This window comes from Streptomyces sp. LMG1-1-1.1 (assembly GCF_040815545.1).
In the GTDB taxonomy this organism is placed as follows: Bacteria; Actinomycetota; Actinomycetes; order Streptomycetales; family Streptomycetaceae; genus Streptomyces.
This window is the reverse complement of record NZ_JBFPNH010000001.1, coordinates 447,972-563,314: the sequence shown is the minus strand read 5'-3', so window position 1 is coordinate 563,314 and position 115,343 is coordinate 447,972. Positions and strand designations below refer to the sequence as shown.

Annotated in this window: 84 protein-coding genes, 1 tRNA gene and 3 pseudogenes (2 of these 88 cut by a window edge); 47 read left to right on the top strand and 41 right to left on the bottom strand. The window is 73.1% G+C overall.

What is annotated here, in order from left to right; genetic code table 11:
* The 9 genes from MRBLMG1_RS02295 to MRBLMG1_RS02255 form a co-directional block, all read left to right on the top strand.
* A protein-coding gene (locus tag MRBLMG1_RS02295) for a carbohydrate ABC transporter permease (protein ID WP_367820128.1) crosses the window boundary here: on the top strand, window positions 1-765 show its 3' portion. The gene continues 174 nt to the left of window position 1, outside the view; the window shows 765 of its 939 coding nt (coding positions 175-939); its start codon lies off the left edge, out of view; it ends in the stop codon at window positions 763-765.
* Window positions 762-1,673 (top strand): carbohydrate ABC transporter permease, encoded by a 912-nt coding sequence (locus MRBLMG1_RS02290; RefSeq protein WP_367820126.1) that lies wholly within the window; start codon window positions 762-764, stop codon window positions 1,671-1,673. The genes MRBLMG1_RS02295 and MRBLMG1_RS02290 overlap by 4 nt, the downstream gene beginning before the upstream one ends.
* A complete protein-coding gene (locus tag MRBLMG1_RS02285) occupies window positions 1,670-2,857 on the top strand; it encodes a Gfo/Idh/MocA family protein (RefSeq protein WP_367820124.1) in 1,188 nt (395 codons plus the stop codon). The genes MRBLMG1_RS02290 and MRBLMG1_RS02285 overlap by 4 nt, the downstream gene beginning before the upstream one ends.
* Window positions 2,854-3,798: a PmoA family protein gene (locus MRBLMG1_RS02280; RefSeq protein ID WP_367820122.1), complete on the top strand. Its 945-nt coding sequence runs from the start codon at window positions 2,854-2,856 to the stop codon at window positions 3,796-3,798. The genes MRBLMG1_RS02285 and MRBLMG1_RS02280 overlap by 4 nt, the downstream gene beginning before the upstream one ends.
* Entirely contained in the window at window positions 3,795-5,396 is a 1,602-nt protein-coding gene (locus MRBLMG1_RS02275; protein ID WP_414721473.1) for a glycoside hydrolase 43 family protein, read from the top strand. Before MRBLMG1_RS02280 ends, MRBLMG1_RS02275 begins: the two co-directional genes overlap by 4 nt.
* Window positions 5,397-5,549: 153 nt before the next feature.
* Window positions 5,550-6,890, top strand: coding sequence for an ABC transporter substrate-binding protein (locus MRBLMG1_RS02270; protein ID WP_367820120.1), 1,341 nt, complete (start codon window positions 5,550-5,552; stop codon window positions 6,888-6,890).
* Entirely contained in the window at window positions 6,887-7,693 is an 807-nt protein-coding gene (locus MRBLMG1_RS02265; RefSeq protein ID WP_367820118.1) for a rhamnogalacturonan acetylesterase, read from the top strand. Before MRBLMG1_RS02270 ends, MRBLMG1_RS02265 begins: the two co-directional genes overlap by 4 nt.
* Window positions 7,690-8,985, top strand: a complete 1,296-nt coding sequence (locus MRBLMG1_RS02260) for a pectate lyase family protein (protein WP_367820116.1) — start codon at window positions 7,690-7,692, stop codon at window positions 8,983-8,985. The genes MRBLMG1_RS02265 and MRBLMG1_RS02260 overlap by 4 nt, the downstream gene beginning before the upstream one ends.
* A 19-nt stretch (window positions 8,986-9,004) precedes the next feature.
* Window positions 9,005-10,135: a pectinesterase family protein gene (locus MRBLMG1_RS02255; protein ID WP_367820114.1), complete on the top strand. Its 1,131-nt coding sequence runs from the start codon at window positions 9,005-9,007 to the stop codon at window positions 10,133-10,135.
* 58 nt (window positions 10,136-10,193) lie between these two features.
* Here the strand turns inward: MRBLMG1_RS02255 and MRBLMG1_RS02250 are convergent, their stop codons facing one another.
* The 5 genes from MRBLMG1_RS02250 to MRBLMG1_RS02230 form a co-directional block, all read right to left on the bottom strand.
* The gene (locus tag MRBLMG1_RS02250) at window positions 10,194-11,759 is read right to left on the bottom strand and encodes a carboxylesterase/lipase family protein (protein ID WP_367820112.1); all 1,566 of its coding nucleotides are present in this window, start codon (window positions 11,757-11,759) and stop codon (window positions 10,194-10,196) included.
* A 101-nt stretch (window positions 11,760-11,860) separates the two neighbouring features.
* Window positions 11,861-13,540: a rhamnogalacturonan lyase B N-terminal domain-containing protein gene (locus MRBLMG1_RS02245; protein ID WP_367820111.1), complete on the bottom strand. Its 1,680-nt coding sequence runs from the start codon at window positions 13,538-13,540 to the stop codon at window positions 11,861-11,863.
* Between the two features lie 126 nt (window positions 13,541-13,666).
* On the bottom strand, window positions 13,667-14,332 hold the full coding sequence (locus MRBLMG1_RS02240; RefSeq protein ID WP_367820109.1) for a hypothetical protein: 666 nt from the start codon (window positions 14,330-14,332) through the stop codon (window positions 13,667-13,669).
* Window positions 14,332-14,871 (bottom strand): SigE family RNA polymerase sigma factor, encoded by a 540-nt coding sequence (locus MRBLMG1_RS02235; RefSeq protein ID WP_367820107.1) that lies wholly within the window; start codon window positions 14,869-14,871, stop codon window positions 14,332-14,334. The genes MRBLMG1_RS02240 and MRBLMG1_RS02235 overlap by 1 nt, the downstream gene beginning before the upstream one ends.
* The gene (locus MRBLMG1_RS02230; RefSeq protein WP_367820105.1) at window positions 14,852-15,916 is read right to left on the bottom strand and encodes a LacI family DNA-binding transcriptional regulator; all 1,065 of its coding nucleotides are present in this window, start codon (window positions 15,914-15,916) and stop codon (window positions 14,852-14,854) included. The genes MRBLMG1_RS02235 and MRBLMG1_RS02230 overlap by 20 nt, the downstream gene beginning before the upstream one ends.
* 231 nt (window positions 15,917-16,147) lie before the next feature.
* Here MRBLMG1_RS02230 and MRBLMG1_RS02225 point away from each other — a divergent pair, with 231 nt between their 5' ends.
* Window positions 16,148-19,042, top strand: a complete 2,895-nt coding sequence (locus tag MRBLMG1_RS02225) for a glycoside hydrolase family 2 TIM barrel-domain containing protein (RefSeq protein WP_367820103.1) — start codon at window positions 16,148-16,150, stop codon at window positions 19,040-19,042.
* A 4-nt stretch (window positions 19,043-19,046) separates the two neighbouring features.
* Here the strand turns inward: MRBLMG1_RS02225 and MRBLMG1_RS02220 are convergent, their stop codons facing one another.
* The 8 genes from MRBLMG1_RS02220 to MRBLMG1_RS02185 all read right to left on the bottom strand — a co-directional run bounded on the left by MRBLMG1_RS02220 (window position 19,047) and on the right by MRBLMG1_RS02185 (window position 32,041).
* Window positions 19,047-20,096 carry a rhamnogalacturonan acetylesterase gene (locus MRBLMG1_RS02220; protein WP_367820101.1) on the bottom strand — a complete coding sequence of 350 codons (1,050 nt, stop codon included), beginning with the start codon at window positions 20,094-20,096 and terminating at the stop codon, window positions 19,047-19,049.
* 56 nt (window positions 20,097-20,152) lie between these two features.
* On the bottom strand, window positions 20,153-22,888 hold the full coding sequence (locus MRBLMG1_RS02215; protein WP_367820099.1) for a Tat pathway signal sequence domain protein: 2,736 nt from the start codon (window positions 22,886-22,888) through the stop codon (window positions 20,153-20,155).
* 456 nt (window positions 22,889-23,344) lie between these two features.
* Window positions 23,345-24,070 carry a hypothetical protein gene (locus MRBLMG1_RS02210; protein ID WP_367820097.1) on the bottom strand — a complete coding sequence of 242 codons (726 nt, stop codon included), beginning with the start codon at window positions 24,068-24,070 and terminating at the stop codon, window positions 23,345-23,347.
* Window positions 24,067-24,963 carry a carbohydrate ABC transporter permease gene (locus MRBLMG1_RS02205; protein WP_367820095.1) on the bottom strand — a complete coding sequence of 299 codons (897 nt, stop codon included), beginning with the start codon at window positions 24,961-24,963 and terminating at the stop codon, window positions 24,067-24,069. The genes MRBLMG1_RS02210 and MRBLMG1_RS02205 overlap by 4 nt, the downstream gene beginning before the upstream one ends.
* The gene (locus MRBLMG1_RS02200) at window positions 24,960-25,970 is read right to left on the bottom strand and encodes a carbohydrate ABC transporter permease (RefSeq protein WP_414721472.1); all 1,011 of its coding nucleotides are present in this window, start codon (window positions 25,968-25,970) and stop codon (window positions 24,960-24,962) included. Before MRBLMG1_RS02200 ends, MRBLMG1_RS02205 begins: the two co-directional genes overlap by 4 nt.
* The gene (locus MRBLMG1_RS02195; protein ID WP_367820091.1) at window positions 25,970-27,235 is read right to left on the bottom strand and encodes an ABC transporter substrate-binding protein; all 1,266 of its coding nucleotides are present in this window, start codon (window positions 27,233-27,235) and stop codon (window positions 25,970-25,972) included. Before MRBLMG1_RS02195 ends, MRBLMG1_RS02200 begins: the two co-directional genes overlap by 1 nt.
* A 178-nt stretch (window positions 27,236-27,413) precedes the next feature.
* Entirely contained in the window at window positions 27,414-28,937 is a 1,524-nt protein-coding gene (locus tag MRBLMG1_RS02190; RefSeq protein ID WP_367820090.1) for an alpha-N-arabinofuranosidase, read from the bottom strand.
* Between the two features lie 194 nt (window positions 28,938-29,131).
* A complete protein-coding gene (locus MRBLMG1_RS02185) occupies window positions 29,132-32,041 on the bottom strand; it encodes a glycoside hydrolase family 48 protein (protein ID WP_367820088.1) in 2,910 nt (969 codons plus the stop codon).
* A gap of 275 nt (window positions 32,042-32,316) precedes the next feature.
* Here MRBLMG1_RS02185 and MRBLMG1_RS02180 point away from each other — a divergent pair, with 275 nt between their 5' ends.
* Together MRBLMG1_RS02180 and MRBLMG1_RS02175 are read left to right on the top strand one after the other, a co-directional pair.
* Complete coding sequence (locus tag MRBLMG1_RS02180) at window positions 32,317-33,870, top strand: cellulase family glycosylhydrolase (RefSeq protein ID WP_414721471.1); 1,554 nt, start codon at window positions 32,317-32,319, stop codon at window positions 33,868-33,870.
* Window positions 33,871-33,886: 16 nt separating this feature from the next.
* Window positions 33,887-35,638: a glycoside hydrolase family 6 protein gene (locus MRBLMG1_RS02175; RefSeq protein ID WP_367820085.1), complete on the top strand. Its 1,752-nt coding sequence runs from the start codon at window positions 33,887-33,889 to the stop codon at window positions 35,636-35,638.
* A 95-nt stretch (window positions 35,639-35,733) separates the two neighbouring features.
* Here the strand turns inward: MRBLMG1_RS02175 and MRBLMG1_RS02170 are convergent, their stop codons facing one another.
* Window positions 35,734-36,807, bottom strand: coding sequence for a LacI family DNA-binding transcriptional regulator (locus MRBLMG1_RS02170; protein ID WP_367820314.1), 1,074 nt, complete (start codon window positions 36,805-36,807; stop codon window positions 35,734-35,736).
* Window positions 36,808-37,121: 314 nt separating this feature from the next.
* Between MRBLMG1_RS02170 and MRBLMG1_RS02165 the strand changes: the two genes are divergently transcribed.
* From MRBLMG1_RS02165 to MRBLMG1_RS02150, 4 genes are all read left to right on the top strand, one after another.
* On the top strand, window positions 37,122-38,471 hold the full coding sequence (locus tag MRBLMG1_RS02165) for an ABC transporter substrate-binding protein (protein ID WP_367820083.1): 1,350 nt from the start codon (window positions 37,122-37,124) through the stop codon (window positions 38,469-38,471).
* A gap of 92 nt (window positions 38,472-38,563) precedes the next feature.
* Window positions 38,564-39,568 carry a carbohydrate ABC transporter permease gene (locus tag MRBLMG1_RS02160; protein ID WP_367820081.1) on the top strand — a complete coding sequence of 335 codons (1,005 nt, stop codon included), beginning with the start codon at window positions 38,564-38,566 and terminating at the stop codon, window positions 39,566-39,568.
* Window positions 39,569-39,572: 4 nt separating this feature from the next.
* On the top strand, window positions 39,573-40,484 hold the full coding sequence (locus tag MRBLMG1_RS02155; RefSeq protein WP_367820079.1) for a carbohydrate ABC transporter permease: 912 nt from the start codon (window positions 39,573-39,575) through the stop codon (window positions 40,482-40,484).
* Window positions 40,485-40,556: 72 nt separating this feature from the next.
* Window positions 40,557-41,999 (top strand): GH1 family beta-glucosidase, encoded by a 1,443-nt coding sequence (locus MRBLMG1_RS02150; RefSeq protein ID WP_367820077.1) that lies wholly within the window; start codon window positions 40,557-40,559, stop codon window positions 41,997-41,999.
* Window positions 42,000-42,072: 73 nt separating this feature from the next.
* Here the strand turns inward: MRBLMG1_RS02150 and MRBLMG1_RS02145 are convergent, their stop codons facing one another.
* Window positions 42,073-42,543: a hypothetical protein gene (locus MRBLMG1_RS02145; protein WP_367820075.1), complete on the bottom strand. Its 471-nt coding sequence runs from the start codon at window positions 42,541-42,543 to the stop codon at window positions 42,073-42,075.
* A gap of 177 nt (window positions 42,544-42,720) precedes the next feature.
* Window positions 42,721-43,431, bottom strand: coding sequence for an IclR family transcriptional regulator (locus MRBLMG1_RS02140; RefSeq protein WP_367820073.1), 711 nt, complete (start codon window positions 43,429-43,431; stop codon window positions 42,721-42,723).
* Window positions 43,432-43,641: 210 nt separating this feature from the next.
* On the opposite strand from MRBLMG1_RS02140, the gene MRBLMG1_RS02135 reads away from it, so the two are divergent.
* On the top strand, window positions 43,642-44,565 hold the full coding sequence (locus MRBLMG1_RS02135; RefSeq protein ID WP_367820071.1) for a glycerophosphodiester phosphodiesterase: 924 nt from the start codon (window positions 43,642-43,644) through the stop codon (window positions 44,563-44,565).
* A gap of 4 nt (window positions 44,566-44,569) precedes the next feature.
* On the opposite strand, the gene MRBLMG1_RS02130 is transcribed toward MRBLMG1_RS02135, so the two are convergent.
* From MRBLMG1_RS02130 to MRBLMG1_RS02120, 3 genes are read right to left on the bottom strand one after another with little or no spacing between them, the layout of a single operon-like run.
* Window positions 44,570-45,637 carry a CU044_5270 family protein gene (locus MRBLMG1_RS02130; RefSeq protein ID WP_367820069.1) on the bottom strand — a complete coding sequence of 356 codons (1,068 nt, stop codon included), beginning with the start codon at window positions 45,635-45,637 and terminating at the stop codon, window positions 44,570-44,572.
* A complete protein-coding gene (locus tag MRBLMG1_RS02125) occupies window positions 45,634-46,278 on the bottom strand; it encodes an RNA polymerase sigma factor (protein ID WP_367820067.1) in 645 nt (214 codons plus the stop codon). Before MRBLMG1_RS02125 ends, MRBLMG1_RS02130 begins: the two co-directional genes overlap by 4 nt.
* A gap of 50 nt (window positions 46,279-46,328) precedes the next feature.
* Window positions 46,329-46,829 (bottom strand): HD domain-containing protein, encoded by a 501-nt coding sequence (locus MRBLMG1_RS02120; RefSeq protein WP_367820065.1) that lies wholly within the window; start codon window positions 46,827-46,829, stop codon window positions 46,329-46,331.
* Between the two features lie 137 nt (window positions 46,830-46,966).
* Here MRBLMG1_RS02120 and MRBLMG1_RS02115 point away from each other — a divergent pair, with 137 nt between their 5' ends.
* Window positions 46,967-47,902 (top strand): TIGR03564 family F420-dependent LLM class oxidoreductase, encoded by a 936-nt coding sequence (locus tag MRBLMG1_RS02115; RefSeq protein WP_367820063.1) that lies wholly within the window; start codon window positions 46,967-46,969, stop codon window positions 47,900-47,902.
* On the opposite strand, the gene MRBLMG1_RS02110 is transcribed toward MRBLMG1_RS02115, so the two are convergent.
* Entirely contained in the window at window positions 47,838-50,144 is a 2,307-nt protein-coding gene (locus MRBLMG1_RS02110) for an MMPL family transporter (protein ID WP_367820061.1), read from the bottom strand. The two genes, MRBLMG1_RS02115 and MRBLMG1_RS02110, sit on opposite strands and share 65 nt — an antisense overlap.
* 140 nt (window positions 50,145-50,284) lie before the next feature.
* Complete coding sequence (locus MRBLMG1_RS02105; protein ID WP_367820059.1) at window positions 50,285-50,989, bottom strand: DUF2470 domain-containing protein; 705 nt, start codon at window positions 50,987-50,989, stop codon at window positions 50,285-50,287.
* A 140-nt stretch (window positions 50,990-51,129) separates the two neighbouring features.
* Here MRBLMG1_RS02105 and MRBLMG1_RS02100 point away from each other — a divergent pair, with 140 nt between their 5' ends.
* Genes MRBLMG1_RS02100 through meaB form a run of 3 tightly spaced genes read left to right on the top strand, consistent with a single transcriptional unit; the run spans window position 51,130 to window position 56,095 of the window.
* Window positions 51,130-52,941, top strand: coding sequence for a methylmalonyl-CoA mutase family protein (locus MRBLMG1_RS02100; protein WP_367820057.1), 1,812 nt, complete (start codon window positions 51,130-51,132; stop codon window positions 52,939-52,941).
* Complete coding sequence (gene scpA / locus MRBLMG1_RS02095) at window positions 52,941-55,115, top strand: methylmalonyl-CoA mutase (protein WP_367820055.1); 2,175 nt, start codon at window positions 52,941-52,943, stop codon at window positions 55,113-55,115. The genes MRBLMG1_RS02100 and scpA overlap by 1 nt, the downstream gene beginning before the upstream one ends.
* The gene (gene meaB / locus MRBLMG1_RS02090) at window positions 55,112-56,095 is read left to right on the top strand and encodes a methylmalonyl Co-A mutase-associated GTPase MeaB (RefSeq protein WP_367820054.1); all 984 of its coding nucleotides are present in this window, start codon (window positions 55,112-55,114) and stop codon (window positions 56,093-56,095) included. Before scpA ends, meaB begins: the two co-directional genes overlap by 4 nt.
* 40 nt (window positions 56,096-56,135) lie before the next feature.
* Here the strand turns inward: meaB and MRBLMG1_RS02085 are convergent, their stop codons facing one another.
* Complete coding sequence (locus MRBLMG1_RS02085) at window positions 56,136-56,576, bottom strand: MarR family winged helix-turn-helix transcriptional regulator (protein ID WP_367820052.1); 441 nt, start codon at window positions 56,574-56,576, stop codon at window positions 56,136-56,138.
* A 134-nt stretch (window positions 56,577-56,710) separates the two neighbouring features.
* Here MRBLMG1_RS02085 and MRBLMG1_RS02080 point away from each other — a divergent pair, with 134 nt between their 5' ends.
* On the top strand, window positions 56,711-58,210 hold the full coding sequence (locus tag MRBLMG1_RS02080; RefSeq protein ID WP_367820050.1) for an MFS transporter: 1,500 nt from the start codon (window positions 56,711-56,713) through the stop codon (window positions 58,208-58,210).
* Window positions 58,211-58,272: 62 nt separating this feature from the next.
* Here MRBLMG1_RS02080 and MRBLMG1_RS02075 read toward each other — a convergent pair whose 3' ends face one another.
* From MRBLMG1_RS02075 to MRBLMG1_RS02065, 3 genes are all read right to left on the bottom strand, one after another.
* Window positions 58,273-59,157, bottom strand: coding sequence for a geranyl diphosphate 2-C-methyltransferase (locus tag MRBLMG1_RS02075; RefSeq protein ID WP_367820048.1), 885 nt, complete (start codon window positions 59,155-59,157; stop codon window positions 58,273-58,275).
* A gap of 14 nt (window positions 59,158-59,171) precedes the next feature.
* Entirely contained in the window at window positions 59,172-60,503 is a 1,332-nt protein-coding gene (locus tag MRBLMG1_RS02070; RefSeq protein WP_367820047.1) for a family 2 encapsulin nanocompartment cargo protein terpene cyclase, read from the bottom strand.
* 283 nt (window positions 60,504-60,786) lie between these two features.
* Window positions 60,787-62,199 carry a family 2B encapsulin nanocompartment shell protein gene (locus MRBLMG1_RS02065; RefSeq protein ID WP_367820046.1) on the bottom strand — a complete coding sequence of 471 codons (1,413 nt, stop codon included), beginning with the start codon at window positions 62,197-62,199 and terminating at the stop codon, window positions 60,787-60,789.
* A 238-nt stretch (window positions 62,200-62,437) separates the two neighbouring features.
* On the opposite strand from MRBLMG1_RS02065, the pseudogene MRBLMG1_RS02060 reads away from it, so the two are divergent.
* Window positions 62,438-62,569, top strand: a pseudogene (locus MRBLMG1_RS02060) (cytochrome P450); the annotation flags it as partial.
* 159 nt (window positions 62,570-62,728) lie between these two features.
* On the opposite strand, the gene MRBLMG1_RS02055 reads toward MRBLMG1_RS02060, so the two are convergent.
* The 3 genes from MRBLMG1_RS02055 to MRBLMG1_RS02045 all read right to left on the bottom strand — a co-directional run bounded on the left by MRBLMG1_RS02055 (window position 62,729) and on the right by MRBLMG1_RS02045 (window position 66,089).
* Window positions 62,729-63,025, bottom strand: a complete 297-nt coding sequence (locus MRBLMG1_RS02055) for a hypothetical protein (RefSeq protein ID WP_367820044.1) — start codon at window positions 63,023-63,025, stop codon at window positions 62,729-62,731.
* A 190-nt stretch (window positions 63,026-63,215) separates the two neighbouring features.
* A complete protein-coding gene (locus tag MRBLMG1_RS02050) occupies window positions 63,216-65,423 on the bottom strand; it encodes a hypothetical protein (RefSeq protein WP_367820042.1) in 2,208 nt (735 codons plus the stop codon).
* 72 nt (window positions 65,424-65,495) lie between these two features.
* Window positions 65,496-66,089: a TetR/AcrR family transcriptional regulator gene (locus tag MRBLMG1_RS02045; RefSeq protein WP_367820040.1), complete on the bottom strand. Its 594-nt coding sequence runs from the start codon at window positions 66,087-66,089 to the stop codon at window positions 65,496-65,498.
* A gap of 114 nt (window positions 66,090-66,203) precedes the next feature.
* Here MRBLMG1_RS02045 and MRBLMG1_RS02040 point away from each other — a divergent pair, with 114 nt between their 5' ends.
* Both MRBLMG1_RS02040 and MRBLMG1_RS02035 read left to right on the top strand, forming a co-directional pair.
* Window positions 66,204-66,599: a nuclear transport factor 2 family protein gene (locus MRBLMG1_RS02040; protein WP_367820038.1), complete on the top strand. Its 396-nt coding sequence runs from the start codon at window positions 66,204-66,206 to the stop codon at window positions 66,597-66,599.
* A 56-nt stretch (window positions 66,600-66,655) separates the two neighbouring features.
* Complete coding sequence (locus MRBLMG1_RS02035) at window positions 66,656-67,792, top strand: zinc-dependent alcohol dehydrogenase family protein (RefSeq protein WP_367820036.1); 1,137 nt, start codon at window positions 66,656-66,658, stop codon at window positions 67,790-67,792.
* Window positions 67,793-67,820: 28 nt separating this feature from the next.
* On the opposite strand, the gene MRBLMG1_RS02030 is transcribed toward MRBLMG1_RS02035, so the two are convergent.
* Window positions 67,821-69,053 carry a serine hydrolase domain-containing protein gene (locus tag MRBLMG1_RS02030; RefSeq protein WP_367820034.1) on the bottom strand — a complete coding sequence of 411 codons (1,233 nt, stop codon included), beginning with the start codon at window positions 69,051-69,053 and terminating at the stop codon, window positions 67,821-67,823.
* A gap of 360 nt (window positions 69,054-69,413) precedes the next feature.
* Between MRBLMG1_RS02030 and MRBLMG1_RS02025 the strand changes: the two genes are divergently transcribed.
* Window positions 69,414-72,257 carry an alpha/beta hydrolase family protein gene (locus MRBLMG1_RS02025; protein WP_367820032.1) on the top strand — a complete coding sequence of 948 codons (2,844 nt, stop codon included), beginning with the start codon at window positions 69,414-69,416 and terminating at the stop codon, window positions 72,255-72,257.
* Window positions 72,258-72,342: 85 nt separating this feature from the next.
* Here the strand turns inward: MRBLMG1_RS02025 and MRBLMG1_RS02020 are convergent, their stop codons facing one another.
* The 5 genes from MRBLMG1_RS02020 to MRBLMG1_RS02000 all read right to left on the bottom strand — a co-directional run bounded on the left by MRBLMG1_RS02020 (window position 72,343) and on the right by MRBLMG1_RS02000 (window position 81,290).
* Window positions 72,343-73,665, bottom strand: a complete 1,323-nt coding sequence (locus MRBLMG1_RS02020) for a glycoside hydrolase family 6 protein (protein WP_367820030.1) — start codon at window positions 73,663-73,665, stop codon at window positions 72,343-72,345.
* A 194-nt stretch (window positions 73,666-73,859) separates the two neighbouring features.
* Complete coding sequence (locus tag MRBLMG1_RS02015; protein ID WP_367820028.1) at window positions 73,860-75,122, bottom strand: FAD-dependent monooxygenase; 1,263 nt, start codon at window positions 75,120-75,122, stop codon at window positions 73,860-73,862.
* Between the two features lie 234 nt (window positions 75,123-75,356).
* The gene (pntB, locus tag MRBLMG1_RS02010; protein WP_367820026.1) at window positions 75,357-76,775 is read right to left on the bottom strand and encodes a Re/Si-specific NAD(P)(+) transhydrogenase subunit beta; all 1,419 of its coding nucleotides are present in this window, start codon (window positions 76,773-76,775) and stop codon (window positions 75,357-75,359) included.
* 1 nt (window position 76,776) lies between these two features.
* Window positions 76,777-78,303 carry a Re/Si-specific NAD(P)(+) transhydrogenase subunit alpha gene (locus MRBLMG1_RS02005; RefSeq protein ID WP_367820024.1) on the bottom strand — a complete coding sequence of 509 codons (1,527 nt, stop codon included), beginning with the start codon at window positions 78,301-78,303 and terminating at the stop codon, window positions 76,777-76,779.
* 434 nt (window positions 78,304-78,737) lie between these two features.
* A complete protein-coding gene (locus MRBLMG1_RS02000) occupies window positions 78,738-81,290 on the bottom strand; it encodes a discoidin domain-containing protein (protein ID WP_367820023.1) in 2,553 nt (850 codons plus the stop codon).
* 676 nt (window positions 81,291-81,966) lie between these two features.
* Between MRBLMG1_RS02000 and MRBLMG1_RS01995 the strand changes: the two are divergent.
* The 6 genes and pseudogenes from MRBLMG1_RS01995 to MRBLMG1_RS01970 form a co-directional block, all read left to right on the top strand.
* Window positions 81,967-82,336, top strand: a pseudogene (locus tag MRBLMG1_RS01995) (SDR family NAD(P)-dependent oxidoreductase); the annotation flags it as partial.
* 85 nt (window positions 82,337-82,421) lie between these two features.
* Window positions 82,422-83,051 (top strand): flavodoxin family protein, encoded by a 630-nt coding sequence (locus MRBLMG1_RS01990; protein WP_367820021.1) that lies wholly within the window; start codon window positions 82,422-82,424, stop codon window positions 83,049-83,051.
* Between the two features lie 119 nt (window positions 83,052-83,170).
* Window positions 83,171-83,593: pseudogene (locus MRBLMG1_RS01985) on the top strand (SDR family oxidoreductase); the annotation flags it as partial.
* The gene (locus tag MRBLMG1_RS01980; RefSeq protein ID WP_367820019.1) at window positions 83,590-84,591 is read left to right on the top strand and encodes a PHP domain-containing protein; all 1,002 of its coding nucleotides are present in this window, start codon (window positions 83,590-83,592) and stop codon (window positions 84,589-84,591) included. The pseudogene MRBLMG1_RS01985 and the gene MRBLMG1_RS01980, both read left to right, overlap by 4 nt.
* A 162-nt stretch (window positions 84,592-84,753) precedes the next feature.
* Complete coding sequence (locus MRBLMG1_RS01975) at window positions 84,754-85,314, top strand: hemerythrin domain-containing protein (protein WP_367820017.1); 561 nt, start codon at window positions 84,754-84,756, stop codon at window positions 85,312-85,314.
* A gap of 188 nt (window positions 85,315-85,502) precedes the next feature.
* Entirely contained in the window at window positions 85,503-86,006 is a 504-nt protein-coding gene (locus MRBLMG1_RS01970) for a hypothetical protein (RefSeq protein WP_367820015.1), read from the top strand.
* A gap of 282 nt (window positions 86,007-86,288) precedes the next feature.
* On the opposite strand, the gene MRBLMG1_RS01965 is transcribed toward MRBLMG1_RS01970, so the two are convergent.
* The gene (locus tag MRBLMG1_RS01965; RefSeq protein ID WP_367820014.1) at window positions 86,289-87,758 is read right to left on the bottom strand and encodes an aminotransferase class I/II-fold pyridoxal phosphate-dependent enzyme; all 1,470 of its coding nucleotides are present in this window, start codon (window positions 87,756-87,758) and stop codon (window positions 86,289-86,291) included.
* Window positions 87,759-87,993: 235 nt separating this feature from the next.
* Here MRBLMG1_RS01965 and MRBLMG1_RS01960 point away from each other — a divergent pair, with 235 nt between their 5' ends.
* Window positions 87,994-88,230 carry an ANTAR domain-containing protein gene (locus MRBLMG1_RS01960; RefSeq protein WP_367820012.1) on the top strand — a complete coding sequence of 79 codons (237 nt, stop codon included), beginning with the start codon at window positions 87,994-87,996 and terminating at the stop codon, window positions 88,228-88,230.
* A 214-nt stretch (window positions 88,231-88,444) separates the two neighbouring features.
* Here MRBLMG1_RS01960 and MRBLMG1_RS01955 read toward each other — a convergent pair whose 3' ends face one another.
* Window positions 88,445-88,858 (bottom strand): CBS domain-containing protein, encoded by a 414-nt coding sequence (locus tag MRBLMG1_RS01955; RefSeq protein WP_367820010.1) that lies wholly within the window; start codon window positions 88,856-88,858, stop codon window positions 88,445-88,447.
* 456 nt (window positions 88,859-89,314) lie between these two features.
* On the opposite strand from MRBLMG1_RS01955, the gene ligD (MRBLMG1_RS01950) reads away from it, so the two are divergent.
* From ligD (MRBLMG1_RS01950) to MRBLMG1_RS01935, 4 genes are all read left to right on the top strand, one after another.
* Window positions 89,315-90,328 carry a non-homologous end-joining DNA ligase gene (gene ligD / locus MRBLMG1_RS01950; RefSeq protein ID WP_367820009.1) on the top strand — a complete coding sequence of 338 codons (1,014 nt, stop codon included), beginning with the start codon at window positions 89,315-89,317 and terminating at the stop codon, window positions 90,326-90,328.
* Complete coding sequence (ligD, locus tag MRBLMG1_RS01945) at window positions 90,325-91,269, top strand: non-homologous end-joining DNA ligase (RefSeq protein ID WP_367820007.1); 945 nt, start codon at window positions 90,325-90,327, stop codon at window positions 91,267-91,269. The genes ligD (MRBLMG1_RS01950) and ligD (MRBLMG1_RS01945) overlap by 4 nt, the downstream gene beginning before the upstream one ends.
* Window positions 91,266-91,913 carry an endonuclease gene (locus tag MRBLMG1_RS01940; RefSeq protein WP_367820006.1) on the top strand — a complete coding sequence of 216 codons (648 nt, stop codon included), beginning with the start codon at window positions 91,266-91,268 and terminating at the stop codon, window positions 91,911-91,913. The genes ligD (MRBLMG1_RS01945) and MRBLMG1_RS01940 overlap by 4 nt, the downstream gene beginning before the upstream one ends.
* A 219-nt stretch (window positions 91,914-92,132) precedes the next feature.
* Window positions 92,133-92,984, top strand: a complete 852-nt coding sequence (locus MRBLMG1_RS01935; RefSeq protein ID WP_367820005.1) for a site-specific integrase — start codon at window positions 92,133-92,135, stop codon at window positions 92,982-92,984.
* 28 nt (window positions 92,985-93,012) lie between these two features.
* Here the strand turns inward: MRBLMG1_RS01935 and MRBLMG1_RS01930 are convergent.
* Both MRBLMG1_RS01930 and MRBLMG1_RS01925 read right to left on the bottom strand, forming a co-directional pair.
* Window positions 93,013-93,089, bottom strand: a tRNA-Pro gene (locus MRBLMG1_RS01930).
* A gap of 85 nt (window positions 93,090-93,174) precedes the next feature.
* On the bottom strand, window positions 93,175-95,895 hold the full coding sequence (locus MRBLMG1_RS01925; RefSeq protein ID WP_367820312.1) for an AAA family ATPase: 2,721 nt from the start codon (window positions 95,893-95,895) through the stop codon (window positions 93,175-93,177).
* Between the two features lie 270 nt (window positions 95,896-96,165).
* On the opposite strand from MRBLMG1_RS01925, the gene MRBLMG1_RS01920 reads away from it, so the two are divergent.
* Window positions 96,166-96,753 (top strand): DUF309 domain-containing protein, encoded by a 588-nt coding sequence (locus MRBLMG1_RS01920; RefSeq protein WP_367820003.1) that lies wholly within the window; start codon window positions 96,166-96,168, stop codon window positions 96,751-96,753.
* A gap of 179 nt (window positions 96,754-96,932) precedes the next feature.
* On the opposite strand, the gene MRBLMG1_RS01915 is transcribed toward MRBLMG1_RS01920, so the two are convergent.
* Complete coding sequence (locus MRBLMG1_RS01915; protein WP_367820002.1) at window positions 96,933-97,307, bottom strand: DUF488 domain-containing protein; 375 nt, start codon at window positions 97,305-97,307, stop codon at window positions 96,933-96,935.
* A 29-nt stretch (window positions 97,308-97,336) separates the two neighbouring features.
* The gene (locus MRBLMG1_RS01910) at window positions 97,337-97,939 is read right to left on the bottom strand and encodes a TetR/AcrR family transcriptional regulator (RefSeq protein WP_367820000.1); all 603 of its coding nucleotides are present in this window, start codon (window positions 97,937-97,939) and stop codon (window positions 97,337-97,339) included.
* Window positions 97,940-98,140: 201 nt separating this feature from the next.
* Between MRBLMG1_RS01910 and MRBLMG1_RS01905 the strand changes: the two genes are divergently transcribed.
* The 7 genes from MRBLMG1_RS01905 to MRBLMG1_RS01875 all read left to right on the top strand — a co-directional run bounded on the left by MRBLMG1_RS01905 (window position 98,141) and on the right by MRBLMG1_RS01875 (window position 108,808).
* A complete protein-coding gene (locus MRBLMG1_RS01905; RefSeq protein ID WP_367819998.1) occupies window positions 98,141-98,914 on the top strand; it encodes a phosphatase PAP2 family protein in 774 nt (257 codons plus the stop codon).
* Window positions 98,911-100,095: a DMT family transporter gene (locus tag MRBLMG1_RS01900; protein ID WP_367819997.1), complete on the top strand. Its 1,185-nt coding sequence runs from the start codon at window positions 98,911-98,913 to the stop codon at window positions 100,093-100,095. Before MRBLMG1_RS01905 ends, MRBLMG1_RS01900 begins: the two co-directional genes overlap by 4 nt.
* Before the next feature lie 174 nt (window positions 100,096-100,269).
* A complete protein-coding gene (locus MRBLMG1_RS01895) occupies window positions 100,270-101,301 on the top strand; it encodes an SPFH domain-containing protein (protein ID WP_367819995.1) in 1,032 nt (343 codons plus the stop codon).
* Complete coding sequence (locus tag MRBLMG1_RS01890) at window positions 101,298-102,197, top strand: hypothetical protein (protein ID WP_367819993.1); 900 nt, start codon at window positions 101,298-101,300, stop codon at window positions 102,195-102,197. The genes MRBLMG1_RS01895 and MRBLMG1_RS01890 overlap by 4 nt, the downstream gene beginning before the upstream one ends.
* A 213-nt stretch (window positions 102,198-102,410) precedes the next feature.
* Window positions 102,411-103,277, top strand: coding sequence for a GNAT family N-acetyltransferase (locus MRBLMG1_RS01885; RefSeq protein ID WP_367819992.1), 867 nt, complete (start codon window positions 102,411-102,413; stop codon window positions 103,275-103,277).
* A 626-nt stretch (window positions 103,278-103,903) separates the two neighbouring features.
* The gene (locus MRBLMG1_RS01880; RefSeq protein WP_414721470.1) at window positions 103,904-105,703 is read left to right on the top strand and encodes a S8 family serine peptidase; all 1,800 of its coding nucleotides are present in this window, start codon (window positions 103,904-103,906) and stop codon (window positions 105,701-105,703) included.
* A gap of 225 nt (window positions 105,704-105,928) precedes the next feature.
* Window positions 105,929-108,808 (top strand): AAA family ATPase, encoded by a 2,880-nt coding sequence (locus MRBLMG1_RS01875; protein WP_367819990.1) that lies wholly within the window; start codon window positions 105,929-105,931, stop codon window positions 108,806-108,808.
* 36 nt (window positions 108,809-108,844) lie between these two features.
* Here MRBLMG1_RS01875 and MRBLMG1_RS01870 read toward each other — a convergent pair whose 3' ends face one another.
* Window positions 108,845-109,654, bottom strand: a complete 810-nt coding sequence (locus MRBLMG1_RS01870; protein WP_367819989.1) for a caspase family protein — start codon at window positions 109,652-109,654, stop codon at window positions 108,845-108,847.
* 104 nt (window positions 109,655-109,758) lie between these two features.
* Here MRBLMG1_RS01870 and MRBLMG1_RS01865 point away from each other — a divergent pair, with 104 nt between their 5' ends.
* Together MRBLMG1_RS01865 and MRBLMG1_RS01860 are read left to right on the top strand one after the other, a co-directional pair.
* The gene (locus MRBLMG1_RS01865) at window positions 109,759-110,661 is read left to right on the top strand and encodes a DNA/RNA non-specific endonuclease (RefSeq protein WP_367819987.1); all 903 of its coding nucleotides are present in this window, start codon (window positions 109,759-109,761) and stop codon (window positions 110,659-110,661) included.
* Window positions 110,662-110,790: 129 nt separating this feature from the next.
* A protein-coding gene (locus MRBLMG1_RS01860) for a trypsin-like peptidase domain-containing protein (protein WP_367819985.1) crosses the window boundary here: on the top strand, window positions 110,791-115,343 show its 5' portion. Its footprint extends 781 nt past the window's final position; the window shows 4,553 of its 5,334 coding nt (coding positions 1-4,553); the start codon lies at window positions 110,791-110,793; the stop codon falls past the right edge of the window.

The following is a 115,343-nucleotide window of genomic DNA, read 5'->3' as shown; positions in this document are numbered from 1 at the left end:
AACCCGACGAAGCCCTGGCGGAACGGGTTCGCGGGCCTGGACAACTTCACGCGGATCCTCACCGACGACCCCCACTTCTGGGGGACGCTGACCTTCAGCCTGAAGTGGGTCGTCGTCGAGGTGACGCTCCAGCTCCTCTTCGGGCTCGCGCTGGCCCTCATCGTGAACCAGACGTTCGTCGGCCGCGCCCTGGGCCGGGCCCTGGTGTTCTCGCCGTGGGCGGTCTCGGGCGTGCTCACCTCGGCGATCTGGGTGCTGCTCTACAACTCCCAGACGGGCATCAGCCGTTACCTGGCGGACCTGGGCCTGGGCACGTACGGCACGTCCTGGCTCTCCGACACCTCCACCGTGTTCCCCGCGGCGATCGTCGCGGACCTCTGGCGCGGGGTGCCGTTCTTCGCCATCCTCATCCTGGCCGACCTCCAGTCCGTACCGAAGGACCTGTACGAGGCGGCCGAGGTCGACGGGGCGGGCCGGATCCGCCAGTTCGTCCACATCACGCTCCCCCACATCCGGGACGCGATCGTGCTGTCGACGCTGCTGCGGGCGGTCTGGGAGTTCAACAACGTCGACCTGCTGTACACGCTGACCGGCGGCGGCCCCGCGGGCGAGACGACCACCCTGCCGCTGTACGTCGCGCACACCAGCGTCGACGCCCACAACTTCGGATACGCCTCCGCCCTCACCACGGTGGCGTTCGTGATCCTTCTCTTCTGCTCGATGGTCTATCTGCGCCTGAGCAAGTTCGGAGGCGACGGCAAGTGACAGCCGAGTCCACCCTGAGCGCGGCCCCGGCCGCCCCCGCGGCCGCCCCGCCGCCCGACCGGACCCCGCCCGCCGCCACGCGCGGCCGGCGCCGGGCCTGGGACGAGGTGCCCCGCTGGCAGATCTACCTGCCGCTCGGGATCTACCTCCTCTTCACCCTCGTCCCCTTCTACTGGATCCTGCTCTTCGCCCTCCGGCCCGCCGGCTCCACCTCGCTCGTGCCCTGGCCGATGACCACCGCGCACTTCGAGAAGGTGTGGAACGAGCGCAGCTTCGGCGTCTTCTTCCAGAACAGCCTGCTCATCGGCGTCGCGGTCCTGGTGATGACGACGGTCGTGGCCCTGGCCGGCGGCTACGCCCTCGCGCGCTTCGACTTCCGGATCAAGAAGGGCTTCATGCTGGCCCTGCTCTGCTCCCAGTTCGTGCCGGGCGCGCTGCTCCTCGTACCGCTCTTCCAGATCTTCGCCGAGCTGCGGATGATCAACTCGCTCGGCAGCGTCATCATCGCCGAGACCGTCTTCCAGCTCCCGTTGTCGATGATCCTCATCGGCGGCTTCATCAGGAACGTGCCGTACTCCCTGGAGGAGGCGGCCTGGGTCGACGGCTGCAACCGGTTCCACGCCTTCCGGATCGTCGTCCTGCCGCTCCTGCGGCCCGGCCTGGTCGCCGTCGGCTCGTTCGCCTTCGTCCACGCCTGGAACCACTTCCTCTTCGCCCTGATGTTCCTCAGCAGCCAGGACAAGCAGACGATCCCCGTCGGCCTCAACACCCTCATGGGCGCCGACAGCGTCGACCTCGGCGCGCTCGCCGCGGGCGGGGTCATCGCCGCCGTCCCGGTCGTCGTCGTCTTCGCCTTCATCCAGAAGTGGCTGGTCACGGGCTTCAGCGCGGGGGCGGTGAAGGGATGAACGGCACCCACACGAACGAGGAGAACGCCCCACACACCCCGCTGCCGGTCGTCCTCGCGGGCGCCCGCGGCCACGGCCGCAGCCACCTCCTCAACATCCGCCGCCTCGAGGACCGCGGGCTCGTCCGCCTCGCCGGGGTCTGCGAGCTGCGCCCGCTGGACGCGGCCGAACTGGACGGCATCGGAGACCCCGAGCAGTCCGCCGACTTCGAGGCGCTCCTCGCCTCCACCGGCGCCCGGATCGCCGTGCTCTCCACCCCCATCCAGACGCACACCGACATGACCCTCGCCGCCGCCCGGCACGGGGCGCACATCCTCCTGGAGAAGCCGCCCGCCCCGTCGTACGCGGAGTTCCGCAGGATGGCCGAGGGCGTCGAGGCCGCCGGCGTGGCCTGCCAGATCGGCTTCCAGTCGCTCGGCTCGCACGCGGTGCCCGCGATCCGCCGCATGATCGGGGAGGGCGCCATCGGCGAACTCCTCGGGGTCGGCGCGGCCGGCGCCTGGGTCCGCGACGAGGCCTACTTCCGCCGCGCGCCCTGGGCCGGACACCGGCGGCTCGGCGGCGCCGACGTCGTCGACGGGGCGCTCACCAACCCGCTCGCCCACGCCGTCGCCACGGCCCTCGCGCTGTCCGGCTCCACCCGCGCCGAGGACGTCGAGCACATCGAGACCGAGCTCCTCCACGCGCACGCGATCGAGTCCGACGACACCTCAGCGGTACGGGTGGTGACCTCGTCCGGCACCCAGGTCACGGTCGCCGCCACGCTCTGCGCCGAGAAGTCCTCGGAGCCGTACGTCGTCGTCCACGGCACCCACGGCCGGATCACCTTCTGGTACCGGCAGGACCGGGTCCTCGTCCAGCGCGCGGGACACGGACCCGAGGAGACCGAGTACGGCCGCACCGACCTCCTGGAGAACCTCGTCGCGCACGTCACGGACGGCGAGCCGCTGTGGGTGCCGCCGGCGGCGACCGGCGCGTTCATGCGGGTCGTCGAGGCGGTACGGACGGCGCCGGACCCGCTGCCGATCCCCGCCGCGCACTGGCACACCGAGCCCGGGGAGAGCGCGCCGCGCCGGGTCGTCGACGGCGTCGACGCGCTGGTCGACGCCAGCGCCGACGCGCTGCGGCTCTTCTCCGAACTCGGCGCCGCCTGGGCGCCGTCGCACCGGGCGGAGGTCCGATGAGCCCCGAGCCGCCGACCCTGCTGCGCTGCGCCGGCCGCACCGTCGCCCGCTACACCACCCGGCCCGACCTGGCGCCCGACCACGCGCCACGGCCCTATCTGCACCCCGTCACGACCCTCGCCGGCCGCGTGGTCACCGAGACGCTGCCCGACGACCACCCGCACCACCTGGGAGCGGGCATCGCCGTCGCCGACGTCGCCGGCCACAACTTCTGGGGCGGCCGCACCTTCGTCCGCGACCGCGGCTCCGTCGCGCTCGACAACCACGGCGTGCAGCGGCACGACGGGTTCAAGCTGTGCGACCCGGACGGCTTCGTCGAGGAACTCAGCTGGACCGCCGGCGGCGAGCGGCTCCTGCGCGAGCACCGCACCGTGGCGGCCACCCCCCTCACCGACTCCGCCTGGGCCCTCGACCTGACCTTCTCCCTCACCAACACCTCGGGCCGCGACCTCTCCATCGGGAGCCCCGCGACCAACGGCCGCCCCGGCGCCGCGTACGGCGGCTTCTTCTGGCGCGCCCCCAAGGAGGCCACGACGCCGACGGTCTTCGGCTCGGGCGGCGGAGGCGGTGCGAGCGACTCCGGCGCGGGTAGTGCGAGCGACTCCGGCGCCGGCGGTGCGAGCGACTCCGGCGCCGGCGGTGCGAGCGACTCCGGCGCGGACGGCGAGGCGGCCGTGCACGGCTTCGCCGCGGACTGGGTGGCCCTCGCGGGCGAGGACTGGACCCTGGTGTTCGCCGGGGCGACCGCGCAGACACGCAGCGACCCCTGGTTCGTCCGCGCCGCCGAGTACCCCGGGGTCGGTTCGTCGCTCGCCCACGCCGGGCGCCTCGCGGTGCCGGCCGGGGAGACCTTCGTACGGCGGGTGGTGACCGTCGTCGCCGACGGACGCCTCGACCGGTCCGGGGCGGCGGCACTGGTCCGCAAGGCGGTGGCCTCGTGACCGCGGCGGCCCGGGGCCGTCGGTCCGGCGCCCCCGCGGCGGACACGGTCGCGGGCCGCGAGGCGACCGCCACCGGCGACCTGGGCGACGGTACGTACCGCAACCCGGTCCTGGACGCGGACTGGTCGGACCCGGACGTCCTGCGGGTGGGCGAGGACTACTACCTGACCGCGTCCAGCTTCGGCCGCGCCCCCGGGCTGCCGCTGCTGCACTCCCGGGACCTGGTCAACTGGACCCTGGTCGGCCACGCGCTGGAACGGCTCGAACCGGCCGCCGCGTTCACCGCCCCGCAGCACGACCGGGGGGTGTGGGCGCCGTCGCTCCGGCACCACGACGGCCGGTTCTGGATCTTCTGGGGCGATCCCGACCACGGGATCTTCCAGGTCAACTCCCCTTCGGTACGGGGCCCGTGGACCACGCCGCACCTGGTGAAGGCCGGCCGGGGACTGATCGACGCCTGCCCGCTGTGGGACGACGCCTCCGGCGAGGCGTACCTCGTGCACGCCCTCGCCAAGTCCCGCGCCGGGGTCAACAACCGGCTGGTCGGGCACCGGATGAGCCCGGACGGCACCAAGGTCCTCGACGAGGGCCGGGTCCTCGTGGACGCCGACCGGATTCCCGGCTGGTTCACCCTGGAGGGGCCCAAGCTGTACCGGCACGACGGCTGGTTCTGGATCCTCGCCCCGGTCGGGGGCGTGGCCACCGGCTGGCAGGGTGCGCTCCGGTCGCGGTCGTTCGCCGGCCCGTACGAGGAGCGGATCGTCCTGGCGCAGGGCGACACCGACGTCAACGGCCCGCACCAGGGCGGCTGGGTCCGTACCCAGCACGGCGAGGACTGGTTCCTGCACTTCCAGCAGGCGGGCGCGCACGGCAGGGTCGTCCACCTCCAGCCGATGCGCTGGGACGGGGACGGCTGGCCGGTGCTCGGCGACGGCGGGGCCCCGGTCCGCGTGCACCGCAAGCCGGACCTGCCCGAGCAGCCCGTCGCGCGTCCGGCGGTCGACGACACCTTCCCCGGCGGGCGCTACGGCCGCCAGTGGCAGTGGACCGCCAACCCGGACGAGGGCTGGGCCAGCCACCACGCCGGTGACGGCCTGCGGCTCGGCTGCGTCCGCACGGAACGCCCGGACGACCTCCGGAGCGTGCCGCACGTCCTCACCCAGCGGCTGCCGGCCGGTGCCCGCGTCGTCGAGGTCGGGCTGCGGCTCGACAGCGAGGCGCCCGGTGCCCGCGCGGGGCTGGTCGTCCTGGGCGACGCGTACGCGTGGATCGGCCTCGAACGGGCCCCCGACGGCACCGTCCGCCTGGTCCACCGCTTCGCCCCGGCCGGCGCCGGGGCCGAGCGGGACGCGGCGCACTCCCGGCCCCTGGACGGGGACCGGGTCCGGCTGCGGATCGAGGTCACCGCGGACGCGCGCTGCCGCTTCTCGTACGCCTCCGACGGCGCCGTGGAACCGGTCCGGCTCGGTCCTGAGTTCGCGGCCACGCCCTGGCGGTGGGTCGGCGCGCTCCTCGGTCTGTTCGCGGGCGCGCCGGTGGGCGCGGGGCAGGCCGGGACGGCCGTGTTCTCCGCCTTCCGCGTCACCCGAGCGCCCTAGGTCCTGTCCGGAGAGCCCCGCCCGGCCCACGGGCAGACGGCCCTACGTGCCGGGCAGGACCTGGCAGCCGAGGGCCACCCCCTGAGCTCCCCCACATCCCCATCGCCGCACCACCCCCCATCCCCGCAACACCCCGAGAGAAGAGAGCCGACGATGACCATCTTCCCCGGCGGACGGCGCAGAGCCGCCCTCGCCCTCGCCCTGTCCGGCGTCCTCGCCCTGACCGCCACCGCCTGCGGTGACGACGGCAGCGGCGCGGGCGGCGACAAGGGCACCGAGGGATCGGGCAAGGGAAAGATCACCTTCTGGGACAACAACGGCGGCGTCCGCACCGACGTCTGGAAGGAGATCATCGCGGACTTCGAGAAGGCGAACCCGGACATCGACGTCGAGTACGTCGGGGTCGCCTCCAAGGAGGTCCAGTCGAAGTACGACACCGCCATCCAGGGCGGCGCGCTGCCGGACGTCGGCGGCGTCGGCGCGGCGATGCTCGCCGGGATCGCCGCGCAGGACGCGCTGGAACCGCTCGACGCGCGGATCGACGGCAGCTCCCTCAAGGGGAAGCTGAACGCCGGCATGGTCGCGAGCGTCAAGTCCGCCGGCGGCCGGGACAAGCTGTTCACCGTCCCCACCTCCGCCAGCAACGGCGTGCTGTACTACCGCACCGACCTGTTCAAGGCGGCCGGCCTGGAGGAGCCCGCCACCTGGTCGAAGTTCTACGCGGCGGCCGAGAAGCTGACGGCGGCGGACAAGAACCGTTTCGGCTACACGATCCGCGGCGGCGCGGGCTCCATCGCCCAGGCCCTGGACGCCATGTACGGCCAGAGCGGCATCACGTCCTTCTGGAGCGGCGACAAGACCACCGTCAACGACCCGAAGAACGTCGCCGCCCTGGAGAAGTACGCCGGCCTGTTCAAGCGGACCACCCCGGCCGCCGACGTCAACAACGACTTCACCAAGATGGTCGCCCAGTGGGACAGCGGCCAGATCGGCATGCTGAACCACAACCTGGGCTCGTACAAGGACCACGTGAAGGCGCTCGGCACGGAGAAGTTCCGGGGCATCCCCAACCCGACCCTGGACGACGGCACCCGCGTGCAGGTGTCCAACCCGGTCGACGGTCTAGGCCTCTTCTCGTCGAGCAAGAACAAGGCCGCCGCCTGGAAGTTCATCGAGTTCGCGGCCTCCCACGCGTCCAACAGCAAGTGGAACGAGTCGGCCGGCGCCATCCCCGCCAACACCGAGGCCGCCTCCGACCCGTGGCTCGCCCAGGCCGAGCCGACCAAGCTCGGCGCCGAGGTCCTCTTCAGCGGCAAGGCCACCATCGTCGAGCTGCCGTACTACCTGCCGGACTGGAACACCATCTCCAAGGCCGACAACGAGCCCGCCTTCCAGAAGGTCCTCCTCGGCACGTCCACCGCCAAGGAGTTCCTCGACCACCTCGCCGAGCAGCTGAACGCCGCCCAGGCCGAGTGGAAGCAGCAGGCCAAGTGAGCGTCGGCCGCCGCTCGGTCGTCACGGCCGGGGCGGGCCTCGCGCTCGCCCTGGCCGGGGCTCCCGCGGCGCAGGCGCTGGGCCGGCCCCGTGACCGGACGCTGTTCATCGCGGGCGACTCGACGGCCGCGCAGAAGTACGCCGACGCGGCGCCCGAGACCGGCTGGGGAATGGCGCTGCCGTTCTTCCTGCACCGGGGGATCGCGGTCGCCAACCACGCGGTCAACGGACGCAGCACGAAGAGCTTCCTCGACGAGGGCCGGTTCGAACCGATCGTGGCGGCGCTGCGCCCCGGCGATCCGCTGCTGATCCAGTTCGGCCACAACGACGAGAAGACCGCCGACCCGGCCCGCTACACCGATCCGTGGACCGGCTACCAGGACAACCTGCGGGTGTTCGTCGAGGGCGCGCGGGCGCGGGGCGCCCTGCCGGTGCTGGCCACCTCCGTGGAGCGGCGGAAGTTCGCCGCCGACGGGACGGCCCTGCGCACGCACGGCGCGTATCCGGCGGCGATGCGGGAGGTGGCCGCGGAGGCCGACGTGCCGCTGCTGGACATCGAGGCGCTGTCACTGGCCCTGTGGCAGGAGCTGGGCCCCGAGGCGACGAAGACGTACTTCAACTGGACGGCGACCGAACAGGACAACACGCACTTCAACCCGCCCGGGGCGATCGAGGTGGCCCGTCTGGTGGCCACCGAGCTCCTGCGCACCCGTGTCCTCGCGCCGCGTGAGCTCCGCCGCCTGGACGACGAGATATCCACCGACCGCATCACCTGGCCCGTTTCCGAGGAGAGCCGACCGTGAACCGACGCAAGCGACTGGGAGTGGTGGCCGCGACCGCCCTCGCCCTGACCGTCACCGCCCCCGCGGCGGGTGCCCACGCCGGTCACCGGCCGGGCGCCGACCCGGCCCGCGCCTCCCTGCCGGCCGGGGACGGCTGGGCCTCCGACGGCACCGGTACCACCGGCGGGTCCGCCGCGGCGGCCTCCCGGGTCTTCACCGTCACCACCTGGGAGGAGTTCCGGGCCGCTCTCGCGGTGGCCGGCACCGAGCCGCGGATCGTCAAGGTGGTCGGCACCCTGAACGCGACCGCCGCCGGCTGCGCCGCCTTCGAGGCCCCCGGCTACGACTTCGCCCGCTACCTCGCCGACTACGACCCCGCCGTCTGGGGGTACGAGAACGAGGTCAGCGGTCCCCAGGAGGACCTGCGGGCGGCCTCCGCCACCGCCCAGGGCCTGGCCGTCAAGGTGAAGGTGCCGCCGAACACCACGATCACCGGCGTCGGCCGGCACGCGGGCATCACCGGCGGCAGCCTCCAGGTGCAGGGCGTGGACAACGTCATCGTCCGCGACCTCACCCTGGAGAGTCCGCTCGACTGCTTCCCCCAGTGGGACCCGACGGACGGCGCGACCGGGGCGTGGAACTCCGAGTACGACAGCCTGGTCGTGTACGGCTCCACGCACGTCTGGATCGACCACAACACGTTCACCGACGGGGCCCACCCGGACAGTTCGCTGCCCTCGTACTACGGGGAGGTCTACCAGCAGCACGACGGCGAGCTCGACGTCGTGCGGGGCGCGGACCTGGTCACCGCCTCCTGGAACGTCTTCACGGACCACGACAAGACGCTGATGATCGGCAACAGCGACAGCGCCGGCGCCACCGACCGGGGCAGGCTGCGCGTCACGCTCCACCACAACCTCTTCGAGGGCGTCGTGGAGCGCGCGCCGCGGGTCCGCTTCGGGCAGGTCGACGCGTACAACAACCACTTCGTGGTGCGGGACGGGCCGTACGTGTACAGCCTCGGCATCGGGCAGGAGTCCCAACTGTTCGCCGAGAAAAACGCGTTCACGCTCGCCGCGGGTGTCCCCGCCGGGAAGATCCTGAAGAAGTGGAAGGACGCACCGGTCACGGTCGCGGGCAACTACGTCAACGGCGCCCCGGTCGACCTGCTCGCCGTCCACAACGAGCAGTACCCGGCCGAGGCGCTGCGCGCCGACGCGGGCTGGACCCCGGTCCTCCGCACCCGGGTCGACCACCCGAGGGCCGTGCCCGCCCTCGTGGACCACCACGCGGGCGCAGGCCGCCTCCGCTGAGACCTCCAGGAGGACCCGCATGCCCGCACACCCCACCGGGGCCGAAGGCCCCGGACGCCGCGCCCTGATCACCGCCGGCCTCGGCGCCGCCGCCGCCCTGGCGCTGCCGGCCGGGACCGCGACCGCCGCTCCCCCGGCCCCCTTCGGCCGGTTCGGTTCGCCTTCCGGCCGGCTCACCGAGCGGACCCTGTACGTGCACCCCGGCGGTCTCGGCGACCACGCGACCGTCCAGGCCGCGGTGACCGCGGCGGCCGGCACCGGCTGGACCCTGGTCCTCGCCGCCGGCACCTACCGCGAGACGGTCGCCGTCAGCCCGGCCCGCGCCGACATGACGTGGATCGGCGCCACCGGGGACCCCCGGGACGTCGTCGTGGTGTACGCCAACGCCGCCGGCACGCCCCGGCCCGAGGGCGGCACCTACGGCACGACCGGCTCGGCGACCACCACCGTCCAGGCGGACGGCTTCACCGCCCAGGGGGTCACCTTCGCCAACGACTTCCTGCGCACCGACCTCCCGGGGAACCCCGGCACGCAGGCCGTCGCGCTGAAGGTGCAGGGCGACCGGTCCGCGTTCTTCCACTGCCGGTTCCTCGGCCACCAGGACACCCTGTACGCCGACTCGATGTCCCTGGCCGCCGTCGCCCGGCAGTACTTCGCCCACTGCCACGTGGAAGGAGACGTCGACTTCGTCTTCGGACGGGCCCGGGCGGTCTTCGAGCACTGCCACTTCCGCACGCTGCTCCGCCCCGACCTCGCCTCGGCCCCGCACGGCTTCGTCTTCGCCCCGTCCACGGCCCGCGCCAACGCCTCCGGCTTCCTCGCCGCCCGCTGCCGGGTCACCAGCGTGGCACCGGACGGCTTCTACAAGCTGGCCCGTCCGTGGGTACCCGGCTCGGACACCACCGCCTGGCCCTCGCTCGTCGTGCGGGACAGCGTCCTGGGTCCGGGGATCGACACCGCCGCCCCGTACGCGAACATGCGCGACGTCTACCCGTGGCAGGCGCAGCGGTTCGCCGAGTACCGCAACACCGGCCCCGGGTCCGTGACCACGGTGCCGGAGAACCGTCCCCAACTCACCGCCGCCGAGGCCGCGTCTACGACCCCGGCTGGCTATCTGGGCGACTGGACTCCCCGGCGGCCCTGCGCCTGACGGGCGGGGCGGACGCACCACCCGGGCCCCGGTCGGGGGCCCGGGTGGCTTCCGGCGTTCACGGGCGCAGGAGCGGGAAGGGGGCCGGCGCCCAGAGCGCGCGCACGGCGGCGCGGTCGCGGTCGTCACCGTCGTGGCCGTCGCCGTCGTGGCCGTCGCCGTCGTGGCCGTCGCCGTCGTGGCCGTCGCCGTCGTGGTCGTGGGTCCGCCACACCCTGGCGACGGCGGTGGCCTCGTCGTACGGCGGCCAGCCCGGGTCGCCGGTGGCGGCGAAGTCGGCCCAGGCGCGGACCATGCGGCGGGCGAGTTCGTGGTCGGCGGTGGTGGGGGCGCCGCCGATGAGGAAGGCCGCGGAGTCATCGTCGACGTTGCCGAAGGCGAAGGGGACGTCCGCGCAGTGCCAGGCGCGCACGGGGCCGTCCGGGCCGGTGCGGCGCCGGTCGAAGCGCGAGAGGTACGTCCGGCCGCCGCCCCGGGCGTGCCGCTCGGCGAGCCGGTCGGCGTACGCCCCGAACAGGAGGTCGCCGAAGACGGCGAGGTAGACGTCGAGCACGGGCGCGTCGGGGCGTTCGGCCCGGTAGCCGGCGACGAGACCGTCGGGCAGGCCGAAGTCCTGGGCGAACCGGGCGAGTCGCTCCTCGGTGGTGACCTTCGCGCTGCTGCCGACGGCGTCGAGGAGCCAGTACTCCTCGGTGGTGTGGCAGACCAGGAGGTCCACGTCCCGGGCGGCTCCGGCGGCCAGCTCGCCGAGGGGGTCGGCGGGCAGGACGTCGCCGTCGAGGACGGGGGCGTAGAGCGAGGGGTCGTAGTGGCGGGAGCCCGACGCGGGGTCGCGCCGGTAGTCGTCGACCACCCGGTCGGAGGCGGTGACCAGGGCTTGCGGGCTCGTCGAGCGGAGGCCCGCCGCCGTGGCGGGGCGGCCCGCGGCGGCGGCGATCTCGCGGGTGGTCGCGGCCGCGATCTCCGGTGTGTGGCAGGGGCTGGCGGGGCTGTGGGCGATGGCCCGGCGGAACAGGCCGCGGGCGCGGTCCATCACCGTCAGGCAGGCGACCGAGGCGGCCCCGGAGGACTGGCCGGCGATCGTCACGTTCCCCGGGTCGCCGCCGAACGCCGCGATGTCGTCCCGGACCCAGCGCAGGGCGGCGACCTGGTCGAGCAGGCCGCGGTTGTCCGGGTACGCGTCCGCCCCGTCCGCCGGTACGTGCCCGAACCCCTCGAAGCCGAGGCGGTAGTTGAGGGTGACGACGACGAGTCCGGCGCGGGCGAGGGTCTGGCCGTCGAAGTCGGGCTGGGCCGAGGAACCGAAGGTGTAGGCGCCGCCGTGGATCCAGACGAGGACGGGCAGGGAGCCGCCGTCCGGGGCCGGCGTCCAGACGTTGAGGGTGAGGACGTCCTCGTCGCCGGGCGACCACACGGGCGCGCCGGGCAGCTCCGCCGACTGCGGGGCGATCGGGCCGAAGGCCGTGCCGTCCCGCACTCCGGTCCACGCGGCGGCGGGGGCGGGCTCCCTGAACCGGTGGGCGCCGAACGGCGGTGCCGCGTAGGGGATTCCGAGCACGGCGACGACGTCGGCGGACGCCCGGAAGCCTCGTACCGGTCCGTTCGTCGTCTTGAAGATGTCCATGGGCGCAGCTTCCCATCACGCCCCTGACCGGCACCAACACCGAGATCGCGACGATTCACGCGTCTCCGGTGTCAATGCCGGGCGCGGGCGCCGGCCGAGCGTCAGGGCAGCAGGTCGAGGCAGTCGATCGCGGTGCCGGGGCTGAGGAAACCGGTGCCGGAGGAGCCGCTGACGATGTTCAGCCTGAGGACGTTGTACTGGCTCGGGTCGGTCTTCCAGGCGCTCGCCGGGACGACGTAGGTGAAGGTGTGGTTGTTGCCCCGGTAGGAGCCGTTGGTGAGGGAGCGGGTCGAGGGCTGGGTGGGCGGTGAAGGGATGGCGGAGACCCAGTCGTTGACGGTGACCTGCGGGCGTCCGTTGAGGAAGGCGGTGGTGACGCCGATCCGCAGGGTGTGCGCGGCGGCGGCCTGGGCGGCGGTGAGCCGGAAGTACACGAGGACGCCGTCGTTGACGTCCTTCCACAGGTAGCAGGGGAAGGACCCGGCCGGGTCGCCGCCGTCGACGACGACGTTCCCGGTCCAGGACGCGGCCCGGACGTCGGCGGGGTGGGCGTACGTCATGAGGGCGGCGTTCTTGAAGGCGCCGGGAGTGCCGTCCCAGTCGCCGATGCGCCAGATCGCGGGAGCGGTGGCCGGGTCGTTGACGAGGGTGAGGGTGTGGAGGGCGGTGGCGGTACCCGCCGTGACGGTCACCGTGCCGGTGTGGACGGCGAGTTCGCCCTTGTACACGGTCAGGGTGTACGTGCCGGGGAGCATCCCCCGGCAGGAGAAGGCGCCCGTGCCGGCGGCGGCGCGGGTCCAGTACTGGGCGTCGGCGTTGGCGAAGCCGACCGTGTAGGGGTGGGCGGCGTCCATGCCGGCGAGGCCGACGCCGGCGACCCGGCCGCGCCCGGCGGCGCCGACCCAGCCGGGGATGCCGAGGCCGTCGACCCAGGAGGTGTCGTGGTTGCCCGCGTGGAGCGCCGGGTCGGGTGCTCCGCCGTCGGTGAAGGCGAGCAGGTAGGGGCCCTGGAGGCCGAAGCGCATCGCCTCCGTCTGGGACTGGCTGTAGTGGAGGATCTCGTACAGGCCGACGCCCAGCTCGTTCGAGTGCCGCAGCAGGGACCGGTAGAAGGGGCCTCCGGACGCCTTCTCGTGGGAGGAGCGGACCATCCAGAGGCCCACCGAGCCGGTGGTGTAGCCGACGTGGGTGTAGTCCATGACCCGCACGCCGGAGTAGTGCTTGGAGCGGGTCTGCCCGTCGGCCCGCTGCCACACGTCGCCGGCCTCGATGACGGTGTCGGCGCCCTCGACCCACGAGTCGGGGCCCTCGTTCGGGAGGATCCCGGGCTTGAGCCGGGCGATGAAGCGGGTGGCGGTGAAGGACGTGTCGGCCTTGTCGGTCCACAGGTAGACGTTGTTCAGTCCTGCGCGGGCCGCGATGTAGTGCCGCAGCGTGCCGTGGACGACGGTGACGAGCACGGTGGGGCCGCTCTGCGCGAGGGTCACGGTGGACGCGCCGAGTCCCGACTCGACGTGCGAGTGCTTGCCCCCGTAGCCCTCGTACTCCTTGCCCTTGTAGACGAGCGAGGTGATGTCGCCCGTCGACTTGGACACCTTGAACACCAGTCCGGCGCCGGTGTCGAGGACGTACTGCGTGCCGTCGTCGCTCCAGCCGAACCCGGCGGCCTCGGCGGTCGCGGGAACGAGCGCCCCGGCGGCGGCGAGCGCGGTGCCGGCCGCCGCCGCACCGAGGAGCGTGCGGCGGCGGAACGGGGGCGTGGGGGTGTCGTACGGACTCATCGGAGTGCGGCTCCTTCGACGGCGTGCGGGCTGGTCGTCCCTAGGTCGCCGCCGCGGGGGGAAGGGTTGCCGGGTTGCCGCCCGTGGTCCTCGTCAGGGGACGGGAGGGACGACGCGCGGGTCAGCTCAGCGGGGGCTCCCGAAGCCGCCGCGGAGGGTGGTGCGGCCGCCGTCGGGGGCGGTCAGGAGGACGGTGTACGTGTCGGCCGAGGCGTCGCGGACGCCCTCGGCGTGGTTGTACTGGGCGGCGAAGGTGTGGGGGCCGGGCGGCACCGCGCGGCCCGGCTTGAGGGTCCAGCGGTAGACCAGGGCGCGGGGCTCCTCGGTCACGGTGGCGGTGAAGTCCTCGGCGGGCCGGGTGCGCCAGTGGCCGGTGCTCACCACGCCGGGCGTGCGGGCGACGCGCAGTTCGACGGTGAGCCCGGAGAGGGCCGATTCCGTGGTGAGGGCGAGGTCGTTCTGGGCCCACCAGCGGTTGCTGCCGGGGTCGATGGTGCCGGCGGCGCGGGCGGTCGGACCGGGTGCGGGCAGTGTGGCGGCGGGTCCGGCCGGCCGGTCGCCCAGGGTGGTCGCCGCGAGGCCGCCGATGCCGGCGACCCCGGCGACGGCCGCGGTGACGGCGACGGCCACGGCCCAGCGGCGGCCGGTCCACCGGCGGGGCGGCCGGGTGCGCCGGCCGGCGGGGGACGGCTGGGCCATGCCGCGCTCCACCCGGGCGAGGATGCGGGCGTGGTCGGGGCGGTGCGCGTGTGCCGCGTCCCTCAGTTCGCGGCGGAGCCTGGTCTCGTCCATCAGCGCCTTCCCGCGGCGAGTTCGGTGGCGGCCCGGGGGCCGAGCAGGCGCTGGAGTTCGGCCATGCCCTTGGCGGTCTGGCTCTTGACCGTACCGACCGAGACGCCCAGGGCGAGGGCGGTGTCGCGTTCGGAGAGGTCGAAGGCGTGCCGGAGCACCACGCAGGCGCGCTTGCGGAAGGGCAGGGCGCGCAGCGCCGCCCTGACGTCGACGACGGCGGGCACGTCCGGGTCCTCGGTGTGCTCGGGGCGCCGGTCCCAGAAGGCGGCGATGCGGCGGCGTTCGCGCACGGTGCCGCGGATGCGGGTGCGGACGAGGTTGGCGACGACGCCCCGGGCGTAGGCGGCGGGGTGGTCGGCGGCGCGGACCCGGTCCCAGCGGTGCCACAGCGCGAGCATGGCGTCGGCGGCGAGGTCGTCGGCGGCGTCGGTCTCGCCGGTCAGCAGGTGGGCGAGGCGCGCGAGTTCGGCGTAGTGGCGCTCGAAGAAGGCCCGGAACTCGGTCGCGCGGTCGTCGGTGTCAGCGTCCGTCGTGACCACGACGGTCCTCGGCGCGCGGGGCGGGTGCGGCGGGGCCGGTGCTGGCGCGCGCGGTCAGCCGGGGCGCGATGAGCTCCGTACCGCGCGGGTCCTGTCCGGCGAGGCGGGCGACGAGCCGTTCGACGGCCAGCCGGCCCATCTCCTGGGCGGGTACGGAGACGGCGGTGAGCGGCACGGAGGCGTGCACGGCGACCTGGTCGGGGCAGATGGCGACGACGGAGACGTCCTCGGGGACGGCGCGGCCCTGGTGGCGCAGGAGGGCGAGGAGGGGTTCGACGGCTGCCTCGTTCTGGACGACGAGGGCGGTGGTGCCGGGGCGTTCCTCGAAGACGCGGGTGACGGCGGCGGCGACGGCCGCGTAGGTGCCGTCGACGGGCCGGTGGAGCAGGCCGACGCCGTGGGCCGCGGCGGCGGCGCGCAGCCCGGTGAGGGTGCGGGCGGCGAAGCCGGTGCCGCGCTCGTAGACGGCGGGGGGTTCGCCGAGGACGGCGACGCCGGTGTGGCCCAGGGCGGCGAGGTGTTCGACGCAGCGGGCTCCGGCGGCCTCGAAGTCGAGGTCGACGCAGTCGAGTCCGGTGCTGTCGGCGGCCTCGGCGGTCTCGGCGGGCAGGCCGATGAGGACGGCGGGCCGTTCGGCGGCCTGGAGGCAGGGGATGCGCGGGTCGTCGAGGCCGACGTCCATGACGATCATGGCGTCGGCGACGGCGCTGCCCTCGACGCGGCGGACGGCCTCGGGGCCCTCCTCGCCGGTGAGGAGCAGGACGTCGTAGCCGTGGGTGCGGGCCGTGGTGGTGACGGCCATCGCGATCTCCATCAGCACGGGCACGTAGAGGCCGGTGCGCAGCGGCATCATCAGGGCGAGGATGTCGGTGCGGCTGCTGGCGAGCGCGCGGGCGCCGGCGTGCGGCCGGTAGCCGAGGGTGTCGATGCTGTGCTGGATGCGCTCGCGGGTGGGGCCGGATATGGAGCGCTTGCCGCTGAGCACGTAGCTGACGGTGCTGGCCGAGACGCCGGCGTGGCGGGCGACATCGGCGAGGGTGACCACGTGCGTGCTCCTGGACGGTTCCCGGTGTTCCGGGCGGTCGCCCGACGATTCGGCTCCCGACCCTAAGCGGCGGTTCGACGAGCTGTCCAGGCGGGTCGCGAAGAGTCCAAGGGTCCGGCGGTCCGGCGGGGTTGTGCGGTGGAGGTGCGCGCGGTGGGATGGACCTCGCGCAGCAAGCGCTTTCCGCATTCTTGCTCTCCTCTGCCCCTCCCGCTCTCCGACAGGAGGACCATGTCCGCCCCGCCCTTCCGCACGTCCCCCCTGCCCTGGTACGAGGACGTCTCCCCCGGGCGCGGCACGCTCCCGCCCCGCGCGTGGTACGCCCGTTCCGACGCGGCCGCCCTCTCCCTGAACGGCGACTGGGGCTTCCGCCTCTCCCCCACCGCCGACGCCGAGGACGCGTCCTTCGCCGCCCCGGACTTCGACGCGAGCGCCTGGGGCACGGTCTCGGTGCCGGGCCACTGGGTGCTCCAGGGCAAGGCGTACGGCGGCCCCGCCTACACGAACGTCCGGTACCCCTTCCCCGTGGACCCGCCGCGCGTCCCCACCGAGAACCCGACCGGCGACCACCTGCGCCGCTTCGACCTGCCCGCCGACTGGCCCGCGGCCGGCGGGGCGGTCCTCCGGTTCGACGGCGTCGAGTCGTGCGCCCGGGTGTGGCTCAACGGCACGGAACTCGGCGACTTCAAGGGCTCCCGGCTGGCCCACGAGTTCGCCGTCGGGCACCTCCTGAAGGCGCGGGACAACGTCCTCGCCCTCCGCGTCCACCAGTGGTCCTCCGGCTCCTACCTGGAGGACCAGGACCAGTGGTGGCTGCCGGGCGTCTTCCGTGACGTGACCCTGCTGCACCGGCCGCAGGGCGCCGCCGGCGACTTCTTCGTCCACGCCGCGTACGACCACACCACCGGCCTCGGCACCCTGCGCGTGGACTCCGGCGTCCCGGGCCGGGTCACCGTCCCCGGGCTCGGTCTCGACCTCGCCACCGGCGAGACGGCCACCGCCCCCGTCGAGCCGTGGAGCGCCGAGGTGCCCCGGCTGTACGAAGGCGAGCTGGCCACCGCCGGCGAGCGGATCCCGCTGCGCGTCGGATTCCGGACGGTCGCCGTCGAGGACGGCGTGATCAGGGTCAACGGGCGCCGGGTCCTCTTCCGCGGCGTCAACCGGCACGAGTTCCACCCGGAGCACGGCCGCGCCCTGGACCTCGCGACGATGCGCCGGGACGTGGAGCTGATGAAGCGCCACAACATCAACGCCGTCCGCACCTCGCACTACCCGCCGCACCCCGCCTTCCTCGACCTCTGCGACACCTACGGCCTGTGGGTGATCGACGAGGGCGACCTGGAGACCCACGGCTTCGAGGACCTGGCCTGGCGCGGCAACCCCGTCGACGACGCGCGCTGGACCCCGGCGCTGCTCGACCGGGCGGCCCGGCTCGTCGAGCGCGACAAGAACCACCCGTCGGTCGTCATGTGGTCCCTCGGCAACGAGTGCGGGACCGGCGCCGGGCTGACCGCCATGGCGCAGTGGATCCGGGACCGCGACCCGTCCCGCCTCGTCCACTACGAGGGCGACCGGTCCTGCGCGGACACCGACGTCTACTCGCGGATGTACCCGCCGCACGCCGAGGTCGAGGAGATCGGCCGCCGCGCCGACGCCGGACCGGAGTCCCGGCGCGAACTCCCCCTCGTCCTCTGCGAGTACGCGCACGCGATGGGCAACGGTCCGGGCGGACTCGCCGACTACCAGCGGCTCTTCGAGACGTACGAGCGCTGCCAGGGCGGCTTCGTCTGGGAGTGGATCGACCACGGCCTCGCCCACCCGGTCCACGGGTACGGCTACGGAGGCGACTTCGGCGAGGAGCTCCACGACGGGAACTTCGTCTGCGACGGCCTGATGTTCCCCGACCGGACGCCGTCGCCGGGGCTCCTGGAGTACAAGAAGGTGATCGAGCCGGTACGGATCGCCCCCGGCGGCCGGGACACGGCCCTGGTGACCAACGGCCACGACGTCGCCGACCTCGCGCATCTCACCCTCACCTGGTCCTTCCTGGCCGACGGCGAGACCCTCGCCACCGGCCCGCTCGACCTCCCTCCGCTCGCCGCGGGCGACAGCGCGCACCTGCCCCTGCCCACGCCTCCCGCACACCCCGAAGGCGCCGAGACCCTGTGGACCGTCCGGGCGTCCCTCGCTCACGACACCCTCTGGGCGCCCGCGGGGCACGAGGTCGCCTGGGGGCAGATCCCGGTCGCCGCGCCCGCCCCCGCGCCGCGCGGAACGAGCGGCGAGCGCCCCGTCCGCACGGGTGGCCGGATCACCCTCGGCCCCGGTGTCCTCGACGCCCGCACCGGGGAGCCGGTGGCCGTGGGCCACCTCCCCGTCACAGGGCTGCGGCTCGACGTCTGGCGGGCGCCGACGGACAACGACGAGGGCGCGCCCTGGCAGCCCGACGAGCGCCACGGACCGCTCTGGCGCGAGCTCGGCCTGCACCGGATGCGGCACCGTGTCGACGAAGTCACCCTGGAGGACGACGGGTTGACCGTGCGGTCGCGGGTGGCGCCGGCCGCCGGGGACTTCGGGCTGCGCACCACGTACCGCTGGACCTCGGACGGCGCCGCGCTGCTGCTCCGGGTGGAGGTCGAGCCGGACGGCGAGTGGCGGGTCCCGCTCCCCCGGCTCGGCGTCCGCCTCGGCCTGCCGGCCGCGCTCGACCGGGCCGTCTGGTACGGCGCCGGGCCGGGCGAGGCGTACCCCGACACCCGGTCCGCCGCCCGGCTCGGCCGCTGGGAAGCCGCGGTCGACGGGCTCCGGACGCCGTACGCGCGACCGCAGGAGAACGGGGCCCGGATCGACACCCGGTGGCTGGAGCTGACCGCCGGGAGCGACGGCGGAGGCGTACGGGTGGCGGGCGCGCCGGCGTTCGCGTTCACCGCCCGCCGCTGGACCACCGAGCGGCTGGACGCCGCCGCCCACGACACCGACCTCGTCGCGGGCGACACCCTATGGCTGCACCTGGACCACGCCCAGCACGGCATCGGCTCCCAGTCCTGCGGACCGGGCGTGCTGCCCGCGTACCGGCTCGACGCGGCCCCGGCGTCCTTCTCGTTCGCCTTCTCGCCCGTGGTCTGACGCGTCAACGCACCTGCGGGTCCGGGAGGATGCCCCGGGCCCGCAGCTCCCCGGCGACGAGGGCCGCGTACTCCGTGGCCCCGCGCACCGAGGTGTGGGTGTTGTCCCGCTTCTCGGCGGTCAGGTAGAGCGCCTTGGAGCCCTCGGGGCCCAGCTGCTCGACCCGCGCCTTCGTGAGGGCGGTGAGGTCGATCAGCGGGGTGCCGAGGGAGCCCGCGAGGGCGCGGATCTCGGCGGGGTGGTCCACCCCGAGGCCGTTGACGAGGAGGGCGATGCCGTTGTCCAGGGTGCCGTCGGCGTTGAACCAGCGGCGGACGATCGGGGTGACGAGGACGGGCTCGCCGCCCCTGGCCCGTACCCGCTCGACCATCGTGGTCAGATGGGCGCGGTAGGTGGCCGCGTCCGTCTGCTTGTCGTTGTGGGCGAGCTGGATCAGGACGGGGTCGCCGGGCCGGATCGCCGCCTCGACGGTGTCGAAGAGCGCCGGGTTCGCCAGGAAGGTGACCGTGCTCTCGCCGGAGTCGGCGTGGTTGGCGACGGCGACGCCCCGCCCCAGGTGGACGGGCAGCCGCTGGCCCCAGCCGGTGTACGGGTCCCCCGGCTGGTCGCAGACGGTCGAGTCGCCGACGAGGAACAGCCGGCGGGCGCCCGGTGCGGGGGTCACCCGCAGCGCGGTGACGCGGGGGGCCGCGCCGCCGACCACCAGGTCGAGGCCGGGGCTGCCGGCCGGCCCGGTGGGCTCGCCCTCCGGGTCGCGCACGTCGACCGTGAACGACCTGCGGACGCTCTCCCCCGCCCCGGTGACGGTCTCCGCGAGCAGGGCGCGCCGGGTCTCGCCGCCGACGGACGTCGAACCGGCGGTCTCCCCGCCGAGCGTGACGGTGACGTCGTACGTGCCGGGTGCCACGTCGAAGTGGCAGGCGAGCGTCCCGGCGCCGGTGGGCGCGCAGTGGTCGAGGCCCTGGCCGAACGGGCCGTCGGCGTGGGCGGCCGGTGCGGCGGCGAGCGTCCCGAGCAGGGTCGCCGCCACGGCGAGGAGTGCGGTCTTCCGCATCGTGCGCCTCTCTCTGGTCGTGCGGGTGGGTGCGGTCGGCGGGGTCACCGCGACGCTCACTTCGGGAGGTGGTCGCCGACGAGGGCGAGGTTCTGGATGGCGGCGAGGCCGAACAGGGCCGTGGTGTTGGTGCTGATCCACAGGTGCTCGTAGCCGGGTTCCAGGGCGGCGGAGCCCTGGACGGGCGTCTTGTCCCAGACCATGGCCGCCGTGTACCCGTCGCTCTTGTCGAACTTGGCCCAGGCGCGCTGGGCGAGCTTCGCGTCGTTCAACTGGGCCGCGGCGTAGGCGTCCTGGCGCGAATGCCCCTGGAAGAGCAGGAGCGTGCCGAAGTTCTGGCCGTAGCGGGCGGCCTGCTCGGTCTTGCTCGCGTTGAAGTAGCGGCAGTAGTCGAGCCACGCGTTCCTGAACGCGGGCATGTCGACGAGGTCGATGAGCTCGGCGCACATCTCGACCAGGCCGAACATGGCGGACAGGTGGGAGACGCCGACGACGGGCTGCTCGGCGACGGCGAACCTGCCGGTGTCGAGGTCGTAGAGCCCGGTGCCCTGCACGAAGCCGTTGGGCTGGGCCGCGATGGTCTCCATCGTCGAGCGCAGCCGCGCCTCCGCCTTGGCCGCCTTGGGGCCGCCGCGCTCCCACTCGGTGAGCCACGCGGCGGCGAGTCCGCTCCAGTCGGTGCCGAAGCCGACGGAGAGGGCATGACGGTCAGGCGTGTAGGGCTCGGTGCGGATCTTGCGGATGGGGTCGAGGACGAGGAAGGTCTCGTCGGAGTCGACCTGCTCGTGCATGAGGTCGCCGACGCGCTCGTCCGCCGTCAGGAAGTAGTAGGGGCGCCGGTAGACGGCGGTCGAGATGCGCTGCTGCTTGGCACTGTCGGCGAAGTGCTGGACGCCGTGCCGGGTGCCGAGGCCCGCCCACTGACCGAGGTGGTACACGTCGACCTCGCCGGTGTGCCGGGTCATCGCCTCGGCGAAGCGGAAGATGTCGGCGCGACCCGACCGCAGGTAGGCGTACCAGAGCCACAGGTCGGGCGACAGCTCGGAGTTGTCCCAGGCATAGCCCCCGACGTCGTACCGCCACTGGTGCCGGTCCTCGTCATAGGTGTGCATGATGTCGCCGTAGTCCCAGAAGCCGTACCAACGGCGCTGCTCCGCCTGGTCCTTGTAGTACGTGAAGAGGAAGTCGAGGTGGTCCTCGATCTTCGCCTTGGCGGCGGTGGACCGGTCGACGGGCGAGAACAACCCGCCGAACACCCGGGCCCGCACGAGGTCCTCCGGGCTCGCCGCCAGCTGCGGCGGCGTCCGGACGGCCTCCGCCTGGGCGACGAGGGTCGCGGCCGCGGGAGTGGCCGCGTTGGCCCAGAACATCAACTCGCTGGTACGGGCGATCCCGTACGGGGTCCCGAACCCCGGCTCATGGTCCTCGTAGGTGATGTTGAGCCCTTCGAGCTGCTCCGCGTACGTGTCCTGCCCCATGCCGTCGTGATAGAACCGCAGGTCCATCGGCTGCGCCTCGGGCGACCACAACCACAACGTGACCTCGGCCTCGTCACCGGCCGCGCCCCTGATGTCGAGCTGCGCCGGATGCTTCTGCCAGAAGTCACGCAGCCCGAAGGACAGTCCACCCGTCACCCCGCCGACATAGCCGAACCCACTCGCCCGGCGGCCGCCACCCGCCGGGATCCACCCCTGACCCGCCTTGGTGCGCTTACGCAGGGCGAAGCCGTCGGCGGACAGCTGCGCCAGGGTGTAGTCGCCCCACGTGGGCACGTACTGCATCCGCGTCGTGACCCGCTGATCCCACGTCGCCGGATCCGGCAGCTTCTCGCCCTTGACCTGCGCCGTACGCACGGCCGCACCAGGGTCACGACGCAGACCCGTGACGCCCTGCACGGCCTCCGTCAGGAATCCGGCCCCCTCCCCCGCGATCCGGACATGCCGGTCGTACGCGGCATCACGCATCGGCACCGTGAAACGCACACCGAGACCGCGGATGAAGTCCTTGGTGTGGTCACCGTCGTACGTGATGGTGTGCACCATCCGGAACGAGTCGGAGCCCGCGTAGAAGTACAGACGCACCGAGAACGGCAGCCAACTACGGCTCCCCTTCCGATGCTTGCCGTCGATCCGCACCACAGCCCTGACAGGCCCGCTCTGCTCCACGGTCGCACCGGAGATCTCCCCGTCGAACCGCTCCCACTTGGCACTGCCCTGATCGCCGTCGTCCACGTCGCTCTGCCGCAGCAGCACCAACCGGCCGTCGGTCGCTATCCTCACCCCGTCCCGCGTCACCGACTCGACGAGCTTCCCCCCGTCCCTCCACACCACCGCCCGGACAGTGCCGGTGTCCACGGTGATCCGCCGACCGGACTCCGCGACCGACACCGTCTTCGCAGCGACGGCGGGCGTCCCGGGAGCAAGGCTGAAACTCTCCGCCCCGGCCGCCCCAGGACCGACAGCATGCGCGCTCCACTTCAAAGAGCCGTCGGGCCACCGCGCCGTGGTCCACGTCTGCACCGGCACCGGCGCCCCCTCCGCCGTCGTCAGCGCGAAGTCCTGGTCCCCCGCATACACCCCCTTCGGCCACGCCACACCGAACGTCGACCCGGCCGCCACCCCCAGCCCACCCGGCTCCAGCCACCTCACCACCGCCGGCCGATCACCCGCCTCCCCCGCCTCCCCCGGCCCCTCCGCCCGGGCCTCCCCCCGCCCCAACACCCAACTGAACTGCGCACCGGCGCCGGCCACGGCAGCCGCCTTGAGAAGCGAACGACGAGGAAGAGAGGACACGAGAACTCCTTTCGGGGCGCGCGGATGGCGCGCCTGGGGAAGCGGGGGGGGAGATCGGGGGGGTGGGAGATCGGGGGGTGCGGTGGCCGGATGGGCCGCGGTGATGCGGGGCGGTGGGCCGGGGCGGTGGCGCCCGCCAGCACGTGCGGGCCGCGCCCACGTGCCCGCCACCGCGTGCGGGCCGCGCCCACGTGCCCGCCAGCGCGTGCGGGCCGCGCCCACGTGCCCGCCAGCGCGTGCGGGCCGCGCCCTGCGCCGGCCCACCCCCGTGTGGGCAATCGTCCCGCTGGGGCGGGACGGGTGGGCACACGGGACGGCGCCCTTGGCGGCGCGTCGGCCCCTTGTGCCCTGGCCCGCACCGATAGCGCGGCGCACAAAGGGTGGGGCGGCCGCCCCTGTACCTGGACCCGCACCGGAAAGGTGTCGCACGAAGGGCGCGGGTTCAGGCGCGGAAGCCTAGGCCCGGCAGGGGGCGCCGTCCGTTGTGCCCACCCATTCCGCCCCAGCGGAACGATTGCCCACAACGGGGGTGGGCGGAGTGGGTGCCGCCTCGGCGGAGCGAGGGGCTATGACGGGGAGAGGGGGCGTCGTCTCGGCGGAGTGGGGGCCCGCGAGGCGGTGGTCGGCGGCGACGGCGGAGGCGACGAGGATGCCGAGGGCGGGTAGGGCGAGGGGGGCGGAGAACCAGGCGGAGGCGGCGATGACCGCCAGGCCGCAGACGACGAGGAGGGAGCCCGCGGGGTCGCGCAGGGCGCGGCGGGCGGCGGGGCCGAGGAGGGCCCGCCAGCGCAGGCCGGGCCGCCAGGCGGCCGCGGCCCGGAGGACGGTGACGGTCAGCCAGAGCGCCGCGAGGACGGCGAGGGTGCCGATCGTCCGCCCGCCGGGCACGGGCAGCGCTCGTACGAGGGTGAGGTCGGCGGCGACGAGGGCGAGGGCGGCTGCGTAGGCGAGCCCCGCAGCCCGGCCGCCGCCCCGCAGGGCGCCGCGCAGGTCGGTGGCGAAGTACCGCAGGCCGGCCTGCCGGCCGTCGGCGGAGCGCCGTAGGTGGGACGCGCCGGCGGCGAGCGCTGCCGGCAGTGTCACGAGCGGCAGCCCGGCGGCGGCGATCCACACCCCCGCGAGGAGGCATTCGGCGAAGATTCCGAAGGGGGCGAGGAAGCGGCCTCGCGTGCGGGCGCTCATCCTTTGAGTCCCGAGGTGGCCATGCCGTCGATGAGGTACCGCTGGAAGGCGAGGAAGAAGGCGACCACGGGAAGCAGGGCCACGAGTGACATCGCGATCATGCCGCCGTAGTTGGCGACGCCGTCCTGGTCGACGAACATCTTGAGGCCCAGCGAGACCGTGTACTTCTCGGGTTCGTTGAGGTAGATCAGCGGACCCATGAAGTCGTTCCAGGCGTTGATGAACGTGAAGATCGCGCTGGTGATGAGCGCGGGCCTGCACAGCGGCAGCACGATCGACCAGTAGGTGCGCAGGTGTCCGCAGCCGTCGAGCCGGGCCGCCTCGTCCAGTTCCCTGGGGAGCCCGCGCATGAACTGGAGCATGAGGAAGACGAAGAAGGCGTCGGTGGCGAGGTACTTGCCGAGCAGCAACGGCGTGTAGGTGTTGATGAGTTCGAGCTTCTGGAAGAGCACGTACTGCGGGATGAGCAGTACGTGGTACGGCAGGAGCAGGGTGCCGATCATCAGGGTGAAGAGCAGGCCGCGTCCGGCGAAGCCGATCTTGGCGAAGGCGTAGGCCGCGAGGGAGCTGGAGAGGACGACGCCGATGACCGAACCGACGGCGAGGAAGAGGGAGTTGCCGAAGAAGGTGGAGATGGGGATGTCGGCGATGCCGTCGGCGAGCCGCCGGTAGTTCTCGGTGACGGGGTCGGTGGGGAGGAGGTTCAGGCTGCCGACGATCTCGTCGTTGGGTTTGAAGGAGCCGCCGATCACCCAGACGACCGGGTAGAGGATGACGGCGAGCACGGCGAGGGCGCCGAGGTGCCAGGCGATCGAACCCGCGGTGCGCGGGCTCCTGTTCCGGGTGGTGGTCGCCGTGCCGGTCGGGGCGGCGGTCCGTGTCGCGAGGCTCATCGGGCCCCCTCCTCGTAGTGCACCCAGCGCCGCTGGGACCAGAAAAGGACCGCGGTGACCAGGCCGACGGCGAGGAGCAGCATCCAGGCCATCGCCGATGCCAGGCCCATCCGGCTGTTCTCGAAGCCCTGGATGTAGAGGTAGCAGGTGTAGACGAGCGTGCCGTCGGCGGGTCCGCAGGCGTTGCCCTGGCTGCCGATGATGTAGGCGGAGCCGAAGATCTGGAAGGAGTGGATGGTCTCCAGGAGGACGTTGAAGAAGAGCACCGGGGAGATCATCGGCAGGGTGATGTGCCAGAACCGCCGCCACGGGCTCGCGCCGTCGACCTGCGCCGCCTCGTACAGTTCGCGCGGCACCTGCTTCAGCCCGGCGAGGAAGATGACCATGGGGGCGCCGAACTGCCAGACGGTCAGCGCGACCAGGGCGTAGATGATGCGGTCGGGGTCGCCGATCCAGCCTCCGGGGTCCAGGCCGATGAGCTGCTGTCCGCGGTCGACGGCTGCGCCGTCGGAGAAGATCGCGCGCCAGACGATGGCGATCGAGACGCTGGCGCCGATGAGCGAGGGCGCGTAGAACGCGGCCCGGTAGAAGCCCTGTCCGCGCCTGCTCTGGTTGAGGAGGAGGGCGACGCCGAGTGCGGCGGCCAGTTTCAGCGGGGTGCCGATGACCACGTACCGGCCGGTGACTTCGACCGAGGTGCGCCAGCGGGGGTCGCCGAACATCTCGGTGAAGTTGTCGAGGCCGATCCACCGCGGGGCGTCGAAGAGGTTGTAGTCGGTGAAGGCGAAGTAGAGCGAGGCGGCCATGGGTCCCGCGGTGAGCAGGAGGAAGCCCGTGATCCAGGGGGACATGAAGAGGTAGCCGGCGAGGTTCTCGCGGCGGGCCCTTCGGGTGCGGGAGCGGCCGCGCGGGCGGCCGCCGCCGGCCGGGGAGGCCGCGGGCGCGGTCTCCCCGTCGGGGCGGGTCGTCGGCGCGGGGGTCGGTGCGGTGGTCACGGCGGTGTCCATCAGGAGGAGAGCGCCGTCTTCGCCTCGGTGAAGTACTGCTTCACCGCGTCGGCGACGGGCCGCTCGCCCAGGGACATCTCCTCGGCGAGCCGCAGGAACGCGGCCTCGCACACGTCGGCGCCGGCCGGGTGCGGGGTGATCGGTTCCAGGACGCGGGACTCGACGAGCTGCTTCTCGTAGGCGGCGATCTGCTTGCCGACCTCGTCCGCCGGCACGTACGCCCGGAACTGTGCCTCGGTGGACGGGACGCCGCGGTCGTAGCCCATGATCCGGCCGACCTCGGGGTCGTGGACCATGAAGTCGATGAACTGGGCCGCCTCCTTGGGGTGCTTGGTGCGCTTGGAGGCGCTGAGCATGAGGGAGCCGAGGTACTGGCCGGTCTTGCGGCCGTCCGTGGTGGGGATGGGGGCCAGGCCGTAGGTGCTCTTGCCCTCGCTGGTGTAGCGGACGGCGAAGTTGTCCCAGGTGAATTCGGAGCCGGCTAGTCCGGCGGTGACCGCCGACTTGGGCTTGGCCTGGATGGTCTTCTTCGGGTCGGCGTACACGCCGGACTTCACGCGCGCGTAGGCCTTGGTCCACCAGTCCGTGAGGTCGGCCTCGGTGAAGCCGAGGGCGGAGGTGGTGAAGAACGCCTTGCCGTGCTGGCGGAGGTAGAGGTCGTAGAGGTACATGATCCCGTACGGGCCGGCGTCGCCGGCCCTTCCCTGGCTCTGCCGGATCCTGGCGAGGGCGTCGTGGTACTCGTCCCAGGTCCAGCCGGGCTTGGGGGTGACGCCGGCCTTGGTGAAGACGGCCTGGTCGACGACGAGGGCCATCGAGTTGCTGCCGACGGGTATGCCGAGCAGCTTGCCGTCGACCTCGCCGAACTTCTCCAGGCCGGCGCGGAACCCGTCGAGGCGGAGGTTCCCCGCCTCGGCCTGCTCGCGCAGGTCGAGGAGGACGTTCTTCGCGTCGTACTTGCGCAGGAAGCCGATGGCGTTCTGGAAGACGTCCGGTGCGTTGCCCCCCGACGCCTGGGTGTTGAACTTCTTCCAGAAGTCGGCGTAGGGCTGGAAGTCGGTCTTGACCTTGATCTTCGGGAACTTCTTCTCGAAGAGGGCGATCGACTGGTTGATCCGCTTGGCCCGGTCGTCGGAGCCCCACCAGGTGTACCGGATGGTGACGGTGCCGTCTCCGGAGTCGGAGCCGGTGCCGCAGCCCGCCGCGGTCAGACCGAGAGCCGCGAGGGAGCTGCCGGTGACCTTCAGCAGGCTCCGACGGTCCACAGTGCCTTGAGTACGCACAGTTCGTCCTCCGCGCGTTATTAGAACGTTTCAGGAAAGCGCTTGCTGGGACAAAGTAGGGTCGTCGGCCAGCCACGTCAACGCTTCGGACAGGATCTTTCGAAGCGCTTCGAATGCACCTTCGCGAGCCCTGTGATGAAAGGATTCAACGAAGGGCTCGTCAGGCCAGCCGGATGACGTTCCAGGACAGGGGCTCCAGGACGGCCCGCAGCACCCCGTCCACGAGCTCCGTGCCCGCCACCGGGTGCGGCACGACCCGATCCGGCTCGTCGAGTGTGTTGGCGGCCTCGGGGTCCTCGTCCGCGAGCGCGCTGTGCTCGACGACCCGGTCGAGGCCGAGGCCGCGCAGGGTCACCTCGAGCGGCAAGGGCGCGTTCCGTCCGCGGTTCACGGCGAAGACGGTCACCCCGCCGTCCTCGCCCCGTACGGCCGTGGCGTGCAGCAGCGGCACGTCCCCGTACCGCTCCGTGGGGTACGTCGGCGAGGCCACCCGCACGTCGAGGACGGTCCCGCGGCCGTGGCGGGAGGCCTGGGCGAACGGGAAGAAGGTGGTCTGGCGCCAGGCGGGGCCGCCGGGCTCGGTCATGATCGGGGCGATCACGTTGACGAGCTGGGCGAGACAGGCCACGGCGATCCGGTCGGCGTGGCGCAGCAGGGCGATCACGAGCGTGCCGAACACGACCGCGTCGGTGACGGTGTACACGTCCTCCAGGAGGCGCGGGGCCTCCTGCCAGTCCTCGAAGGGATGCGCGTGGGGCCGGCGCTGGTACCAGACGTTCCACTCGTCGAAGGAGAGGGTGAGGCGCTTGGGCGACTTGAGGCGGGCGCCGACGTGGTCGCAGGTGGCGACCACCTCCTCGATGAAGGCCTCCATGTGGACGGCGGAGGCGAGGAAGGAGTCGCGGTCGCCGTCGGTCTCCTCGTAGTAGGCGTGCAGCGAGACGTGGTCGACCACCTCGTACGTCTCCGCCAGGACCGTGGCCTCCCAGGCGGCGAAGGTCGGCAGGTCCCTGGCGGAGCTGCCGCAGGCGACGAGTTCGAGCCCGGGGTCGAACTGGCGCAGCGCGCGGGCGGTCTGGGCGGCCAGCCGGCCGTACTCCTCCGCGGTCTTCTGGCCGGTCTGCCAGGTGCCGTCCATCTCGTTGCCCAGACACCAGAGCCGGATGCCGAACGGGTCCTTGTCGCCGTGCGCGATCCGGCGGTCGGAGAGCTCGGTGCCGCCGGGGTGGTTGGCGTACTCGACGAGGTCCATGGCCTCCGTGATGCCGCGGGTGCCGAGGTTCACCGCCATCATCGGCTCGGCCTGCGGGCCGAGTTTCCGCAGGAAGGCCATGAACTCGCTCAGGCCGAAGCGGTTGGTCTCGGTGGAGCGCCAGGCGACGTCGAGCCGGCGCGGCCGCCGCTCGACCGGGCCGACGCCGTCCTCCCAGCGGTAGCCGGAGACGAAGTTGCCGCCGGGGTAGCGCATCGCGGTGACGCCGAGCTCGCGGACCAGCTCCAGGACGTCGGTGCGCAGTCCGTCCTCGTCGGCGGTGGGGTGGCCGGGCTCGTGGATGCCGGTGTAGACGCAGCGGCCGAGGTGCTCGACGAAGGAGCCGTAGAGGCGGGGGTCGACGGGGCCGACGGTGAAGTCGGGATCGAGGGTGAAACGAGCGGTGCGGGTGGTGCGTTCGGTGTGGGACACGCGGTTCCCTCTCGTTCGGTGTGTTCGGTATTTCGACCGACGGTCGTATGTCCGAACGAGAACGTAGGAGCGGGAGTCAGGCGTCGTCAATGGATCTCCGGCCGGCCCCGGGCACGGCCGAAGGCCGGGCGGGCCCCTCGCGGGGTCCACCCGGCCTCGTCGTACGCGGAGCCGTCTCCAGGCGGGGCGGGCTGTTATTCGAGCAGCTCCGCGTACGAGCCCATGGCCAGGGCGATGTCCGCCTGGGCCCAGAACCGGTGGTAGGTGAAGACGGGGGCTGCGCCGCCCGCCAGGTAGGCCTCGATCTTGGGCCAGGCCGGGTCGTTCTTGTAGAAGGAGCGGATCGAGGCGAAGGTCGACGAGGAGTTCACCGCGTCGCCGTTCGGCATGACACCGGTCCAGCCGCTCGGCACGTAGACCGGGTCGTCGAAGCGGTTGTAGTCGGCGCGGGTCTCCGGGACGGCGACGCCCAGCGGGTCCTGGTGGTGGTCCCACATGCCGTCGAGGAGTGCCTTGGCGACGCGCTTGGCCTCGGCGTGACCGGACTTGGCCGCGTAGTAGGTGAGCGTCTTGGCGTAGGCGGCGGCCACGCCGACGTCGTCGGTGTAGTCGGCGACGGTGACGTGCAGGCCGGCGTTGGCGCCGGGGCTCGCCGCGTTCCAGGTGTCGGGCGCGCCCGACCACTGGAGGGTGGAGGGGATGCGGTAGGTGCCGTCCGGGTTGATCGTCGTCTTGGACAGCGCCCAGGAGACCCACTTGTCCAGGACGGTCTTCGCCCCGGCGTCACCGGTCTGCTGGTAGTACTCGGCGACCCGCTCCATGGACCAGGCCTGGAAGCCGAACCACTGGTTCGACGCGGGGTCGTGGTAGACGGGCTTCTCGTCGTAGAAGAGGCCGTGGAAGGTCGGCGTGCCGGCCGGCGGGGTGGCGTAACGGCCCTGCCAGCTGTTGGTGGCGCCGCCCGCGATGGCGCCCTCGTCCGACTGGAGCCAGCGGTAGAACTCAAGCTGCCGGTCGAGGCTGGTCGCCCAGTCCGCCGCGCCCGTCGTCGACTTCGGCTTGAGCGGGGCGTACTCGCTGAGCGCGTACGCGGCGAGCGGGTTCTGGTATCCGCCGTGGGCGTGGCTGGAGCCGATCCGCCAGGACCAGCCGGCGGAGGTGTCGGCGGCACCGCCCCAGGCGTAGTACCAGGACATCAGGTAGTGCGCGCTGTCCTTGCCGGTGCCGGCCGGGCAGGTGGTCGGGCCGACGCAGTTCCCGGACTTCTTGAAGTACTTGTCGAACATCGCGTACCGCAGGTAGTCGCCCATCTTGGCGGCCTTGCCGACGGTCGCGGTGACCTGGCTTCCCTTGCCCTGCTGCTTGGCCCAGAGGTCGGCCCAGTAGGCGGCCTGGACGGCGCGGGCGTCGGCGTCGGGCGCGTTGGTGAACTTCCACTGCTTGGCGTAGGAGGAGTCCCCCGTGAAGAGGTCCAGGTAGCCGTTCTTGCCGCCGTAGGCGAACTTGTCGCAGGTGGGGTGGGTGACGGTCTCCCAGACGGACTCCTGGGGGCCGCGCTGGAAGGTGTTGATGTAGGAGGGGCCGGTCGCCGTCGGTCCGGTGGAGCACTTCCCGGGCTCGTTGCCGAAGCCGTAGACGTTGTCGACGTCCTGGATCCAGTGCATGCCGTAGATGTCGTCGGTGCCGTAGGCGCTCTTGAGCTCGGCGGCGATCGGGTCGGAGCCCGAGGTCACGCCGGAGTCCAGCTTCGCCGGGTACTGCGACGGGAGGTCCCACTCGGGGGCGTACGTCGCCGGCTTGGAGGCGTTGTAGGAGGAGGACGTGGGCTGGTCGGCGTGGGTGGGGATCATGAATTTCTCCATGGTGTCCCAGGCGCCGTTGAACTTGGTCCAGTCGCCGGTGATCTTCCCGTACATGGCCTGGAGCCAGATGAGGTAGCTGTACGCCTCCGAGGTCGTCTCATGCCCGTGGTCGGGGGCCTCGACGATCAAGGTCTCGACGGAGTGGTACGGGATGCCCTCGGGCGAGAAGTAGCCGTTGGCCGGGTTGGTGATCTTCCCGTGCAGGTCGAGGAAGCGGGCGTCGTACGTGGAGTTCGCGGCCAGCTGGGCGACGGTCACCTCGGCCTTGGCGTGGCCGGGGGCGGTCGCGGTGAAAACGGCCGAGCCGGTGCCGGTGGCCGCGGCGGCGACGGTCACCTTCTGGGCGGTGTTCCAGTTCGCCGGGGTGAAGGTGAGGGTCGCGGGAGTCGCGGTGAGATTGGTGTTGCCCGAGGTACGGGCGACGCTCACCGTGACGTTCGCGGTGGGCGCGGTGGACAGCTTCAGGTCGAAGGTGCCCGTCGTGCCCTGGCGGACGCCGAGCTGGCTCGGGGAGGCGACGAGCGCGGGTCCGGCGGCGACGGTGATGCCGACGGGGGCGGACTCGGCGGAGGCGCCGAGGCTGTCGTAGGCCTTGGCGTAGAGGGAGTGGGCGCCGGTGGCGAGGCCGGCGGCGCTGTAGGCGAAGGGTGCGGTGGTGTCGGTGCCGAGGAGCGTGGTGTCGCTGTAGAACTCCACCTTGCTCACGGTCGCGCTGTCGGCCGCGGCGGCGGTGGCGGCCAGCGGCACCGCGTCGCCCTCGGTGTAGACGGCGCCCGCGGTGGGGCTGGTCAGGACGGCGACCGGGGGCTGGTGAGCGCCGGCGCAGGTGGTGCCGTTGACCGCGAAGCCGGTCGGGGCGGCGTTGGTCCCGCTGTACGTGAACTGGGCGCCGGTGGTGGTGGCGGCGCCCGCGGCGAGGCTGCCGTTCCAGGACGCGTTGGTCACGGTGACGTTCTTGCCGGACTGGGACCAGACGCCGCTCCAGCCGTTGGTGAGCTTCTGGTCGCCGGCGTAGGAGTAGGTGAGGGTCCAGCCGTTGAGCGCGGTGGTGGCCCGGTTGGTGAGCGTGAGTTCGGCGGTGAAGCCGGAACCCCAGTCGTTCGTCTTGTAGTCGACGCTGCACTGCACGGCGGCGGCCTGGGCCGTGGTGGCACCGACGGCCGTGAGGCCGAGGGGCAGGGAGAGCGCAGCGGCCAGCGCGGTCAGCTGCCGGCGTGGTCGTCGTACGAGTGGTCGTGGCATGCGGGTGGTTCTCCTCGCGGCTCGGGAGGTTGGGGGTGCGAAGAGCGAGAACAGCTTGCGGGGACAAGCCCTGAACCAGTGGGAGCGCTCCCACTGTGCAGTTGAGCCGCAACGGCGTCAAGGTGTGTGAAGAGTCGAAGGCAGATGACGAGGAAATTTACCCAACACCTCTTTTGCTTGGCGGCTGTTGGCGCTACGGTCTGCCCGACCAGTGGGAGCGGTTCCATCCAGTCGGCACACCGTCAGCGGTGTGCCCTCGCTGTGAGGACTCGCTCATGCGACATCCCCCACGTCTGTCCGCGCTGCTCGCAGGAGCGGCGCTCACGATGGCGAGTACCGCTTTCGCCGTCACGGGTACGGCCTCAGGAGCAGCGGCCGCACCCGTCTGCACCGTCGAGTACTCGGTCGCCGGCCAGTGGGCCGGCGGCTACCAGGGCGCCGTCACCGTCACCAACAACGGTGCCGCGCTGAACGGTTGGAGCCTCGGCTTCGCCTTCCCGGCCGGCCAGGTCGTCAGCCAGGGCTGGGGCGGGAAGTGGTCCCAGACCGGGGCGTCCGTCACCGTCGTGAACGAGAGCTGGAACGCCGCCCTCGCCACGGGCGCCAAGGTCACGGGCGGATTCATCGCCTCCTGGACGGGCACCAACACGGCCCCCACCGCGTTCACGCTCAACGGCACGCCGTGCACCACCGAAGGACCCACGCCCACCCCGACGCCGACGCCGTCGACCACGACGCCGACGCCGACCCCCACCGACCCGACCACACCCCCGACCACCCCTCCGCCGACCAGCCCGCCGCCGACCCCCGTCCCCGGCGCGCCCGAACTCGGCGTCACGGGAAGCAAGTTCACCGACCAGAACGGCGCGGTCCGCCGCCTCCTCGGCGTCAACCGCTCCGGCGGCGAGTTCATGTGCGTCCAGGGCTACGGCTTCTTCGACGGTCCCGTCGACGACGCCTCGGTCAAGGCCATCGCCGACTGGAAGGCCAACACGGTCCGCATCCCCCTCAACGAGGAGTGCTGGCTCGGCCTGGACAACGTCAAGCCCGAGTACCGCGGCGCGAACTACGTCAACGCGGTCAGGGACCTGGTGGCCAAGGTCCTCGCCCACGGCATGACCCCCGTGGTCGAACTGCACTGGACCCACGGCCAGTACACCGGCAACTCCTCGGGCTGCGCCGACGTGCACGCCTCCTGCCAGAAGCCGATGCCCGGCGCCCAGTACACGCCGGCGTTCTGGACATCGGTCGCGAACACCTTCAAGAACGACCGGCGGGTCGTCTTCGACCTGTTCAACGAGCCCTATCCGGACCGGGCGACCTCCACCGCGGCACAGGCCTGGTCCTGCTGGCGCGACGGCGGCACCTGCCCCGGCATCGGCTACGAGGTCGCCGGCATGCAGGACCTGGTGGACGCGGTCCGCGCCACGGGATCGAGGAACCTCGTCCTCGTCCCGGGCATCGCGTACTCCAACGACCTCAGCCAGTGGCTCACGTACGCCCCCACAGACCCGGCGGGCAATCTGGCCGCCGCCTGGCACGTCTACAACTTCAACACCTGTTCCGACGAGACGTGCTGGAACGACACCCTCGCCCCGGTAGCCGCCAAGGTTCCCCTCCTCGCGGGCGAGATCGGTGAGAACACCTGCGGACACGCGTTCATCGACCGCGTCATGAAGTGGTTCGACGACCGCGGCCTCTCGTACCTCGGCTGGACCTGGAACACCTGGAACTGCAACTCAGGGCCCGCACTGATCACTTCGTACGACGGCACCCCCACCGCATTCGGCATCGGGCTGCGCGACCACCTGCGCGACCTCACCCCCTGAAAGGAATCCCACCCGCATGAGCCGCACCAGAAGCACCAGTCGTACCGCCCTCCTGGCGGCACTCGGCCTGATCACCGCCACCGGCGCCACCGCCACCGTCTTCGGCACCACCGCCGGCGCGGCCACCCCCGGCTGCAAGGTCGACTACCAGATCACCAACCAGTGGAACACCGGCTTCGGCGCCAACGTGACCGTCACCAACACCGGTGACCCGGTCGCCGCGTGGACCGTCGAGTGGACCTACGGCGGCAACCAGCAGGTCACCCAGGGCTGGAACGCCACCCTCACCCAGTCCGGCGCCAACGTCACCGCCAAGAACGTCTCGTACAACGGGACGCTGGCCACCGGCGGCTCCACCTCCTTCGGCTTCAACGGCTCCTACAGCGGCACCAACGCCGTGCCGGCGACCTTCAAGCTGAACGGGGTCGTCTGCAACGGCGCCACCGAGCCGACGACGCCTCCCACCACGCCACCGACCACCCCGCCCACCACGCCTCCCACCACGCCGCCGGCCGGGACCAAGGCCGACAACCCGTACGCCGGCGCCAAGGTGTACGTGAACCCGGAGTGGTCCGCGAAGGCCGCGGCCGAGCCGGGCGGCACCAAGGTCTCCAACCAGCCCACCGGCATCTGGCTGGACCGGATCGCCGCGGTCAACGGCTCCGCCACCACCATGGGTCTGCGCGCCCACCTCGACGAGGCCCTGCGGCAGAAGGGCTCCGGCGAGCTCGTCGTCCAGCTCGTCATCTACAACCTGCCCGGCCGCGACTGCGCCGCGCTCGCCTCCAACGGCGAGCTCGGCCCCACCGAGATCGACCGCTACAAGACCGAGTACATCGACCCGCTCGCCGCGATCCTCGCCGACTCCAAGTACGCCGGTCTGCGGATCGTCACCACGGTCGAGATCGACTCGCTGCCCAACCTGGTCACCAACGTCTCCGGGCGTCCCACGGCCACGCCCAACTGCGACGTCATGAAGGCGAACGGCAACTACATCACCGGCGTCGGCTACGCGCTCAAGAAGCTCGGCGCGATCGGCAACGTCTACAACTACATCGACGCGGGCCACCACGGCTGGCTGGGCTGGGACGACAACTTCGGCCCGTCCGCCGAACTGTTCAAGCAAGCCGCCACGGCCGAGGGCTCGACCCTCGCCAACGTGCACGGCTTCATCGTCAACACCGCCAACTACAGCGCCCTGAAGGAGGACCACTTCACGATCAACGACAGTGTGAACGGCACCACCGTGCGCCAGTCGAAGTGGGTCGACTGGAACCGCTACACCGACGAGCTGTCGTACGCCCAGGCGATGCGCGCCAAGCTGGTCTCGATCGGCTTCGACAGCAACCTCGGCATGCTGATCGACACCTCCCGCAACGGCTGGGGCGGCACCGCGCGGCCCACGGGCCCGGGAGCCCTGACCAGCGTCGACACCTACGTCAACGGCGGTCGCTACGACCGGCGCATCAACCCCGGCAACTGGTGCAACCAGTCCGGCGCGGGTCTCGGCGAGCGGCCCCAGGCGGCCCCGGCCGCGGGCATCGACGCGTACGTCTGGATGAAGCCCCCGGGCGAGTCCGACGGCGCCTCCAAGGAGATCCCGAACAACGAGGGCAAGGGCTTCGACCGGATGTGCGACCCGACGTACACGGGCAACGTCCGTAACGGGAACAGCATGTCGGGCGCGCTGCCCGACGCCCCGCTCGCGGGCCAGTGGTTCTCGGCCCAGTTCCAGGAACTCCTGAAGAACGCCTACCCGGCGCTGTAACACCCACCGCACGCGCCCCGCGGCCGGCCAGGCCGCGGGAGCACGCGCGAGCCCCGCGGGACGAAGCGTCCCGCGGGGCACCGGCGTACCCGCGCTCAGCAGGAGGACCGCACGACGAGTTCGGTCGGCAGCACGTGCCGACGGGGCTCCTCGGGCGTCGCCGTGCCCTCGTGGATCTCCCGGATCAGCATCCGCGCCATCGTGCGGCCCATCTCCTCGATGGGCTGCCGCACGCTCGTCAGCGGCGGGTCCATCAGCCGCGCCACCGGCGAGTCGTCGACGCCGACGAGGGCCACGTCCTCGGGCACCTGGCGACCAGTCTCCCGCAGCACCCCGCGCGCCCCGGCCGCCATCACGTCGGAGGCGGCGAAGACGGCGTCCAGGTCCGGGCGGCGGTCGAGCAGCAGCCGCATGGCCCGCCGGCCGCCCTCCTCGGTGAAGTCGCCCGCGGAGACCAGTCCCTCGTCGGGCGCGAGTCCGGCCTCGGTGAGCCCCGCCCGGTAGCCGCCCAGCCGGGCGCGCGCCACGTACATGTCGAGCGGCCCGGCGACGGTCGCGATCCTGCTGCGGCCGCGCGCCACGAGGTGGGCGACGGCGGCCCGGCCCGCCCCGATGTTGTCGGAGTCGACGTACGGCACGGGTTCGGCCTCGGCGCGGCGGCCGTTCATGACGACCGGGAGGCCCAGCTCGCGGATCCGGTCCGGCAGCGGATCGTCGCCGTGCACGGAGGCGAGGAGCACCCCGTCGACGCGTTGGGCCGCCAGGTACTGCTCGAACCGCTGCCGCTCCTGCTCGCTTCGGACCAGGGTGAGCAGGAGCTGCTTGTCGGCCTCGGCGAGTTCGGCGCTGACGCCTCGGATGAGGTCGAGGAAGTAGGGCTCGGCGAAGAGCCTGGCCTCCGCCTCGGGGATGACGAGCGCGATGGCGTCGGTGCGGCTGCCCGCCAGGGCGCGGGCCGCCTGGTTGGGTACGTAGCCGAGTTCGGCGACGGCTCTGGCGACGGCCGTCCTGGTCTGTTCGCTCACCCGCGGGGAGCCGTTGATGACCCGGGAGACCGTGCCCCGGCCGACCCCGGCCCGGGCCGCTACCTGCTCCAGGGTGGGTCTGCCGCTCTGCCGTCCGTTCACAACTCCCGAACTCCCCTCGTAGGACAACACGCTGCTCACCATGGCCATACGGGGATGGGAGCGCTCCCACACTAGTCCACGCCCCTCCTGCCGCGCCACGCGTCCGCGTTCAGGAGATGACGGCCCGGTTGCCGCAGGGCGGCGTGAAACCCCCGGAAAACCTTCCGGTAACGAATCCGCGTTCATGTCTTGACACCCGGACCCGCCAGGCAGCAACCTTCCGGCAACGACGTGGGAGCGCTCCCATCCGGGACGCACACAACCTGCATCAGGTCCGCCGGCCAGCCGCCGAGCCGCGATCCGCCGGCCGGACCTCATGGCGCACAACGAGCACCACCTTGGACGAGGAGAGTGGAATGCGCACTTCCAGCAGCAGACGCGGACGCCGTGCGGCGATCGCGGCGGTCGCCGTCGTCGTGACCGGCACGACCCTGCTCACCGGTTGCGGCAGCGACGACGACGGCGGCAAGGGCGGCACGAGCACCCAGGGCGCCGAGAAGATCACGCTGCGGATCGGGACCTTCGGTTCCTTCGGCTACGACAACAAGACCGGCGCCAAGCTCTACGCCGAGTACGAGCGGCTCCACCCGAACATCAAGATCGAGGAGTCGAACGTCTCCGACGGTCAGAAGTACTGGGACACCCTGAAGCTGCGCCTCGCCCAGAACAGCGGCGTCGCGGACATCCAGGCCGTCGAGGTCGGCTACATCGCCGAGGCGACCGGCACCGCCATGGCGAACAAGTGGGTCGACCTTGGCAAGGAGGGCGGCGCGAACACCGCCGCCTTCCTCGACTGGAAGGTCAAGCAGGCGACGACCGCCGACAACAAGGTCATCGCCCTCGGCACCGACATCGGCCCCATGGCCATCTGCTACAACAAGGACCTCTTCGCCAAGGCCAAGCTGCCGACCGCCCGCGAGGAAGTCTCCAAGCTGTGGGCCGGCGACTGGGCCAAGTTCATCGAGACCGGCGAGAAGTACAAGGCGGCCGCGCCCGCCGGCACCTCCTTCCACGACTCCGCGAGCGGCCTCTTCAACGCCGTCGTCTCCAGTGACCCGGTGCAGTACGCCAACACCAGCGGCGAACTCGACTGGGAGAACAGCCCCGGCGTGAAGAAGGCCTGGGAGACCGCCGTCAAGGCCGCCCAGGGCGGACTCACCGCCAAGCTCCGCCAGTTCGACGAGAAGGGCACCTGGAACGCGGCCTTCAAGAACTCGAAGTTCGCCACGGTCGCCTGCCCGAGCTGGATGACCGGCATCATCAAGGACCAGGCCGGTCCCGCCAACCAGGGCAAGTGGGACATCGCCGCGCCGCCGGTCGCCGGCAACTGGGGCGGCTCCTTCCTCGCCGTGCCCAAGGCCGGCAAGCACACCAAGGAGGCCGCCGAGCTCGCGGCCTGGCTGACCGCCCCGGCCCAGCACGCCAAGGTGTTCGCGGTCAACGGCAACATCCCCTCGTCCAAGGACACGCTCGCCTCCTCGGCGGTCCAGGACGCCAAGCTGCCGTACTTCGGCGACACCCCGGTCGGCAAGATCTTCTCCAGCGCGGCGGCCGGCATCACCCCCGCCGTCATCAGCCGCTACGACGGCCAGGTGAAGACCTTCCTCACCGACAACGGCATCCTCGACATCGAGCAGCGCGGCACCGACCCGGCCAAGGCCTGGGAGAACGTCAAGAAGCTGGTCGACGACAAGATCGACCAGTAGCGGGGACCCCGTGCCGGCCCGCCGCCGCCTGCGGGCGGCGGGCCGGCACCGTCCGCACCACCGCACGCATCGACCTGGAAGGACGCCCCCCCGTGGCCACCTCCGTTCGGGCGAGGCCTGACGGCTCCCCGCCGCCCGCCGCACCGCCCTCCTCCTCCGGCCCCCGGAGCCACCGCTCCTCCTCGGGCGGCTGGCGCAGCACGCTCTACCGCTGGGACCTCAAGGCGATCCCGTACGTCTTCATCGCCCCCTTCTTCCTCACCTTCGCGGCCTTCGGCCTCTTCCCGCTGATCTACACGGGCTGGCTCTCGCTCAACCGGGTCGAGCTCGGCGGCGACCCCACGTGGAAGGGCCTGGAGAACTACACCGACCTCGCGACCAGTGAGTTCTTCTGGAACGCGCTCTTCAACACCTTCACCATCGGGGTGATCTCGACCGTTCCGCAGCTGCTCATGGCCCTGGGTCTGGCGCACCTGCTCAACTACAAGCTGCGCGGCCGCGGCTTCTTCCGGGTCGCGATCCTCGCCCCGTACGCCACGTCGATCGCGGCGGCGACCCTGGTCTTCGCCCAGCTGTTCAACACCGACTACGGCATGATCAACGGCCTCCTGGGCTGGATCGGCATCGACCCGGTGAACTGGGAGTCGTCCAAGTGGCCGGCACAGATCGCGATCTCGGTGATCGTCACCTGGCGCTGGACGGGCTACAACGCGCTGATCTACCTGGCCGCCATGCAGGCCGTGCCGCAGGACCTCTACGAGGCGGCCTCGCTGGACGGCGCCTCGCGCTGGCGCCAGTTCGTCAGCGTCACCATCCCCTCCATCCGGCCGACGATCCTCTTCACGATCATCGTCTCCACCATCGGCGCGACCCAGCTCTTCGGCGAGCCGATGCTCTTCGGCGGCAGCGTCGGCATCAGCGGCGGCAGCGGCAACCAGTTCCAGACCCTGAGCCTGCTGATGTACGAGAAGGGGTGGGTGACCGGCGCGCTGGGGCAGGCGTCCGCCATCGCGTGGGTCATGCTGCTGCTCCTGCTCCTGATCGGCGGCGTCCAGGCGCTGGTGTCCCGCTCCAACCGCAAGAAGCTGGGGGGCTGACCTCATGGCCCGCACACTCGACACGTCGCCCCTCACGGCCGAGGCCCCGGCGGCGGCACGTCCGGCGCGCCGCTTCCGCCAGTCCGCCGGCCGCCAGCACCACGCCGGTCCGCTCACCTACGTACTGCTCGTGGTGGCCGCGTTCGTCTCGCTCTTCCCGCTGTACTGGAACGTGGTCGCCGCCTCGCACACCGGCGAACGGGTCGTCGAGGCGCCCGCCCCGCTGCTGCCCGGCCACCGCCTCCTGGACAACCTGAGCTTCGCCTGGAACCAGGTCGACATGGGCGCGGCGCTGATCAACACGACGATCGTGGCGAGCCTGGTGGCCCTGTCCACCGTGCTGTTCTCCACGCTCGCCGGTTTCGCCTTCGCCAAGCTGCCGTTCCGGGGCCGCGGGATGCTGCTGTCCCTCGTGGTCGCCACCATGACGATCCCGCCGCAGCTCAGCGTCATCCCGCTGTACCAGATCATCACCGACCTCGGCTGGTTCGACCAGCTCCAGTCGGTCGTGCTGCCCTCGCTGGTCGCCGCGTTCGGCGTCTTCTTCATGCGTCAGTTCCTCGTGGAGGCGCTGCCGATGGAGCTGGTGGAGGCGGCCCGGATGGACGGGGCGCACAGCCTGCGGATCATCTGGCACGTGGTGTTCCCGATCGCCCGGCCGGCCATGGCCGTGCTCGGCATGCTGGTCTTCGTGCAGGCCTGGAACGACTTCTTCTGGCCGTTCATCGCCCTCACCCCGGACGGCAGCCCGACCCTCCAGGTGGCCCTCGCCGGGCTCGGCGCGGGCAACCACACCGTGGACCACGCCGTCGTGCTGACCGGCGCGCTGATCTCCACCGTGCCGCTGCTCCTCGTCTTCGCCTTCCTGGGCAAGCACATCGTGGGCGGCATCACGGCCGGCGCCGTCAAGAGCTGACCGGCCCCGCCGAGCCCGTACCCCCTCTGTCCGCACCTCACCATCCCGTACCCGCGTTGGGAGCGCTCTCCTATGACCGCGTCCGAAACCCGGCCGCTCACCGCCACCCGTTCGTTCCCGCCCGACTTCCTCTGGGGCGCGGCCACCGCCGCGTACCAGATCGAGGGAGCGGCGGCGGAGGACGGCCGTACCCCGTCCATCTGGGACACCTTCTCGCACACTCCCGGCAAGGTCTTCGAAGGCCACACCGGTGACGTGGCCGTGGACCACTACCACCGGTTCCGCGAAGACGTCGGCATCATGTCCGAACTCGGCCTGAACGCCTACCGGTTCTCCGTCTCCTGGTCCCGGGTGCAGCCCACCGGCCGCGGTCCGGCCGTCCAGAAGGGCCTGGACTTCTACCGGTCGCTCGTCGACGAACTGCTCGAAGCCGGGATCGAGCCGGCCCTGACGCTCTACCACTGGGACCTGCCCCAGGAGCTGGAGGACGCGGGCGGTTGGCCGGAGCGCGCGACCGCCGAGCGCTTCGCCGAGTACGCGGGGCTCGTCGCCGACGCCCTCGGCGACCGGGTGAGGCGGTGGACCACGCTCAACGAGCCGTGGTGCAGCGCCTTCCTGGGATACGGCTCCGGGGTCCACGCCCCGGGCCGGACCGACCCGGTGGCCTCGCTGCGGGCCGCCCACCACCTCAACCTGGGGCACGGGCTCGCCGTCCAGGCCCTGCGGGCCGCGCTGCCGGCGGACCGGCAGATCGCGGTCTCGCTCAACCTGCACGAGGTGCGGCCGCTGACCGGCTCCGCCGAGGACCTCGACGCGGCCCGCCGCATCGACGCCGTCGGCAACCGCGTCTGGCTGGGCCCGATGCTGGAGGGCGCCTACCCCGAGGACCTGCTCGCCGACACGGCCCGCCTGACGGACTGGTCCTTCGTGCGGGACGGCGACACCGCCGCGGCGCACCAGCCGCTGGACCTGCTGGCGATCAACTACTACACGCCGACGCTCGTCTCGCACGTCCCGGAGGGTGCGGAGAAGCCGCAGGACGACGGTCACGGCAACAGCGCGTACTCGCCGTGGCCCGGGTCGGACTCGGTGGCCTTCCACCGGGCGCCGGGCGAGCCGACGGCGATGGGCTGGGCGGTCGACCCCAGCGCCCTGTACGACCTGCTGACCCGGGTCTCGGCGGCCTATCCCGAACTCCCGCTGGTGATCAGCGAGAACGGGGCCGCCTACGAGGACGTCGTCGGCGAGGACGGCACGGTCCACGACCCGGAGCGCGCCGCCTACGTGCACGCGCACCTGGAGGCCGTGCACCGGGCGATGACCGACGGGGTGGACGTGCGCGGCTACTTCCTCTGGTCGCTGCTCGACAACTTCGAGTGGGCCTACGGCTACGCGAAGCGGTTCGGCGCGGTGCGGGTCGACTACGACACGCTGGAGCGCACCCCGAAGTCCAGCGCGCGCTGGTACGCGCGGGTGGCGCGGTCGGGTGAGCTGCTCGCGCCCGACGGCGGCTGACCGTCCGACGGGGGAAGGGCCGTGCCGGTCGCCCGGCACGGCCCTTGCGCGTTCCTCTGGTACTGGGGGTCGATCAGATGTCGACGACGCGGTAGCCGATGACGTAGACGCCGCCGGAGCCCTCGACGGTGCGCCACTGGGTCTCGTGGCCGACCTCGCTGCCGGTGACGAGCGTGGCGCCGAGCTTGTCGTCGCCGCTGGTGGTGTCGTAGTCCCAGAGGGTCAGGGTGCGGGCCTGCTCCTTGCCGAGGATGAGGGCCGCGTTGCCGTTGCCGTCCTCCATCGAGCGGACGTAACCGGTGCCCATGGTCTGGTACTTGATGCCGTTGCCGGGCCAGACCTTGACGGCGTTGCCGTTGGCGTCGGTGATCTTGAGGTAGGCCTCGTCGTGGTCGCCCTCGCTGTTCTGCTGGCAGTGCAGTTCGAACAGCTCGATCTTGACGTAGTCGATGGGCTCGGCGTGCGCGGTGCCGGCGAAGGCGCCGAGGGTGCCGAGGCCGAGCAGGGCCGTGGCGGCGATTCGGGCGGCTCGGTTCTTGCGCATGTGGTCCCCCCACATTCGGGTCACTGGTGTGTGACGTGAGTTCCGGTCCGCCGTTCCCGGCGGGCCGGTGTGCCGTTTCCCCCCGGCACGACACTTACTGTGCCCGCCCGGGCCGGTCCGGTTCTACGCGCGTTCCGCTGGACGGAACGGGTCCCCGAAATCGTCCGCCGGAGCGGGTCAGAGCACGAGGGCGGCCGACTGGACCGGTCTTCGCTGTCCGCCCCGGGCGAGCGCGCGGGTGATCGCGGCCCCCGCCTCGGCGACGGCCTGGGCGAGCGCGTCGAGCCGGCGTCCGGCCGGGACCATCCCGGCGAGCGCGGCGACGGTACGCCCGTCCGGGGTGCGGACCGGCAGCGAGGCGCAGCACACCCCTTCCATGACGTCCTCGCGGTCGAGGACCGGCCCGCCGCGGAGGGGGCCGCACAGTGCCTTGCCGGCGGCGGTGTCGAGGCGGAAGGCGATGCCGTCCCGGATCGGGAGCAGCGGCTCCAGGTCCCCCGGCACCGAGCCGACCGTGATGGCCATGTCCTCGCGCATCACGGTGAGGACCACGCTCGCGCCCGTGACGCCCCGGAGCCGCTGGAGCGGCAGCCGGGCGGCGGGCACCAGGCCGGGGTGGGGTTCCCAGGCCTGGCCGAGGCGGTAGAGCTGCGGGCCGACCCGGTAGCGGTTCCCCTTGCGTTCGACCGCGCCGACGCCGACGAGCTGGTCGAGCAGCCGGTGCACGCTGCCCTTCGGCACCCCGCAGGCGAGGGCGAGTTCGGTCACGCCGGCCTCGTCGCCGCTCCGGCGCAACGCGTCGAGCAGGGCGAAGGCGCCTTCGAGGACGCCCCGGCCCCGCTCGGGTGCCTGCTCCCGTCCGGCCGGCCGGCCGGTCCCGGTGGTCACTCCGCCGTGTTCCGTCCCATGTCCCGTACCGGTGTTCATGAGTCTCCCCCGACCCCTCGCGCCCCAGCCGTGGTCCCCCGATGGCACGGCTCCGAGCCCGCCTCCCACCATGCCGCAGACCCGGACGAATCGGCGAAGGGCTTGCGCGTCTCGTCGTGTCGCCGGGTCGGCGCCGGAAGGGGGTCGTCCGCCCGCGTAGGGTGTGCGCTCATGAGAGACGCTCATCCGTCCGCCCCCCGGTCGCGGCGCCGCAGGAACGCCGCCCTCGCCACGGGGGTGCTCGGCGTGGCCGCCGTCGCCACCGCGTTCGTGGTCGCCGCGCCGCCCTCGCGGTCCGCGTCCCGCCCGGCCGCGGCGAGCGACGCGAAGGGCGCCGCGCCCTGGCTTCGGGCCGCGGGGGCGCCGCTGATCGTGATCGCCCACCGGGGCGCGCCGTCCGCAGCGCCGGAGAACACCCTGGTGTCGGACGAGGTGGCCCGCCGCGGCGGGGCGAAGTGGATCGAGAACGACGTCCAGCCCAGCAAGGACGGCGTGCCGTACATCCTGCACGACACCACCGTCGACCGGACGACGGACGGTACGGGCCGGGTCCGCGCCCTGACCTCCGCGCAGCTCGACGGGCTGGACGCCGGCTCCTGGTTCGCCCCCGCGTACGCCAGGGCCCGCGTCCCGACGCTCGCCGCCCAGCTCGCGGACCTGCGGGAGCGCGGCGGGAACCTCCTCCTGGAGATCAAGGGCGCGCACACCCGCGCCCAGGTCGCCCGCATCGTGCGGGACATCCGGGAGCAGGACATGAGCGACCGGGTCTTCGTGCAGAGCTTCGACGTCCCGTCGCTCGGGTACGCGCACGAGCTCGCGCCCGACCTGCCGCTCGGCCTGCTGCGGGTCACCCTGGACGCGGACCCCGTCGCCCTGGCCGAGCAGCTGGACCTCGCGGCGTACAACGTCTCGGACGCCGCCCTCGCCGCCCGCCCCGGGGTGGTTCCCGAGCTGCACGCGGCGGGTGTGGCGGTCAACGTCTGGACGGTCGACCTCCCGGCCCGCTGGAAGGCCCTCGACGCGCTCGGCGTGGACGGGATCATCACCAACCGCCCCACGGAGTTGGGCGGTTGGGTGTCGGGCCGGTCGAGCTGAGCCGTTACGGGGTGACCTTGACGTCGTCCACGAAGGCCCGGACCATGACGGCGGCGGTGTAGACGACGGTGCCGGGCTTGATGAGGCCGCCGTCGCCGGCGTCGCCCTTCACCTGGACGGTGCGCTCCCCCAGGAAGGCGTACGTCCTGGGGTCGAAGATCCACTCGGTGCGCTGTCCGCCGACCTCGTCGAGCCGGGCGACGGCGACGCCCTTGCGGCCCGCGGCGTCGGTGGCGCTGTCGACCAGCACGACGCCGGGGATCTTCGCGGCGGCCTTGTAGAGCGCGGCCGTCAGCTTCGGCGAGGGCCAGCTCTCGACGAGCAGGTCGCCGATGGTGGTGAACGCCTGCTGGTCCTTGCCGTTGCCCTGCCCCTCGGTCTCCGCGTAGATCTTCCGCAGGAGTGCGTCGGGGTCGGTGGGGAGCGCGGCGAGGTAGTCGTGCGAGGGTGCGCCGAGGTGCGGCTTCGGGACGTTGCCCTGCTCGTCGCGGCCTTCGAGGGTGATGCCCTCGGGTCCGGTGTTGCCGGGCTCGATCAGCCAGCCCTTGAGGCCGTCGGGGGAGCGCCAGGTCTGCCGGGTGTGCAGGGGCTGGCTGACGAGGCTGCTCTTGTCACCGACGGTCCGCACGTGCGTGTTCGCGGCCCGCGTCTCGATGTAGACGTACTGGCCGGCGCGGCTCTGCGGGGCGTCCGCCGCGGCGGCGGCGAGCGAGATCCGGTCGAGGAACCCGGGGGCGCCGTGCGCGTCCACGGTGCCGATCGAGGTGGTGAGGGCGGGGCCGGTGGCGCGGTCGTCGGCCCCGCCGGTGGCGCCGCCGGGCAGGACGGCGAGGACGCCGACGGCGAGCGCGCCGGCGAGGGCGGTCGCGGCCGGGAGGAGGATCGCCTTCCGCAGGAACGGGTTGCGCGCGGGGCGGGCTGCGGCGGCGAGGCGGTCGTCGTGGATCCGGTTCATCAGGCGCTCCTTGTGGAACTGGTGGCGGCCCGGAGGAAGGTCGTGTTCCTCGATCGCCGGGAGGTCGCCGGTCTCCTGCCGGTTCGCCGTTCGGGGCTGGTTCGGTTCGGGGTTCATCGGATTCCTTCCTGCGCGGGCCGGACCGCGTTCACGCGATCACCTGTTGTCTGTCGGGGGCGGGGGCCGGGTTCCCGTATTTCGCGGGCGAGTTCTTTCTCCGCTCCGGTACGGAGTCTGGTGCGGGCCCGGGAGAGCCGGGAGCGGACGGTGCCGACGGGCACCCCGAGGGCTTCGGCGACCTCGGCGTAGGCGAGGCCTTCCCAGAGGCAGAGCACGAGGACCTCGCGCTCGGTGCGGCGCAGCGTGCCGAGTGCGCGGAGGGTGGCCGCGATGCGGCGGCGGTCGTCGAGCCGGCCCGCGACCTCGGAGGCGTGGTCGGGTACCGAGGCCTCGGGCGGTCCGGCCGCCGCGTACGCGGCGGCGGCGGCCCGGTAGCGGCGGTTGCCCCGGCAGTGGTTGCGGGCGACGTTGGTGGCGACGCCGAGCAGCCAGGGTCGGACGGAACCCCCTTCGGGGTCCACCTTTCCCCGGAGTCGCCAGGCCTCCAGGAAGGTCGCCGCCATGACGTCCTCGGCGACCGACCAGTCGCCGGTGAGCCGGAAGGCGTGGTTGTAGACGCTCCGGGAGTAGGAGTCGAAGAGCTCGGCGAAGGCCGAGGGGTCTCCGTCCCTGATGCGTGCGCGCAGGTCGATGTTCACGTCTCTCGTCTGTCCGGCCCCGGGAGCGGGTTCCCGTGGCGCCGGTCACATCAGGGGGTGAGTTCCTCCAGGAGTTCGGGGTTGACGACGCGGAGGATCGTCGCGATGTCCTCGGGGTCGGCCGCCGCCCACAACACCTGCCGCGCCGCGCGGTACTTGGCGGCGAGCCGCTCCCGCTGACCGGGCGGGAGCGCGGCCGACCGGTCCGCGCGGCTGTTGTGCGCGTTGTCGGCGATCTTCACGAGTGTGGCGTCGGGGTCGTCCGTGATGCGGCGGATCTTCTCCTCGTACACCGCGCCGGGCCGGTTGGTGACGGCGTCGACGATGGCGACGACCCGGTCGGGGATCCCCGCGGCACGGAGCCGTTCCGTCGTCCACTCGGTGTCCTCGACGACGTCGTGGAGCAGCCCGGCCATGGCCAGGTGCGGGCCGAGCGGTTCCAGGCCCGCGGCGACCGCGCGGACGTGCGCGATGTACGGGACGCCGGTCTTGTCGGTCTGTCCGGCGTGCGCCCGGTCGGCGAGCGCGTCCACCTCGGCGAGAGTCTTCATCCCCCCATCATCGCGGGCGTGGTGCGCCGGCCCGGCGGCTCCCCCGTTCCCGCCCCGGTGCGCCGCCGGCGGGCGTGCAACACACTCTTCACACGGGAGCGGGAATGGCGTTCGGCGGTAAGGGAGTTGGCGGATGCATGACTCTCGGAGTAACGCTCGGTTCGACCGCCGTCCAGCGCACGATCGACAGCACGGTGCGGCTCGCGCGGGAGGCGCGCGACGCCGGACTGCGTTCGGCGTGGTTCGGCCAGACCTTCGCCTACGACTCGCCCGCGCTGGCCGCGATCGTGGGGCGCGAGGTGCCGGGGCTCCAGGTGGGGACCTCGGCCATCCCGGTCTTCGGCCGCCATCCGCTGCTCGTCTCCAGCCAGGCGCAGACGGCCCAGGCGGCGACCGGGGGTCGCTACCACCTCGGGCTCGCCCTCGGCACGAGGCACCTGACGGAGACCGGCTTCGGCATCCCGTACGAACGGCCCATCGGGCTGCTCAGGGAGTTCCTCACCGCCCTGCGCCCGCTCCTGGAGACGGGCGAGGCCGACTTCCACGGCGAGTTGCTCACCGCGACGACGCCGTACTCGGCGGCCGTGCCCGGCGCCCTGCCGCCGGTGCCTGTGCTCGTCGCCGCGATGGGCCCGCAGGCGCTGCGGGTGAGCGGCGAACTCGCCGACGGCATCCTGCCGTTCCTGGCCGGTCCGCGCGCGCTGGCGGAGCACATCGGGCCCGCGGTGTCCGCCGCGGCGGCCGCGGCCGGGCGGCCCGCGCCGCGGATCGTGGCGCTCGTGCCCGGGGTGGTCACCGCCCGCTCCGATGTCGACGCCGTGCGGCGGAGCGCCGCCGAGGCGCTGGCGCTGTACGAGCGGATCCCCTCCTACGAGCGGGTCATCGGGCTCTCCGGCGCCGCCCGGGCCGCCGATCTCGCGGTGATCGGCGACGAGGAGGCGGTCGCGGCCGAGGTGCGCAGGTACTACGAGGCGGGGGCGACGGAGGTGGTCTTCACCGCGACGGAGCTCAACGGCGAGGCCGGTCGGAGCCGGACGTGGAACCTGCTGGGGCAGCTGTCTCGGCAGGCGTGACCTCGCCTTCGCCCTCGGTGTCGAGGTGCGGCAGGATCCGGTCCAGCCAGGAGGGGATCCACCAGGCGCTCTTGCCGAGCAGGGTCATCACGGCGGGGACGAGGAGCAGCCGCACCACGGTGGCGTCGATGAGGACGCTGGCGGCGAGTCCGAGGCCGAGCATCTTGACGACGATGTTGTCGGAGACGATGAAGGCGGCGAAGACGCTGACCATGATGAGCGCGGCGCAGGTGATGACCCTCGCGGTGATCTCCAGGGCGTGGGCCACCGACGCCTGTGGGTCACCGGTGCGCAGCCATGCCTCGCGGACGCGGGAGAGCAGGAAGATCTCGTAGTCCATGCTCAGGCCGAAGACGATGGCGAACATCATCATCGGGACGTAGCTCTCGATGGGCACCTTGCCGGAGACGCCGAGCGCGGGTCCGCCCCAGCCCCACTGGAAGACGGCCACGACGACGCCGTAGGAGGCGGCGATGGAGAGGACGTTGAGCACGGCCGCCTTCACCGCGACCAGCAGGCCGCGGAAGACGATCAGGATGACGAAGAAGGCGAGGCCGACGACGACGGCGATGATGAGGGGCAGACGGCTGGAGACGATGTCGAGGAAGTCGACCTGGGCGGCCGTGGTGCCGGTCACGTAGGTCTGCGCGTCGGTGCCGGCGGCCCCCTGCGGCAGTACGTCGTCGACGAGGCGGTCGGTCAGCTGGGTCGTCTTCTCGTCCTGGGGCGAGGCCACGGAGTACGCGGTGCCGATGAGGACGTCACCGTCGGGGGTGGCCTGCAGCGGGGTGATGTAGGCGGCGTCCGGGACGCCGGTCAGCGACTGCTGGAGTTTGGTGGCGAGTGCGGCGCGGTCGGAGGCGGGCACGGCGGACTGGTCGACGACGACGGTCAGCGGCCCGTTCGCGCCGGGCCCGAAGGCCGTGGAGATCAGGTCGTACGCCCTGCGGTCGGTGAAGGACTTGGGGTCGGCGCCGTCGCCGATGTGGCCGAGCTGGATGAAGAGCAGCGGGAAGGCCAGGATCAGCAGGACGATGACGCCGCCGCCGAGGAACCACCAGGGGCGCTTCTGCACCCGCACGGCGTACCGGTGCCAGGTGCCGTGCGCGGGGGCGCCGGGCTCGGCGTCGGTCTCGGCCACGGGCTTGCGGACGTGGTAGCGGTCGATGCGGTGGCCGACGAGTCCGAGCATGGCCGGGACCAGGGTGAGCGCGGCGATGACGGCGGTGACCACGGTGAAGGCCGCGGCGAGGCCGAGTTTGCCGATGAAGGTGACGTCGGAGACCCACAGTCCGGACAGGGCGATGATGACCGTGCAGCCGGAGACGAGGACGGCGCGGCCGCTGGTGGTGGTCGCGAGGCCGGCCGCGTCGGCGGGATCGTGGCCGTTCATCAGGTTCTGGCGGTGGCGGGTGATGAGGAACAGCGCGTAGTCGATGCCGACGCCGAGGCCGATCATGGTGGCGAGGGTGGGTGAGACGGTGCCGAAGGTGAAGGCGGCCGCTGCGAGGCCGAGCAGGGCGAGCCCGCAGAGCGCGCCGAGGAGCGCGGTGACCAGCGGCATGACGGCGCCGATGACACTGCCGAAGCCGATGAGGAGGACGAGGATCGCGACGGCGAAGCCGATCGCCTCGCTGCTGCGGTCGTCGGCCGCCGGCCGGGCGAGTTCGCCGAGCGGGCCGCCGTACTCGACGGTGACGCCGGCGTCCCTGAGCGGCTGCACGGCGGTGTCGACGCCGTTGAGGTAGTCGCTGCCGAGGGTGGAGGGCGTCACGCTGAAGCGCATGGTGATGTACGCCGTCTTGCCGTCGGTGGAGAGCGGTCCGACGTTGGGGGTGCCGGCGGGGAGCGCGGGCGGGGTGGTCCCGGGCGGCGGCAGCGGGTTCTGGACGCTGAGGACGTCGGGGAGCTTCGCGAGCGCGGCGACGACGTCGTTGACGGTCGACGTCTCGTCGGTGAGCGGGCCCGAGGGCCGGTTCAGGACGACCTGGGCGCCGTAGCCGCCGGCCGCCGGGTCGTGCGCCTGGAGGACGGCGAGGCCGTCCGCCGACTGCACGCCCGGGAGCGCGAAGTTGTCGGAGAACTGCCCGCCGACGGCCCGGTCGGTGATCTGGAGGCCCGCGACGGCCGCCAGCCAGAGGGCGATGACGACGAGGAAGTGCCGGGCGCACCAGTGGCCGATGCGGTAGAGCGTGCCCTTGGGGGGTGCTGAACGGCGCTGGGTCGCGTTTCCTGCGTTCATGGGCGTGGCCGTGTCCGGTTGGGATCCCCGAGCGGGTACCGGCACCGACGTCATGCGCGGGCCTACCCGTCCCATTGTTCGCCCGCCGCGTCGCTCCGGCATCTCGGCCGTACGGGAGCGCCGCGGCGGGCGGGGACGGCTCAGGCCGGGAGGCTGTTGGGGTGGGACGAGCGGCGTGCGGCGGCGAGCAGGGCGTGGATGCGGGGGCCGGCCTGGTCGACGTCGGTGAGGGGGGTGGGGAAGGGGAGGCGGGCGTCGTGGTGGCCGGCGCGGTGTTCGAGGCGGAGGGTGAGGCCGTACCGGTCGAGGGCGACGGGCAGTGCGCGGACGAGGTCGCGGTCCGGGCGCGGCCGGACGAGGCGCAGCAGCAGCGGGACGAGTTCGGCGTGGCCGTCGGCGAGGTGGGTGAGCAGGGCGGCTTCGCAGCCGGCCAGGGGGTCGGGCTCGGTCGCCTCCAGTTCGTCGAGTCCGACGAAGGCGCGCCCTTCGGCGTCCTCCAGGAGGGCTTGGCCGAACTCCATGCAGGTGCTCGTGGTGGCGTCGGAGGTGTACGGCGCGGACAGCACTCCCGTCAGGGTGACGCGGGCGCGCAGGCGTTGCCTTACGGGGGTGGGGGCGATGTCGGTGAACTCCAGGCGGACGGGGATGCGCGCGGTGCGTCCGGCGGGGCATTCCTCCGACGGGTGGTGGAGGTGGATGTGGCCCATCGGACCCGTGCCGTCCAGGCGGTGGACCTCCTGGTGGAGTCCGTCGGTCACGACGTTCATCGAGTGGGCGGCGGAGAGGATCGACCGGACGCGTTCGGCGGGGCTCGGCCGGCCGGTGCGGGTGGTGAAGGGACGCATGGACGTTCTCCCGGGACGGGTGACGGAGACACCTTGGCTCGCCACTTAGGTAAGCCTAACCTAACCCATGATCGGGAAGAGAAGAAGGTCACAGTCGTACGCCCTCCTGCTCCTTTGTCGATCTCCCCTAGCATCCGAGCATGACGGTCCTGCCTGACGACGGCCTCTCCCTGGCGTCCGAATTCCCTGACGCGCCACACGAACAGTGGCAAAACCTTGTGGCGGGTGTCCTGCGCAAGTCCGGCAAGGAGGCCTCCGGCGACGCCGCCGAGGACGCCCTGTCCACCCTCCTCGAGGACGGGATCACCACCCGTCCGCTGTACACCGCGCGCGACACCGCACCCGACGCCGGCCTCCCCGGCTTCGCCCCCTTCGTCCGCGGCGACCGCGCCGAGGGGAACACCGCCGGCGGGTGGGACGTGCGCCAACGCCACACCGTGGCCGACGGCGACGCGGTCCTCTCCGACCTGGAGAACGGCGTCACCTCCCTCTGGCTGGGCGTCGGCGGGAGCGGCATCCCGGTGTCCTCCCTCGCCACCGTCCTCAAGGACGTCTACCTCGACCTCGCACCCGTCGTCCTCGACGCGGGCGACGAGACCCCCGCGGCCGCCGAGCGCCTCCTCGCGCTGTACGCGGAGCGGGGCGTCGCCGCGGACGAGGCGCGGGGCAACCTGGGCGCGGACCCGCTGGGCTTCGAGGCCCGCACCGGCCGCCCGGCCTACGACTTCGCGGCCGTCGCCGGACTCGCGCGCCGCTGCGCCGACGGCTACCCGGGCCTGCGGGCCCTCACCGTGGACGCGCTGCCGTACCACGAGGCCGGCGGCTCCGCCGCGCAGGAACTCGGCTGCTCGCTCGCGACCGGTGTCGCCTACCTGCGCGGTCTCACCGACGCCGGACTGAGCGTCACCGAGGCCTGCGCCCAGCTGGAGTTCCGCTACGCGGCCACCGCCGACCAGTTCCTCACCATCGCCAAGCTGCGCGCCGCCCGCCGCCTCTGGGCCCGCGTGGCCGAGGCGTGCGGCGCCCCCGAGGCCGGCGCCCAGCTCCAGCACGCCGTCACCTCGCCGGTGATGATGAGCCGCCGCGACCCCTGGGTGAACATGCTCCGCACCACGGTGGCCACCCTGGCCGCCGGCGTGGGCGGGGCCGCCGCGGTGACCGTCCTCCCCTTCGACGAGGCGCTCGGCCTGCCCGACGCCTTCGCCCGCCGCATCGCCCGCAACACCTCCACCATCCTCATCGAGGAGTCCCACCTCGCCCGGGTCGTCGACCCCGCCGGCGGCTCCTGGTACGTCGAGCGGCTGACCGACGAACTCGCCCACGCCGCCTGGGAGTCCTTCCAGGAGATCGAGCGCGACGGCGGCCAGGCGGCCGGCCTGCGGTCCGGGGCGATCGGCGAGCGCCTCGCCGAGACCTGGGCCGCCCGCAGCGCCAAGCTGGCCACCCGCCGCGAGCCGATCACCGGCGTCAGCGAGTTCCCGCACCTCGACGAGAAGCCCGTCGACCGCGCCCCCGCGCCCGAGCAGCCGTCCGGCGGCCTGCCCCGGGTCCGGCGCGACGAGGCGTTCGAGGCGCTGCGCGCCCGCTCCGACGCCCACCTGGCGGCCACCGGCGCCCGGCCCCGCGTCTACCTGGCCGCGCTCGGCCCGGCGGCCGCCCACTCGGCCCGCCTCGCCTTCGCCGACAACCTGTTCCGGACGGGCGGCATCGAGCCCGTCACCGAGGGCGCCTTCGAGGAGAGCGGCGCCGCCGAGGCGTGCCTCTGCTCCAGCGACGCGCTGTACGCGGAGCAGGCGGAGGCCGCGGCCGCGGAGCTGCGGGCGGCCGGAGCCACGCGCGTCCTCCTCGCCGGCCGCCCCGCACAGTACGCCGGTGTCGACGCGTACGCCTTCGCCGGCTGCGACGCCGTCGCCCTGCTCTCCACCACCCTTGACCGCATGGGAGTGTCCTGATGTCCATCCCCGATTTCTCCGGGATCGAGCTGGGGGCACAGGCCGCCGACGGCGGCCCCGCCGCGTGGCGCACCGCCGTCGAGAAGGCGGCGGGCGGTGACGACCTGCTCTGGGAGACCCCGGAGGGCATCGCGGTCAAGCCGCTCTACACCGGGCAGGACCTGGAGGGCCTCGACTTCCTGGGCACGTACCCGGGCATCGCCCCTTACCTGCGCGGCCCGTACCCGACGATGTACGTCAACCAGCCCTGGACGATCCGCCAGTACGCCGGCTTCTCCACGGCCGAGGAGTCGAACGCCTTCTACCGGCGCAACCTCGCCGCCGGGCAGAAGGGCCTGTCGGTCGCGTTCGACCTGCCGACCCACCGCGGCTACGACAGCGACCACCCGCGCGTCACCGGCGACGTCGGCATGGCGGGCGTCGCCATCGACTCGATCTACGACATGCGGCAGCTGTTCGACGGCATCCCGCTGGACCGGATGACCGTGTCGATGACGATGAACGGCGCCGTGCTGCCGGTCCTCGCGCTGTACATCGTGGCCGCGGAGGAACAGGGCGTACCGCCCGAGAAGCTGGCCGGGACCATCCAGAACGACATCCTCAAGGAGTTCATGGTCCGCAACACGTACATCTATCCGCCCGGCCCCTCGATGCGGATCATCTCCGACATCTTCGCCTACACCTCGCAGCGGATGCCGCGCTACAACTCGATCTCCATCTCCGGCTACCACATCCAGGAGGCGGGCGCGACGGCCGACCTGGAGCTGGCGTACACGCTCGCGGACGGCGTCGAGTACATCCGCGCGGGCCGCGAGGCCGGGCTCGACGTGGACGCGTTCGCACCGCGCCTGTCGTTCTTCTGGGCGATCGGCATGAACTTCTTCATGGAGGTCGCGAAACTGCGTGCAGCCCGGCTGCTGTGGGCGAAACTGGTGAGGCAGTTCGACCCGCAAAACGCCAAGTCGCTGTCGCTTCGCACCCATTCGCAGACCTCCGGCTGGTCGCTGACCGCCCAGGACGTGTTCAACAACGTCACCCGGACGTGCGTGGAGGCGATGGCGGCGACGCAGGGCCACACCCAGTCGCTGCACACCAACGCCCTGGACGAGGCGCTCGCGCTGCCGACCGACTTCTCGGCGCGCATCGCCCGCAACACCCAGCTCCTCATCCAGCAGGAGTCGGGCACCTGCCGGACCATCGACCCGTGGGGCGGCAGCGCGTACGTCGAGAAGCTCACGCACGACCTCGCCCGGCGCGCCTGGAAGCACATCCAGGAGGTCGAGCAGGCCGGCGGCATGGCCAAGGCCATCGACGCCGGCATCCCGAAGCTCCGCGTCGAGGAGGCGGCGGCCCGCACCCAGGCCCGCATCGACTCCGGACGCCAGCCGGTGATCGGTGTCAACAAGTACCGGGTGGAGACCGACGAGCAGATCGACGTGCTCAAGGTCGACAACTCCTCGGTGCGCGCCCAGCAGATCGCCAAGCTGCGCCGGCTGCGCGAGGAGCGGGACGAGACCGCCTGCCAGGACGCGCTCGACGCGCTCACCCGGGCCGCCGGCGGCGAAGGCAACCTGCTCGAACTCGCGGTGGACGCCGCCCGCGCGATGGCCACGGTCGGCGAGATCTCGGACGCCCTGGAGAAGGTGTACGGACGGCACGCGGGCCAGATCCGTACGATCTCCGGCGTGTACCGCAACGAAGCCGGCGAGTCCCCGTCCGTGGAGCGCACCCGGGCCCTCGTGGACGCCTTCGGCGAGGAGGAGGGGCGCCGCCCGCGCATCCTCGTCGCCAAGATGGGCCAGGACGGCCACGACCGCGGCCAGAAGGTCATCGCCACCGCCTTCGCCGACCTGGGCTTCGACGTGGACGTCGGCCCGCTGTTCCAGACCCCTGCCGAGGTGGCCCGCCAGGCCGTCGAGGCGGACGTGCACATCGTCGGGGTCTCGTCGCTGGCCGCCGGACACCTCACCCTCGTGCCGGCGCTCCGGGAGGAGCTGGCGGCGGAGGGCCGCGAGGACATCATGATCGTGGTCGGCGGGGTGATCCCGCCGCAGGACGTGCCGACGCTCCTGGAGATGGGCGCGGCCGCCGTCTTCCCGCCGGGGACGGTGATCCCGGACGCGGCCCACGACCTGGTCACCCGGCTCGCGGCCGACCTCGGGCACGCTCGGTGATCGGTCTCGACACGTACGTGGAGGGTGTACTCGGCGGGAAGCGGGCGCTCGTCGCCCGCGCGATCACCCTCGTCGAGTCCACCCGCCCGCAGCACCGGGCCCTCGCGCAGGAGCTGCTCACCGCGCTGCTGCCGCACGCCGGGAAGGCCGTGCGGATCGGGATCAGCGGGGTGCCCGGGGTCGGCAAGTCGACCTTCATCGACGCGTTCGGCACGATGCTGACCGGGCTCGGCCACCGGGTGGCGGTCCTCGCCGTCGACCCGTCGTCGACCCGCACGGGCGGCTCCATCCTGGGTGACAAGACCCGGATGGAGCGGCTGGCCGTCGACCCGGCGGCGTTCGTGCGCCCCTCCCCCAGCGCCGGCACGCTCGGCGGGGTCGCGAAGGCGACCCGCGAGTCGATGGTCGTGATGGAGGCGGCGGGCTACGACGTGGTGCTGGTGGAGACGGTGGGCGTCGGCCAGTCGGAGACCGCGGTCGCGAACATGGTCGACTCGTTCCTGTTGCTGACCCTGGCCCGCACCGGCGACCAGCTCCAGGGCATCAAGAAGGGCGTCCTGGAGCTGGCAGACGTGGTCGCCGTCAACAAGGCGGACGGTCCGCACGAGCGTGACGCCCGCTCGGCAGCGCGGGAGCTGGCGGGCGCGCTCCGGCTGATGCACGGCGCCGACGCGTTCTGGGCGCCGCCGGTCCTCAGCTGCAGCGCGCGCGAGTCGGCGGGCCTGGACGAGGTGTGGGACCGGCTCAGGCAGCACCGCGCGCTGCTGGACTCGACCGGCCGTCTCACGGCGAAGCGGCACGACCAGCAGGTCGACTGGACGTGGACGATGGTCCGCGACGAGCTGCTCCGCCGCCTCCACACGGACCCGTCGGTCCAGGAGCTGGCGCCGGCCCTGGAGCGCCGGGTCAGGGACGGCGAGCTGACGGCGACGCTGGCCGCCGAGCGGATCCTGGCGGCCTTCGGGGAACGCCGGGACTGACCGGCCGCACGGACCGGGACGCCTGGGTGGGGGACTCCCCTCAGGCGTCCTTTTCCATGCCCGGGCGCAGACGCGCCAGGAGGGCGTACAGCGTGGCGCTGTCCTCGGCGCCGAGCGTGTCGAGGGCGCCGTGGGTGGCCTGCATCTCCTCGCGGACGCGCCGGATGACGTCGCGGCCCTCGTCCGTGGCCACCACGTTCTTGACCCGGCGGTCGGCGGGGTCGGGTTCCCGGCGCACCAGGCCTCGGCCCTCCAGGCGGTCGACGATGCCGGTGACGTTGGACGCGTCGCACACCAGCAGGGTGGCGAGGGCGCGCATCGGCAGCGGGCCGCTCAGCTGGGCGAGGACCTTGGCCTGCGTGGAGGTGAGTCCGTGGTGGGACGCGGCCGTGGCGAAGTCGCGCCACTGGGCCGTGCCGATGGCGGCGAGGAGCTCAAGCAGTTGGAGCTTGGTGGGCGTCTCGGGGGTGGTCGCGCTCATGCTGCGAGCGTACTCACGATGCTTGACATTATCAATTGTTTACTTGACCTCCTCAACTATCGAGGTCTACCTTCGACGAATTACTTGATGACATCAACGGTCTATGTCCTGAAGCACCGAGAAGGCCCCCACTCATGAGCAACGTGACTCCCCCGCCCGCCGGAGAGCAGCGGCGCGAGACGCTCGTCGTCTTCGCGCTCAGCCTCGCCGCCATGGTCGTGTCGATGATGCAGACCCTGCCGGTCCCGATCCTCGGCCTCATCCGCGCCGACCTCGGCACCACGACCGCCGGCGTCAGCTGGGTGACCACCGCCACCCTGCTCTCCGCGGCCGTCTTCACCCCGCTGCTCGGCCGCTTCGGCGACCAGCACGGCAAGAAGCCCACCCTGGTCGCCGTCCTCGGCGTCATGGTCGTCGGCTCCGTCGTCGCGGCCCTCGCGACCTCGCTCCCGCTGCTGATCCTGGGCCGCGTCCTCCAGGGCGCCGCCACCGCGATCTTCCCGCTCGCCCTGTCCGTGCTGCGCGAGGAGGTCCGCCCGCAGAAGCTGCCCGGCGCGATGTCCCTCGTCAGCGGCACCCTCGCCTTCGGCAGCGGCCTCGCCCTCGTCGCGACCGGCCTGCTGACCTCCGGCTCCGACGCCGACTACCGCAGCGCCTTCTGGATGGCGACGGCCTTCGCCGTGCTCGCCCTCGTCGCGGTCGTCCTGCTCGTCCCGGCGACCCGCCACAAGACCGGCGGCCGCACCGACTTCCTCGGCGCGCTGACCCTCGGCGCCACCCTGCTGCTGCTCCTGCTGCCCATCTCCCAGGGCCACGAGTGGGGCTGGACCTCCGGCCGCACCCTCGGCAGCTTCGCCGGCGCCGCCGTCATGACCGCCGTCTGGGTGTTCACCGAGCTCAAGGTCCGCGAGCCCCTCGTCGACATGCGGATGTTCGTCCACCGGCCCGTCCTCATGGCCAACCTGGCCGGCGTCCTCGTCGGCTTCGGCATGTTCGCGAACTTCCTCGGCGTCTCCTACCTCGTCCAGATGCCCGAGGCCCTCACCGGCTACGGCTTCGACGCGTCCATCCTGCGCGCCTCCGTCGAGTTCCTGCTGCCGGGCGCGATCGTCTCCCTGCTCGCCTCGCCGATCGGCGGCCAGCTGGTCCGCCACCGCGGTCCGCGCACGGCCCTGGGCCTGGCCGCAGGGCTCGGCGCCCTCGGCTTCGCCTGGCTCGCCCTCGACCACGGCCACATCGCCTCGGTGATCGGCGCCGGCGTGGTCGTCGGCGCGGCCGTCAGCTTCGGCTACGCGGCCATGCCCGCCGTCATCATGGCGAGCGTCCCGCACCACCAGAGCGGCATCGCCAACGGCATCAACTCCATCTCCCGCTCGACGGGCAGCGCGATCGGCAGCGCCGTCGTCACCACGATCCTGGCCTCGCAGACCCTGGAGCACCTGCCCGCCGGCGTCCCGGCCCTGCCCGCCGAGTCCGGCTTCACCCTCACCTTCTGGATCGGGGCCGCGGCCTTCGCGCTGGTCGCCGTGATCGCCCGGGTCGGCCTGCGGGGCGGCCACGCCCCCCGTACGGCTCCGGTGAGCACGCCCGCCCCCGCCCCGGAGAAGGCGGAGGCGGAGGCGACGGCGGTCTGACCCCGCCGCGAAAGGGCCGGGACCGTCGGACGACGGTCCCGGCCCTTTCGCGCGGGTGACGGTCAGACGCGGTCGGCCGCGATCAGGACGTACTGGAACGAGCCGTCCTTGTACGACTCGATGAACGCCTCCTCGATGCCGGTGACCAGCGACGACGTGGCGCGCAGCTCCCAGTACGGGAGGGTGTCGGGGGTCAGGTCGATGACGGCCTGCGGCACCAGGCGGTTGTCGGCCATCGCCTTCAGGTACTCACGGCGCGAGTGGATGTTGCACTCGAAGTGCGCGTTGATCTGGGAGACCCACTTCGACGGCTGGCCGTACTTCGGGTTCCAGCAGCCGGTGATGGTCACGTAGCGGCCGCCGACCCGGAGGAACCGGGAGTGCTCGGCGAACAGGTCGTCCAGGTCGACGTACATGCTCGACTCGTTGTTCCACGAGGCGGCGATGCTGCCCTTCTCGAACGGGGTGTCGAGCATGTTGCAGACCCGGGCGCGGACGTGGTCGTCGATGCCCAGCTCCTTCGCGCGCCGGTTGCCGAACTCGGCCTGCGTGGAGGAGAGGGTGACGCCCTCGACCTTGCAGCCGAAGCGCTGGTGGGCCATGACGCTCGAACCGCCGCGGCCGCAGCCGGCGTCGACGAGGGTGTCCCCCCTGCCGATCGGGCCGAGCTGGTCCAGGAGGACCTCGGCCTGGGCCGACTCGAGCCGGTGCAGCTCCGCGATCAGCTTCTTCTCGTACGCGCTGTCCTCGACGTCGCCGAGGGCGGCGTGGTCCACGGCGCCGATGCCGTAGTGGTGGTGGTACAGCCCGTCCACGTCACCGAGGCGCAGGTTCACGGGCCTGGCCTCGGCGTTCCAGTAACGGGCGATGTCTCCCTGGTACGGCGTCGCCGGGTGGGGGACGAACGCGGAGGTGCCGTTGAGGGTGGGGAGCTCGGTGTTGGTCACAGAAGAATCCGTTCTTACCAGAAATCGGGCAGGCTGTATCGGTACGTGTTGGTCTGGTGCCAGTAGTGGTTGCCGTCGACCCACACGGCCACGCCCCGCAGGAAGCGGAGCACGCTCGGGACGGGACAGGCGGCGGCCAGCTCGGCGGAGGCGGCCTCGAAGTCGCGCATGAGGTCGTTGTGGACCTCGACCGCCTTCAGATAGGCGTCCTTCTCCGAGAGGGACTCGCGCTCGGCGAGCACCACGGGCAGGTTCATGTGCCGGCCGGGGCCGGCGAGTTCCTTGGTGTACGAGTACAGGTCGTTGACGATCGTGCTGGCGTTGCCGGCCAGCGCCAGGACCCGCTGCATGCCCGGCTGGGCGTGCAGGTCGGCGGGCAGCTCGTAGCCGCCGACGGTGTCGGTGATGGTGGGACAGGGGCGGAAGTTGTTGAACTGGCGCATCACCAGGTACTCCCACACCTCCGGCACGTGGTTCGTCTCCGTCCACGCCGCCTCGGCGAGGTAGCCCAGGTGCAGCCGGGCCATGTCGTGCCGGAAGCGGTCCGCCTGGGAGGGCGTCGCCTGCGCGACGAGGTACTCCATGGCGGACCGGTAGGCCCGCCGGGGCGCGTCCGCGTGCAGCGACTCCGCCCAGTGCGGCTGGTACTCCGCCGTCGAGTGGAGCGGGTCGAGCGCGGTGTGCGCGAGCAGGAGCCGGCCGCCCAGACCGACGGGCGAGCCGCCGTGGTCCTCGCAGTAGCAGTCGTCGACCGCGTTCTCGGCGACCATCAGCCGGGTGGCGATCATCAGGTGCTCGACGGTCGGGGCGTCCGGATGGCAGGCGACCATGTAGCGCCCGACGGAGAAGCCGTCGAACTCCCCCTCCCAGTCGTCCGGGAACAGCTGGACCTCGTCCACCGCCCAGGACTTGATGCGGAGGCTGACCTCGTCCACCCGTACCGGGTCGGGCTCCGGCACCGGGTGGTAGTAGAGGCCCGGGATGATCAGGGCGTCCGCGGGCGGCCCCGAGGGCGCCGCCGGAGGTTCCGCGCGCGGGACCAGGGACAGCCCCGCCGTGCCCAGGCCGCGGGGACCGCCCAGGACCCGCCCCAGGTCGGGCCGGGTCGGGGCGGCCACGGTGGCGGCCCCGGGCGCTCCGGCGGGGTCGACCGCGGGGTCGGCCGCGGGGGTGCTGGTCGGGCGTTCGGTCGGGACGTCGGTGAGGGCTTCGGTGGGGGCTTCGGTGGGGGCGGCCTGCGCTCCGGCGAGGCCGTGCGCCGCCGCGTCGGCGAGGACGCGGGCGGCGAACCGGGCCGCAGCGGAGGGCAGGCTCGACGGCAGAGGGGAAAGCCCGGCGTCGGGCATCCGTGGCTCCTTGGAGAGGTGGGTGGGCCGTCCCGTGTTCCGGGCGCGCCGGCCCGGCCCGGAAGGGCTCCGGGAGGCGGTCGTGTGCGGGGGGGGAGGCCCCGGGCGTGCCCTGGGGCGCGCCCGGCGGATCAGGGTGGGACGGGGCGCGGGGTCCGGCGCATGGGCTCCCCCGGCCCGTCCGGGCCGAGGGGCGCGTCGCAGGGCGCCGGCGCGCCCCGGTGACGGAGCGTCGGGCGCTGGGGCATCGCGGCGAGGTGCCGCGCCGCCGCGCCGGGTGTGCCTAGTCGCGCCGGCGGGCGATCTGCACGTTCTCCAGCACGCCGAGCGCGTTGGGCACCAGGATCGCGGCCGAGTAGTAGGTGGTGACGAGGTACGACATGATCGCCTGCTCGCTGATCCCCATGAAGCGCACCGAGAGGCCCGGCTCGTACTCCTCCGGCAGGCCGGTCTGGCGGAGTCCGACGACGCCCTGGTTGTCCTCGCCGAGACGCATGGCGAGGATCGAGCTGGTGTTCTCCTTGCTGATGGGGATCTTGTTGCAGGGGAGGATCGGGACCCCGCGCCAGGCCGGGACCCGCTGCCCGTGGAGTTCGACGGTGTCCGGGTAGAGGCCGGCGGCGTTCCACTCGCGGCCGATCGCCGCGATCGTCCGGGGGTGGGCCAGGAAGAGCTTGGTGCTGCGGCGGCGGCAGAGCAGCTCGTCGAGGTCGTCCGGGGTGGGCGGGCCGGAGTGGGGCTGGATCCGCTGCTTGAAGTCGGCGTTGGCGAGGAGGCCGAACTCCGGGTTGTTGATGAGCTCGTGCTCCTGGCGCTCGCGCAGCGCCTCGATGGTCAGGCGGAGCTGCTCCTCCGTCTGGTTCATCGGCCCGTTGTAGAGGTCGGCGACCCGGGTGTGGACCTTGAGGACGGTCTGGGCCACCGAGAGTTCGTACTCGCGCGGCTTGAGCTCGTAGTCGACGAAGGCGCCGGGCAGGGCGACCTCGCCGACGTGGCCGGCCGACATCGCGATCTCGGCCTCGCCGTGCTTGTTCTGCCGCTGCCGGGGCAGCGAGCCGAACTCCTCGATGTGCGAGGCGAGTCCGGGTGCCTGGCCGACGACGGAGGCGAAGTCGGCGCGGGAGAGGGTGAGCAGGGTGCCGGAGGTCTCGGCGGTGGCCGTGTAGTCCCACCTGGCGTCGGCGTCCAGAAGGGCGTTCTCGCCGAACCTGTCGCCGTCGGCGAGCACGGAGACGGCGACCTCGTCGCCGTACTTGCCGACGGAGGTCTGGCCGATCCGGCCGTGGGCGATCATGTGGATCTGCTCGGCGGGGGTGCCGCGCTCGACCAGCACCTCGCCGGCGCGGAAGTCGCGCTGCACGCAGCGGTCGGCGATGGCGCCGAGTACCGCGTCGTCCTCGAAGCCGCGCAGCAGGGCGAGTTCGCCGAGTTCGCGGGGGATCACCCGGACGCGGCTGCCGTCCTGGACGAACTCGATGCGCCCGTCGCCGACGGTGTAGCTCAGCCGGCGGTTCACGCGGTAGGCGCCGCCCTTGGTCTCCACCCACGGAAGCATCCGCAGCAGCCAGCGGGAGCTGATCTCCTGCATCTGCGGGGCGGACTTGGTGGTGGTGGCGAGGTTGCGGGCGGCCGCGGTGCTGAGGCTGGACTGCCGGGGCGGCTCCACCTGGACTTCCGGGCCGGTCTCAACGGTCATGGGGGCGGGCTCTCCTTCGCGTGCGGACGGATCGGCGGATGCATGCCAACCGGTGGAAGTGGATGGAAAGGGGGTCAATCTCTGGGAATTCGTCCAGATCCCGGGGAACAGTAACGGCCGGTAAGCCCGGCTCGCCCCGAGAGCCCGATGGCATTACCTCAATGCAGTGATCTTGCTTCGCCCGTGGTTTATCCGGGCGACCAGCGACATTCGAGCCATCTGGCCGAGCGCACCCAGGCTCAAACGCGCCGACGGCCTGCGGCCCCGCATCCAGGAGACCGTGGACCGGCTCCTGGACGCGGTGGAGGCCAAGGGACCGCCGGCCGAGCTGGTCGGCGCGTTCGCGCTCCCGGTGCCGTCGATCGTCATCCGGCTCGCCGAGCTCCGGGCGGATCCCCGGCTCGTCCCCGCCGCCGTCGAGGAGCTCCTGAGGTTCCTGTCGATGGATAGCCCCGTACAGGACGGCGGACCGGCACCGTGGCGTGGCGCACGGTGCCGGTCCGGAGGCGTCGTCCGGCGGGACGGTCGGTCAGGCGGAGACCTCGGGGAGCAGCCCGGTGGCGGGCGCGGCCAGGTCGGTGAGCTGGTGGACCTGGTTCAGGTCGTTCAGCCGGTTGAGGCCGCCCAGCTGGTCGGCGATGCCGGGGAAGCGGTCGCGGGACTCCTCGGGGATGCCGGTCGTGGTGAGGGAGTCGAGCTCGGTGACCGGGTTGATCGGCGGGCCGAGCGGGCCGGTGGCGGCGACGGCGGAGGTCGCGGCTCCGCCGAGGCACGAGAAGGCGGCGGCGACGGCCAGAACAGAGGAAATGCGTCGGGTTGAGATCACACCCACACAACGGGCGGGCGCGCGCCTGGACACGGTCACGCCACGCTCGCACCGGCCGAACGGGGGGGCACACGGCGAACCCCGGCCGCGTGGACCGGGGTGCCGTGGAGGGGCGGGGAAAGCGAAGAGGCTATTCAGGGAGTGTGAGAAGGAAGCCTCTTCATGGCCTCGCCCGGGACGACCGTAGCAGTCAGGACGGGATCAGGTCGCGCAGGTTTTCCGGGGTGAGGACGCGCGCGCCGGCGGGGAGGCCGGCGGGGCGCTCCAGGCCGATGTAGGTCACGGGGCCGTCCGGCACGGTCCCTTCGTCCCAGGGGGCCGCCGCCTCGCCGTCCCACAGGGACGTGGTGGTGGCGGTGTCCGCCATCAGCTCCGTGAGGTGGCGGACCGTCAGCGGGGTGCGGGCCAGCAGGCCGCGGAGCAGGACGGCGACCGACACCCGGTTCTCCTCGACGCGGTTCGCCGACGGCTGGCCCCGGAGGTGGAGGTGCAGCCAGCGTGCGTGCCAGCGGCCGTCGTCGTCGCGCTGGAAGGCGAGCGGCAGCGCGACCCGGCCGGGGCCGCGCAGGTCCGACTTCATGCGGACGGTGCGGGGTTCGAAGGGGCGGCCGGCCTGCTCGGCGTCGCGCAGCATGTAGCCGAAGAACGACTCGTCGACCTGCTCGAAGTCCTCCCCGGAGTAGATGTCGACCTGCGGGACGAGGAACGTGCCGCGTACGGCTCCGAGCCGCAGGTTGATGAACTCGGAGGCACCGTCGGGCGCGTTGGTGATGTCGCCGGAGTGCTCGCCCTCCAGTGCGGTGAGCGTGGTGTACGAGAGCCAGGTGACGGTCTCGTAGTCGGCGTCCAGGATGAGCGCGGACAGGTCGTAGTCGGTGGAGCGGCGGGTCTGCTTCCAGTACATGAAGAAGCGCAGCAGTTCGCCGTCGACGGGCGAGACGGAGCCGCGCGGCAGGACGCCGAGGCCCGCCGCGGTCGCCCGGCCGCTGAGCGGGAGGGCGACGTCGAGGACGGCCGGGTCGACGACGAGGTGCCCCGGGGCTGGCAGCCGGCGGCGCGTCTCGTCGTCCAGGAGCGCGAGCAGCCGCTCGCGTACGTCCTCCGGCAGCGGCGGCCGGGTGTCGGCGGTGACCCAGGCGCCGCCGGTCCTGTTGACGAACACCCGCTGCTTCGCTCCCCCGTCGGCGCGGTTCTGGACGTGTTCGCGGAGGGACAGCACGACGCGGCCGGCGACGTGCGGCGCGGCCCGCTCGGCGGCGGCCAGGACGGCCTCGCGGCGCTCGGGCCCGTCCGCCGTGCGCAGCAGCCGGTCGAGGGCGCGGAACAGCCGGCCCGGCGCGGCGGTCAGCAGTTCCGCCGCTCCGGTGACGTCGTTCCGGCCGAGGCGCTCCTCGACGAGGCTGTCGAAGGACCGTGCCCGCCGCTCGCCGCGGGCGACGGCGAAGACCTCGGCGGCGTGCGGCCACCGCGGGTACTCGTGCGGGTGCAGCCGCTCGCCGAGGCGCTTCCACGGCTCGCGGTGCGCGGCGACGTCGGCGAGCTTGGCGGGGGCGGCGGCGACGACGGCGTCGAGGCCCGCGAGGACGGCGCGGCGGACCGGGCGGGACAGGGCGCGGAAGCGGGTGGGCTCCCGCAGGGTGACGTCGCCGCCGGAGAGCGCGCAGGCGAGGCGGAGGACGTCGGTGACGGTGTCGAGGAGGAGGTCCGCGCCCGCGGCGAGCCGGGCCCGGTTGACGACGGCGCGGCTCTCGCGGACCGGGATCGTCTCCGGCTGGGGCCCGTCGACGCAGTGCCCGGCGAGCACCGCGAGGTCCTTCAGGTCGTCCTCGCCGAGCGGCGTCACGCTTCCGGCCAGGGCCAGGTAGAGGGCGGCGGCCTCGTCGTCCGGGGCGCCGGCGAGGTGCAGGACCGTGATGCGGTCGCCGGCGGCGGCGATCAGCTCGTCGTGCGCGGCGAGCAGGTCGGCGTAGGTGTGGCGGTACGTTCCGTAGGACGGGAGGGTGAGCAGGTCGACGGCGCCGTCGCTGAGCTGCTCCAGGACGCCGGCCCGGGACTTCTCGTCGCCGAGCGCCTCGGCGACGCGCTCCCGCCAGAAGTCGAGGGTGTCGGGAACGTGGGCGGGGAAGTCCACGAAGTAGACGTTGTGCCGCACGTGGTCGCCGACGATCTCGCGGACGGTGTCCAGCGTCCGGGCGGCGAGGGCGACGACCGTCTCCGGCGCCCGCCCGGAGAGCTCTTCGAGCAGTTCGGCGGAGAGCTTGAACCCGACGGACATCAGCGCGGCGTCGAACCGGCGTGCCGCGACGGCTCCGCCGCCGGCTCCGTCCCGCCCGACCGCGGTCGGGACGGGGAGGCGGTGCGTGTGCCGGACGACCAGACGTTCGAGAGCGTGGACCATCCCGGCATGCTGCCAGTGCCGTGCGGAACCGCGCATGCGGATTTCGGTGCGGTCGGTGCGCGGCCCGGTGGGTCAGGACGTGGGCGCACCGGCCGCGGGGAGGCCGGAGTCGATGATGTGCTCGGCCAGTTCGCGGGCCGCGGGTGCGGGGCGGATGTCGGGGCGGGTGGCGCCGGCGGCGAGGAGGCCGTCGACGAGGAGGAGGAGCTGGTCGGCGGCGAAGCCGGGGCGGGCGTGGCCGAGGGCGACGAGTTCGTCGGCGATGAGCCCGTGGACGGTGCGCCGGTAGGCGCGGGTGACGTCGTGGGCGGGGTGGGCCGGGTCCGTCAGGGCGAGGTCGGCGGCGAGGTAGCGGCAGCCGTGGAAGCCGGGGGCGGACACGACGACGCCGAGGCGGTCGACGACCGCGAGGAGCCGGGCGCGGGGGTCGTCGCCCGCGGCGGCCATCGTGGTGCGGTACTCCTCCTCGTCCTCGGCGGTGCTGCGCCGGAGCGCTTCGGCGATCAGTCCGTCCTTGCCGCCGAAGTGCTCGTACAGCGAACGGCGGGCGACGTTCGCCGACTTGAGCAGGGCGTCCACACCGACGCCGACGCCCTGGGTGTACGTGAGCTCCTGCGCGGCGCGCAGCAGCCGTTCGCGGGGGCCCGGCTTGGCGGTGGTGGTCATGGGTCGAGTGTGCCACCCCTTGACTCGGTAGATCAACCGGTCTATCTATGGAGCCAGGAGACCGAACGGTCTATCTCTTCCGGGCCCGTCCGAGCCCGCTCCGAGGGAGGCGTCATGTCCGTACGCACCACCGCCGAGGTCATCGACCGGTTCAACCGCGCCTTCACCGGCCACGAGCCCGGCCTCCTGGCCGGTCTCATCGCCGACGACTGCGTCATGGAGAGCGTCCAGCCCGCCCCCGTCGGGGAACGGGTCCTGGGCCGCGAGGCCTGTACGGCCTGGTGGGCCGCGCTCGCCGGGGACCGCACGGCGCTGTTCTCCCCGCAGGAGGTGATCGTCGCGGGCGACCGCGCCACCATCCTGTGGACCTACCGCTTCGGCGACGGCCCCGACCAGTGGGTCCGCGGCGTCAACGTCATGCGCGTCGCCGACGGCCGCGTCGTCGAGGCCCTCGGCTTCAGCAAGACGGCGGGCGAGGTCCCCCTGGCGTCCGAGACCGCCACGGCCTGACGTACCGCTCCCCTGCCCGCCCTTCCCGTTCCCACCTCACGAAAGGCCTTCCCCCGATGCGGAGTTACCACCTGTCGCACACCGGGGCCGGACTGGCCGGCCTCTCCGTCCGCACGCACGACGCCCCCGTCCCCGGACCCGGCCAGGCACTGGTGGCGGTGCGCGCGACCTCGCTCGGCTACCGCGAACTGCTGGTGCTCGACGGCGATTACGTCCTGCCGGTGAAACCGGACGTGGTCCCCCTCTCCGACGGCGCGGGCGAGGTGGTCGCGCTCGGCCCCGGCGTCGAGGGGGTGGACGTCGGCGACCGGGTGATGGCCACGCTGTTCCCGTCCTGGCGGGACGGTCCGTTCGGCGCCGAGCACCTCGCGCAGCGCGGCAGCTCGCTGGACGGCATGCTCACCGAACTCGCCGTGGTCGACGCGGAGTCACTCGTCCCCGTACCCGCGCACCTCTCGTACGAGGAGGCCTCGACGCTGCCCTGCGTGGCGGTCACCGCCTGGAACGCCCTCACCGGCGACGCGGCGGGCGTCCGCCCCGGCGACACGGTCGTCGTGCAGGGATCCGGCGGCGTGTCCCTGTTCGCCCTGCAGTTCGCCAAAGCGCTCGGCGCCCGGGTGATCGCCACCACCGGCGGCCCCGGCAAGGCCGGACGGCTGCGGGAGCTCGGCGCCGACGAGGTGATCGACTACCGGGCCGTCCCCGACTGGGCCGCCGAGGTCCGCCGGCTCACCGGCGGCCGGGGCGCCGACCGCGTCGTCGACGTCGCCGGGCTCCTCCACGACTCCGTCCGCGCCATCGCCCTCGCCGGCACCATCGCGTGCGTCGGCTTCGTCGGCCGGACCGCCCCGCCGCTCGACCCCCGCGCCCTCTTCGCCTCCGGCGCCACCGTCCGCGCGGTGGCCGTCGGCAGCCGCGCCCAGTTCACCGCCATGAACGAGGTGATCACGAAGCACGGCCTGCGGCCCGTCGTCGACCGCGTCTTCCCCTTCGAGGAGGCGCCCGAGGCGTACGCGTACTACGCCGGCGGCACGTCCTTCGGGAAGGTCGTCATCCAGGGGGTCAGCGACGGGGCCGGGGTCCACGACGGGGCCGGGGTCCACGACGGGGCCGGGGTCCACGACGGGGCCGGGGTCCACGACGGGGCCGGGGTCCACGGCGGAGCCGGGGTCCACGGGGCCGGAGTCCGCTGAGGACACCGGCCCCGCCCGGGCGAGCGGGTCAGCCGAAGTCGGGGATGGGGTGGTCGGCGGCGAGGGCGGCTGCGATGCGCTGGGTGATCGCGTGGGCGCTGTGTCCGCTCGCGGCGGCGGGACCGTTCGTGGTCGAGACCGCGATGGCCAGGCGCTCGGACGGGAGATAGGCCTGGGCGGCGGAGTAGCCGAAGAAAAGGGGGTGTTGGGCGACCCAGTCGCCGAGGACGAGCAGCCCCAAGCCGTAGTGGGTGGCCTCGGTCTGCGCGAGGCAGACCGTCGCCGGGCATGTGCGGGTGGGGTGGCCCAGACCGACCGTTCCCGGGTTCAGCAGTTCCCGGTACCCCTCCGGGGAGAGCAGCCGGCCCGAGCCGATGCCGCCGGCCGAGCGGGCCAGGTCGCAGATGTCGGTGGTCTGCACGGCGCCGGGGGCGGTGGTCCACGAGGGGTTCCAGTAGGTGGACTCCTCGTACGTGCCCCGGTCGGCGGTGAAGGCGTGCAGGACGGGTTCGGGGATGTCGGGGGTGAAGGCGTTGCGGGTCTCGCGCAGTCCGAGCGGGCGCAGGACCTCTTCCTTCAGGAGGACGTCGAGCCGGGTCCCGGTGATCTTCTCCAGGGCGGCGCCGAGGAGGACGAAATTGGCGTGCGAGTAGCTCCAGTTGGTGCCCGGCTCGTACCACCGGTCCTCGGCGGTGGCGAGGGCCACGAGCTCCTTCGGCGTCCACTGGCGGTACGGGTCGGCGACGACGGCCCGCTGGAACGCGGGGAGGTGGACGTAGTCGACGAGGCCGGTGGTGGAGGCGGCCAGCATCCGCAGGGTGATCCGCCCACCGTCCTGGAGGTCGGGCAGCCAGCGGGCGACGGGGTCGTCGAGACCGACCCTGCCCTGGTCGACCAGGCGCAGGAGGGCGGTGGCCATGTAGCTGATCGCCACGTTGCCGTTGCGGAAGTGCATGGCGGGGGTGGCCGGTACGCCGGTCATCGACTCGCCGAGCGCGCCGGTGACGACCTCGCGGCCGTCGACGGTGACCCGCACGATGACCGACTTGAGGTCCATCTCCGCCTTGGCACGCTCGGCGATCCGCAGGACGTCGCGGGCCGGTCCGCGGTCGGGCACGCGGGAGACGACGCAGGGCCGCTGGTGGCCCCCTTCGGCCGATGGCGTCCCGACGGCCTCCACCGGGGCGGTGAGGACGCCGAGGGCGAGGAGCGCGGTGAGCGCGGCGACGCGCGTCCGGGGCGAGGTACGTGCTGGGCTCATGGCCGGAGTATCGGCCCGCCGCTCCCCCGGGACGGGCGGGTCCCCGCCGACCCGCTCGAACATCACCCGTCAGGCCCGTCCCGCCCGCCCTGAACACCGGCGGCGGGCGCGCGGTGAGCACGCGCGGGGAGGACACCCGGTGAGCACGCACGGCACACATGCACGGCATGCACGAACGCGCCCCGTTCGCATACTCCGACGATCTGTTCATACGTCAAAAAGCAACCCCGGCGTTCTTGTTGCCGTCCTCCGGTGACGAGAGGGGCACGAGGGGAGCGGGGGGCGCCAGGGAAACGGGGCCCGAGGCAGGTCGAAGCCACTCCCGGTGCCCGGACAGGACCGATCGTGAGGAAGACCGCTTTGATACGTGTCACACGCGCCGCGGCCACCGCCGCGGCGTTACTCGCACTGGCGGCGGTGTCGCCCGGACCGGCCTTCGCGCAGGCGCCGCCCGGGGAGCCGTCGACGACCCTCGCGAGCCGCTACGGGGACCTCCGACTCCCCGAGGGCTGGAAGGTCACCGGAGCAGGTGCGGGCAGGCAGCTGGTCTGGACGTCACCCGAGCCCGTGCCCATGGGCGACGCCCGGGTCGAGTTCCAGGCGGGCGACCGGCTGCTCGGCCACCCGACCGCGCAGCCGGACGGCCGTACCTTCCGACTGCCCCTGGGGGCCATCCGCCTCGACGAGGGGACGCGACTGCGGGTGACGGCGGGCGGGCGACCCCTGGGCGGGGTCGCGCCGAGCGGCGCGGCACGACTCCGCCCCGCCACTCCCGCCACTCCCGCCACTCCCACCACCCCGGCCGCCCCGGCCGCCCCGGCCGCCCTGCCGGAGGCACCGCTGCCGGTCAACGCGGTCGACCCCGGGAAGCCCGGGCGCTACCGGACGGTCAAGGGCTCGTACGACCTCGCCTCCGTACGCCTGCCGGGATACCCGGAGCCGATCGAGATGCGCGCCACCGTGGTGGGACCCGCCGACGCACCGGGGAAGCGGCCCGTGGCGCTGTTCCTGCACGGCCGCCACGCGACCTGCTACGCCCCCGGAACCGACGAGATGAACGGCTCGTGGCCCTGCGCAGCGGGGACGCGGCCGGTGCCGAGCCACGAGGGGTACCTGCGCGCGCAGCGGCTCCTCGCCTCGCAGGGGTACGTCACCCTCTCCATATCCGCCAACGGCATCAACGGGCAGGACTTCCGCGCCGAGGACGCCGGCGCGCAGGCCCGCTCGTCCTTGGTGCGCCTGCACCTGGCGCGCTGGGCGGAGTGGTCCGCGCACCGCGCCGGCGCCCCGGCTGCCGTGCGCGCCACCTCGCCCGCGGACCTCTCGCGCGTGCTGCTCGTCGGCCACTCCCGGGGCGGCGAGGGCGTCAACCGGGCCGCGGTCGACAGCCTGACCCCGCCGCCCGCGGGCGAGGACGGCTACCGGGGCCCCGTGCGGTGGACGATCCGCGGCACCGTACCGATCGGACCCACGATCTTCGGCCGCAACCCGGCCCCCGACGTGCCCTCCATGACGATCCTGCCGGGCTGCGACGGCGACGTCTCCGACCTCCAGGGCCAGAACTTCGTCGACGGCACGCGCGGTGTCAGCCGGGGCAGCGCCCTGCACAGCGCGGTCTACATGGTCGGCGCCAACCACAACTACTTCAACAGCGAGTGGACGCCGGGGCAGGCCAAGGCCCCCGCCTTCGACGACTTCTCGTCCGAGGACGGCATCGACCCGGTCTGCTCCCCCGGCGCGGCGACGCGCCTCACCGCCACCCGGCAGCAGGCCGCCGGCGCGACCTACATAGCCGCCGCGGCCCGGCTGTTCGTCGGCGGTGACGACACGGTCCGTCCGCTGCTCGACGGCACCGGCCGCCGCGCGCCGTCGGCCGGCCCGGTCCGGGTCCTCGCCCACGCCGTCGGTGGGAACCGCACCCCCGCCTTCCTGCCGGACTCCGCGGTGACCGCCTCCGGCGCCGGCCGGATCTGCGCGCAGGTCGACACCGACGCCACCCGTTCCTGCCTCTCCCCCGAGGAGTCCGGCCGGTCTCCCCACTTCGCGTCCTGGGAGGCCTCCACCGAACCCGGCCGCGACGCCGTCGCGCTCCAGTGGGCGAACCCGGGCTCCCGCGCCACGGTCCGCTCCGCGCGCCCGGTCTCCCTGGCCGGTTCCGACGCCCTGGCCCTGCGGCTCATCGTCCCGCCCAACAGCACGGGGACCACGCTCGACGTCGCCGTCACCGACGCCTCGGGCCGCCGCGCGTCCCTGGGCCGTACCCGAGTCGACGGACTGCCCGGCACCGAGCGGACCGCGTCCTACTGGGCGCGCGAGGTCCGGGTGCCGCTGACCCCCGCGGCCCGCTCCGGCCTGGACCTGAAGCGCGTCACCAGCCTCGACCTGACGCCCGGCGGCGGCACCGGCCGCGCCTGGCTGATGGACGCCTGGGGCTGGCGCCCCGGCACGCCGGCGGCACGCCCGGCCGCCCTCACCCGTGTCGACCTCGGCCGGCTGACGGTGAAGGAGGGCGACGCCGGGGTCCGCACCTACCGCGTACCGGTCCAGGTCTCCGGCCGGGGCAGCGGCCAGGTCCGCCTGTTCCTCCCCGATCCGGACACGGGTGCGGTCGCCTCCCGCACGGTGACGGTTCGCCCGGGGCGCCATGACCTCGACATCCCGATCGAGGTCCGGGGCAACACCCGTTACGGCTACGACCTGTGGCACACCGCCTTCGTGAAGGCCGTGCGCGGCACCGTGGTCGGCTCCCACCGGGGCGGTGTCACCGCCCTGAACGACGACACCATGCCGACCGTGACCCTGACCCCCGTCGCCGACGACGTCACCGAGGGCTCCTCCCTGACCTGGCGCGTCTCCCTCTCCACCGCCGCCGACATCGACGTCTTCGGCAACGTCTCCTTCCTGCCCGTCACCACGGGCACCGAACTGTCCACCGCAGACGTCGACCCCGCCTGGCTCGAACGCCAGCTCGGCCACGTCCCCGACCCCGTCGTCTCCCTCTCGGAGGCCGCCGCCTCCTCCGGCCTCGCCCTCGGCGTGAACATCCCCGCCGGGCAGACGAGCACCGAGGTCACCGTGCCCACCGTCCGCGACGCCCTGGCCGAGCCGGCCGAGTCGCTGCGCGCCGCCCTGACCACCTACGACGGCTCCTGGGAGCCCGTACCCGGCCCGGAGTTCACGGGAACGGTGCGGGAGGCGCCGTGACCTGACACGACGGGGCCGTTCCGGAGTGATCCGGAACGGCCCCGAGCCCGTCCTCGGCGGCTCCGCGCGAGCCGCCGCCACGCGTTCACCCCCGGGCGCGCGCGAACGGACCCCTCGCCGGAAGCGGCGGCTGTGCGAGACGTACGAGCTCCAGCGCCTGCTCGGGGAACCAGTGGCCGGCGGCGGGATCGACCGTGCCGCGTTCGGGGTCCTCGGGGCCGGCGGTGCCGCGCAGGCAGAGGCCGTCCGACTCGCCGGGGATCTTGATCCAGAGCTTGGCGTCGTACAGCGGGTCGCCGGTGGCGGTGGTCGGCCGGTCGCCGAGCCCGCGGCCGGGCGGGTTGCACCAGTCCTGCGCGTCGGTGTACTTGCCGGCCGGCGCGGTCCACGGGCCGAGGCCGTTGCGGCTCGTGTCCGTGACGAAGTGCTTCCTCCGCGACTCGGGCGTCGTCACGTGCTCCGCGATCCACGCCTCGGCTTCCGCGCGCGGCCGGTACTGGTCGGGGCAGTCGGCGGCGGCACCGCCGTCCTCCACGTAGCCGACGCAGGCGGAGATCAGCGTCCCGTACCAGTGACTGTCCTCCTCCGTACGGTAGTTGGAGACGTTGGTGAAGAATCCGGTGGCGTCGCCGACACCGGCGCGGATCAGGCGCGGCACGATGGAGCCGACGCTGTGCCAGCCCGGGTGACCGGTGTCGAGGTAGACCTTGGCCCGGGCGAGCCCGCCCAGGGTCTCGACGGCGTAACGCACCTCGCTGTAGCGGGCGGTGGTCCTGGTGCCCTGGGCGTCGTCCTGGCCGCAGTCGGCGGGCAGCAGCGCGAGCGAGTCGGGCTCCAGGACGATCATGGCCTCGTGGCCGCCCACCCCCCGCGCCACGGCGTCCACCCAGGCCTGGTACTCGGCCGTCGTCGACGCGCCGCCGCCCGAGTAGTTCGAGCAGTCGCGGCCCGGCACGTTGTACAAGGCGAGCACGGGAACGGCCCCCTTGCGGGCGGCGTCCCGGACGACCGCCCGGGCCTGGCTCTCGACCTCGGCCGGGGCCTGATCGCCGTACCAGACGGCCTGCGGCGTACGCACCATGGCGAGGATCCCGGCCGCCTCCGCGTACCGCCCGCCCCGCACGAGTCCGGCCACCTGCTCGTACGCCTCCGGGTTGGACTTCGGCGTGTAGAGGCGGCCCCCGTGGGATCCGGAGGCGCCCACCGCCGTGTCCGCGCCGGCGGGTTGAAGCCCCGTCAGCAGGGCGGCGGCGAGAGCCAGGGGCAGCGCGAGTGCGCGGGCTGCGGTTCTGCGGCGCATGGGAAGGTTGACCTCCGTCGACGGCACGATCGGGTGGGTCTCCCGGTCCGCCGCGAGCGACTCGGACGGATGGGAGCGCTCCCATGAGCCTCCCGGAGGCTGTGGCACGACGTCAAGAGTCGTGCACCGGACGGCCGATGACGTCCGGGCATCGACCGGGACGGACACACCCCGGCGACGGGCGGGGACGGGGACGAGCCCCGCCCGTCGCGACCCGGCAGGATGAGTCCGGCACCGCGCGCTCGCACCCACCCCTGGTGCCGGCGTGCCACGACGTGGGTGCGGGTGCGCCTACGCGGTGCTCAGTCTGGCAGGCGGAAGCCGTCGAACAGGTCGTCCATGCCGCGCAGGGCGAGGCGGGTGGGCGTGGCGCGGACCGCGAGGTCGCGGGCCGCCACGGCGATCGGATGGCGGAGGGCGCCCAGGCGGCCGACGCGGCGGGCCCGGACGCGGACGGCGTCGGTGCGGTCGCGGCGGGCGGTGGTGTAGGCGGCGAGAGCGGCCGGGACGGCGTCCGGGTGGTCGGCGCTGTCGGGTCCCCCGTCACTGCCGGCTCTCTCGCCACCGCTGTCACTGCCGTCGTTGCCGGCACCGGTGTGGCCGTCACGGCCGTCCCCTGCGGGCAGGAGGTGGGCGAGGATGACCGCGTCCTCGATGGCCTGGCAGCCGCCCTGGCCGAGGTTCGGGGCCATGGCGTGGGCGGCGTCGCCGAGCCAGGCGATCCGGCCGTGGTGCAGACGCGGGAGCGGGGCGGCCAGTTCGTGGAGGTCGTGGCGGAGGACGTCGGTGGCGTCCAGGAGGTCGACGCGGTCGAGGAGGGCCGGGATCGGGTCGTGCCACGAGCCGAAACGGCGGCGGAGTTCGGTGCGCGGGTCGTCGAACCGGTGGCCGGCCGGCACGGCGGCGGTGGCGTAGAGGTAGAACCGGCCGTCGGTGAGCGGGGTCACGCCGAACCGCCCGCCCCTCCCCCAGGTCTCGCTCATCGCCTGGATCCCCAGGTCCGGGGCCTCCACGAGGGCCCGCCAGGCGGTCTCGCCGATGTAGCTCAGGCCGGGGTGGGCGGGGAAGTAGGCGCGGCGCAGCGGGCTGTGGATCCCGTCGGCGGCGACCACCACGTCGGCGGGCAGGTCCGGGCCCCCGTCCGTACGTACGACCGGTCGGCTCCCGGCGTCGTCGACGGCGGTCACCGTGGTGCCGTAGCGGAGGGCCTCCGTCGGCAGGCCCTCGGCCAGGGCGATGGTGAGGGCCGGGCGCGGGACGGCGATCGGGGGCATCCCGTATCGCGCCGCCAGCTCGGCGGTGCCGGTCCGGGTGAGCCACCGGCCGTCGGCGCGGCGCACGCCCATGGTGGCGGGTACGGCGCTGCCGGTGACCCTGGTGACGTCGACGCCGATGGCGTGGAGGGCACGCAGCGCGTTGGGCGCGAGGCCGATGCCGGCGCCGGTGACGGGGGCTTCGGGGGCGCGTTCGCACACGGTGACGCTCCATCCGCGGCGGTGCAGGGCCACGGCCGCCGTGAGCCCCCCTATCCCGGCTCCGACCACGACCACGCGACGCCTCGGCATGACGCTGCTCTCTCTCCCCGTAGGACTTCCCGTACGGCGTTCCGTACCGCTTTCCCTACGACGTCCCGTACCGCTTTCCGTACGGCGTTCCGTACGGCGTTCCGTAAGACGGTAAGGGCACTGGTGGCGGCCCGGCAGGGCGACGCCCGGGGCGCTGGTCGCGCGCCCCGGGCGTCGTCGGTCGCCGGTGGTCCGGTCCGTGGGTCGGAGGGCGCCGACTCAGAGGGCGCCGGCTCAGAGCGCGCCGACGATGTCCTCGACGCGGTCCTTGGCGTCGCCGAAGAGCATGGAGGTGTTCTCGCGGAAGAAGAGCGGGTTCTGGACTCCCGCGTAGCCGGAGGCCATGGAGCGCTTGAAGACGATGACCTTGCCCGCTTCCCAGACGGTGAGCACGGGCATGCCGGCGATGGGGCTGCTGGGGTCGTCCGCGCCGGCCGGGTTGACGGTGTCGTTGGCGCCGATGACGAGGACGACGTCGGTCTCGGCGAAGTCGTCGTTGATCTCGTCCATTTCGAGGACGATGTCGTAGGGCACCTTGGCCTCGGCGAGGAGCACGTTCATGTGGCCGGGGAGGCGGCCGGCGACGGGGTGGATGCCGAAGCGGACGTCGACGCCCTTCGCACGGAGCTTCGAGGTGAGTTCCGCGACCGGGTACTGGGCCTGGGCGACGGCCATGCCGTAGCCGGGCGTGATGACCACGGACCGGGCGGAGCCGAGGAGTTCGGCGGCGCCCTGGGCGGTGATCTCCGTGTGATCGCCGTAGTCGACGTCCGAGCCCGAGGGTGCCTCGATGCCGAAGCCGCCGGCGATCACGGAGACGAAGGAGCGGTTCATCGCCTTGCACATGATGTAGGAGAGGTAGGCACCGGAGGAGCCGACCAGTGCGCCGGTGATGATGAGCAGGTCGTTGCCGAGGAGGAAGCCGGAGGCCGCGGCGGCCCATCCGGAGTAGCTGTTGAGCATCGAGACCACGACCGGCATGTCTCCGCCGCCGATCGAGGCCACCAGGTGCCAGCCGAGTGCCAGTGCGACGACGGTCACCGCGACCAGCAGCCACAGCTCCGGCGCGATGACGAACCAGACCGTGAGGGCGACGAAGAGTCCCAGCGCGCCGAGGTTCAGGGCGTTCTTGCCCGGCAGGACCAGCGGCTTGGAGTCGATCCGCGCCGAGAGCTTCAGGTTGGCCACGATCGAGCCGGTGAAGGTCACCGCGCCGATGAAGACGCCGACGAACACCTCGGCGTGGTGGATGCCGAGGGTGCCGAGCGCGTCCAGGGCGGCCGCTTCGGGGCCGTGGGGGTGGTGCTCGACGTTCAGGTAGCCGTTCCAGCTGACCAGGACGGCCGCGAGGCCGACGAAGGAGTGCAGCAGCGCGATCAGTTCGGGCATGCCCGTCATCTCGACGCCGCGGGCACGCTGGAGGCCGATCAGTGCGCCGACCGCCATCGCCAGGCCCATCAGGCCCAGGCCCGCGGTGCTGACGTCGCCGTCCACCGCGAGCACGACCGACGCGACCAGCGCGACGCCCATGCCGAGCATGCCGAAGGCGTTGCCGAGCCGTGCCGACTCGTGCTTGGAGAGTCCGGCCAGCGCCAGAATGAACAGCAACGCGGCAACGAGGTAGGCCGCTTGCGCGGCGAGAGTCGCAGACATGTCAGCTCCTGTTGAACATGGCGAGCATGCGACGCGTCACCGCGAAGCCGCCGAAGACGTTGATACTGGCCAGAAGGATCGCCACGAACGACAGCACCGTGACCGCGGTGCTCGAATGCCCGATCTGCAGCAGCGCGCCGACGACGATGATCCCGGAGATCGCGTTCGTCACCGACATCAGCGGCGTGTGCAGGGCGTGGTGCACGTGACCGATGACGTAGTAGCCGATCACGATCGCGAGCACGAAGACGGTGAGGTGGGGCAGCAGCGCCGCGGGCGCGAACGCGGCGGCGAGGAACAGCGCGAGGGCGCCGAGCGCCACCCCGGCGAACCGCCGCGCCGGCGTCATCGGCGCCTTCTTCGGCTTCGCCGGCTCCGCGGCGGCCGCGGGGGCGGCGGCCGGGGCCGCCGAGACCTGCACCGGCGGGGGCGGCCAGGCCGACTCGCCCGCGCGTACGACGGTGATCGAGCGCTGCACCGGGTCGTCCCAGTCGAGGACGAGCGACCCGTCCTTCTCGGGCGTCATCAGCTTCAGCAGGTTCACGAGGTTCGTGCCGTACAGCTGCGAGGCCTGGGCGGGCAGCCGGCCCGCGAGATCGGTGTAGCCGATGATCGTCACGCCGTTCTCCGTGACGACCTTCTCGCCCGCCACCGTGCCCACCACGTTCCCGCCGTTGGCGGCGGCCATGTCCACGATCACCGAGCCCGGCTTCATGCCGGCCACCATCTCCGCGGTGATCAGCGTGGGCGCGGGGCGCCCGGGGATCAGCGCGGTGGTGATGACGATGTCGACCTCACGGCACTGCGCGCCGTAGAGCTCGACCTCGCGCGCCTTGTAGTCGTCGCCCATCTCCTTGGCGTAACCGGTCTTCGAGACCTCGACCTCGGGGGACGCGATCGACAGGTACTCACCGCCCAGCGACCGCACCTGGTCCGCGACTTCGGGTCGCGGATCGGTCGCCCGCACGATCGCGCCGAGCGACCCGGCCGCGCCGATCGCCGCGAGACCCGCGACGCCCGCGCCCGCGACCAGGACCTTCGCCGGCGGCACCTTGCCCGCCGCGGTCACCTGGCCGGTGAAGAAGCGCCCGAACGCGTGCGCCGCTTCCACCACGGCCCGGTAGCCGGCGATGTTCGCCATGGACGACAGCACATCCATGGACTGCGCCCGGCTGATGCGCGGCACGGCGTCCATCGACAGGGCGGTGAACGGCCGGCGGCCCAGATCCTCCACCATCGCGGGGTCGAACGCCGGCGCGAACAGGGCGATCACCGTCGCCTCCGACCGCACGTCGTCGAGCTGGGCCGGGCTCGGGGCGTTGACGCCCAGCACCACGTCCGCGGTCGACGCCTCGCCGATGCGTGCGCCGGCGGCCTCGTAGGCGCTGTCGGTGAAGCCCGCCGCGACGCCGGCACCCGAGTCGACGACCACGTCGTACCCCAGTTTGCGGATCGGCTCGATCGTGGCAGGCGTCGCCGAGACACGGTTCTCACCCGCCCGCGCTTCCTTGAGGACTCCGACAATCACGAGAATTCTCCGTTCGCTGGTGTTGCCGTCAGCGGCCTGCCACGACCTCGACTCCGGTTCGGGTTCAGCCCCGATCAGAATCGGGGCACCGCGCCCCGACCGGAAGCGCCACAGCCGTGATCAATGCCACACCACATCACCTGGTCTCCGCGAGTGGCTACGCCGCAGATACTCCCAGCTCACCGAGGGAAGCGCGGTGGAGTACGCCCTCAGTTCACTCCCTCACGCCCCCAGGCTCTGGACGCCGGCCTCGGCCACCGTGTAGGTGGTCCGGCCTCGGTGCCGGCCGGGGCGGGAGCGAGGTCATCGGGCGGCGGGCCTCCTCGGCGGCCGCGGCGACCGGGCCCGAAGCCGGCGCGTCGGGGCCGGGTACGACAGCGGCGCCCGGCCCCGGCGGGTGGTCCCGGCCGGGGTCGGACGCCGCTGACTGTCTGTCAGGAGACGGTGAGGAAACGGGCGGTGCTCGGCACCCCTCGGTCGTCCAGGGCGAAGAGCATGTACGTGCCCGGCAGGACCACGCCCTTGTCGGCCGGGATGGACACCGTGTACGTGCCGGTCCCGGCGGCCGTGGAGGCCAGCGGGACCCGCCGCTGGTCGTTGTCCGTGGAGTGGGTCGCGGCCGCGGCCCGCATCAGGACGAAGGAGGCGACCTGCCCCTCGGTGGCGACGGTGAGCGAGGTCCCGGCGGCGGCCCGGGGCGGTACGCCGCCGGTGATGACGGGCCGCGGCTTGGGCGAGCCGTCCGCGTTGAGCAGGTACGGCGGTGTGAACACGGCCCCGTCGGCGTGGTTGGTGGCGCAGTCACCGCACAGGCCGCCGCCGCCTGAGAAGATCCGCCCGTCGGGCAGCAGGTTCGCCACGCTGTGGTAGTTGCGGGGTACGGCCATGGTGGCGAGCGGGGTGAAGCGTCCGGTCGCCGGGTCCCACAGTTCGGGGGTCAGCACGGACGTGGCGTCGCTGAACGGCACGGGGTACGCCTGGCCGCCGAACACGGCGACCTTGCCGTCGGGCAGGACGACGCTGTTGCCGAAGGCGCGGGCGTGGTCCATGTCGCCCGTGCGCGCGGACCTGACCTGGTCGCCGTCGACGCTCACGGTGTACGCGCGGCGGGTGGCGGGCGTCTTCTCGTAGGCGGGCGAGCCGCCCAGGGTGAGGAGCTTGCCGATGTCGTACGGGACGGCGTTGCCGGTCATGGCGTCCTGGCTGTCGGCCCGGGGCCCGGCGGAGGTGATGCTCCCGCTCCCGCCGGTCGTGATCCAGTTCATCTGCTTGCTCGGGCCCAGCTGGAGCACCTTGCCGCCCGAGGTGGCGTACAGCCACATGTGGTTGTCGGCGCGGTAGGCGCCGGCCGGGTCGGCCGTGAGCGCGGGGGCGGCGGGGACGCCGGGGAGCTTGCGCCAGGTGCGGGTGTCCGGGGACCAGACCTCGCCGGCCTTGTCGCCCGTGGCGCCGCTCCAGGATCCGCCGAGGACGAAGGCCTCGCCGGTGGAGAGCAGGGTCATGGCCTGGTAGCCGCGGGCGGTGTTCATGTCGGTGGTCGCCGACCAGGCATCGGTGGCCGGGTCGTAGATGCTCGCCTTCTCCGCGTTGCTGCCGCCGGTGACGAGGACCCGGCCGTCGGCGAGCATCGCTATGCCCGGGCAGAACATGTCGTGGCCGGTGTTTTCGATGCGGCGCTGGGTGACCCGGCCCGTCTTCAGGTCCAGGATCGCCGTCTGGGTGTAGCCGTTGCTGCCGCCGAAGCGGTCGATCGCGTACGCCGACCAGGCCAGGAGCTTGTCGCCCGGCAGGACGGCGGTGGCCACCGGCACCAGGGGGAAGCCGGTGATCCGGCTCCACGAGCCGTGGGCGGCCGGGTCGGCCGGTCCGCTGAGGCGTATCTCGGCGGCGGAGGTCCAGGGCCCGCGGTTGCCGGCCTCGCCGGTCACGCTCAGGCGTATGTAGCGGGCGTTGCCGGTGCGGGTGAAGGTGGCGGTCTTGACGGTGTCGTCGTCGCGCCAGGTGCCCGCGGAGACCGGTGCGCCGAAGGTGGTCCCGTCGGTGCTGGTGGTGACGGTGTACGCGCCCGCGCGCCCGTTCACGCCGTCCTTGCGGGGCTGGTACACCAGGGCGGAGACGGCCGCCGTGCGGTGCATGTCGATGGTGACGCTGTGCGGCAGCGGGGCCGGGGTCCCGGACCACCTGCTGTGCCAGATGGTGGCGGCGTCGCCGTCGAGGACGTTGACCGCGCGGCCGTTCTCCTTGGTGGTCTCCTCGTCGCTCGCCGTGGCCGTCCATCCGGTCCGGGGCAGGTCGACGGTGGCCGCCGGGGTTCCGGGGTCGCCGAGCAGGTTCAGCTCCGCGGCGGAGCTCCACGGGCCGCGGTTGCCGGCTTCGGTGACGGCGGTGAGCCGGACGAACCGCGCGCCCTGCGGCGCGAATCCGAGGGTCTTGGCGCTGCCGTCGTCCGCGAGCGTGCCCGTGGCGACCGGACTGCCCCAGCTCCGGCCGTCGGTGCTCACGCTGATGCTGTACTCACCGACCCGCCCGTTGATCCCGGCGGCGCGGGGCTGGTAGACGAGCGCCGACACCACCGTCGTCCGGTGCATGTCGACCGTGATGCTGTGCGGCAGCGGCGCCGGGGTGCCCGTCCACTTGCTGTGCCAGATGGTCGCCGTGTTCCCGTCGAGGACGTTGGCCGCGCGGCCGTTCTCCCCGACGGTCTCCTCGTCGCTCGCCGTGGCGGTCCATCCCGTCCGGTCGAGCACCGGAGCCGTCGGCTCCATGGCGTTCGCCGGCGCCACCCCGTGGTGCGGCGACACCTTCGCCGCCTGCGGACCGGGCACCCCCGGCGCCGGCCTCGCCGTCGGCCCGCCGCCACCCGGCCCCGTGCTCGCCACTCCCAGCCACGGGGTGACCCCGACGAGCAGCGAGCCGAGTCCGAAGGCGACGAGCAGAGGGGGGCGCCGGAACGCTCCGGCAAGGGCGCGGACGCGTCTGCGCTGCAATCGGACCTCCTGAGGGCGAACCGTGAACCGCTACGGACCCCTAGAACATAGGTCAGAACAGCTCAACTCGACCGCGAAACCAAGGAGTTGGCGCGAACCCGCACCGACCGCCCGCGGAACCGCCCCCTCCACCGGCGCAGCGCCCCCGCCGCGTCGGCGAGCCCCCGACCGGCCGGAAAAACGACACGACATCCCGTTCGGCGAAGCCGTCAAGCGGCTCTGTGCCCGCCCCACGCGGATAGCGTCGGCGATGAGGAAGAGGAAGACGACGATGCCGCACGCGACGAGGAGTGGGAGCGCTACGACCGCGCCCGCGGCATCCGCTCAGGACGTCACTCGCACTGGCGCCGATTGCACTCGTGCCTGGCACGGAGCAACGACGCAGTAGCCGAGTACCGGTTCCTCGCCCCGTGGGCCGACAGGCTGCAGAGTCGGCTCATCGCAGTCCTCGACGCCGAGCTTCGGGCCTTCGCGGCCCTCGTCCAGCCGGCCCACCTGCTGGAGGCCGCGGCCGTACGCGTTGTGCCCGCGCCCCAGTTCTCCGACGGCCCCGGCTTCGCCGGATTGGGGGCGGAGGCGGAGAAGACCTTCCGGCGAGCGTGGCACGAGTGGAGTCACCGAGCCACGTGGTCCTGACAGCGCCTGGAAGATCAGGGGTTCTCGGTGTACACCGTCGTCAGCGATGCTGCCGGGGTCGTTCCAGGCCGTGTAACGCCTCGAAGTCGTTCCTGCAGTCGTTCTCGCAGGCGCTCCAGAACGAGCTCAAGGACACGGACCTGACGGTCACGGCCTTGATGCCCGGTCCCACCGACACCGACTTCTTCCGCCGCGCCGACATGGGCGACACCAAGGTCGGCCAGGGCGAGAAGGACGATCCCACCCAGGTGGCCGAGCAAGGACTCGACGCGCTCTTCGCCGGCAAGGACAAGGTCGTTGCCGGATCGCTGAAGACCCGCGCCCAGGGGATGGCCAACAACGTCCTGCCCGACAGCCTCAAAGCAGAGGGACACCGCCGGATGGCCGAGCCCGGATCCGCTGACCAGTAGCCGTCCGCTGGGACAGACCCACCTCCACCAGCGGGTCTACGCGTGAAAGGCGGATACGGCCTGACCATGCGGGTAGCCGGACCACATGGACACCACGACCGAACACACGCCGCTGCGCGCCGTCGCGCTGGTCTGCACGCTCTCGCCGTCTCCGAAGCCGTCCAGCTCACAGCTGCTGGCCGAACAGACCATGGAAGCCCTCCCCGGTCACGGCGTCACCGGGAAGGTGATCCGGATCGCCGACCACGACGTCAAACCCGGTGTCGAGGTCGACATGGGGGAAGGTGACGCCTGGCCGGAGATCCGCGACACCATCCTGGGCTGCGACATCCTGGTCCTGTCCACGCCCATCTGGCTCGGCCACCCCTCCAGCGTCGCCCAGCGCGTCCTGGAACGTCTCGACGCCGAGCTCGGCGAGAGCGACGACGAGGGCCGCATGCTCACCTACGGCAAGGCCGCGGCCGTCTGCGTCGTCGGCAACGAGGACGGCGCCCACCACGTCAGCGCCGAACTCTTCCAGGGCCTGAACGACGTCGGCTTCTCACTCGCCCCGAACGCCGTCACCTACTGGGTCGGCGAAGCCATGCAAGGCACCGACTACCAGGACCTCGACAAGACCCCCGCGAAGACGGCGGCCACGACCAGGACCCTGGCCGCGAACACCGCGCATCTGGCCCGCTGCCTCAAGGCCGCCGACTACCCGCCCTCCACCTGACCCCCGTGAACCTGCCTGCGGAAGCAGACCGTGATGACCTCCCACGACCAGCCCCGCCTCACCGATCCGGTGTCCCTGCACGCCCGGCCCCCGTTCCCCGAGCAGAACCAGGACCATCCCGGCTCGACCGGGTGATGAAGACCAACCTGTACGGGATGTTCTGGCTCACCAAGGCAGTCCTGGCCCACATGCCGCGCGGCTCCTCGGTGATCAACACCGCCTCGGTGCAGGGCTACCAGCCCAGCCCGCACCTTCTCGACTACGCCATGACCAAGTCCGCGATCATCTCTTTCACCCACAGCCTCGCCCAGATGCTCGCCAAGCGCGGGATCCGGGTCAACGCGGTGGCGCCGGGGCCGGTCTGGACTCCGCTGATCCCCGCGACGATGCCCGACCCGACGAAGTTCGGTGAGCAGTCACCGCTGGGCCGGCCCGCGCAGCCGGCGGAGATGGCGCCCGCGTACGTCTTCCTGGCCTCCGACCAGACCTCCTACATCACCGGCGAGATCGTCAACGCCACCGGCGGAACTCCCCTGCCGTGACCCCGGACCAAGCCCTGCGCCGCATCGCCTTCCTACTCGAATGGCGCGAGGCGTCCCCGTACCGGGTGCGGGCCTTCCACACGGCAGCCGACGCCGTCCGCGACCTGCCACCGGGCCCGGTGGACGCCGCGCAGGCCGCACAGCTGCGCGGGGTGGGCCCGGTCACCGCCGAAGTGATCTCGCAGGCATCGACCGGGGCGGTACCGGCCTACCTCGCCCGCCTGCAGGCCGAGGTGGGCCTGGACGCCGAAGCGGGGTGGGACCTCGTGGCTGCGAGCGCCGGGGACTGTCACCTGCACTCCGACTGGTCGGACGGCGGCAGCCCGATCGAGGACATGGCCGCCGCCGCCCACGCCATGGGCCACCAGTGGGCCGTCCTCACCGATCACTCGCCACGGCTGACGATCGCCCATGGCCTGAGCCCGGACCGGCTGAGGAAACAACTGGACGTCGTGGCCGCCGTGAACGCACGGATGGGCCCGGACTTCCGGCTGCTCACCGGCATCGAGTGCGACATCCTCGACGACGGCTCCCTCGACCAGGACGACGACCTCCTCGGCCGGCTCGACGTCGTCGTGGCGTCCGTGCACTCCAAGCTCCGCTCGGAACCTGGACCGATGACCGCCCGCATGCTGGCCGCGGTGTGCAACCCGCGCGTCGACGTCCTGGGCCACTGCACGGGGCGGATCGTCACCGGCCGAGGCCGCCCGCAGTCCCGCTTCGACGCCGAGGCCGTGTTCGCGGCGTGCGCGCGGGCCGGCACCGCGGTGGAGATCAACTGCAGGCCCGAGCGGCGCGACCCCCCGGATGATCTGCTGCTGATGGCCGCCACCGCGGGCTGCCTCTTCGCCGTGGACACCGACGCCCACGCCCCCGAACAGCTGCACTGGCAGAGCTCGGGCTACGCACGAGCGGCCCGGATCGGCCTGGGCGCGGACCGGCTGATCACAACCTGGCCGCTCGAACAGCTGCTGACGGCCAGACGCGGTAGCCGGTGAAACACCCTCCTTATGGCCCGCGCGCCGTCCCGGCTCGACGCCGCTGCCTCCTCCGAGCGGGTGAGACTCCCGGTGCGGCCGGGCGCCCGCGGGTCGGGCGGGGAACCGATCGGGGCGGGCCAGAGCGGCCCCCACCACCCCACAAAATCGCATGGAGGAGACATGGGACACGGCGGAAACGTGATCGACGAGCTGATGGCCGACCACCGGGAGGTGGAGGAGATGTTCGCCCGGATCCAGGCCATGACCGGCACCGGGAAGGAGCTCCGCGATCTCATCGACGAGATCACCATCGAGCTGGTGCGCCACTCGGTCGCCGAGGAGCAGTACCTCTACCCGGCGGTACGCGAGCACGTGCAGGACGGCGGGCCGATGGCGGACAAGGAGATCGAGGACCACGGCCGCGTCGAGAAGATGCTCAAGCAGCTGGAGAAGATGGATACCGGCGACGCACAGATGAGCCCGCTCCTCCAGCAGCTCATGAACGAGGTCGCCGCCCACGTCCAGGACGAGGAGAGCAACCTCTTCCCGATGCTGCGGCAAGCGTGTACCCCGCAGCAGCTGGACGACCTCGGTGACAAGATCCGCCGCGCCAAGGCCATGGCACCTACCCGCCCGCACCCCGCCGCACCGAGCAGCCCCACGGCCAGCAAACTCCTCGCACCGGGAGCAGGCCTGGTCGACCGGGCCCGCGACTTCGTGACGGGCCGCGGCAAGTCCTGAGCCCCCGTCCAGGGCGACGGGCCGCAGGCACGGGTCCGACGCCCTGGACGTACGGTGACGTGCGTCATGCCGCCCGCCTGCCGCTCCGGGCTACGCTGGTCGGCCCCCAAGCGGAGCGGCGCAGCTTCGCGCCGCAGCTCGCAGGCCCGGGTCAGGGCCGGGGCGAGCACGCCCCCGAGGAAGCCGCCGTGTCCGCCGATCTCTCACCCGTCATAGCCGCCGGCACCCGCTGGCTGCTGACCGCGTTCCCGCCCGCCCCCGGCGCATTCAGCCGGGCCCTGGCCGGAGCCCAGGCCCAGCAGGCCGTCACTGTCGCCGCAGCCTTGCGGTATCCGACTGCGATCGACGCAGAGCTGCTGCATCTCCTCGGCCCCGGCGGAAGCGCGCGGCTGGACTGGCTGACGGGCGCCGATGACGGCGACGACCACGATGCCGACTGGCGGACCTGGGTCGACGAGACCGTCGTCAGCTGGGCCGCCTGCCTTCTCGCAGACCCCGCCCTCGCCGCCGACGCCCGTCACCGCGCCGACGGCGACCAGGCCGGAGAGGTCACCCGCCTCACCCGCCCCAGCGCCCAAGAACACGACGCCGCGCCCCTGCTGCGCCACCCCGACCTGCTCGAACCCATCGCCGCCCTCCACCGGGCACCGCTGCTCGACCTGCTGGACAACGAAACTGCCGCCCTGGGATAAGGCGCCCACGGCGATAGGAGAGACCGCGCGACGGCCGGGCGACCGGCCGCCGGGGTCAAGCGGCCGGTGGCCAGAAGGCCGTCAGGGTCCCGAACTCGTGGATGCCCGGGTTGTGACCGGCCAGGACGACGCACCGCAGGGCCCGCGGCTCGCACCGCTGCGCTCCCGCTCCGCCGACACCGCGGAAAGCAGGCTCGGCGTCGCGTCGTAGCGCCACTCCTCGTACACGGCGGGCGGCAGGTCCTTCGGCACCGCCGCCCGCTGATTGCGGGCCCGGCCGCGTCAGTCTTCCTCCCGCAGCACCCTGACGCTGGTGGCGCCGGTGTCCACGGCATCGGGCAGGACCATGCCGGCCTCGACTCCGGTGCGCAGGTAGCGCAAGACGTCCGTGGTCAGGCGTTCGCCCGGCAGGGCGGCGGGGATGCCGGGCGGGTAGGGAGTGAGCATCTCGGCCGCGATGCGCCCTGCGGCCCGTTCCCACGGGACCTGCTCGGTGCTCCCGAAGAACGCGTCCCGGGGCAGTACCGCCTGCTCCAGCCGGAGTTCGGCCGGCGAGGGGACGTGGACGGGCTGACCGGTGCGCAGTTGGGCTGCGTGGTCTGCGAAGTCGGTGAGTGCGGTGAGCAGGGTGGTGGCTGTGTGGTCGCTGTCGGCGTGAGTGAGCTGGGCGCTGATGCGGCGGTGGTCGCAGACGTGCAGGTTGATGCGGTGGTTGCGGCGAAGCCAGTCGGCGGCCCGGTAGCCGGTGACCTCGCAGGCGCTGATGTCGATGATGACCTGGAGGGGGTCCAGGTCGGAGGCCAAGCCGGGGCCGCAGAAGTCGGCGCGGTCATGGACGTGGAGGCCGTCGATGCGGGCGATCCGTTCGCGGACCTGACCGGCGAGGGCGAGTGCGTGGTCGTAGAGGGCTTTGCCGTTTTCGACCATCTGGCGCCGCCAGCCGTCGAGCGCCGCGTATACGAGGACGGAGGGACTGGTGGTACCGAGGAGGTCCTCGCGGCCCTTGAGGACTTCGGGCGCCACCAGATCGCCCTGGAGGTGGAAGACCGAGCTCTGCTCGATTCCGGAGCCCATCTTGTGCACCGAGGTGACGCACACGTCTGCGCCCGCGTCCATCGCCCACGTGGGCAGGTCCGGGTGGAAGGGCAAATGGGCGCCCCACGCCTCGTCGACGATCAGGGGGACACCGCGGCGGTGGCAGACCTCGGCGATCGCGGGGAGGTCCGAGCACGTCCCGTAGGGGGTGGGGGTGGTGACCAGGGCGCCCCGTGCATCGGGATGCTCGGCCAAGGCCTGGTCGATCGCCCCGGCGGACGGCGGGTGAGCCAGGTGGCGTTCGGCGTCCCATTGCGGATCGACCCAGACGGGGCGGATGCCGGACAGGACCAGCCCCGAGACCACCGACTTGTGCGCGTCCCGTCCGACCACCAGTTCCTCATGGGGGCCGGCGACCGAGAGCATCGCGGCCTTCACGGACAGCGAGCTGCCACACGTCGAGAAGAAGGCGTGCTGCGCGCCCACGGCCTCGGCCATGAGCGCCTGGGCCTCCTCGACGATGCCGTGGGAGGATGTGCGGTCGTCCAGGCCGCTGATGGCCAAAATGTCCGACTGGAAGACGGCGGCGCCCAGGACGGCACGCACACGAGGGTCTGCGCCGCGTCCTTGCTTGTGTCCCGGCGGGGTGAAGGGGGTCTGGGCGGTTGCGTGGTAGGCGGCCAGTGCGTCCAAAACGGGCGTCCTCGACTGATCCATACCTGCCCGCCTGCCCGCCGCCACGGGACGGAAACGCCGGCCCCGCACCCTCACACAGCACCTTGTGCGGGCATGCACTGCCGCATGCTCTCGTCGGCGGGATCGTGCCATGCTCTTCGTGTGACGGAGGAACCGGAGGGCCCCGCACCAGGTGATGAGCTGCGGACGATGGCGAAGGTCGTGGCCCGGCTGAGGGCCGAGCTGAGCCGGGCGCAGCAAGCCGTCGCCCTCTGCCGTGATCGAGCAGGCCAAGGGCGTGCTCATGGCCCCCCGCCGGATCAGCGCGGAGCAGGCCGGCCAAGAGCTGGCCAGACGCGCCCAGGCAAGCCGCCGTTCCCTCGCCGAAGAAGCCCGGATCGTCCTCGACCGCCTGCCTCCCGCGCCCGCGGACGATCCGGTGCCCCGGCACACATCCGAGCGGGATACGCCAGGTCACGGCTTTCATCACGCCTCCTCGGCCAGGTTTGCGTAATCCGGCGCTTCTCCAGCTCTGCGGGGCAGCGCGACTGTCCCTGTGGAAGGGGCCCCGGGCGATCGACGCTGGTGACGGCGGCCATCCCCCGCCCACCGGGAGGGCGTGCTGTGCCCCCGGGGGCGGCGGTGTGCACGCCCCCTCGCACCGCCGCCGGCCTTGGTCTGCCGATCGCCGCGGCCGCGGGGCCCTTCGGGTCGCCCGTGCGTGAGTGTCAGCTGGAGAGTGCTTCGAGGAGTTCGCCGACCTGCGGGTCGGGCAGAGAGCGGGCGACGTCGGCTTGGGCGACGACACCCACGAGAGTGTGGCCGTCGATCACGGGCAGGCGGCGGACCTTGTGCTCGGTCATGGTCCTCATGATCTCGGCGGCGTCGTCGTCGGCGCCGATGGTGACCGCCTCGCCCTGGGCGAGCTCGCCGGCCGTGCAGGTCGCGGGGTCCTTGCCTGCGCCGAGGACCTTCACGACGATGTCGCGGTCGGTGAGCATGCCCTTCAGAAGCTGGTCGCTGCCGCAGATCGGCAGCGCACCCACCCCGAGGTCGGTCATCTTCTTCGCCGCGTCCAGGATGCTGTCGTGGGCACCGATGCAGGTGGCGTCCGGCGTCATGATCTCGCGTGCGGTAGTCACGATGCGTCTCCCGAGGTTCGATCGGCCCCGCGGCCGGTCCCGGCGGCCTGGTACATGCGCGCCTGCCCTCTCCCAGGGGCGCCAAGCAGCCCGCGCCCGCGTTCTCGACATCGCGACGGCCACCTGTGAGACCGCCCCAGAGTTTCTCGGCGCCTCGTCCACGGCATTCGCGAACATCACCGGCTCACCGAAGGCGCCACGATTCTCCTGGCGGAATGGCACCGGCGCTCCTTCTGCAACGAGGGGGCAGACGGAAGGCGGCCGCGGGTGACGACGGTAATGCCGGGTAGCCGCGTTGGTAGGGCCTTCGCCCGACGGTGTGAGGAGGGTGCGATGACAGCCGAGAATTCGCTGGCCCGCTACCACCGGCGACGTGACTTCCCTGCGGTCGGTCCGTACCGGCCGGACCCTGAACCAGGTCGCGGTCGGCGCACGCCCAGGGCGGGGTGACCGCCCGTGACCCAGCCGCTGGACCGGCTTCCTCAGGAGCAGCGGCGTCTGCTGCGCTCGGCAGCCACCGCGCCGGTCACCCCCATGCTCGCCACCCTCTGTGCACGCCGTGAATTCGACGAAGGGTGGATCTTCGAACGGAAACTGGACGGCATCCGGCTACTTGCCTCGCGCCGTCGGGGAGAAACCCGGCTGCTTTCCCGTAGCGGGAAGCTCCTGAACGCCACCTACCCGGAGGTCGTCGAAGCGTTGGCGGCCCAGGGCTGCTCTGATTTCACGGTCGACGGGGAACTCGTCGCCCTGCGGCGCGGTCGTACCGACTTCGCGCTCCTGCAGCAGCGCCTGGGGCTCACCGCCCCCGAAGCCGTACGGGCCAGCGCTGTGCGCGTCACGTACTACCTGTTCGACCTGCTGCTCCTGGACGGGTACGACACGACCCAGTTGCCCCTGCGCGCCCGGAAGGCGCTGCTGCGCGACGCCTTCGGGTTCCACCCGCCGCTGCGCTTCACCCCGCACCGAAACCGTTACGACCCCGCTCTCCTCGACGATGCGTGCGCCCGCGGGTGGGAGGGCCTGATCGCCAAACGCGCCGACGCGCCGTGCGCCCACCGCCGGTCCGGCGACTGGCTCAAACTCAAGTGCTCGGGCGGCCAGGAGTTCGTCATCTGTGGATTCACCGACCCGGCCGGCCAGCGCGTCGGCTTCGGAGCGCTGCTCCTCGGATACCACCAGGACGGCCAGCTGCGCTACGCCGGCAAAGTCGGCACCGGCTATGACACCGCCCCCCTCCGCAGCCTGCGCCGCCGCCTCGACGGCCTCGAACAGGAGCAGCCGCCGCTGCCCGCCAGCGAGGTCCGGGAGCGGGCCGTCCGCTGGGTGCGCCCCGAGCTGGTCGCGCGGATCGCCTTCACCGAATGGACCACCGCCGGCCTGCTGCGCCACCCCCGCTACCTCGGACCGCGCGACGACAAGCCGGCACACGAGATCGTCCGCGAGCAACCGGCCGGGAGGGCCCGATGACCCCGAAGAAGCAGCCCACGCCATCGGCACGCATACGAACCGGCCGCCGCACCGTCGAGATCAGCCGCCCGGACAAAGGCCTCTTCCCCGGTGACGGCATCACCAAGGCCGACCTTGCGGACTATTACCGCACGGTCGCCCAGCGCATGCTGCCCCACCTGCGCGGACGGCCCCTCATGCTGGAGCGGCATCCCGACGGCATCAACGGGCCGGCCTTCATGCAGAAGGACGTCCCGGACCACTTCCCGGACTGGATCCACCGAGCCGAGCTGCCCAAAGAGAGCGGGACTGTCACCTATCTGATCTGCGACGACACCGCCACCCTCCTCTACCTCGCCGACAAGGCGTGCACCACCCCGCACCGCTTCCTGTCCAAGGCCGACCAGCCCGACCACCCGGACCGGCTGGTGTTCGACCTCGACCCGGCCAGCGACGACTTCGCCCCAGTGCGGGACGCCGCGCTCGGCCTCCACCAGCTCCTGAACGAACTGGAACTGCCGTCCCTGCTCATGGCCACGGGCTCCCGCGGCCTGCACGTCGTCGTCGCCCTCGACCGCCGCACGCCCTTCGACGACGTACGCGCCTTCGCGCGCGGTGTCGCCGGCGTGCTGGCCGCCCGCCACCCCGACCGGTTCACCACCGAGGCCCGGAAGAAAGCCCGCCGCGGCCGCCTCTACCTCGACATCGGGCGCAATGCCTACGCCCAGACCGCCGTCGCCCCCTACGCCCTCCGCGCCCGCCCCGGCGCCCCCATCGCGGCCCCGCTCGCTTGGAGCGACCTCGACGATCCGGACCTCACCGCCCGCCGCTGGACCCTCCCCACCGTCGACGGCTTGCTCAAGGAAGACCCCTGGCAGGACTCTCCCCGGCCCCGCTCCCTCCGAAAGGCCCGCGGCCTCCTCACCGCTCTGACACGTGACGAAGCGAGCCCGGCGCCATGACGAAGCAACCACGCACGACCGTACGACGGCTGCTCGACGCATACGGACAGACCCATGCCGAGGAAGCCGGCATCAAGCTGCGGAACGCACCCGCGCCCCTCTACCAATTGCTCGCCCTCTGCGTGCTCTTCTCCGTACGCATCAAGGCCGACATCGCGGTAACCGCCGCCCGCGAGCTGTTCGAGGCCGGAATGCGCACACCCTCGGCGATGGCGGACGCCTCCTGGCAGGACCGGGTGGACGCGCTCGGCCGCGCCCACTACCGCCGATACGACGAGAGCACTGCCACCGCCCTGGGCGCCGGAGCGGAACTCGTCCTCGACCGGTACCGGGGCGACCTGCGTCGGCTCCGCGATGCGGCCGACGGGGACCCCGGTCGGATCCGTGAACTGCTGCGAGAGATTCCAAGGATCGGCCCGGTGGGAGCGAACATCTTCTGCCGCGAGGCTCAAGCCGTATGGCCGGAGCTGCGCCCGTCGTTCGACGACCGAGCGCGGGAGGCCGCCTCCAAGCTCGGCCTCCCGACCTCGCCTGACGGCCTGGCCCGGCTGGTGGACACCGACACGCTGCCGAGGCTGGCAGCCGCCCTTGTCAGGGTCGAACTGTCCAAGGACGCCGCCGACGACCTCCTCAGAACGGGCTGAGCCGCACGCAGCAAAGGCGCTGGAAAGAACACGATCCGGGCGTAGGCGAAGCACCCGGCCTCCCCGCGCGGTGGGACGCCGCAGTCCTCCGGGGCAAGATCAGCGGCCAGCAGCCCGTGGGCCCAGGCGCACAGGGAGAATGGAGCCCCCTTCCGAGAAGACCCCCTTCCGCTGGTCAGCGCAGATACAACTGCGGACCGCCCAGCAGACGAAGAACTGGTGGTCACCGGGGCCAGGACACGTGGCGCGCCGACAAGGGAAGCGCAGGAGGCGGTCCGCTTCCTCGTCTACTGCCACCAGGCCGACCCGGAGATGGCCGACCTGTTCGAGTTCCTCATCGTCACCGGCATGCGCAAGGGCGAAGCCCTCGGCCTCCACGGGAACGACGTCCACCTCACGGAAGGCGTCCTCTACGTGCGCTGCACCCTCTCCGCCAGCGACAACAACCACCTCGTCATCACTGCACCGAAAACCCGCTCCAGCCGCGGCTGGGTCGCCATCTCACCCCGTGTCGCCACCGCCCTCCGGCACCGATCGATGACAACGCCCTGTGCGAGGGGCGACCCTGACGATCCGTTCACCGGACTGGTCTTCTGCCGACCCGACGGCCGGCCGCTCGGCCCGCACCTCGTCCTGGACCGGCTGCACCAGCTGTCCGAAGAAGCCGGCGTCCCGCGGATCACCGTCCACGACCTGCGCCACCTCGCCGCCACCATCACCATCACGGCCGGCGTGCCGCTCACCGTGGTCTCCAAGACGCTGCGGCACTCCACCCTGTCCACGACCGCGAACATCTACAGCCACCTCACCCGGCAGGCAGCCCGTGAAGCCGTCGACACCATAGACCGCACCCTCACCGGAGCCGAGGAAGTCACCCGAGAACCCCGCCGTGCATCGTGGCTGCGACCACCACGCAACCACCTCCACTGGCTCGGTGAAGCCATCCGCCGGCTCCGCTCCCCCGCGCCGCCGGCCTTCAGCGCCACGGCCTCCCGGCCGCAGGCTGGACGTGCGACCACATTGCGACCACCATGGCCCCGGACACACGAAAGGCCGCCCTCTCGTGGATGAGAGAACGGCCTCCGACCAGCTGAAAGCATGGTCGGGACGACAGGATTTGAACCTGCGACCCCTTGACCCCCAGTCAAGTGCGCTACCAAGCTGCGCCACGTCCCGATGCGCGTCTTCGCGGGGTTTTCCCTGCGTCGGCGTGCAGGGGAAACATTACCTCACTCCGGAGGGTGGGATGACGCACGGGTAGTCACCGGCCGGGTGGCGCGGGATCGACGCCGCAGGTGGCGGCGAGGGCGGTCGCGTGGGCGAGGGCGTCGGGGGAGCCGGTGGCGCGGGCGAGGTCGAGGCGGGCGCGGGCCTCCTCGTAGCGGGAGGGGGAGTCCGCGAGATGGGCGACGGCCCGGGTGAGGAGGCGGACGGACTCCGGCGGGTCGGCGAAGAGGGCGAGGCAGCGGAGCGCTTCGCCGAGGGCGGTGGGGGTGCCGAGGCGTTCCGCGTGCGCGTGGGCCTCGGCGGCGATGCGGGCGGCGCGGTCCGGGTCGGTGGGGGCGACGGCGCGGGCGAGGTCGAAGGGCCAGGGCGCCCAGACGACGTGATGCCGCCCTCGGCCGGTGAGGGCCTCGGCGGCCGCTTCGAGCGTGTCGACGGCCTCCTCGCGCCGGCCCTCCGCGAGGAGCAGCCGGCCGAGCACGCTGGGGCCGTCCGGGAGCACGATCGCCCCGGGCCAGGGCGGCCCGAAGGCGTAGCGGTCGGCGACGGCCCGCGCCTCGGCCGTACGGCCACGGGCGAGGAGCGTGTCGACCAGCAGGCAGGCGGTGTCCCAGTGGACGGGAAGGCCGCCGCCCACGCGGTCGGCCAGCCGGAGCCCTTCCTCCAAGTGCCGCTGGGCGGGCACCAGCTGGCCCCTGCGCCGGTGGACCAGCCCCAGGAGCGTGTGGGCGAAGGCCAGGTGGGCGCCGCTCCAGCCCGAGATCTCGAAGGCGCGGACGGCCTCGGCGAAGAGGGCCTCACCACGGTCGGGCCGGTCAGCGAAGACGTACGCGATGCCCGTGAGCGCCGGGATCTCGAAGCCCCAGGTCACGTCGGTCCACCCGAGCCCCCGGGCCGGTACGCCGTCGACGAGCGCGCGGTCGCAGAGCCGTACCACCTCGGCGGCGGGCTCGCCCCGGAGCATCGCGTCGAAGCCCCGTACGCCGATCAGCGCCCGCTCGGAGTTGTCGGCGCCGGTGAATCCCGCCGTGAGCTCCGCGAGGCGGCGGGAGCGGCCCGGGCCGTCCTCCTCCGCGGCCTGGAAGCCCTCGAACATGAAGTGGGCCGCCTGCAGCCGCCGTCGCCCGGTGCCGGGCGGGGTGCGGCTCGCCTCGGCGGCGACGGTCCTCGCGGCCTCCTGGAGCTGGTTGTTGTGGGCGAGGGCCTGAGCGAGCCGGTAGGTGGCGTCGATCCGGAGCGCGTCGTCGAGGCCCGGCAGGTCCAGCGCGGACCGCAGGTGCCGGACGGTGGCGGCCGGCGACGTCAGCAGCGACGCGCAGCCGAGCTCGTACAGCACCCTGGCGTACGTCTCCGGGCGCGGCGGCTCCGTGAGCGCCCGCTCCAGGCAGCGGCGCGCGGCGTCGGGTGCTCCGACGGCGAGGTGCTCGGCGGCCGCCGCCCGCAGCCGGCCGACGACCTCCTCGTCCTCGTCGGGATGCACTTCCAGGAGGTGCCGGGAAACGGCGGCGGGCCCGTGGCCCGCCCCTTCGAGTGCCCACGCGGCGCGCCCGTGCAGCGCCGTCCGCACGGCCGACGGCACCGACCCGTAGACGGCGGTCGCGATGAGGGGGTGCGCGAACTCCACCGGGGCGTCGGAGGCGCCCCCGACGGAGGTGAGCGCCGCCGGGCCGGGGCCTGCGGGTCCGCCGCCGTCCGATGTGGGCGGGGTGGGGGCCGTGGGCGACGTGCGGGACAGGGTGATGATCCTCGCTCGGTGGAGGAGGGCCGTGTCCTCCGCGACCTGGGCCGGCTTCATTCCGGTGAGGGCCGCGAGGAGGTGCGGTGTGCTGTCCGTGCCGAGGACGGCGATCGCCCAGGCGAGGCGGGTCGGGCCGGTGCCGAGCTCTTCGAGGCGGGCGACGAGGCCGCCGCCCCGGGCGCCCGCGCCGAGGTCGCGGAGGAGTCCGGCGGAGCCGGCGACGGGTTCGAGCATCCGGTCGCGGGCCTTGGCGAGGAGCTCGACGGTCTCGTACGGGTTGCCGGAGGTCACCGTCCACAGTTCGCGGCAGAACGGCTCGTCCGCGTGACCGCCGAGCATGTCGCGGGCGAGCGCGGCGGTGGCGCCGAGCGTGAGGGCGTGCAGGCCGAAGGTCAGGACCGCGCGGTCGGCGAGTGCCGCGAGCGTCGCCGCCGCGCCGGGCCGGTCGGGGTTCGGCGTGGGCGGACGGTGGGCGAGGACGACGAGCACGGGCAGCCGCCGGTCCTGTCCGTCGCGGGTGAAGGCGTCGAGCCACGCCAGGGACTCGGCGTCGGCCCACTGCGCGTCGTCCACGAGCAGCAGCAGCGGCCGGTCCCTCAGCCGGTCGGCGAGGCGGCCGAGAAGTCCGGCCAGCCCGTCCCGCACACCCTGCGGGTCCGCGGGGGCCGCCGACGGCGAGAGGGGCGCGGCGATCCCGAGCGCGGGCGCCAGGAGGTCGTGGTGGTCGCCGAACAGGCCGCGCACGTCCTCCGGCCCGAAGCCGTCGAGGGCGGGCTGGAGCAGTTGCCGGGTGAGGTGGAAGGGGACCGAGACGAGGGTCTCGCCGCCGCGGGCGGTCAGCACCGTGCAGCGGTCCCGGGCGATGCGGTGGATCGCGGCGAGGAGGGTCGTCTTCCCGATGCCCGGCTCGCCCCGGAAGACGAGTATGCCGCCACGCCCGGGACCGCCCGCCGCCGCTCCGGCGACGAGCGCGTCGACGGCGTGCGCCGCCGCGGTGAGTTCCGGGTCGCGTTCGAGCAGCCCGTCCGGCTCCGGTCCGTTGGGGTGCGGCGCGACGAGGTCCAGTCCGGCGGGACGCGGTACGCGCCGCTCCGACCCGACGGGGTGCGGCCTGGCGATGTCCGTGAACGGCCCTGCGGACGGCGGCTGTTCCGATTCCGACGACACCGGCGACTCACTCCCCACACGAACTTGCGGCCTGACGCGGTCCGCGCGACCGCCGCGGATCAGGCCCGGTACTGGACCGACGAGCCTAGCGTCCCTGATCGTCGCGGGGACGACAATGGGCGGATGAACCGGACAGCGAGTGACGACGACAGGGATCGCGACGCGGAGGGAAGGGCCCGGAGCGCGCGCCCCCGCGACGGGCTGGGACGCCCCCTGCCGTACGGCACGGAGGGCGTTCCGCGACAGCCCGAGGGCGTCGTGCGGGCACCCGCCGACACCCTGGTCGAGGCGCAGCGGCTGCTGGACGCCGGGATGCCGTTCCACGCCCACGAGGTCTTCGAGGACGCCTGGAAGTCGGGACCGGAGGCGGAACGCGATCTCTGGCAGGGCCTCGCACAGCTCTCCGTGGGCCTCACGCACGCCGCCCGCGGGAACACGGCGGGCGGCGCCCGGCTGCTGCGCCGTGGCGCCGCCCGCCTCGTGGACGCGGCCCAGGAGGCCGCCGCCTACGGGATCGACGCCGACGGAATCGTCACGTGGGCAAGGGAATTGGCCGACCGTACGGAGGGGGGCCGCGGGACGGGCGCCCCGGCCGCTACCGGAGGGGCGGGCTCGGCGGGTGCGGTCGAGACGGACTCCGTCGCGGGCGGCGCGTCCCCTGGCGTCGACCCCGTCGCCGAGGCGCCCCGCCTGCGGCGGGATGTCGCCTGAGTACGCGTACGACCGGGCAGGGTGCCTCAAGGACCTCGGAGACATCCGAGAGGCAGATCCGGGCGGGGGTCCGGGGGCGGTGCCGAGCCGGGCAGGGGCGTGCGGGAGACGGTGCCGAGCCGGGCAGGGCGCGGGGTCCGGGGGGCGTGCCGAGCCGGGTGCGGCGGGCCCGACAGGGGCTACGAGCCGGGGTGTTCGAGTGCTCGCCGGAGTACGGAGGTGTGGCTGAGGGTCGGGTCCTTGGCGGCCGTGAGGAGGGTGACGGTCTCACGGGTGGCGAGTTCCCTGAGGCGGTCGAGGGCGGCGGCGGCGTCGGGGGCGGCGAGTTCGGCCTCGTAGCGGCGGCAGAACTCCTCGTACGCGCCGTCGGAACCGTGGTACCAGTGGCGGAGCTCGGTGGAGGGGGTGAGCGCCTTGGGCCATTCGTCGATGTGGGCGTCGGTCTTGCGGAGCCCCCGCGGCCAGAGGCGGTCGACGAGGACACGTACGCCGTCGTCGGGTGACGGCGTGTCGTAGATGCGGCGGACGCGGACGGTGGGGGTGCTTGCGGCCATGCCGCCAGGGTGCCGGACGGCGCGCGGGCTCAGCCGGCGACGCGCAGTGCCGGAAGGAGTACGGCGTCGACGAAGGTCCGCATGGTGGATTCGTCGGGGAAGCGGTCCTCGAAGACCCGCTCGACGCGGAGCATGCCCATGAAGCAGGGCGCGACGAAGGCGATGGCGGGGTTGTCGGCGGCGACCTCGCCGCGTTCGACGGCGCGGGCCACGACGGCGTCTATGGCGGCGACCTCGGGGGCGATGACGGTCTCGCGGAGTGCGGCCCGCAGGTCGGGGTGCTGGACGAAGGCCTGGGTGACGGCCTCCATGAGCTCGGCGTCGCGTTCGCGGTGGGAGGCGGCGATGCGGGCGGCCTCGCGGAGGTCCTCGGCGAGGCCGCCGGTGTCGATGCCCGCGAAGACGGTGCAGCGCCGCCGGGCGAGCGCGGCGGTGACGAGCTGCGCTTTCGTGCCCCACTGCCGGTAGAGGGTGGCCTTGCCGCACTTGGTGCGGGCGGCGACGCCCTCCATGGTCACCGAGTCGTAGCCGCCCTCACGGAGGAGGCAGAGGACGGCGTCGTACAACTCGGTCTCGCGCTCCGGCGTGATCTTGCTGCGACGGGCGGCGGCGCTCGCGGCCTGAGTGGACATCGATCCCTCCTGGACACCTCTGTCTCTGCACATACGAGAGTAGGGGGTGCACAATCGAGACGCAAACGTATCGAGACGCTTGCGTCTCGATGAAATCGGATCTAGGCTCACTGCGTTTGTTGCCGATTTGACGGATTAGAGGGCCGCACGATGGCTGCCGGGTTGAGCGGGATACGAGGACCACGTCCTGCAGGACAGGGGATGACACCCACCCCCGACCCGGTCAGGCCTCCGCTGCTGCGCGAGCTCCTGCTCGTCACCGCGCTCTTCCTCGTCTACAAGTTCGGCCGGCTCTTCGCCAACGGCCACGAGGCCCGCGCCTTCCGGAACGCCGACCGCGTCTGGGACGCCGAGCGCGCGATCCACCTGCCGGGTGAGGAAACGATCCAGCAGCTGCTGCTGCACGGCGAACCGCTGATCAAGGCCGCCAACACGTACTACGCGGCCGTGCACTTCCCGGCCACCATCGCCTTCCTCGCCTGGCTGTACTGGCGCCGCCCCGCCCACTACCTGTGGTCGCGCCGCGTCCTCGCGCTCGTCACCGGCGCGGCGCTCGCCCTCCACCTGCTGATGCCGCTCGCCCCGCCCCGGATGCTCGCCGCCACCGGACTCGTCGACACCGCCCGGATCTACGGCCCCTCCGTCTACGGCGCGACGCCCGAGACCGACTCGATGGCGAACCAGTTCGCCGCCATGCCGTCGCTGCACTTCGGCTGGGCCCTGATGGTCGCCATCGGACTGATCGCCGCCACCCGGTCCCGCTGGCGGGTCCTGTGGCTGCTGCACCCGCTGCTCACCCTGCTCGTCATCGTCGGCACCGCCAACCACTACTGGTTCGACGCGCTCGCCGCCGCCGTACTCCTCGGCCTCGCGCTCCTCGCCGTCCGCGCCCCCGGCCGGCGCCGCACCGCACCCCCGCCGCCGGTGGGCCGCACGCTCGGCGCGACCGCCCTCCCGGCCGGAGCCCTCCGATGAGCCCCGCCGCCGGCACCGTCTTCGCGGTGCTCCTCTCCCTCGTCTCCGCCGCCGGGTACGCGCTCGCCGCCGTCGCCCAGTCCCGGCTCGCCGCCGCCTCCCCCGCCGCCGACGACGGACGGGGCGCACTGCGCGCCCTGCTCGCCCGCGGCCAGTGGTGGTCGGCCGTCGGCCTCAACGCCGCCGGCGCCCTCGCACACGTCGCCGCCCTGCACTACGGGCCGCTCACCCTGGTCCAGCCGCTCGGCGCGCTCACCCTCGTCGCGGCGCTGCCGCTCGGCGCGCACCTCGCGCACCGGCGGGTCACCAGGACCGAGTGGCGCGGGGCGCTCTGGACCCTCGGCGGACTCGTCGGCCTGGTCGCCGTGACCGGCCCGACGGCGCCCGGCGAGGCGCTCAGCCTGCGCGAGTCCCTGGCCGTCGCGGCGGCGACCGCGCTCCTGATTGCCACCCTCGCCTCGGGCCGGCTCGCCGGGCGCGGCGCGTCGACCACCGGCGGCCGGACCGGGCGCGGCCTCGGCCACGCCACGGCCTCCGGGATCGCCTCGGGCGTCGCCTCCGCGCTCACCCAGACCCTCACGGCCGCGCTCGCGCTCGAACTCCCCGGCGACGAGCCGGTCTGGTGGCAGACCGCCCTGCTCGCGGTCCTCATCTCGGCCTTCGCCACGGGCGGCCTCCTCCTCTCCCAGGCCGCCTACCGGGGCGGCCTCGCGGCCCCCCTGGCCGTCGTCAACCTCTCCAACCCCGCCGCCGCCGCCGTCATCGGAGTCGCCCTCCTCGGCGAGACCTTCCGCGCCGGCGCCTGGGGCTGGCTCATCGCGGCCACCGCCTCCCTCGTCGCCGCGCGCGGCGTGGTGCTCCTGACGAAGGGCGGAACGACGGAGCCGGGCGCGGACGCCGGGACGGTCGATGCGGCGGCCCCGCCGATGGCGGTCACCGAGCCTGCCAGAGCGCTCGCGGCCGTGGTGTCGGTAGAACCTCCCGGGGCGCTCAAGGCCGCGGTGTCGGCAGAACCTGCCGGAGCGCTCGCGGCTTTGGCCGTGATGGGGGCCGCGGGACTGCCCGCGACGCCCGCGACCGTTGCGGTGGCCGGGTCGGCGGGAGCGCCCGCTCCCGGCCCCGAGCCCGTCGTGATCCCCGCGCCGGTGCCGCCCGTGCCGTCACACATGGCGTGCCCGTGACCGGGGGCGCGCAGCAGACCCCGGCGCGGACGGCAGTCCGCCCCTGACCCGGAGACAAGCGGCAAGCGGCAAGCGGCAAGCGGCAAGCGGCAAGCGGCAAGCGATCCTCCCTTTCGTCACCTTGACGACAACTGGCGGAGCGCCCTATCGTCATGATGACGACAAGGGGGATCCATGGCTGACATCACCCGGCGGGCCGGCTGGCGCCATCTGCGCTCCGCGCCCACCGCGCACATCCGCCACCAGCGCAAGGGCAGGCTCGTCCACGACGGCGAGGGGCTGAGCTTCTGGTTCCGGCCGCTCACCGCGGCGCTCTCCGAGGTGCCGGTGAACGACCGGGAGCTCGCGATGGCGTTCCACGCCCGTACGGCGGACTTCCAGGACGTCAGCGTGCAGTCGACGGTGACGTACCGGATCGGCGACCCGGAGACGGCGGCCGCCCGGCTCGACTTCTCGATCGACCCCGACACGGGCGCCTGGCGGGGCACGCCGCTGGAGCAGATCGCCACCCTGCTCACCGAGACCGCGCAGCAGCACGCGCTCGACGTCCTGGCGCGTACCGCGCTGGCGGCGGCGCTGGTCGACGGCGTGGCGGCGGTGCGGGACCGCATCACGGCCGGACTCGCGGCCGAGCCGCGCCTGCCGGCCACCGGGATCGAGGTCGTGGCGGTCCGGGTGGTGGCGATCCGACCCGAGCCCGAGGTCGAGCGCGCGCTGCGCACCCCGGCCCGCGAGCAGATCCAGCAGGAGGCCGACCGGGCCACGTACGAGCGCCGCGCTGTTGCCGTCGAGCGCGAACGCGCCATCGCCGAGAACGAGCTCGCCAGCAAGATCGAGCTCGCCCGGCAGGAGGAGCGGCTCGTCGAGCAGCGCGGCACCAACGCCCGCCGCGAGGCCGAGGAGAACGCCGCCGCCGACGCCGTACGGGCCGAGGCCGAGGCCGTGCGGAAGGTCAGGCTGGCCCGCGCCGAGGCGGAGGCGGCCCGGGAGGTCGGCGAGGCGCGCGCCGGAGCGCAGTCCGCGTGGCTGCGGGCGCACGGCGAGGTGACACCCGCCGTCCTGCACGCCCTGGCCGTGCACCGGGCCGCCGAGAACCTTCCCCGGATCGAGCACCTGACCCTCTCCCCCGACGTGCTGACCGGCCTGCTCGCCAAGCTGGGCGAGGGCGGAACCGGGACCGGGACCGGAGCCGGGGCCCGGCCGTGAGCCTCGCGCCGCGCGCCGTCCTCGTGCACCGGACCACGGAGTACGAGGAGCTGCTCGCCCGGCACGGCACCCACGGGCAGGCCGCGTTCTTCCTCTCCGCGCGCGGCCGCTCGGTCGAGGCCGTACGGGAACGGCACCAGCGCACCCGCCAGGCGCTCGCCGAGGTGGCGGGCGCGGTCCCGCTGACGTGGCGGCAGACCCGGGTGGAACGCGCCGATCTGGACCGCTTCCTTTTCGGTCCCGAGGACGTGGTCGTCGTGGTCGGCCAGGACGGTCTCGTCGCCAACGCGGCGAAGTACCTGACCGGCCAGCCCGTCGTCGGGATCGACGCCGATCCGGGGCGCAATCCGGGCGTCCTGGTGCGGCACCGCGCGGCGCAGGCGCGCCGGCTGCTGCCGTACGCGGTGGGGGCCGGCGCGGCCGTCGACGAGCTGACGATGGTCGAGGCCGTCACCGACGACGCGCAGCGGCTCCTCGCCCTCAACGAGATCTACGTCGGCCCGCCCGGCCACCAGACCGCCCGCTACACGCTCGGGCTTGACGGCACGGACGCCCCACCGGAGTCCCAGGCCTCCTCGGGCGTACTCGTCGGCACCGGCACCGGGGCCACCGGCTGGCTGCGGTCCCTGTGGGAGCAGCGCTCCAGCGCGCTCGCGCTGCCCGCGCCCTCGGACCCCCGGCTCGCCTGGTTCGTCCGCGAGGCCTGGCCCTCACCCACCACCGGCACCACCCGCGTCGAAGGCCTCCTCGCCCCCGGTCAGGGCCTCCGCCTCACCGTCGAGTCCGACCGCCTCGTCGCCTTCGGCGACGGCGTCGAATCCGACGCCCTCGACCTGACCTGGGGCCAGACCGTCCACCTCGCTGTCGCCTCCCCCCGCCTGCGCCTGATCGGCTGACCCGCCCGCCCCGGGAGCGCCCGCCCCCGAGACCGCCCGCCCCCGGGACCGCCCACCGCGCGCCCGGCCGAGCCCACGTCGGCCGACCCCGCCCACGACCCCGGCCGAAATCGATCGGCGCGCGGTGGAGGTCATCCGGCGCGGCGCTATGCTCGGCGCGCTTTGCCCTGATTGGGCAGGGCCGAACCCGTTCCCGGCCGTTGAAGGAATGCCATGACCTCCGCTTCCCCCGGTTCGCTCTCCGTCGCTAGGGCCACGCCGCGGGACTGGGAGCTGGTGCGTTCCTGGGCGGCCGAGGAGGGGTGGAATCCCGGCCTGTCGGACGCGCCGGCGTTCTTCGCGCAGGATCCGGGAGGGTTCTTCATGGGGCGGGTGGACGGGGAGCCGGTGTCGGCCATTTCGGTGGTGAACTACGACGAGGCGTACGCGTTCCTCGGCTTCTATCTGGTGCGCCCCGAATTCCGGGGCCTCGGGCACGGTCTGACCACGTGGCGGACCGCGCTCGCGCATGCCGGGGGGCGGTCGGTCGGGCTGGACGGGGTGCCGGCGCAGCAGGACAACTACCGCCGTTCGGGGTTCGCGACGGCGTACCGGACGGCGCGGTACGTGGGCGAGGTGCCCGCGGCCGACGGCCCGGTGGGTGGCGTGGTGGCCGCCGAGCAGGTCGACCCGGCGGCGCTCGCGGCGTACGACGCCGGGTGTCACCACGCCGACCGCCCGCGCTTCCTGTCCGCCTGGCTGACCACGCCGGGCCACCGCGCCCTGGTGAGGGTCGTCGACGGCCGCCCGACCGGGTTCGGGGTGGTCCGCCCGGCGCAGGACGAGGCGAGGGTGGGGCCGCTGTTCGCGGACAGCCCGGCGGATGCGGCGGCCCTGCTCGACGGGCTCGCCGCCGCCGCGCGGGACTTCGGCTCCGATCGGATCGCGGTGGACATGCCGGAGGCGAATCCGGAGGCCGCCCGCATCGCCCTGGAACGCGGCCTGGAGCCGACCTTCGAGACGGCCCGGATGTACACGGGGCCGGTCCGCCCGGTGGCGCCGGAGCGCGTCTTCGGAGTGACCAGCCTCGAACTGGGCTGACACCGCCGGGCCGGGGGCGCGTCACCGACGGTGCGCGCCCATCTGCCCCTGATTCGGCATGACTTGCAGCACATCATGACAACTCGCCACGAACAGGCATAATCTGCCTCAACCGGTCACGTGTCCCCGGGACCGACCGCGGGCGACCGCGACCGACGGCGACCGCCAGGGAGCGCCGCCGCTCGGGCGGGCAGAGTGCGCAAGTCGTCGGCGGGGCCGCCGGAAAGGCCCCGCATCCTGTGCGCCGCAAGGGCCCCGCACCTTCGCCCGCCGGGCCCCGGATCCTCGGCCGCGCATCTCCCCTCGCCGCACCCCCTCGGCCCCGTGAGGGGTGACAAGGGTTTTCCCCGTATCGGGTTCACCCCCCCGTTCCCTACTGTCCTCCGCACCGGCAGATATCATCCCCCCAGCGCACCCTGACAGGTGCATGCGGAGGGTGATGTCCGCCGGTGACGGCCTTGACCCGGGCCGTCGCGCCGGTGGCGGCGCACGGGCCCCCCAAGCCCAGGGAACCTCGGACGCGACCCCACTTCGCCCCGTGGACCCGCGCCGCCGCCACTGCTCCGCAGTTACGTCGTACTCGAAAGGGCCACACCTTGAACGGTTCCAGGCGGAGAGTCATATCCGTGGTCGCGAGCGCCGCGATCCTCGGCGCCGCTGCCACGACCGGGGCGATCGCCGCCGCCCCGGGCGCTGCCACCCCGAAGCCGGCTCCGGCTTCGCAGACGATGCGGGCGCTCCCCAGCGCCCCCGTCGAGAAGGTCATCGTGACCTACAAGAGCCAGGCCGCCGAGGCCGGCTCCAACACCGCCGCGAAGAGCGACACGGCCGAGAAGGCCGCGAAGACGGGCGAGAAGCTCTCCTTCGAGCGCCGCCTCGCCGGCGGTGGCGCACTCGTCGACCTGGGCGACAGCGCGACCAAGCAGGACGTGACCGAGGTCATGGACGCGTTCCGCGCCGACCCGTCCGTCGCGTCGGTCGAGCCCGACATCCGCGCTTACGCGATGGCCGTCACGCCGAACGACACCGACTACGCCAAGCAGTGGGACCTCTTCGAGCCCACCGGTGGCATGAACGTTCCTGCGGCCTGGGACAAGACGACCGGCACCGGCGTCACCGTCGCCGTGATCGACACCGGCTACGCCACCCACTCGGACGTGGCGGGCAACATCGTCGCCGGCTACGACTTCATCTCGACCTCCGCCGACGCCCGCGACGGCAACGGCCGCGACGCGGACCCGAAGGACGAGGGCGACTGGAACGCCACCGCCGGCGAGTGCGGCACCGGCTCCACCGCCTCCAACTCCTCCTGGCACGGCACCCACGTGGCCGGCACCATCGGCGCCGTCACGAACAACACCAAGGGCATCGCGGGCATCGCGTACAACGCGAAGATCCAGCCCGTGCGGGTGCTCGGCAAGTGCGGCGGCTCGTCCTCCGACATCGCCGACGCCATCACCTGGGCCTCCGGCGGCACCGTGCCGGGCGTCCCGGCCAACGCGAACCCGGCGAAGGTCATCAACCTGAGCCTGGGTGGCGCCAGCGCCACCTGCCCGAGCGTCTACCAGACCGCGATCAACGGCGCCGTCTCGCGCGGTACCACCGTCGTCGTCGCCGCGGGCAACAGCAACGCGAACGCCTCCGGCTTCACTCCCGCGAACTGCTCGAACGTCATCACCGTGGCGTCGACCAGCCGCGAGGGCAACCGGTCGTACTACTCCAACTACGGCACCATCGTGGACGTGGCCGCGCCCGGCGGCGAGACCCGCCGCTCGACCGACACGCCCGGTACCGTCACCACCCCCGAGAACGGCATCTACTCCACGCTGAACTCGGGTCTGACGACCCAGTCGACCGAGAACTACAAGCCCTACCAGGGCACCTCGATGGCGGCGCCGCACATCGCCGGCCTGGCCGCGCTCCTCAAGTCGGCCAAGAGCACCCTCACGCCGGCCGAGATCGAGTCCGCGATCAAGACCAACGCCCGCCCGCTGCCCGGCACCTGCACCGGCGGCTGCGGCACCGGCATCGCCGACTCCGCGAAGTCCGTGGACGCGGTCCTCGGCACCACCCCGCCGAGCGGCAACGTGTTCACCAACGCGACCGACGTGACGATCGTCGACAACACCACCGTGTCGTCCTCGATCGCCGTCACCGGCCGCACCGGCAACGCGCCCGCCACCCTCAAGGTCGGCGTGGACATCAAGCACACCTGGCGCGGGGACCTGGTCATCGACCTGATCGCCCCCGACGGCACGGTGCGCAACCTGAAGGCGTCCTCCTCCTCCGACAGCGCCGACAACGTCCTGACCACGTACACGGTCGACGCGTCGAGCGAGGTCGCCAACGGCACCTGGAAGCTGCAGGTCCGGGATGTGGCCTCGGGTGACACCGGCTACATCGACTCGTGGAGCCTCACCTTCTGATCCACCGGTGACATCCCACTGAACCACCCCCCACATCAGCATCCTTGCTGGTCAGCGACGCGCTCGTGGTCTATACCACGAGCGCGTTCTGGCGTGGGGGAGGCAGCTGCCCACCAGGCCCCCTGTCCGTATGCCGGACACAGGGCCTGGACTCCTCCGGTGGGCTCCGTATCCTCTGCCCACGGGGCTCATGGGCCGGGACCCGAGGGCCGGAGGTGGTGGACAGTGACGACAGCACCGCACCGCGCTGCCCCGGTGGGCCGCGAGGAACTCCTCGCCCGCATCGAACGCGCCCTGCACGCACGGGGCCGCGCCCTGCTCACCGGACCCGCCGGCGTCGGCAAGACCGAACTCGCCCTGGCCGAAGCGGCCCGCGCCGAGGCGCGCGGCGAGACCGTGGTGTGGCTGGCGCCGCTGCCGTCCGACCGGGACATACCCGGCGCGGCCGCGGCCGCGCTCGTCGCCTCCGCCGCGGCGACGGTCACCTCCCCGGTGCCCGGACCCATGGCACCGGCACCCGGGGTCCTCGCCTCCGGCGTCTTCGACGAACTGCCCGGCCCCCAGCGCACCGCCGTCGCCATGCTCTGCCGCGAGGCGCCGATCGACGCCGGCGGCTGGGACCCGATCGCCCTGCGCCTCGGCATCGCCCGCATCCTGCGCGCCCTGACCGGCAGCGGCCCCGTCCTGCTCGTCGTCGACGGAGTGCAGCACGTCGACGCGGACAGCGCGGACCTGCTGCGGTTCGCCCTCCACCTGGCGCCGCCCGCCCTGCGGGTGGTGGCCGTGGAGACCCCGGAACCGTACGGCGAGGTCCACGAGCCCTACCGCGAGCAGCACCGCCCGGAGGACCCCCACGCCACGCACCTGTGGGTGCCGTCCGAGGCGGACGTGCTGCTCGTCCCGCCGCTGGCCGCCGACGAGATCGCCGAACTCCTCATCCACCACCGGCTGCCGTCCCGGATGGCCGGCCGCATCCACCGGGCGAGCGGCGGCAATCCGCGCCTCGCGCTCGCCGTGGGGCGGTCCCTCGCCGACGCCAGGACCCCGCTGCACCACGCGGAGGCGCTGACGCTCTCCGGCCGGGCCCGCGACCTCGCCCGCCAACTCCTGGGCGCCGCGCCCGCCGCCGTGCGCGAGACGCTGCTGCTCGCCGCGCTGGCGCTGCGCCCCTCGGCGACCCTGGTCCGCCGGGCCGGGCGGCCCAACGCGGAGGCGGATCTCGCGGCGGCCGAGCGGGCCGGCCTCGTGTCGCTGGCCGAGGACGGGTCGGTGACCTTCACCGCCGGACTGCTGCCCTCCACGCTGGTGCACGACGCGTGCTGGGCGGAGCGGAGCGCCGGACACGCGGCCCTCGCCGAGGTCGTGGACGACCCCGTGGAGGCCGTACGCCACCGGGCGCTGGCCACCGACTCCCCGGACGAGGAGCTCGCCGCCGAGGTCGCGGCCGCCGCCGATCTGGCCCGGCGGCGCGGGAACAGCGCGCTCGCCGCCGAACTCGCCCTGCTCGCCGCCGAGTCGACGCCGGGCCGGCACGGCGGGCAGCGCATCGCACGGCTCGTCGACGCCGCCGAGGAGGCCGCGCGCGCGGCCCGTGCCGACCTCGCCATGCGGGCCGCCACCGATCTGCTCGCCCGGGACGCGTCGCCCTCCGACCGGGTGCGGGCGCGGCTCGCGGTGCTCGACACGGCGGGCCAGGGGCTGACCGGGCTCGACGAGATGTACGTCCACGCCATGGAGGACTCCGAGGGGAACACCGCGCTGCGGGCCGCCGTGCAGCTGCGGCTCGCCGTCAAGTACGTCCTGGCGGACGGCGATCCTGAGCGCTCCCGGGCGGCGGCGGTCGAATCGGCCGCGCTGGCCGCCTCGATGGGGGACCCGCGCACGGCGGCGCAGGCGCTGACCGTCCAGGCGCGGATGGAGCGGGCCCTCGGCTCGCCGGACGCGGAGGCCGTGCTCGCCCAGGCCCGTGCCCTGGAGCTGGCCGAACGCCCGCTCGGGATCCGCAACGCCGCACAGATCCTGACGATCCGCCACGCCCTGTTCGACGGGCGGCTCGTGGAGGCCCGCGACGAACTCGGCGCGCTGCTCCCACTGGTGCAGCGGCGCGGCTCCGTCGAGGACGCCATCGAGCTGCTCAGCACGCTCGCCGAGATCGAGTCCCGGATCGGCCCGTGCGGCGCGGCCCTCGCGCATGCCGGGCAGTCGCTCGCCCTCACCCTGGAGGCGGGTCTCTCCCCCGGTCCCGCCTGGTACGCGCTGGCGCTCGCGGAGACGGCGGGCGGCAGTTTCGCGCGGGCCGCGAGCTACGCGCGCCGCAGCGTGCAGGCCTCCGAGGAGGAGGGCGACCGGGTCTTCCTCTCCCGCAGCCGGTACGCGCTCGGCCGGGTCCAGCTGATCAACGGGGACGTGGCCGCCGCCTTGGAGACGCTGCGGCGGGTGCAGGCCGACGAGCGCGCCCAGTCGACCGTGGACCCGTCGATGCTGCGCTGGCACGAGGAGCTGGCCGAGGCGCTGCTCGCCCAGGACGCGGCCGACGAGGCGCTGGCGCTCCTCGCGGAGGTGCGGCCGGTGGCGGAGCGGCTCGGGCGGTCCACGGTCCTGCTCGGCTGCGACCGGGCGTACGCCCTGTGGCTCGCGGCCGAGGGGCGGACGGACGAGGCGGCGGATCTGCTCACCCGTACGGCCGACAGCTTCGGCCGGGCGCGGCTGCCGCTGGAGCGGGGGCGTGCGCTGATCGCGCTGGCCCGGGTGGAGCGGCGCCGGCGGCGGCGGTCGGCGGCGCAGAGTGCCCTGCACGCCGCGGCGGCGGTGTTCGAGCGGGCCGGGGCGGCTCCGTGGCTGGCGCTCGCGGGCGAGCCGCCGGCGGTCGGGGCGGGCGACGGGCCCGGGTCGGGTTCCGGGGCGGAGGAGGCGCTGCCGGCGCTGTCCTCGCTGACGGAGGGTGAGCTGCGGCTCGCGCGGCTCGTGTGCCAGGGCGCCAGCAACCAGGAGGCGGCGGCGAAGCTGTACCTGAGCGTGAAGACGGTCGAGGCGCGGCTGACCCGGATCTACCAGAAGCTCGACGTCCGCTCCCGCGCGCAGCTGGCGACGGCGCTCCGGCCGTGAGGACCCGGCCGGAGCCCACCGCGCGCGGGGCGGCCGTCAGATCGTGAACGGCCGCTGGCCGAGGAACGCCTCGTCGGGCGAGCCCGTCGTGTAGAGGTTCGGGCGCTGGGTCCGGGGCAGTGCGTCCTGGACCGCCTGGTGGAACGTGCGGTAGTCGCCCCGGAAGGTGCCGTCGGCCCAGGTGTTCAGGACGGCTTCGGTGAAGGCTCCGTTGACGTCCCCGTCGGCGGCGACCTGGTCGTCCTGGCAGGCCGAGACGAGCACGGCGTCGGGGCCCTGCCCGTCGGCGGACGCGGACGCGGCGAGCGAGCGGCGGAGCTCCGCGAGGAAGTCCCGGTCGCGGTCGTAGAGCTGTCTCTGCTGCGGCTCGGGCATGTACCGGCCCCGGGTGTCGTCCCCCGTACCGCCGGGCGCCTCGATGCTGCTGCCGCTGTGGCAGCAGTCGAAGAGGGCGACGATCCGCACGTCGTCGTCGAAGGCCCGGAAGGCCCGCCGGACCTCGTCGTCGAGGAACTGCCGGTCGTACAGGACGAGGGTCTCGTCCAGCGCGTCCGGCTCGTCGTCCTTGTCGGAGGTGTCGGGCACCTGCCCGCCGTGCCCCGAGTAGCTGAGGAACAGGATGTCGCCGGGACCGAGCCGCCCGGCGGCCTCGCCGAGCACCGCCGTCACGTTCGCGACCGTCCCGTCGGGGGTGAGCAGCGTCGTCGTCTCGAATCCCGCGGCCCGCGCGAGCCGCGCCATGTCGTGCGCGTCGTTCTCACATGCGACCAACGTGCCTTCCCAGCCCTCGTAACGGGCCGGGTCGACCCGGTTGAGTCCGACATGCACGGAGAGTCCGGTGGCCATGAGGTGCCTCCAGGTGGAAAGCGGAGGAGATGCCGGAAGCGTCTGATCGGGTGGCCTGTCCTCCTGTACCGCGCACGACCCCCTCCACGCGGTACTTCCATCCTATGAACCCTTCTCCTCCCCCGCCCCCTCCGACCGACCCGGCCGTCCCGGGCGACGGCGCCGTCCGGTCCGCCCTCGCCGACCGCACCGGCTACGACGAGAACTTCCTCGGCCCCGTGGTCCCGCTGCCGCTCCCGGCGCGGGACACGGTGGAGACCGTGGTCCTGCCGTACACGCACTTCACCGTGGTGTTCCGGCCCGACCGGCGGCTCGCGGCCTCGACGGCCGTGTGCATCGAGGGGCGGGAGCTCCTGGAGGACGTGCCCCGTGACGACGTCTGGCTGTTCGATCCCCGGCTGCCCGAGGAGCAGCAGGCGGGCGACGACGTCTACCGGAACAACAGCCTCGACCGCGGCCATCTGGTCCGCCGGCTCGACCCGGTCTGGGGTGCGCCGGGCGTCGCGCATCGGGCCAACACCGACACCTTCCACTTCACCAACGCGGCTCCGCAGGCCGACGTCTTCAACCAGGGGAAACAGCTCTGGCAGGGGCTGGAGAACTACCTCCTCGACCACGCCGCCGAGTACGACCGGAAGCTGACGGTCCTCACCGGGCCGGTACTCCAGGACGCCGACCCTCCGTACCGGGGCATCCAGGTGCCGCTGCGGTTCTGGAAGGTGGCCGCGTTCGTCCAGGACGGGGCTCTGGCCGCCGCCGCGTACGTCCTGGACCAGAGCCCCGACCTGAGCCGGGACGCCGAGCGGGCCCTGGCGGGCGCGACGGCAGGCGCGCCGCCGCCGCTCGGCCCCTTCCGCACGTACCAGGTGCCGGTCTCGGACGTCGCGGAGATCACCGAGCTGGAGTTCGGGCCGCTGCCGGACGTGGACGTGCTGCCGCCGGCGCGCGGCCCCGAGGAGCGGTGGCGGCGCCTGGAGTCGTACGACGACATCGTGCTGCACGCCTGACCGCACCCCGGTACCGCACCCCCCGTAGGCCGCGATTGCGGGGGGTTCGGGGCGGTGGAACGATTGGAAGGGATCACCTCCGGCGTCGGAGCGACCGGCGCTGCGCGAAGAGCGCCGGGTAGGTGCGGTATGCCGCTCACCGAGACGGAGTGGGGGCTCGTGGCCAGTTGGGTGCGGGATCATCTCCTCGACACCGCTGAGCCTCGGCAGGGACTGCTGCGCGCGGGGTTGCCGGCGGACTTCGTGGAGGATCTGGCGCTGACGCCGGACGCGGACCGGAACGCGCTGCTGGTGGTCGGGGCGGCGCGGCGGGACATCGCGCACCAGCGGAGGCTGCTCGCGGTGCTGGCGGGTCTCGACGCGCTGGGGGCGATCGACGATCCGCACGCGTTCGAGCAGGGCGCGGAGGCCCGCAACCTGCTCACGCGGTTGCGGGAGGACGAGCGGTTGCGGCGGTCGCCGCGGGATCCGTTCGACAGTCTGCTCCTGAAGCACGGCACCGAGGTGTTCCTCGACCGGAGCGAACTGCGGGAGAAGCTGCGGGGCTTCCTGGCGGATCCGGAGCAGACGGTGCTCGTCGTCGACGGGCCGCCGGACAGCGGGCGGTCGTACACCTACGAGCTGATCCGGCACCTCGGGCAGCACTGCGGGTTCCGTCCGGTGCGGGTGACGCTGTCCCGCACGTCCACGGCGGCCCGCCTGATGGAGCGGCTGTCGGCCTTCGTGTCGGGGCCGGGGGCCGACGAGGTCCTGTTGAACCCCACACGGTTGAACGATCCACTGCCGTGCTTCGAGGACGCCGCCCACCGGATCGTCGCACGGGCGACGGCCGCCGAGGACCGGTTCTGGCTGGTGCTCGACGACTGCGACAAGCTCGACCCGCAGTCGGACGTGTGGGACTGCATCGGCGTCCTGGCCCGGGCCGTCTACGAGCACACCCCGGTGCGGGCCGAGACCGTGCCCCGCCTCGTGCTGCTGGGCTACGCGACGACGATGCGCCAACTCCCGTACGAGATACGCAAGAACGAGTGCCGGGACACCACCCGCCTGGTGGAAGAGGGCGATCTCCGGTCCTTCTTCCGCGCGTTCTTCGCCGATACGCTCGCCCCGGGGCAGGAGGGGACCGCCGGCGAGCTGACGGAGACGGCCGTCGCCGAGGTGCTCCGGGCCGTCGAGGCGCCAGCGAACGGCGACAGTTACATGCGCAGGGTGTGCACGGCCGTGGAGGACGTCGTACGGCTCCGCCGGGCACTGCCCCGGACCCCGGCGCCGGAGCCCGGGGAGGCCGGACCGCTGCTCCGTGACGCGCTGCGCACCGGTCTCGCCGCGCCCGTCGCCGCCCTGCCCGACCTGCGCAGGTCGTACCGTGAGGCGGCCTGCCTGCTCCAGGAGTTCGACCCGGCGCAGCTGCGGCTGCCGGGCGAGGAGCGGGCCACCGGGCGGGCGGTTCTCGAACTCGTCGACGACTGCACCGGCCTGCCGTCGCCGGGTGGGGCGCCGGCCACGGTGTGGACGCTCAAGCCCGAGGTCCGCGACGCGACGCTCGCGGGCCTCCCCGGCCCGGACGTCGCACTGCGCGCCCTCCGGGCCAACATCGGTCTGCGTCCCCCGGGTCCGGGGCCGGAGCGGGTGGCTCTCGCCCTCCTGGCGGGTGGCGGCCCGCCGCTCGCCGCGGCGGGACGGGGCCTCGACGGGCCGCCCCCGCCTCCGCTCCAGGACCCCGTGGAGGAGCTCTCCGACACGCTTCAGGCGGTCCTGTGGCTGAGCCGGGTCCCGGGCGTGACCGGCCTGCCCGCGGTCGACGACGTGCAGCACCGGCTGGAGAAGGCGCGGCTGCTCCAGCCGATGCACCGGCTGATCCAGGGGACGTTCCACGGCCGCACCGCCGAACTGGACTCCCTGCACGCCTATCTGGCCCTTCCGGAGGAGCCGGCGGAGCCGCCCGTCCTGCTGTACGGCGTGGGCGGCATCGGCAAGAGCACGCTGCTCGCGAAGTTCCTCGTCGACGCGCTGGCCGCCTCGCCCACCGGGTTCCCCTTCGCCTACATCGACTTCGCCCGTCCGACGCTGTCGATCCACGAACCCGCCACCGTGATCGCGGAGATGGCCCGGCAGCTCGGCGTCCACCATCCGGCGCTGCGCGCCGAGTTCGACGCGCTCGCGGACGAGTGCGAGCGGACGGCCGCGGTCCAGCGCGGCGAGCGCAACGAGCTCGACGAGCTGTACCAGCTGGCCGGCACCCGCGCCACGATGGGCCGCGACTACTCGTCCGACTTCCACGCCCGGGCCAGCGCCCGCGAGCAGGAGCTCGCCCACCGGGTCGCGTCGCTGGTCGCCCGGGCGGTCCGGCCCGGGCCGGGCGGCTCGGCGCCGCCGCTCCTCGTCGTCGTCGACTCCTTCGAGGAGGCCCAGTACCGGGGCTCCCCCGTGATCGCGAGGATGTGGGCGATCTGGACGGCGCTCCGCGCCGCCTACTCGCGCCTGCGGTTCATCGTCTCGGGGCGCGCGCCGATCGACCACCCGGCCCGGGTCCTCACCCCCCGTTCGATGGAGCTGACCGAGTTGGACCACCGGGCGTCGGTGGACCTGCTGATGTCCTCAGGGGTGGACGACGAGCCGCTCGCCGAGGACCTCGCGGACCGGATCGGCGGCCATCCGCTGAGTCTGCGCCTCGCGGCCCGTACGGCGGTCGCCCTCGGCACCGACTCCCCCTCGCTGGGCGAGCTGCTGCGCGGACTGCCGTCCCGGCGGCGGTACTTCGACCGGCTGGTCGACCAGATGCTCATCCAGGGCACGCTGTACGACCGTCTCCTCAAGCACATCGCGGAGGACGACGTCCGGGCCCTCGTGCAGGCGGGCCTGGCGCTCCGGTTCATCACGCCCGACCTGGTGCGGGAGGTGCTGGCCGGGCCGGCGGGGCTCCGGGTGGACACCGCGGCGGAGGCGCGGCGGCTCTACGGGCTGCTGACGTCCCGGGTCGACCTGATGGAGTCGGCCGGACCGGAGGCCATCCGGCACCGGGCCGACCTGCGGGCCATCATGCTGCGGCTCTCGGACCGCGCGCGGACCGATCTGATGCGGGCCGTGGACCGCAGGGCCGTCGCGTACTACGCGGCCCGCGAGGGAGTCAGGGCCCGCGCCGAGGAGATCTACCACCGGCTCCGGCTCGGCGAGAACCCCCGTACGGTCGAGGCCCGTTGGGAGCCCGGCGTCGCCCCCTACCTGGGCGGGTCGACGCACCGGGAGATGGCGCACCGCTCGGCCGCGTTCCTCCTCGGGCGGATCGGCGGCCACGTGCCCGACCAGATCATGACCGAGGCCGACCAGGAGGACTGGGAGCGGATCGCCGCGCGCGAGGTCGAGGACCTGCTCACCCAGGGGTACGTGGAGGCGGCGGCGCAGCGGCTGGCGGAGCGGCGGCCGTGGACGCCGTGCAGCAGGCTGCACGCGCTGCTCGCGGAGACCCTCGCCCGGTCCGGCCGGTCGGCGGAGGCCCGCGCGGGCGCCGAGCGGGCCGTGGACCGGGCGGAGGAGGCGGGCTGCGCGGAGACCCAGCTCGAACTGCTCCAGCTGTCGGCGCGGCTCGCGCAGGACGCGGGCGAGTTCGCGGAGGCGGACCGCGACCTCCAGGAGGCGGAGGAGCTCGCGGCGGGCCTCGGGCTGCGGTACGAGTCGCTGGGCGTCCTCGTCGCCCGGTCCCGGCTCGCCGCGCTCGCCGACGTCGACGCCGCGCCGGCCGAGGAGCGGCTCGCCAGGACGTTGCGGGGCATGCCGGACGCGGACCTGGCCCGGCAGCCGTCGCTGGCCCGTACGGCGGCGGCCACGGCCTGCCGGGCCGACCCCCGGCTCCTGGAGCACACGCTGCGGCTGGTGGGGCTCCCGGCGGACGAGGAGGCGGTCATCACCGAGCTCGCCCGCTGGATCGACACCACCCTGACCGACGAGCCGGCGCTGCGGGTGCCGCTGGCCCGCATCCTGGATTCGGCGGCCGGCGAGGCCGATCCGGTCCCCGGCACGGACCGCCCGGATCTCGCGCGGATCGAGCGGGATCTGCGGGAGGCGCGGCGGCGCGGCACCCTGGACGGTGTGGCACGGCAGGTGCTGACCCTCCGGGACGGCAGCGGGGACCTGCTCCTCGGGGTCGCCTCCGCGATGGACTCGGGCCCGCACGGTCCGGCTCCGGAGGGCGGCGCGCCGGCCGGTGCGCCGCCGGGCCCCCTGTCCGGCCCGCGCCCCCGGCACGGCGGCACCGGCCTGTGGACGAGGCCGCCGCCGAACGCCGCGGGGGCGGCGCTGCGCAAGGTGCCGTTCCTGCCGCAGGAGGAGCTCGTCAGGGTCCGCAACGCGGCCATGGAGGCGGGGCTCGCCGACCGCGCGCTGCGCCCCGCGCTGCTCAAGGGCATCCCGGGGTACTTCACGGCGACGCTCGAACCGCTCGACGACCCCCGGGAGCAGGCCCACGCCGACCTGAACGCGATGAACCAGGTCGAGCGGCTGCTCGACGGTCTCGTGCCGCTGGAGATCTGGCTGCACAACGCGATCGAGCACGTCCGCGAGCAGGGCCCCCGGGCCGTCCTCCAGGGTGCGCTCGACGCCGTGGCCCGCGAGATCACGGGCGAGGCGGAGCTGCCCGCGGAGATGATGCCCGGGGAGATGAAGGAGGAGATCGTCCTCCAGGACGA

Excerpts from the sequence above, each read along its gene's own strand:
- MRBLMG1_RS02285 (WP_367820124.1), top strand. The coding sequence starts at position 1,670 with ATGAACGGCACCCACACGAACGAGGAGAACGCCCCACACACCCCGCTG.
- MRBLMG1_RS02280 (WP_367820122.1), top strand. The coding sequence starts at position 2,854 with ATGAGCCCCGAGCCGCCGACCCTGCTGCGCTGCGCCGGCCGCACCGTC.
- MRBLMG1_RS02270 (WP_367820120.1), top strand. The coding sequence starts at position 5,550 with ATGACCATCTTCCCCGGCGGACGGCGCAGAGCCGCCCTCGCCCTCGCC.
- MRBLMG1_RS02255 (WP_367820114.1), top strand. The coding sequence starts at position 9,005 with ATGCCCGCACACCCCACCGGGGCCGAAGGCCCCGGACGCCGCGCCCTG.
- MRBLMG1_RS02250 (WP_367820112.1), bottom strand. The coding sequence starts at position 11,759 with ATGGACATCTTCAAGACGACGAACGGACCGGTACGAGGCTTCCGGGCG.
- MRBLMG1_RS02245 (WP_367820111.1), bottom strand. The coding sequence starts at position 13,540 with ATGAGTCCGTACGACACCCCCACGCCCCCGTTCCGCCGCCGCACGCTC.
- MRBLMG1_RS02240 (WP_367820109.1), bottom strand. The coding sequence starts at position 14,332 with ATGGACGAGACCAGGCTCCGCCGCGAACTGAGGGACGCGGCACACGCG.
- MRBLMG1_RS02225 (WP_367820103.1), top strand. The coding sequence starts at position 16,148 with ATGTCCGCCCCGCCCTTCCGCACGTCCCCCCTGCCCTGGTACGAGGAC.
- MRBLMG1_RS02220 (WP_367820101.1), bottom strand. The coding sequence starts at position 20,096 with ATGCGGAAGACCGCACTCCTCGCCGTGGCGGCGACCCTGCTCGGGACG.
- MRBLMG1_RS02210 (WP_367820097.1), bottom strand. The coding sequence starts at position 24,070 with ATGAGCGCCCGCACGCGAGGCCGCTTCCTCGCCCCCTTCGGAATCTTC.
- MRBLMG1_RS02205 (WP_367820095.1), bottom strand. The coding sequence starts at position 24,963 with ATGAGCCTCGCGACACGGACCGCCGCCCCGACCGGCACGGCGACCACC.
- MRBLMG1_RS02200 (WP_414721472.1), bottom strand. The coding sequence starts at position 25,970 with ATGGACACCGCCGTGACCACCGCACCGACCCCCGCGCCGACGACCCGC.
- MRBLMG1_RS02185 (WP_367820088.1), bottom strand. The coding sequence starts at position 32,041 with ATGCCACGACCACTCGTACGACGACCACGCCGGCAGCTGACCGCGCTG.
- MRBLMG1_RS02180 (WP_414721471.1), top strand. The coding sequence starts at position 32,317 with ATGCGACATCCCCCACGTCTGTCCGCGCTGCTCGCAGGAGCGGCGCTC.
- MRBLMG1_RS02175 (WP_367820085.1), top strand. The coding sequence starts at position 33,887 with ATGAGCCGCACCAGAAGCACCAGTCGTACCGCCCTCCTGGCGGCACTC.
- MRBLMG1_RS02170 (WP_367820314.1), bottom strand. The coding sequence starts at position 36,807 with ATGGTGAGCAGCGTGTTGTCCTACGAGGGGAGTTCGGGAGTTGTGAAC.
- MRBLMG1_RS02165 (WP_367820083.1), top strand. The coding sequence starts at position 37,122 with ATGCGCACTTCCAGCAGCAGACGCGGACGCCGTGCGGCGATCGCGGCG.
- MRBLMG1_RS02155 (WP_367820079.1), top strand. The coding sequence starts at position 39,573 with ATGGCCCGCACACTCGACACGTCGCCCCTCACGGCCGAGGCCCCGGCG.
- MRBLMG1_RS02150 (WP_367820077.1), top strand. The coding sequence starts at position 40,557 with ATGACCGCGTCCGAAACCCGGCCGCTCACCGCCACCCGTTCGTTCCCG.
- MRBLMG1_RS02145 (WP_367820075.1), bottom strand. The coding sequence starts at position 42,543 with ATGCGCAAGAACCGAGCCGCCCGAATCGCCGCCACGGCCCTGCTCGGC.
- MRBLMG1_RS02135 (WP_367820071.1), top strand. The coding sequence starts at position 43,642 with ATGAGAGACGCTCATCCGTCCGCCCCCCGGTCGCGGCGCCGCAGGAAC.
- MRBLMG1_RS02130 (WP_367820069.1), bottom strand. The coding sequence starts at position 45,637 with ATGAACCCCGAACCGAACCAGCCCCGAACGGCGAACCGGCAGGAGACC.
- MRBLMG1_RS02120 (WP_367820065.1), bottom strand. The coding sequence starts at position 46,829 with ATGAAGACTCTCGCCGAGGTGGACGCGCTCGCCGACCGGGCGCACGCC.
- MRBLMG1_RS02115 (WP_367820063.1), top strand. The coding sequence starts at position 46,967 with ATGACTCTCGGAGTAACGCTCGGTTCGACCGCCGTCCAGCGCACGATC.
- MRBLMG1_RS02110 (WP_367820061.1), bottom strand. The coding sequence starts at position 50,144 with ATGAACGCAGGAAACGCGACCCAGCGCCGTTCAGCACCCCCCAAGGGC.
- MRBLMG1_RS02105 (WP_367820059.1), bottom strand. The coding sequence starts at position 50,989 with ATGCGTCCCTTCACCACCCGCACCGGCCGGCCGAGCCCCGCCGAACGC.
- MRBLMG1_RS02100 (WP_367820057.1), top strand. The coding sequence starts at position 51,130 with ATGACGGTCCTGCCTGACGACGGCCTCTCCCTGGCGTCCGAATTCCCT.
- scpA (WP_367820055.1), top strand. The coding sequence starts at position 52,941 with ATGTCCATCCCCGATTTCTCCGGGATCGAGCTGGGGGCACAGGCCGCC.
- MRBLMG1_RS02085 (WP_367820052.1), bottom strand. The coding sequence starts at position 56,576 with ATGAGCGCGACCACCCCCGAGACGCCCACCAAGCTCCAACTGCTTGAG.
- MRBLMG1_RS02080 (WP_367820050.1), top strand. The coding sequence starts at position 56,711 with ATGAGCAACGTGACTCCCCCGCCCGCCGGAGAGCAGCGGCGCGAGACG.
- MRBLMG1_RS02070 (WP_367820047.1), bottom strand. The coding sequence starts at position 60,503 with ATGCCCGACGCCGGGCTTTCCCCTCTGCCGTCGAGCCTGCCCTCCGCT.
- MRBLMG1_RS02065 (WP_367820046.1), bottom strand. The coding sequence starts at position 62,199 with ATGACCGTTGAGACCGGCCCGGAAGTCCAGGTGGAGCCGCCCCGGCAG.
- MRBLMG1_RS02050 (WP_367820042.1), bottom strand. The coding sequence starts at position 65,423 with ATGGTCCACGCTCTCGAACGTCTGGTCGTCCGGCACACGCACCGCCTC.
- MRBLMG1_RS02045 (WP_367820040.1), bottom strand. The coding sequence starts at position 66,089 with ATGACCACCACCGCCAAGCCGGGCCCCCGCGAACGGCTGCTGCGCGCC.
- MRBLMG1_RS02040 (WP_367820038.1), top strand. The coding sequence starts at position 66,204 with ATGTCCGTACGCACCACCGCCGAGGTCATCGACCGGTTCAACCGCGCC.
- MRBLMG1_RS02035 (WP_367820036.1), top strand. The coding sequence starts at position 66,656 with ATGCGGAGTTACCACCTGTCGCACACCGGGGCCGGACTGGCCGGCCTC.
- MRBLMG1_RS02030 (WP_367820034.1), bottom strand. The coding sequence starts at position 69,053 with ATGAGCCCAGCACGTACCTCGCCCCGGACGCGCGTCGCCGCGCTCACC.
- MRBLMG1_RS02015 (WP_367820028.1), bottom strand. The coding sequence starts at position 75,122 with ATGCCGAGGCGTCGCGTGGTCGTGGTCGGAGCCGGGATAGGGGGGCTC.
- pntB (WP_367820026.1), bottom strand. The coding sequence starts at position 76,775 with ATGTCTGCGACTCTCGCCGCGCAAGCGGCCTACCTCGTTGCCGCGTTG.
- MRBLMG1_RS01990 (WP_367820021.1), top strand. The coding sequence starts at position 82,422 with ATGGACACCACGACCGAACACACGCCGCTGCGCGCCGTCGCGCTGGTC.
- MRBLMG1_RS01975 (WP_367820017.1), top strand. The coding sequence starts at position 84,754 with ATGGGACACGGCGGAAACGTGATCGACGAGCTGATGGCCGACCACCGG.
- MRBLMG1_RS01965 (WP_367820014.1), bottom strand. The coding sequence starts at position 87,758 with ATGGATCAGTCGAGGACGCCCGTTTTGGACGCACTGGCCGCCTACCAC.
- ligD (WP_367820007.1), top strand. The coding sequence starts at position 90,325 with ATGACCCCGAAGAAGCAGCCCACGCCATCGGCACGCATACGAACCGGC.
- MRBLMG1_RS01940 (WP_367820006.1), top strand. The coding sequence starts at position 91,266 with ATGACGAAGCAACCACGCACGACCGTACGACGGCTGCTCGACGCATAC.
- MRBLMG1_RS01920 (WP_367820003.1), top strand. The coding sequence starts at position 96,166 with ATGAACCGGACAGCGAGTGACGACGACAGGGATCGCGACGCGGAGGGA.
- MRBLMG1_RS01915 (WP_367820002.1), bottom strand. The coding sequence starts at position 97,307 with ATGGCCGCAAGCACCCCCACCGTCCGCGTCCGCCGCATCTACGACACG.
- MRBLMG1_RS01910 (WP_367820000.1), bottom strand. The coding sequence starts at position 97,939 with ATGTCCACTCAGGCCGCGAGCGCCGCCGCCCGTCGCAGCAAGATCACG.
- MRBLMG1_RS01905 (WP_367819998.1), top strand. The coding sequence starts at position 98,141 with ATGACACCCACCCCCGACCCGGTCAGGCCTCCGCTGCTGCGCGAGCTC.
- MRBLMG1_RS01900 (WP_367819997.1), top strand. The coding sequence starts at position 98,911 with ATGAGCCCCGCCGCCGGCACCGTCTTCGCGGTGCTCCTCTCCCTCGTC.
- MRBLMG1_RS01895 (WP_367819995.1), top strand. The coding sequence starts at position 100,270 with ATGGCTGACATCACCCGGCGGGCCGGCTGGCGCCATCTGCGCTCCGCG.
- MRBLMG1_RS01885 (WP_367819992.1), top strand. The coding sequence starts at position 102,411 with ATGACCTCCGCTTCCCCCGGTTCGCTCTCCGTCGCTAGGGCCACGCCG.
- MRBLMG1_RS01870 (WP_367819989.1), bottom strand. The coding sequence starts at position 109,654 with ATGGCCACCGGACTCTCCGTGCATGTCGGACTCAACCGGGTCGACCCG.
- MRBLMG1_RS01865 (WP_367819987.1), top strand. The coding sequence starts at position 109,759 with ATGAACCCTTCTCCTCCCCCGCCCCCTCCGACCGACCCGGCCGTCCCG.